The organism is Actinomycetota bacterium, from assembly GCA_040757835.1.
GTDB lineage: Bacteria > Actinomycetota > Geothermincolia > Geothermincolales > RBG-13-55-18 > SURF-21.
Map to the genome: position 1 here is coordinate 155,671 of JBFLWJ010000003.1, position 115,343 is coordinate 271,013.

The 115,343-nt window shown below is 65.0% G+C and carries 93 protein-coding genes, 6 tRNA genes, 1 other RNA gene and 1 pseudogene (1 of these 101 running past the window's edge); 27 read left to right on the forward strand and 74 right to left on the reverse strand.

Annotated elements, in window-relative coordinates; all coding sequences use genetic code 11:
- Positions 1-16: 16 nt before the first annotated feature.
- Positions 17-2,689: a valine--tRNA ligase gene (locus AB1384_04625; protein MEW6553557.1), complete on the reverse strand. Its 2,673-nt coding sequence runs from the start codon at positions 2,687-2,689 to the stop codon at positions 17-19.
- 256 nt (positions 2,690-2,945) lie between these two features.
- Here AB1384_04625 and AB1384_04630 point away from each other — a divergent pair, with 256 nt between their 5' ends.
- A complete protein-coding gene (locus tag AB1384_04630; protein ID MEW6553558.1) occupies positions 2,946-3,782 on the forward strand; it encodes a methyltransferase domain-containing protein in 837 nt (278 codons plus the stop codon).
- Between the two features lie 11 nt (positions 3,783-3,793).
- Complete coding sequence (locus tag AB1384_04635; GenBank protein ID MEW6553559.1) at positions 3,794-4,117, forward strand: hypothetical protein; 324 nt, start codon at positions 3,794-3,796, stop codon at positions 4,115-4,117.
- On the opposite strand, the gene clpX is transcribed toward AB1384_04635, so the two are convergent.
- From clpX to AB1384_04655, 4 genes are all read right to left on the reverse strand, one after another.
- A complete protein-coding gene (gene clpX, locus AB1384_04640; GenBank protein ID MEW6553560.1) occupies positions 4,114-5,376 on the reverse strand; it encodes an ATP-dependent Clp protease ATP-binding subunit ClpX in 1,263 nt (420 codons plus the stop codon). The two genes, AB1384_04635 and clpX, sit on opposite strands and share 4 nt — an antisense overlap.
- 128 nt (positions 5,377-5,504) lie before the next feature.
- Complete coding sequence (locus tag AB1384_04645) at positions 5,505-6,116, reverse strand: ATP-dependent Clp protease proteolytic subunit (GenBank protein ID MEW6553561.1); 612 nt, start codon at positions 6,114-6,116, stop codon at positions 5,505-5,507.
- An 80-nt stretch (positions 6,117-6,196) separates the two neighbouring features.
- Entirely contained in the window at positions 6,197-7,639 is a 1,443-nt protein-coding gene (gene tig, locus AB1384_04650; GenBank protein ID MEW6553562.1) for a trigger factor, read from the reverse strand.
- Positions 7,640-7,720: 81 nt separating this feature from the next.
- A tRNA-Leu gene (locus AB1384_04655) sits at positions 7,721-7,806 on the reverse strand.
- Positions 7,807-8,121: 315 nt separating this feature from the next.
- Between AB1384_04655 and AB1384_04660 the strand changes: the two genes are divergently transcribed.
- The 3 genes from AB1384_04660 to AB1384_04670 all read left to right on the forward strand — a co-directional run bounded on the left by AB1384_04660 (position 8,122) and on the right by AB1384_04670 (position 9,277).
- A tRNA-Arg gene (locus AB1384_04660) sits at positions 8,122-8,197 on the forward strand.
- An 11-nt stretch (positions 8,198-8,208) separates the two neighbouring features.
- Positions 8,209-8,284, forward strand: a tRNA-His gene (locus AB1384_04665).
- 258 nt (positions 8,285-8,542) lie between these two features.
- The gene (locus AB1384_04670; GenBank protein ID MEW6553563.1) at positions 8,543-9,277 is read left to right on the forward strand and encodes a lysophospholipid acyltransferase family protein; all 735 of its coding nucleotides are present in this window, start codon (positions 8,543-8,545) and stop codon (positions 9,275-9,277) included.
- A gap of 22 nt (positions 9,278-9,299) precedes the next feature.
- On the opposite strand, the gene AB1384_04675 is transcribed toward AB1384_04670, so the two are convergent.
- The 4 genes from AB1384_04675 to AB1384_04690 form a co-directional block, all read right to left on the reverse strand.
- Positions 9,300-10,145, reverse strand: coding sequence for an SDR family NAD(P)-dependent oxidoreductase (locus AB1384_04675; protein ID MEW6553564.1), 846 nt, complete (start codon positions 10,143-10,145; stop codon positions 9,300-9,302).
- Between the two features lie 67 nt (positions 10,146-10,212).
- Entirely contained in the window at positions 10,213-10,440 is a 228-nt protein-coding gene (locus tag AB1384_04680) for a hypothetical protein (GenBank protein ID MEW6553565.1), read from the reverse strand.
- A 102-nt stretch (positions 10,441-10,542) separates the two neighbouring features.
- On the reverse strand, positions 10,543-11,169 hold the full coding sequence (locus tag AB1384_04685; protein ID MEW6553566.1) for a hypothetical protein: 627 nt from the start codon (positions 11,167-11,169) through the stop codon (positions 10,543-10,545).
- A gap of 74 nt (positions 11,170-11,243) precedes the next feature.
- Positions 11,244-11,321: transfer RNA gene (locus AB1384_04690), tRNA-Pro, on the reverse strand.
- Between the two features lie 62 nt (positions 11,322-11,383).
- On the opposite strand from AB1384_04690, the gene AB1384_04695 reads away from it, so the two are divergent.
- A tRNA-Gly gene (locus AB1384_04695) sits at positions 11,384-11,459 on the forward strand.
- A gap of 6 nt (positions 11,460-11,465) precedes the next feature.
- Here AB1384_04695 and AB1384_04700 read toward each other — a convergent pair.
- The 6 genes from AB1384_04700 to murI form a co-directional block, all read right to left on the reverse strand.
- On the reverse strand, positions 11,466-11,879 hold the full coding sequence (locus tag AB1384_04700) for a hypothetical protein (protein MEW6553567.1): 414 nt from the start codon (positions 11,877-11,879) through the stop codon (positions 11,466-11,468).
- Positions 11,876-12,346 carry a hypothetical protein gene (locus AB1384_04705; protein MEW6553568.1) on the reverse strand — a complete coding sequence of 157 codons (471 nt, stop codon included), beginning with the start codon at positions 12,344-12,346 and terminating at the stop codon, positions 11,876-11,878. Before AB1384_04705 ends, AB1384_04700 begins: the two co-directional genes overlap by 4 nt.
- Positions 12,347-12,870: 524 nt before the next feature.
- The gene (locus tag AB1384_04710) at positions 12,871-13,326 is read right to left on the reverse strand and encodes an SRPBCC family protein (protein MEW6553569.1); all 456 of its coding nucleotides are present in this window, start codon (positions 13,324-13,326) and stop codon (positions 12,871-12,873) included.
- Between the two features lie 63 nt (positions 13,327-13,389).
- Positions 13,390-14,016 (reverse strand): XTP/dITP diphosphatase, encoded by a 627-nt coding sequence (locus tag AB1384_04715; protein MEW6553570.1) that lies wholly within the window; start codon positions 14,014-14,016, stop codon positions 13,390-13,392.
- Entirely contained in the window at positions 14,013-14,765 is a 753-nt protein-coding gene (gene rph, locus AB1384_04720) for a ribonuclease PH (GenBank protein MEW6553571.1), read from the reverse strand. The genes AB1384_04715 and rph overlap by 4 nt, the downstream gene beginning before the upstream one ends.
- Before the next feature lie 20 nt (positions 14,766-14,785).
- Positions 14,786-15,649, reverse strand: a complete 864-nt coding sequence (gene murI / locus AB1384_04725) for a glutamate racemase (GenBank protein ID MEW6553572.1) — start codon at positions 15,647-15,649, stop codon at positions 14,786-14,788.
- 174 nt (positions 15,650-15,823) lie between these two features.
- Here murI and AB1384_04730 point away from each other — a divergent pair, with 174 nt between their 5' ends.
- Both AB1384_04730 and AB1384_04735 read left to right on the forward strand, forming a co-directional pair.
- Positions 15,824-16,231 carry a hypothetical protein gene (locus AB1384_04730; GenBank protein MEW6553573.1) on the forward strand — a complete coding sequence of 136 codons (408 nt, stop codon included), beginning with the start codon at positions 15,824-15,826 and terminating at the stop codon, positions 16,229-16,231.
- Complete coding sequence (locus tag AB1384_04735) at positions 16,228-17,856, forward strand: GMC family oxidoreductase (GenBank protein ID MEW6553574.1); 1,629 nt, start codon at positions 16,228-16,230, stop codon at positions 17,854-17,856. The genes AB1384_04730 and AB1384_04735 overlap by 4 nt, the downstream gene beginning before the upstream one ends.
- A gap of 140 nt (positions 17,857-17,996) precedes the next feature.
- Here the strand turns inward: AB1384_04735 and AB1384_04740 are convergent, their stop codons facing one another.
- The gene (locus AB1384_04740; GenBank protein ID MEW6553575.1) at positions 17,997-18,722 is read right to left on the reverse strand and encodes an MBL fold metallo-hydrolase; all 726 of its coding nucleotides are present in this window, start codon (positions 18,720-18,722) and stop codon (positions 17,997-17,999) included.
- 109 nt (positions 18,723-18,831) lie between these two features.
- Positions 18,832-19,686: a hypothetical protein gene (locus AB1384_04745; protein MEW6553576.1), complete on the reverse strand. Its 855-nt coding sequence runs from the start codon at positions 19,684-19,686 to the stop codon at positions 18,832-18,834.
- Between the two features lie 291 nt (positions 19,687-19,977).
- Between AB1384_04745 and smpB the strand changes: the two genes are divergently transcribed.
- From smpB to AB1384_04760, 3 genes are all read left to right on the forward strand, one after another.
- Positions 19,978-20,451, forward strand: coding sequence for an SsrA-binding protein SmpB (gene smpB / locus AB1384_04750; GenBank protein MEW6553577.1), 474 nt, complete (start codon positions 19,978-19,980; stop codon positions 20,449-20,451).
- Positions 20,452-20,494: 43 nt separating this feature from the next.
- Positions 20,495-20,839: a transfer-messenger RNA gene (gene ssrA, locus AB1384_04755) on the forward strand.
- 141 nt (positions 20,840-20,980) lie between these two features.
- A complete protein-coding gene (locus AB1384_04760; GenBank protein MEW6553578.1) occupies positions 20,981-21,169 on the forward strand; it encodes a dodecin family protein in 189 nt (62 codons plus the stop codon).
- Positions 21,170-21,418: 249 nt separating this feature from the next.
- Here the strand turns inward: AB1384_04760 and AB1384_04765 are convergent, their stop codons facing one another.
- The 15 genes from AB1384_04765 to AB1384_04835 all read right to left on the reverse strand — a co-directional run bounded on the left by AB1384_04765 (position 21,419) and on the right by AB1384_04835 (position 40,561).
- Positions 21,419-22,723: a S41 family peptidase gene (locus tag AB1384_04765; protein ID MEW6553579.1), complete on the reverse strand. Its 1,305-nt coding sequence runs from the start codon at positions 22,721-22,723 to the stop codon at positions 21,419-21,421.
- A gap of 33 nt (positions 22,724-22,756) precedes the next feature.
- Positions 22,757-23,656 carry a permease-like cell division protein FtsX gene (gene ftsX, locus AB1384_04770; GenBank protein ID MEW6553580.1) on the reverse strand — a complete coding sequence of 300 codons (900 nt, stop codon included), beginning with the start codon at positions 23,654-23,656 and terminating at the stop codon, positions 22,757-22,759.
- A complete protein-coding gene (gene ftsE, locus AB1384_04775) occupies positions 23,649-24,323 on the reverse strand; it encodes a cell division ATP-binding protein FtsE (protein ID MEW6553581.1) in 675 nt (224 codons plus the stop codon). Before ftsE ends, ftsX begins: the two co-directional genes overlap by 8 nt.
- A 60-nt stretch (positions 24,324-24,383) precedes the next feature.
- A complete protein-coding gene (locus AB1384_04780; protein MEW6553582.1) occupies positions 24,384-25,325 on the reverse strand; it encodes a transketolase family protein in 942 nt (313 codons plus the stop codon).
- Positions 25,322-26,152 carry a transketolase gene (locus AB1384_04785; protein ID MEW6553583.1) on the reverse strand — a complete coding sequence of 277 codons (831 nt, stop codon included), beginning with the start codon at positions 26,150-26,152 and terminating at the stop codon, positions 25,322-25,324. Before AB1384_04785 ends, AB1384_04780 begins: the two co-directional genes overlap by 4 nt.
- A gap of 334 nt (positions 26,153-26,486) precedes the next feature.
- Positions 26,487-27,588 (reverse strand): peptide chain release factor 2 gene (gene prfB / locus AB1384_04790; protein MEW6553584.1). Its coding sequence is split into 2 segments (ribosomal slippage): positions 26,487-27,518 and positions 27,520-27,588, totalling 1,101 coding nucleotides; the frame shifts between segments, so codons are not numbered across the junction.
- Positions 27,589-27,796: 208 nt separating this feature from the next.
- Positions 27,797-30,412, reverse strand: a complete 2,616-nt coding sequence (gene secA / locus AB1384_04795; protein MEW6553585.1) for a preprotein translocase subunit SecA — start codon at positions 30,410-30,412, stop codon at positions 27,797-27,799.
- A gap of 201 nt (positions 30,413-30,613) precedes the next feature.
- Entirely contained in the window at positions 30,614-31,999 is a 1,386-nt protein-coding gene (locus tag AB1384_04800) for an HD domain-containing phosphohydrolase (protein ID MEW6553586.1), read from the reverse strand.
- Positions 31,996-33,585, reverse strand: a complete 1,590-nt coding sequence (locus tag AB1384_04805) for an HD domain-containing phosphohydrolase (protein ID MEW6553587.1) — start codon at positions 33,583-33,585, stop codon at positions 31,996-31,998. Before AB1384_04805 ends, AB1384_04800 begins: the two co-directional genes overlap by 4 nt.
- Positions 33,586-33,687: 102 nt before the next feature.
- The gene (raiA, locus tag AB1384_04810) at positions 33,688-34,230 is read right to left on the reverse strand and encodes a ribosome-associated translation inhibitor RaiA (GenBank protein ID MEW6553588.1); all 543 of its coding nucleotides are present in this window, start codon (positions 34,228-34,230) and stop codon (positions 33,688-33,690) included.
- Between the two features lie 487 nt (positions 34,231-34,717).
- Entirely contained in the window at positions 34,718-36,799 is a 2,082-nt protein-coding gene (locus tag AB1384_04815) for a hypothetical protein (GenBank protein ID MEW6553589.1), read from the reverse strand.
- Between the two features lie 460 nt (positions 36,800-37,259).
- Positions 37,260-37,796, reverse strand: a complete 537-nt coding sequence (gene cysC / locus AB1384_04820; protein ID MEW6553590.1) for an adenylyl-sulfate kinase — start codon at positions 37,794-37,796, stop codon at positions 37,260-37,262.
- An 18-nt stretch (positions 37,797-37,814) separates the two neighbouring features.
- Positions 37,815-39,170 (reverse strand): alkaline phosphatase family protein, encoded by a 1,356-nt coding sequence (locus AB1384_04825; GenBank protein MEW6553591.1) that lies wholly within the window; start codon positions 39,168-39,170, stop codon positions 37,815-37,817.
- Positions 39,171-39,174: 4 nt separating this feature from the next.
- Entirely contained in the window at positions 39,175-40,317 is a 1,143-nt protein-coding gene (gene sat / locus AB1384_04830) for a sulfate adenylyltransferase (protein ID MEW6553592.1), read from the reverse strand.
- Positions 40,318-40,327: 10 nt separating this feature from the next.
- On the reverse strand, positions 40,328-40,561 hold the full coding sequence (locus tag AB1384_04835) for a CopG family transcriptional regulator (GenBank protein ID MEW6553593.1): 234 nt from the start codon (positions 40,559-40,561) through the stop codon (positions 40,328-40,330).
- Positions 40,562-40,762: 201 nt separating this feature from the next.
- Between AB1384_04835 and AB1384_04840 the strand changes: the two genes are divergently transcribed.
- The 3 genes from AB1384_04840 to AB1384_04850 all read left to right on the forward strand — a co-directional run bounded on the left by AB1384_04840 (position 40,763) and on the right by AB1384_04850 (position 43,659).
- Entirely contained in the window at positions 40,763-41,719 is a 957-nt protein-coding gene (locus AB1384_04840; GenBank protein ID MEW6553594.1) for an inorganic phosphate transporter, read from the forward strand.
- Positions 41,720-41,806: 87 nt separating this feature from the next.
- A complete protein-coding gene (locus AB1384_04845; GenBank protein MEW6553595.1) occupies positions 41,807-42,649 on the forward strand; it encodes a polysaccharide deacetylase family protein in 843 nt (280 codons plus the stop codon).
- A 38-nt stretch (positions 42,650-42,687) separates the two neighbouring features.
- Entirely contained in the window at positions 42,688-43,659 is a 972-nt protein-coding gene (locus tag AB1384_04850; GenBank protein MEW6553596.1) for a GNAT family N-acetyltransferase, read from the forward strand.
- 8 nt (positions 43,660-43,667) lie between these two features.
- On the opposite strand, the gene AB1384_04855 is transcribed toward AB1384_04850, so the two are convergent.
- The 5 genes from AB1384_04855 to AB1384_04875 all read right to left on the reverse strand — a co-directional run bounded on the left by AB1384_04855 (position 43,668) and on the right by AB1384_04875 (position 49,572).
- Positions 43,668-45,791 carry a hypothetical protein gene (locus AB1384_04855; protein ID MEW6553597.1) on the reverse strand — a complete coding sequence of 708 codons (2,124 nt, stop codon included), beginning with the start codon at positions 45,789-45,791 and terminating at the stop codon, positions 43,668-43,670.
- Complete coding sequence (locus tag AB1384_04860) at positions 45,775-46,179, reverse strand: DUF2304 domain-containing protein (protein MEW6553598.1); 405 nt, start codon at positions 46,177-46,179, stop codon at positions 45,775-45,777. The genes AB1384_04855 and AB1384_04860 overlap by 17 nt, the downstream gene beginning before the upstream one ends.
- Positions 46,180-46,192: 13 nt before the next feature.
- Positions 46,193-46,903 carry a glycosyltransferase family 2 protein gene (locus tag AB1384_04865; GenBank protein MEW6553599.1) on the reverse strand — a complete coding sequence of 237 codons (711 nt, stop codon included), beginning with the start codon at positions 46,901-46,903 and terminating at the stop codon, positions 46,193-46,195.
- Positions 46,900-47,898: a glycosyltransferase family 2 protein gene (locus AB1384_04870; protein MEW6553600.1), complete on the reverse strand. Its 999-nt coding sequence runs from the start codon at positions 47,896-47,898 to the stop codon at positions 46,900-46,902. Before AB1384_04870 ends, AB1384_04865 begins: the two co-directional genes overlap by 4 nt.
- A gap of 162 nt (positions 47,899-48,060) precedes the next feature.
- The gene (locus AB1384_04875; protein MEW6553601.1) at positions 48,061-49,572 is read right to left on the reverse strand and encodes an alkaline phosphatase family protein; all 1,512 of its coding nucleotides are present in this window, start codon (positions 49,570-49,572) and stop codon (positions 48,061-48,063) included.
- Between the two features lie 211 nt (positions 49,573-49,783).
- On the opposite strand from AB1384_04875, the gene AB1384_04880 reads away from it, so the two are divergent.
- A complete protein-coding gene (locus AB1384_04880; protein MEW6553602.1) occupies positions 49,784-50,785 on the forward strand; it encodes a class I SAM-dependent methyltransferase in 1,002 nt (333 codons plus the stop codon).
- Entirely contained in the window at positions 50,767-51,876 is a 1,110-nt protein-coding gene (locus AB1384_04885; protein MEW6553603.1) for a glycosyltransferase family 4 protein, read from the forward strand. The genes AB1384_04880 and AB1384_04885 overlap by 19 nt, the downstream gene beginning before the upstream one ends.
- Here the strand turns inward: AB1384_04885 and AB1384_04890 are convergent.
- Together AB1384_04890 and AB1384_04895 are read right to left on the reverse strand one after the other, a co-directional pair.
- Positions 51,870-53,432 carry a flippase gene (locus AB1384_04890; protein ID MEW6553604.1) on the reverse strand — a complete coding sequence of 521 codons (1,563 nt, stop codon included), beginning with the start codon at positions 53,430-53,432 and terminating at the stop codon, positions 51,870-51,872. The genes AB1384_04885 and AB1384_04890 overlap by 7 nt on opposite strands.
- A gap of 52 nt (positions 53,433-53,484) precedes the next feature.
- A complete protein-coding gene (locus tag AB1384_04895) occupies positions 53,485-55,098 on the reverse strand; it encodes an alkaline phosphatase family protein (GenBank protein MEW6553605.1) in 1,614 nt (537 codons plus the stop codon).
- Positions 55,099-55,250: 152 nt separating this feature from the next.
- On the opposite strand from AB1384_04895, the gene AB1384_04900 reads away from it, so the two are divergent.
- The gene (locus AB1384_04900) at positions 55,251-55,814 is read left to right on the forward strand and encodes a class I SAM-dependent methyltransferase (protein MEW6553606.1); all 564 of its coding nucleotides are present in this window, start codon (positions 55,251-55,253) and stop codon (positions 55,812-55,814) included.
- A gap of 178 nt (positions 55,815-55,992) precedes the next feature.
- On the forward strand, positions 55,993-58,083 hold the full coding sequence (locus AB1384_04905; protein ID MEW6553607.1) for a hypothetical protein: 2,091 nt from the start codon (positions 55,993-55,995) through the stop codon (positions 58,081-58,083).
- 24 nt (positions 58,084-58,107) lie between these two features.
- On the opposite strand, the gene AB1384_04910 is transcribed toward AB1384_04905, so the two are convergent.
- From AB1384_04910 to mtnA, 5 genes and pseudogenes are all read right to left on the reverse strand, one after another.
- Positions 58,108-58,356, reverse strand: coding sequence for a flagellar biosynthesis anti-sigma factor FlgM (locus AB1384_04910; protein ID MEW6553608.1), 249 nt, complete (start codon positions 58,354-58,356; stop codon positions 58,108-58,110).
- A gap of 205 nt (positions 58,357-58,561) precedes the next feature.
- Positions 58,562-59,071, reverse strand: a complete 510-nt coding sequence (locus AB1384_04915; GenBank protein MEW6553609.1) for a ComF family protein — start codon at positions 59,069-59,071, stop codon at positions 58,562-58,564.
- A gap of 21 nt (positions 59,072-59,092) precedes the next feature.
- Positions 59,093-59,263 (reverse strand): annotated as a pseudogene (locus AB1384_04920) (double zinc ribbon domain-containing protein).
- A gap of 180 nt (positions 59,264-59,443) precedes the next feature.
- Positions 59,444-60,577: an NDP-sugar synthase gene (locus tag AB1384_04925; GenBank protein MEW6553610.1), complete on the reverse strand. Its 1,134-nt coding sequence runs from the start codon at positions 60,575-60,577 to the stop codon at positions 59,444-59,446.
- Positions 60,574-61,605 carry an S-methyl-5-thioribose-1-phosphate isomerase gene (gene mtnA, locus AB1384_04930; GenBank protein MEW6553611.1) on the reverse strand — a complete coding sequence of 344 codons (1,032 nt, stop codon included), beginning with the start codon at positions 61,603-61,605 and terminating at the stop codon, positions 60,574-60,576. Before mtnA ends, AB1384_04925 begins: the two co-directional genes overlap by 4 nt.
- Before the next feature lie 257 nt (positions 61,606-61,862).
- On the opposite strand from mtnA, the gene AB1384_04935 reads away from it, so the two are divergent.
- Positions 61,863-62,900 (forward strand): patatin-like phospholipase family protein, encoded by a 1,038-nt coding sequence (locus AB1384_04935; protein ID MEW6553612.1) that lies wholly within the window; start codon positions 61,863-61,865, stop codon positions 62,898-62,900.
- A 161-nt stretch (positions 62,901-63,061) separates the two neighbouring features.
- Here the strand turns inward: AB1384_04935 and AB1384_04940 are convergent.
- The 13 genes from AB1384_04940 to AB1384_05000 form a co-directional block, all read right to left on the reverse strand.
- Positions 63,062-63,135: transfer RNA gene (locus AB1384_04940), tRNA-Ala, on the reverse strand.
- Positions 63,136-63,328: 193 nt separating this feature from the next.
- Positions 63,329-63,751, reverse strand: a complete 423-nt coding sequence (locus AB1384_04945) for a hypothetical protein (protein ID MEW6553613.1) — start codon at positions 63,749-63,751, stop codon at positions 63,329-63,331.
- Between the two features lie 479 nt (positions 63,752-64,230).
- On the reverse strand, positions 64,231-65,487 hold the full coding sequence (locus AB1384_04950; protein MEW6553614.1) for an adenosylhomocysteinase: 1,257 nt from the start codon (positions 65,485-65,487) through the stop codon (positions 64,231-64,233).
- Between the two features lie 52 nt (positions 65,488-65,539).
- Positions 65,540-66,493 (reverse strand): GDP-mannose 4,6-dehydratase, encoded by a 954-nt coding sequence (locus AB1384_04955; protein MEW6553615.1) that lies wholly within the window; start codon positions 66,491-66,493, stop codon positions 65,540-65,542.
- A 100-nt stretch (positions 66,494-66,593) separates the two neighbouring features.
- Positions 66,594-67,706, reverse strand: a complete 1,113-nt coding sequence (locus tag AB1384_04960; protein ID MEW6553616.1) for an NDP-sugar synthase — start codon at positions 67,704-67,706, stop codon at positions 66,594-66,596.
- A gap of 35 nt (positions 67,707-67,741) precedes the next feature.
- On the reverse strand, positions 67,742-68,698 hold the full coding sequence (locus AB1384_04965; GenBank protein ID MEW6553617.1) for a GDP-mannose 4,6-dehydratase: 957 nt from the start codon (positions 68,696-68,698) through the stop codon (positions 67,742-67,744).
- A complete protein-coding gene (locus AB1384_04970) occupies positions 68,695-69,555 on the reverse strand; it encodes a glycosyltransferase family 2 protein (GenBank protein ID MEW6553618.1) in 861 nt (286 codons plus the stop codon). The genes AB1384_04965 and AB1384_04970 overlap by 4 nt, the downstream gene beginning before the upstream one ends.
- 135 nt (positions 69,556-69,690) lie before the next feature.
- Positions 69,691-70,764 (reverse strand): glycosyltransferase, encoded by a 1,074-nt coding sequence (locus AB1384_04975; protein ID MEW6553619.1) that lies wholly within the window; start codon positions 70,762-70,764, stop codon positions 69,691-69,693.
- A 6-nt stretch (positions 70,765-70,770) separates the two neighbouring features.
- Complete coding sequence (locus AB1384_04980; GenBank protein MEW6553620.1) at positions 70,771-71,634, reverse strand: glycosyltransferase family 2 protein; 864 nt, start codon at positions 71,632-71,634, stop codon at positions 70,771-70,773.
- Positions 71,631-72,605, reverse strand: a complete 975-nt coding sequence (locus tag AB1384_04985; GenBank protein MEW6553621.1) for a glycosyltransferase — start codon at positions 72,603-72,605, stop codon at positions 71,631-71,633. Before AB1384_04985 ends, AB1384_04980 begins: the two co-directional genes overlap by 4 nt.
- Before the next feature lie 2 nt (positions 72,606-72,607).
- Positions 72,608-73,768 carry a glycosyltransferase family 1 protein gene (locus AB1384_04990; GenBank protein ID MEW6553622.1) on the reverse strand — a complete coding sequence of 387 codons (1,161 nt, stop codon included), beginning with the start codon at positions 73,766-73,768 and terminating at the stop codon, positions 72,608-72,610.
- Positions 73,769-73,797: 29 nt separating this feature from the next.
- A complete protein-coding gene (locus AB1384_04995; GenBank protein MEW6553623.1) occupies positions 73,798-74,217 on the reverse strand; it encodes an EamA family transporter in 420 nt (139 codons plus the stop codon).
- 118 nt (positions 74,218-74,335) lie between these two features.
- Complete coding sequence (locus AB1384_05000) at positions 74,336-75,148, reverse strand: hypothetical protein (protein MEW6553624.1); 813 nt, start codon at positions 75,146-75,148, stop codon at positions 74,336-74,338.
- A gap of 240 nt (positions 75,149-75,388) precedes the next feature.
- Between AB1384_05000 and AB1384_05005 the strand changes: the two genes are divergently transcribed.
- Both AB1384_05005 and AB1384_05010 read left to right on the forward strand, forming a co-directional pair.
- A complete protein-coding gene (locus AB1384_05005) occupies positions 75,389-76,672 on the forward strand; it encodes a UDP-glucose/GDP-mannose dehydrogenase family protein (GenBank protein MEW6553625.1) in 1,284 nt (427 codons plus the stop codon).
- 58 nt (positions 76,673-76,730) lie between these two features.
- Positions 76,731-77,825, forward strand: a complete 1,095-nt coding sequence (locus tag AB1384_05010) for a hypothetical protein (GenBank protein ID MEW6553626.1) — start codon at positions 76,731-76,733, stop codon at positions 77,823-77,825.
- Here the strand turns inward: AB1384_05010 and AB1384_05015 are convergent, their stop codons facing one another.
- Both AB1384_05015 and AB1384_05020 read right to left on the reverse strand, forming a co-directional pair.
- Positions 77,826-78,938 (reverse strand): glycosyltransferase family 1 protein, encoded by a 1,113-nt coding sequence (locus tag AB1384_05015; protein ID MEW6553627.1) that lies wholly within the window; start codon positions 78,936-78,938, stop codon positions 77,826-77,828.
- A 31-nt stretch (positions 78,939-78,969) separates the two neighbouring features.
- On the reverse strand, positions 78,970-81,096 hold the full coding sequence (locus AB1384_05020) for a glycosyltransferase family 39 protein (protein ID MEW6553628.1): 2,127 nt from the start codon (positions 81,094-81,096) through the stop codon (positions 78,970-78,972).
- Positions 81,097-81,427: 331 nt separating this feature from the next.
- Between AB1384_05020 and glf the strand changes: the two genes are divergently transcribed.
- On the forward strand, positions 81,428-82,525 hold the full coding sequence (gene glf / locus AB1384_05025) for a UDP-galactopyranose mutase (protein ID MEW6553629.1): 1,098 nt from the start codon (positions 81,428-81,430) through the stop codon (positions 82,523-82,525).
- A gap of 43 nt (positions 82,526-82,568) precedes the next feature.
- On the opposite strand, the gene AB1384_05030 is transcribed toward glf, so the two are convergent.
- The 3 genes from AB1384_05030 to AB1384_05040 form a co-directional block, all read right to left on the reverse strand.
- Entirely contained in the window at positions 82,569-85,010 is a 2,442-nt protein-coding gene (locus tag AB1384_05030; GenBank protein MEW6553630.1) for a DUF5719 family protein, read from the reverse strand.
- Positions 85,011-85,159: 149 nt separating this feature from the next.
- Positions 85,160-86,872, reverse strand: a complete 1,713-nt coding sequence (locus AB1384_05035; GenBank protein MEW6553631.1) for a glycosyltransferase — start codon at positions 86,870-86,872, stop codon at positions 85,160-85,162.
- Positions 86,873-86,978: 106 nt separating this feature from the next.
- Entirely contained in the window at positions 86,979-88,451 is a 1,473-nt protein-coding gene (locus AB1384_05040; GenBank protein MEW6553632.1) for a glycosyltransferase family 2 protein, read from the reverse strand.
- Positions 88,452-88,649: 198 nt separating this feature from the next.
- On the opposite strand from AB1384_05040, the gene AB1384_05045 reads away from it, so the two are divergent.
- Complete coding sequence (locus AB1384_05045; GenBank protein MEW6553633.1) at positions 88,650-89,909, forward strand: class I SAM-dependent methyltransferase; 1,260 nt, start codon at positions 88,650-88,652, stop codon at positions 89,907-89,909.
- 177 nt (positions 89,910-90,086) lie between these two features.
- Entirely contained in the window at positions 90,087-92,870 is a 2,784-nt protein-coding gene (locus AB1384_05050; GenBank protein ID MEW6553634.1) for an FG-GAP-like repeat-containing protein, read from the forward strand.
- 36 nt (positions 92,871-92,906) lie between these two features.
- On the opposite strand, the gene AB1384_05055 is transcribed toward AB1384_05050, so the two are convergent.
- Positions 92,907-94,334, reverse strand: a complete 1,428-nt coding sequence (locus AB1384_05055; GenBank protein ID MEW6553635.1) for a CoA-binding protein — start codon at positions 94,332-94,334, stop codon at positions 92,907-92,909.
- A 279-nt stretch (positions 94,335-94,613) separates the two neighbouring features.
- Between AB1384_05055 and AB1384_05060 the strand changes: the two genes are divergently transcribed.
- The gene (locus AB1384_05060) at positions 94,614-97,256 is read left to right on the forward strand and encodes a glycosyltransferase family 39 protein (GenBank protein ID MEW6553636.1); all 2,643 of its coding nucleotides are present in this window, start codon (positions 94,614-94,616) and stop codon (positions 97,254-97,256) included.
- Positions 97,257-97,333: 77 nt separating this feature from the next.
- Here the strand turns inward: AB1384_05060 and AB1384_05065 are convergent, their stop codons facing one another.
- The 8 genes from AB1384_05065 to AB1384_05100 form a co-directional block, all read right to left on the reverse strand.
- Positions 97,334-98,416, reverse strand: a complete 1,083-nt coding sequence (locus AB1384_05065) for a glycosyltransferase family 4 protein (protein MEW6553637.1) — start codon at positions 98,414-98,416, stop codon at positions 97,334-97,336.
- Positions 98,413-99,546, reverse strand: coding sequence for a glycosyltransferase (locus tag AB1384_05070; GenBank protein MEW6553638.1), 1,134 nt, complete (start codon positions 99,544-99,546; stop codon positions 98,413-98,415). Before AB1384_05070 ends, AB1384_05065 begins: the two co-directional genes overlap by 4 nt.
- Complete coding sequence (locus AB1384_05075) at positions 99,543-100,487, reverse strand: hypothetical protein (GenBank protein MEW6553639.1); 945 nt, start codon at positions 100,485-100,487, stop codon at positions 99,543-99,545. Before AB1384_05075 ends, AB1384_05070 begins: the two co-directional genes overlap by 4 nt.
- A gap of 13 nt (positions 100,488-100,500) precedes the next feature.
- Positions 100,501-101,610, reverse strand: coding sequence for a glycosyltransferase (locus tag AB1384_05080; protein ID MEW6553640.1), 1,110 nt, complete (start codon positions 101,608-101,610; stop codon positions 100,501-100,503).
- Positions 101,607-102,797 (reverse strand): glycosyltransferase family 4 protein, encoded by a 1,191-nt coding sequence (locus AB1384_05085; GenBank protein ID MEW6553641.1) that lies wholly within the window; start codon positions 102,795-102,797, stop codon positions 101,607-101,609. The genes AB1384_05080 and AB1384_05085 overlap by 4 nt, the downstream gene beginning before the upstream one ends.
- 4 nt (positions 102,798-102,801) lie before the next feature.
- On the reverse strand, positions 102,802-103,923 hold the full coding sequence (locus AB1384_05090) for a hypothetical protein (GenBank protein ID MEW6553642.1): 1,122 nt from the start codon (positions 103,921-103,923) through the stop codon (positions 102,802-102,804).
- Positions 103,924-104,076: 153 nt separating this feature from the next.
- Positions 104,077-105,285 carry an ABC transporter ATP-binding protein gene (locus AB1384_05095; protein MEW6553643.1) on the reverse strand — a complete coding sequence of 403 codons (1,209 nt, stop codon included), beginning with the start codon at positions 105,283-105,285 and terminating at the stop codon, positions 104,077-104,079.
- Entirely contained in the window at positions 105,285-106,103 is an 819-nt protein-coding gene (locus tag AB1384_05100) for an ABC transporter permease (GenBank protein MEW6553644.1), read from the reverse strand. Before AB1384_05100 ends, AB1384_05095 begins: the two co-directional genes overlap by 1 nt.
- A gap of 343 nt (positions 106,104-106,446) precedes the next feature.
- Between AB1384_05100 and AB1384_05105 the strand changes: the two genes are divergently transcribed.
- Together AB1384_05105 and AB1384_05110 are read left to right on the forward strand one after the other, a co-directional pair.
- Complete coding sequence (locus tag AB1384_05105; GenBank protein MEW6553645.1) at positions 106,447-109,176, forward strand: hypothetical protein; 2,730 nt, start codon at positions 106,447-106,449, stop codon at positions 109,174-109,176.
- A gap of 101 nt (positions 109,177-109,277) precedes the next feature.
- Positions 109,278-110,279 carry a glycosyltransferase family A protein gene (locus AB1384_05110; GenBank protein ID MEW6553646.1) on the forward strand — a complete coding sequence of 334 codons (1,002 nt, stop codon included), beginning with the start codon at positions 109,278-109,280 and terminating at the stop codon, positions 110,277-110,279.
- 203 nt (positions 110,280-110,482) lie between these two features.
- Here the strand turns inward: AB1384_05110 and AB1384_05115 are convergent, their stop codons facing one another.
- The 3 genes from AB1384_05115 to mfd all read right to left on the reverse strand — a co-directional run.
- Positions 110,483-112,963 carry a SpoIID/LytB domain-containing protein gene (locus tag AB1384_05115; protein ID MEW6553647.1) on the reverse strand — a complete coding sequence of 827 codons (2,481 nt, stop codon included), beginning with the start codon at positions 112,961-112,963 and terminating at the stop codon, positions 110,483-110,485.
- A 102-nt stretch (positions 112,964-113,065) separates the two neighbouring features.
- A complete protein-coding gene (gene mazG / locus AB1384_05120) occupies positions 113,066-114,511 on the reverse strand; it encodes a nucleoside triphosphate pyrophosphohydrolase (protein ID MEW6553648.1) in 1,446 nt (481 codons plus the stop codon).
- A 106-nt stretch (positions 114,512-114,617) separates the two neighbouring features.
- On the reverse strand, positions 114,618-115,343 hold the final stretch of the coding sequence (gene mfd / locus AB1384_05125; protein MEW6553649.1) for a transcription-repair coupling factor. 2,511 nt of this gene lie beyond the right edge of the window; the window shows 726 of its 3,237 coding nt (coding positions 2,512-3,237); the start codon falls outside the window, past its right edge — the gene reads right to left on this strand; it ends in the stop codon at positions 114,618-114,620.

Genomic DNA, 115,343 nt, shown 5'->3' on the forward strand with positions numbered 1-115,343 from the left:
CCAAGACCTGACCCCTTTATCCTCCGAGCAAGGCCAGTTGCTCCCGCAACTTCTCTATCTTGAGGCGGTTGTCCGCCAGCCTGCGCCGCTCCTTCTGCACCACTTCCGGGGGCGCCTTGGAAAGGAACTGGTCGTTGGATAGCTTGGCCTGGAAGCGCTCGGATTCCTCCTCCAGCCTGGCTATCTCCCGCTTGATGCGCGCCGTCTCCTCGGAGAAATCCCCGCCCGCGAGGGGGATGAACACCTCCACGCCTGCCGCCAGTCCGCGCGCGAAAGAAGCGGGGTCCGCTACCTCAGCGGCTATCTCAAGGCCGGAGAGGCGGGCCTGCGAGGTGACGTATTCCATGTGTTCCGTGATGAGGCCGCCCCGCCCTTCTTCGAGCGGCACCACCACCGCGGCCAGGCGTGCCCCCGGCTGTACCCCCATCTCCGAGCGCAGGCGGCGCATGCAGGTGATGATCTCCCGCAGTATCCCCATCTCCTCCTCCGCCGCCGCGTCCCGCCATTCCGGGCGCGGCCGTGGCCAGGGGGCCACGGTTATGGATTCGCCGCTCGCCGGCAGGCGTTGCCAGATCTCCTCGGTGATGAAAGGCATGAAGGGGTGCAACAGGCGCACGGCATGCTCCAGCACCGTCCACAGCACGTACTGTGCCGTGAGCTTTCCAGCCTCGTCCCCGCCGTAGAGGCGAAGCTTGGACAACTCCACGTACCAGTCGCAGAAGTCACTCCAGAAAAACTCGTAGAGGGCGCGGCAAGCCTCGCTGAAGTTGTACGCCTCGCAGTACTCGTCCATGGTGGAGATGAGCCCGCTCAAGCTCGACAGTATCCAGCGGTCTGCCAGGGTGTATTGCAGCCCGCCGGTGCCCTCAGCGGCGGGATCGAACCCCTCCAGGTTCATGAGGGCGAAGCGGGATGCGTTCCATATCTTGTTGCAGAAGTTGCGGCTGCCCGCGATGCGCTCCTCGGAGAGGAAGACGTCCCGCCCCGGCACGGCGATATGCCCCAGGGTGAAGCGCAGGGCGTCCGCGCCGTACCTCTCGATGACGTCCAGGGGGTCGATGACGTTCCCCGAGGACTTGCTCATCTTCTTCCCCGACTCGTCGCGGATGAGGGCGGTCACGAAGACCTCCCGGAAGGGCACGTCCCCCATGAAGTGGATGCCCAGGAACATCATGCGCGCCACCCAGAAGAAGATGATGTCGAAGGCGGTCACCAGCACCGAGGTGGGGTAGAAATACTCCGGCTCCGGGACGTCATCCGGCCACCCCAGGGTGGAGAAAGGCCACAGTCCCGACGAGAACCAGGTGTCCAGCACGTCCGGGTCCTGCTCCAGCTCCCCCCCGCACGGGCAGGCCGCAGGGTCCTCGCGCGAGACGATGACCTCGCCGCACTCCTGGCAGTACCAGGCCGGTATGCGGTGCCCGAACCAGAGCTGGCGCGAGATGCACCAGTCGCGGATGTTGTACATCCATTCGAAGTAGGTCTTCTCCCAGCGCACGGGGACGAACTTCGTCTTCCCTTCCTCCACCGCCGCGATGGCCGGCTCCGCCAGTTTCGGCATGCTCACGAACCACTGCTTGGAGAGGTAGGGCTCTATGACGGTGTGGCAGCGGTAGCAGTGTCCCACGGCGTGCAGGTGGGGCTCCACCTTCTGCACGTAGTGCATCTTCTCCAGGTCGCGCACCACGGCATTGCGGGCCTCGTAACGGTCGAGTCCCGCGTAGGGGCCGCCGTTCTCGTTGACCACCGCCTCGGGGGTGAGGATGTTTATCTCCTCCAGGCCGTGGCGCCTTCCCATCTCGAAGTCGTTGGGGTCGTGGGCCGGCGTCACCTTGACCATGCCCGTCCCGAACTCGGGGTCCACGAAGTCGTCGGCGATGACCGGCATCTCCCGCCCCAGCAGCGGCAGGACGACCGTCTTGCCCACCAGGTGGCGGTAACGGGGGTCGCGGGGGTTGACAGCTACAGCGGTGTCCCCGAGCATTGTCTCCGGCCGCGTGGTGGCGACGTAGATGGGCTCGCCGGTGTCCTTGACGTCGTAGCGGATGTGCCACAGCTTGCCCTCGGTGTCCTCGTGCTCCACCTCGATGTCGGAGATGGCCGTGAGGCAGCGCGGGCACCAGTTGACGATATAGTAACCCTGGTAGATCAGCCCCTCCTCGTAGAAGCGCACGAAGACCTCGCGCACCGCGCGAGAGCACCCCTCGTCCATGGTGAAGCGCTCCCGCTCCCAGTCGCAGGAACAGCCCATCCTCTTGAGCTGGGTGATGATGGTGCCGCCATACTTGTCCACCCACTGCCACACCCGCTCCAGGAAAGCCTCGCGCCCTATCTCCCAGCGGTCGGTGCCCTCCTCGGCCAGGGCGCGCTCGACCACGGCGTGGGTGGCGATGGCCGCATGGTCGGTTCCCGGCAGCCACAGGGTCTCGTAGCCCTGCATGCGCTTGCGGCGGATGATGAAGTCCTGCAGGGAGTTGTTGAGGGCGTGGCCCAGGTGGAGCGACCCGGTGACGTTAGGTGGGGGTATGACGATGGTGAAAGGCTCCTTGTCCGGGTTGACCTCGGCATGGAAGTATCGGTTCTTCTCCCAGAAGGCATACCACCTGTCCTCGACCTCGGCCGGCTCGTACGCCTTGGTTATCTCATCGCTCGGGGCGCCGCCACCGCCCTCGGCTGCCTCTTTTTTCACCTGCATTTCTCCTCTTCCACCTGCCGATTGGCACGAAACGCGTGTTCCCATGCATGGTATGAAGCAGCCGCCCCTTTGTCAAACCTCACTGCAGTAATTATAGTCGGCTGCGAGAGATCGTGGGGGAGATGGGGTCAGACGGGGTCAGCCCCTGACCCCACTCCCTTTGTCACATGTCGGGGGCCGACCCCGTCGTGGTAGAATAACCTCCAACAGCGAGCGTTATGGAACGAGGCGAGAAGAAGGGTGTGCTGATATGCCGGCGAATGCCAGGGAGCATTACAACCACGTGACCGACTCATGGAAAGAGTTCATGGGGGACAACCTCCACTTCGGTTATTTCGAGACCGAGGACATGGAGCTGGCACGGGCGACGGACCTGCTCATTGAGAAGCTGCTGGAGTTGAGCGACATCAACGCGGACAGCCACGTCCTGGATGTGGGGTGTGGTATCGGCAACCCGGCCTTTTACATCTACGATAAGTTAGGCTGCAGCATCGACGGCATATCCACCAGCGAGCGCGGCGTCCAGCTTGCCAGCACCACAGCCCGCGAGAGGGGCTACGACGGCGTGAATTTCAGGGTAGCCGACGGGGTGGCCAACGGGTTCCCGGACGGCAGCTTCGACGTGGTATGGATCATGGAGGCCTCGCACCTCTTCAGGGATAAACGGGCGCTCTTCCGGGAATGCCATCGCGTGCTAAAAGCCGGCGGCACCTTCGCCCTCTGCGACGTCACCCAGGCAAAGCTCCTGCCCATGCATAAGGGGGTCTGGCACTTCCTCAAGCACCTCCCGGAGTATTACCAGCTGATGAAGGCCTTCGGGCCGGCGCAGGTGATTACCCTTGGGGACTATTGCAACCTGCTCATCGAGGCTGGTTTCAACGATGTCACCACCGTCGATATCTCGCGACAGGCCCTTCCCACCATGACCAGGTGGAAGGAGAACGCCATGCGTTACGCGCGCAGCGGCGGCGATGCTTTCGCGAAGAAGGACGTGGATATCTTCATCCGCGGCTGCGAGATCGACGAGGCCTTCATGCAGCAGGGCATCTACGGCTACGGCATGGTCCGAGCGGTGAAGAGGGGCTGAGGGGGCGGACCTTGGGAACGGTGGCGCTTATCGTCTTCCTCGGCTCCCTGGCCATGGGGTTCATCTGCCTGGTGGTGCTGGTCTATTCGGCCCTGCGCATCTACCGCACAGCCCGCTATGCCTACAAGGACACGCAGCCATGGGTGAAGCTCTTCCGGGAATACCTCGAGGAGTTGCAGGCCGCGGCCAGGATCATGGAGGGGCGGGTCCAGGGCATCAACGGGACCAGCCAGGAGATAAGGGAGAACGTGGAAGATATCCGGGATGCCCTTGAAGAATTGAACTCACACCCGCTGCTGCGCACGGCCCGCTTCGCCGGCCGCTTCCGCCGCTAGGCGCTCTCCTCGTCCTTGTACTCGGCCCCGGAGGTCACCAGGGTGGGCTCGATGCCCTTGTCCACGGTGTCCTTGGTCACCACGCAGCGGATGATATCGTTGCGGGAGGGCAGCTCGTACATCACGTTGAGCAGGCTCTCCTCCATGATGGCGCGCAGGCCGCGGGCGCCGGTGGTCCTCTGGGTGGCCTTGCGGGCGATGGCACGCAGCGCCCCGTCGGTGAAGCGCAGCTCCACCCCGTCGAACTCGAAGAACTTTTTATACTGTTTGACCAGCGCATTCTTGGGCTCGGTGAGGATGCACACCAGGTCCTCCTCCTTGAGGCCGTGGAAGGCGGCGATCACCGGCAGCCTGCCCACGAACTCGGGTATGAGCCCGTACTTCAGCAGGTCCTCGGGCATGACCTGCTCCAGGACCTCGCCGATCTCCTTGTCCTCGCGCTTGCGCACGTCGGCCCCGAAGCCCACGCCCTTCTTGCCGATGCGGTTCTCCACGATGCTCTCCAGCCCGGCGAATGCGCCGCCGCAGATGAAGAGGACGTTGGTGGTGTCGATCTGGATGAACTCCTGGTGGGGATGCTTGCGGCCCCCCTGGGGCGGCACGCTGGCCACCGTTCCCTCGAGGATCTTGAGCAGCGCCTGCTGCACGCCCTCGCCGGAGACGTCGCGGGTGATGGAGGGGTTCTCCGACTTGCGGGCGATCTTGTCCACCTCGTCGATATAGATGATCCCCGTCTCCGCCCGCTTAACGTCGTAGTCCGCGGCCTGGATGAGCTTGAGCAGGATGTTCTCCACGTCCTCGCCCACGTAACCGGCCTCGGTGAGGGTGGTGGCATCGGCGATGCAGAAGGGCACGTTGAGCACGCGCGCGAGGGTTTGGGCCAGCAGGGTCTTGCCGCAACCGGTGGGGCCGATGAGCACGATGTTGCTCTTCTGCAGCTCCACATCGTCATCTGAGTAAGAACCCACCTGGATGCGCTTGTAGTGGTTGTACACTGCCACCGAAAGTATCTTCTTGGCCTTCTCCTGGCCGATGACGTAGTCGTTCAAGAAATCGTAGATCTCACTGGGCTTGGGCAGCTCCTCCAGGCGCAGTTCCGGGGTCTCGGAGAGCTCCTCCTCGATGATCTCGTTGCAGAGGTCGATGCACTCGTCGCAGATGTACACGCCCGGGCCGGCTATGAGCTTCTTAACCTGCCGCTGGCTCTTGCCGCAGAAAGAGCACTTGAGCAGGTCGCCGCCTTCTCCGAACTTCGCCATTGAGGTCTACCTCCGTGTTTTGCCTGTCTCTAACAACGTCCCCGCCGGCACACTATTACTTATCGGCCGCCGCGTCCGCTTCATTACATCCTTTTCGCCACCGGTCCCGCCATACCCGTATGAGACGCCTACTTGAGCTTCGCCTCTTCCTCCACCTTCTTCTCGATCAGGGCATCGATGACCCCGTATTCCATGGCCTCTTGCGCGGTCATGATGAAGTCGCGGTCGGTGTCCGCCCTGATGCGGTCCAGGGGCTGTCCGGTGTGGTCGGAGAGTATCTTGTCCAGGAGGTCGCGCAAGCGCAGTATCTCGCGGGCATGGATATCGATGTCCACCGCCTGGCCGCTGGTTCCCCCCGCCGGTTGGTGCAGCAGCACCCGCGAGTGGGGGAGCGCGAAACGCTTGCCCGCCGCCCCGGCGCAGAGCAGCAACGCCGCGCCCGACGCCGCCTGCCCGATGCAGATGGTCGAGACGTCCGAGTTCACGTACTGCATGGTGTCGTAGATGGCAAGGGTGGAGGTGACCACCCCTCCCGGACTGTTGATATAGATATGTATGTCCTTGCCCGGGTCCTCGGAATCGAGGTGGAGGAGTTGGGCCATGACCACGTTGGCCACGTGGTCGTCAATCTCCGTACCCAGGAAGATGATGCGGTCCTTGAGCAGGCGAGAATAGATGTCGAAAGACCGCTCGCCGCGGTTCGTCTGTTCGATCACGATAGGTATGAGGCTGGTATCCATATCTCATCACCCTTTTCTTCCGCGAAAACGTCTATTTAAGAAAGATTATACCCGCGCACCGACAACAGCCGCCTCGATATCTATCCTTCCTGCTCCGGTGCCTGGTCATCCCGTGGCGGGACCGCTTCGGTGGGGTTCTCTTCGTCTGCTTCCGCCTTATTCCCAACGGTTTCTGACTTCGCCTCGGCGGTTTCGGTTCCGGAGGCCGCTTTGCCTCCTTCACCGGCAAAAACGGCATTGTCCCCTAAAAACTTGAGGGCTTTTCTGCGCCGCAGGTCCTCGCGCATCTCCTCCAGCGCGCCCCGCTCTTCCAGAACCTTGCGGAAGCTCTCTGCCGGCACCCCGAACATCTCCGCCCGCGCCGCTACCTCTTCCTCCAATTCCTCGTCACCGACCTCCAGGCTTTCCGCGCGGATCACCGCGTCCAGGATCAGCTCATTGCGGATGAGCTTCCTGGCCTCGGTCTCGAACTCCTCCTCCATGCGCTCCGGTGTGTAATCGACCGCCTCGAGGTAATTGTCCAGGGTCAAGCCGCTCGAAGAGAGGCGGGCCTCCAGCTCGTGCTGGCGGTGGTGGGCGTAGTCCTCCACCATCTTCTCGGGTATGTCCACCTCCAGGCCTTCCTCCAGCTTCTTGAGCACCTGCATGCGTACTGACTCCTCGGCCTGTGCCTTCTTGGCCTCGGCCAGCTTGCCGCGGATGTCCTCCTCCAACTCGGCTATGGTGTCGAATTTGCTGGCCTCCTTCGCGAAATCGTCGTTGGCTTCGGGTAGCTTCTTTACCTTGACCTCCTTCACTATCACCTTGAACGAGGCGACCTTCCCGGCCAGCTCCTCGTCGGGGAACTGCTCCGGCATCTTCACCTTGATGTCCAGGATATCCCCCTTGCGCTTTCCCCGCAGCTCCTCGTTGAACTCGGGCCAGATGTTCTCCGTGCCGATCTCCAGCATGAAGTCCTTGGCCGATCCGCCCTCGAAAGCCACGTCGTTAACCGTGCCGTCGAAGTCGATGAGGGCGAAGTCGCCGTCGGCGAGTACCTTGCCAGAGACCACGTCCAGCTGCGCGAACTTCTCGCGCATGCTGCCCAAGACCCTCTCCACCTCCTCAGCGGTGACCTCTTCGTCCGGGCGCTCCACCTCAACGCCCACGTAGCCAGCCAGTTCCACCCGGGGTTTTATCTCCACCGTGGCCTCGAAAGCCAGGGGCTTCCCCTCCGCGATCTCGATCTCGTCGACATCGATATCGGGCTCGTCGATGGGCTCGATGCCCAACTTGTCCAGGGCTTCCGCGTAGTAGTCCGGCAGGTTGGCTTGCTTGACCTCCTGGTAGATAGCGTCCATACCCAGTCTGGCCTGCAGCACGCGGCGCGGCACCTTTCCCTTGCGGAAACCGGGGATGGTCACCTCCCGGGCGATATCGCGAAACGCGCGGTCCACCGCCTTGCCGATGTCCTCCGCGGGGACCTCGACCCTTATACGCACCTTGTTCTTGTCTACTTCCTCCATCTCAGCTTTCACGGCCACCTCACGTGCTCCTTCCAGTCATATCTTCACTCGCTCGGACCGGCGTAAAAAATCCCACCCCCGTGCGGGTGCGGGAGCTCCTGGTGCGAGAGGGGGGACTCGAACCCCCACGGTCATAAAACCACTGGGTCCTAAGCCCAGCGCGTCTACCATTCCGCCACTCTCGCCCGATTATCCGGGGTTCAAGAACGATAAATATACTACTACTTGCATAAAGACGAGGCAAACAGCCGCATCAGCGCCGCATCGGGTCACGACGGCCAGCATCGCGTAAGTAAGGTTTTCGCCTAGCGAAAGCCTCATTGCGGGAAGTGGAGCGACGTGGCAACCTCGATTGGGTCTTGCGCTGAAAAAATGGGGGGCTGGAGCGCGACGGCGCCAGTCGCCTGGACGATTCCGATCGTCCAGGCCTGGCACATATGCTCCGGGATGCAACGACCCATGCAACTGTTTTCAAGTGCTATAATCTCCTTGCGGAACGTGCGCCTGTAGCTCAAAGGATAGAGCAGCGGACTTCTAATCCGCAGGTTGGAGGTTCGAGTCCTCCCAGGCGTGCCAGAAAGAACGTGGTGGGCGTAGCTCAGCCGGAAGAGCACTGGGTTGTGGCCCCAGAGGTCGCGGGTTCAAGTCCCGTCGCTCACCCCAGCATAAGGAGCAAGGGCTAAAGCCCTTGCTTTCGCTTTCAGCATACAGACCGGGCGCGTCCAGCCGGTTCCGCCGTCGCAGGCCCGCCGGAGATAATCCGCGTGTATGGCGCCACCGGCCTCGCGGGCCGTGCAGGCAGCTTCCCGTCCTCGCGTCCGCCCCCCCGGATCATGGCGGTAGCTCGACCGGCACTTGCATCCGCGGCGTTCCGGGGTGAGAATTGAGTATGCTCTATACGGCTTTATCCGAGAGGTTCTATTGAAGGCAAATCTGCCCAGGAAGATATGGCTCATGCTGGTGGTCCTCTACGCCACCTTGCGGATATCCATCCAGAACATCTACAAGGTCTACCTCGGGGGCGGGTATGACCGCGCTTTCGGCGACAGGATATTCCGCTGGTATGCCAACACCCTGTGCGACTCGGTAAGGATGCGCCGAACCGTCAACGATCCCTATGGCCTGGAGCTGGAGCCGGGCAGGCCATACATGGTGATGTGCAACCACCGCAGCCTTTACGACATCCCCCTGTCGGTGGCCAGCCTCCCCGGCAGCCTGCGTATGCTCACCAAGCAGGAACTCCGCCGCGTGCCCATCTGGGGAAAGGCGCTGGATTGTGGGGAGTTCGTCTTCATCGACCGCTCCGACCTGGAGAAGGCCAAGCTCTCGCTGGCCGAGGCCCGCAAGGTGATGCAGAGCGGCGTACTCTTGTGGGTGGCCGCCGAGGGCACCCGCTCCAGGGACGGTACGCTCGGGGCCTTCAAGAAGGGGGGGTTCATCACCGCCATCGAGGCGGGAGCCACCATCATCCCGGTGGGGATACAGGGCACGGAGAAGGTGATGCCCCCGCGGAAATGGGATTTCTACCTCGACCAGGAGGTCACCTTCAGCATCGGCGCGCCCATCGACGCTTCCGCCTACACCCTCGAGCAGAGGGACGAGCTCATCGCGGCGGTGAGGGCTTCCATCGCCGAGCTCATCGGCGAGAGCGCTTGATGGCCAGCAAGGCGAAGGGCACTCACAGATGGCGGTCTATCAGCCGCAGCGAGGTCCTGAGGCCCGCCACTGCCAGGCGGCGGTTGACGCGCCAGAACAGGTCGAGGAGTTTGGTCTCGATCCCCGCGTTTACGATGCCCCGGTCGCGCTCCACCGCGCGGACCACCTGCTCGGCGACCCTGGCGGGTGTGCCTATCGATCCACGCAGGAACCGGACCGTCCTTGAGCCCTCCATGGCTTTAGGATCCAGGGACATACGCCCGGCCGGCGAGATGAGCCGCATCGAATCGGCGATGTTGGTGTTCATCGCGCCCGGGCAGACCACGGAGACCCCGATGCCGTAGGCCGCGCCTTCACCGCGCAGGCTCTGAGAGAAAGCGAGGACCGCGGCCTTGAGCGTGCCGTACGCGGACATCAGCGGCAGGGGGGCGTGCGCCGCCGCGGAGGATATGTTTACTATATGCCCGCGGCCCCTCTCCTTCATGCGCGGGTAGAAGAAGTGGCAACCGTAGATGACGCCCCAGAAGTCAATGCCGGCTATCCACTCCCAGTCGTCTAGGGTCAGCGCCTCGAAGCGGCCGGCGCAGGTCACGCCGGCGTTGTTGACGAGCACGTCTACCGCCCCCGAGCGCTCGAGCACGTGCTCGCTCCACGCTCCCACCTGCTCCGCCCGGGACACGTCCACCACCTCCATAGAGACCTCTGCGCCCGCGCGCTCGAGCTCCCGGCAGATGCCGCACAGCCTGTCCGAATCCACGTCGCACAGCTCGAGGCGCGCTCCCCTCCGCGCGAACGCACGTGCGATCTCGGCGCCGAGGCCGCTCGCCGCCCCCGTGACCGCCACCACCTTGCCGCGAAAATCATCCATCCCTCTCCCCTTCTTGTCGCTTCCCACCGCTTTCGCGTCTTTATGCGCTCCCGTGCAGAAGGCTCTTTCAGGCGGGTGCGCCGCCCTTCTCTCTCTCCGCCATGCGTTCTCTGACCAGGTCCTTCAGGGGGATGCCCATCTCCTTGAACTTCCTGTATTCGTGTTTCTGGTGCCAGCCCCAGATGATAAGGAAGGAGATTATGGCGCCCCGCCGGAACCAGGCCTTTCTGTCCTTGCCCCAGGACTCCGCGATGGAACCACAGCAATGGCCGATGATCAATGCGATGAACAGCATCGGGCGACCTCCAATCTCCTCCTTTTGTACCGATATTGGTATCGGAAGCCGCGCAGGTCTCGATAATACCTCGAGCGGGGGCCGGCAGGCTCGGGCGGGGCCCTACTCCACGATGTAGTGGAGATAGCTGATGGCCGGTTTGGATACGGGCCGGTAGTCCCCCAGGTCGTGCTGGTAGCGGCAGTCGGTCAGGGGGCCGCAGTCGGACCCGCCCCAGGTGCAGCGCCCACCGCTGATGAGGAAGACCTTCTCCATGCGGAAATGGCTCTTGCGCCCCAGCTCGGTGTAGCCGGCCATCTTGGTGTTGGGGTCGGTGCCCATGATGGGCGCGGCCAGCCGGGGGACAAGCCTGCAGTAGAGGGGATTGCGCGCGACCACGTCGGGGACGAGGCGCAGCATGGGGTTCATCAGCTTGAGCAGGAGGGTCGCCTTGTAGTCCACCTCGATGCGGAGCCGGCCTCTCTCCCCCGTGTCCAGTTCGATGGTCCAGCGGCCGTCCTGACGGCGCGAGGTGATGTCGGTCACCACCTGCTCGTCGGAGCGGTGGATGGTCGAGAGGAGGTCCCTGCCCGCCTCGTTGGAGGCGTAGAGGGTGCGGAAGTCGTCGGGGGTGAAGTGCATGAGGGCGCTGTAGGGCCCCACCGGCGTCTCGTCCCAGTCCTCGAAGAAGAATACGTCGTCCGGGCCGAACTGCATGGTGATGATGAACCAACCCTTCTCAACGATCATCTCTTCCCTCCCGCTCCTCTCAGGCCGCCGGGCATTGATTTATTGAAGGCCGGGCCCATCCCGGCCTTTGTCCCTGGTCGGGGTGGGCGGATTTGAACCGCCGACCTCATGCTCCCAAAGCATGCGCGCTAACCAAGCTGCGCTACACCCCGTCGCCATGATTATAGCATCGCCTTTGCCGGTGGCGTTCTATGCTAATATATCCTCGTGGCGAGCGGGAGTAGCTCAGATGGAAGAGCGAGAGCCTTCCAAGCTCTAGGTCGCGGGTTCGAGGCCCGTCTCCCGCTCCATTTTTACTATTTTCTTGTGCTAAAGGAGACGTGGGCCTCAGGGCTTCCGTCTATTCTTATTTCCCAACGGTACCTCTTTCCAGGCTCCAGCTTGAGATTGGTGAAATTGAGGGCCTGTTTTACGCTGATTGGGGAGCCAGGTGGTACATTTGGGGGACGCCCAGCATTGAAATTTCCCTCTACTATTACTGGTGATGAAGGCTCCCCGACCATAACTTTTTCACCATCTTCAGTTTGCAGCTCGAGTTCAAATCGATGGTCTTGATTCGTCTCTGTCCATCCTACCTTTATATCAACGGCAAGCCCCATATGGTTGATGAGTGCATTACATATGTCCCATCCTCCACCAAGGATAAAGAATTTACCTTCCACAACTTCAGCGGCATCACAAAGCATCACCATTATCTCCAATTCAATCACCTCCCCTCCGTCATGTTGGAGTTGATGCTTATATCCCTAAGCTCTCCTTCGGTACTATCGAAGTTGACTATGGGATCATATTCTGCAGCATTTCCGGAAAAAGCTATGCTTCTGGTCACAAAGAATCTATACGGCTGGCCATATAGATTCTTGCTAACCAAGTTCTTAAGATCATAGATGCTGCTTTCCTGCTCTTCTATTCTCCTGCATAGAATCTCGGCTAGCTTGAACGTTGGTACCTTTTCACTTTTCTTCAATAGCCCCTCTCTTATCATTTCTCTTGCCAAGGTTGACGTTGGCATGTTCATTTCTCTCGCTTGGTCCACAAGCATCCTCAGCAATTCGGCATCTATTTTCATACTAAACACGGTGGATTTCTCCCTGGCTGGTGCAACCTCCAGCTCGATTCCTCCAACTTCATCCCAACCTTCTTCAAACATTGTCTCTTCGTCGTCTGCAAACTTCATTTCTTTACCTCCATTGCGGTGATACAAAACCAGGTACCCTCTTCCCTGCTATCTGGATTAATGAATATCTTTAGCCTTCTCCCTCCACGAGTCTTCCCAATCACTTTGAAGCGATATCCGTGCTTGTGGCTGAATTCTGGAATTATCGTTCTTTCTTCATCCTCAAAAATGACCTGCTCAATCTCTTCGTAATCAATATGGTGTTTCCTCTATAACTTGTCGATAGTGTCAAAAGTCCAGCTCAACCGTTCTATTCTATAGTGTAGAACCATCGATTCTCCTATAGTAATACCATAAGTATTACTATTATAGACATGTCTCGGCGCTTCTGCAACTGCTCCAAGAAAGGAGAAGGAAGTGGGTGAGGCGAGGAAGTCCAATGATGATAGTGAGGTGAACGGGGTGGCTTAGAGATGTGCTATAGACCAGAAGATGTGGTACTCTCCGGCAAGCTCATGATTATTTACACATCAAATATTAGTGCTACGAAGATGGCCTCCCGCTCCATTTTCTTCTCTCGCTGCTTAGTGCGATTCCAGGAGTTCCTTGAGCTGCCTTACAGCCTTGCGCGAATTCCGCGTGAGCGCCCTGTTGATGAACAGCTTGTCCAGATATTTGAACCAGCCCGGCAGGTAGAAGACCATCTCCCGTTCCCAGTGCGTACCGCCGGCCTCCGGCCGCAGGTCGTAGGTGATCTTCACCTTCTGCCCGTGGCGCTCGCTTTTCGCGCGGATGACCCAGCGGTGCGGCGCCTCGCGCTCCTCCACCTTCCAGGCGAACCTGTCCCGCGCCATGCCGAACCTCACGACCTCGACGATGGTCTCTCCCTCGAGGGCGGGATGATCCACGTCACCGGAGACCGAGACCGTCGCCGGGTGCCATTTCACCCAGTTCGCGGCCGTGGTGATGAAGTCGAAAACCTCCTCGATGGAGCGGCCGATGTGGGTGGATACGGTCGCCGTTGACTTGATCGTGCTCATGTCCTCTCCCATCTGCTCATCATGGCACGTGGATGGTCGCGGCGGTTTTCATGTCCCTGGCCTTTATCCGACAAGGTCGAAGAACCAGGCGGGTTCGCCCCGCTCCAGCAGGGAGCGCAGGCGCCGCAGGGCCTTGCCGCGGTGGCTGACGGCGTTCTTCTCCTCCATGGACAACTCCGCCATGGTCCTCTCGAGGCCTTCCGCGATGAAAACGGGGTCATACCCGAACCCCCGCTCTCCCCGGGGAACGGTGGTGATATGCCCCTCGCAGGTGTCCCTGACCTCCACGACCTCGCCCCCGGGCGAGGCCAGGACGAGGACGCAGACGAAGCGCGCACCCCGCGACCCGGTCTGTATTCCCTCCATCTCCCGCAGCACGCGGGCGATGTTGGCGGCGTCGTCCCCCTGCCTGCCGGCGTAGCGGGCGCTCAACACCCCCGGCCGGCCTCCCAGGGCCTCCACCTCCAGGCCGGAATCGTCCGCCAGGGCGGGGATGGCCGCCCAGCGCGCCAGGGTCAGGGCCTTGGAGGCGGCGTTCTCCTCGAAGGTATCCCCTTTCTCCTCCAGGTCGGGCCAGCCCGCGAGGTCGCCCGAGGTCACGACCCCGATGTCCAGCCCGGAGAGGACGGCCCGTATCTCCCCGATCTTGCCGCGGTTGCCCGTAGCCAGGACCAGGCGCCTCGCGCTCAAGCGTCCTCCCCGAGGGACGCGGTGCCGTCCGGGGCGAAAAGGGCCTTGTTCTGCAGCCAGGTCACCTGCTCGATGCCGGCGCGGGCCAGCTCGAGCATGGCGTCCAGCTCGTCGCGGCTGAAGGCCCTCCTCTCGCCCGTCCCCTGCACTTCGATGATTTCGCCGCTGCCGGTCATGACCACGTTCATGTCGACCTCCGCCCCCGAGTCCTCATCGAAGTCCAGGTCCAGGAGGGGAGCGCCGGCCACGATACCCACGCTCATGGCCGCCACGGACCCGGTGAGCGGCACCTCCGGCAGCCTCTTCTCCTCCACCATGCGGCGGAAGGCGTCGTATAGGGCCACGTATGCGCCGTTGATGGCGGCGGTGCGGGTGCCCCCGTCGGCCTCAATGACATCGCAGTCCATCCACAGGGTGTATTCCTTGAGCGCCTCCAGGTCGGTCACCGCCCGCAGAGACCTGCCTATGAGCCGCTGTATCTCCAGTGTCCTGCCCCCCTGCCTGCCGGATACCGACTCGCGGTTCATCCTCTCCCGGGTGGAGCGCGGCAGCATGCCGTATTCGGCGGTCACCCATCCCCTGCCCGACCCCCGCAGGAACTGCGGCACTTTGAACTCCAGGGTGGCGGTGCAGATCACCCTGGTCCTGCCCATCTCCACGCAGGCCGAACCCTCGGCATGCAAGATATAATTGCGGGTTATCTTCATGCGGCGCAGCTCGTCCGCTTTCCTGCCGTCACGCCTGGACATCCGTCACACCTCCCTGCTGTTTACCCCGCCGCTACCCGCAGGGGCAGCCGCACCCTCTCGACCTTCTCCACCTCGGGCCCCAGGAATATACGGCCCAGGCCGATGGCCTGCTCGATATCGCCGGAGCACATGAAGCGGTAAGAGGGTGGCACGGGGGAACCGCGCAGGTACCCCCTGCGCACCAGGTTCTCCTCCACTTCCCTGGCCACCTCCTCGTCCGAGCTGATCAGGCTCACGCCGCCCCCGGCCTCCTCGCCGATCACCCCGCTGATGAGCGGGTAGTGGGTACACCCCAGGATGAGGGTATCCACGCCGCGCCTCAAGAGGGGGGCGAGGTAGCGGCGCACCTCCTCCCGCACCCCCGGGCCCTCGACCTCGCCCCTCTCCACGAAGTCCACCAGCGAGGGGCAGGCACGCGAGTGCACCTTGGCCCCGGCGTCCAGGGCGTGGATTGCCTTGAGGTAGGCGCGGCTGGATATGGTGGCCTGGGTGCCGATGACCCCGATGCGGCGGTTGTGGGTGGCCTGCACCGCCCCCCGCGCCCCCGGCTCCAGCACCCCCAGCACCGGCACACGGCACCTGCGCTGCACCTCCAGCAGCCCGGCGGAGGTGGCGGAATTGCAGGCGATGACGATGAGCTTAACCCCCAGGTCCTCCAGGAAGACGGCTATCTCCAGGGCGAATTCGCGGATCTCCCTGAGGTCTCGGGGGCCGTAGGGCCCACGAGCGTTGTCCCCGAAATAGCAGATGGACTCGTACGGAAGCCTCCGCATCACGGCCTTCATCACCGTTAGGCCGCCCACGCCGGAGTCGAATATACCGATGGGAGCGTCGTTCAAGCCTTCCTTCCTCCTCTTCTCCGCCCGCTCCACGGGGGCGGACATATTGACTTACTCCTCACGACCGAAACATCATTAGATTCTAGCACACCCCCGCCGGTCTGCTGGCGCGCCCGGTCCGGGGAGAGTGCCGGCATTGACCTTCATACAATATGGGCATAAGATGTTCAATAGCGGTGGACCACAAGGGACCGGGGAGAGAAAACGAGGGAGGACGTGATGAGGGACTACCTTATGAACAGGCTGCGGCGCCTCGCGCCCATATTGATCGAGCCGGTGGACGGGCTTCCCCCCGCCGACCCGGACGACGTGATAGAGTTCAGCCGGGAGTTCCTGCAGGCGGGCACCCCCGCCTTCCGCGCCATCTTCTACACCTTGATGTTCGTACTGCAGGCCCTCTGTTTCGTAACGCGCCGCAAGTCGATCTACGCGCTACCTCCCGATGAGGCCGACGAGTTCATACAATCCCTCTACTCCCACCGTGTATCCGCGCTCAGCGCCATACCCACCGTCCTCGGCACCCCCGTTTACATGGCCCACTACAACCGTGACGATATGCAGGCGCCGCTGGGATTCGACGTCCTTGCCTTGCGCGAGGAAGCAGCGAAGCGGGGGGTGCAGCGATGATCATCACACCGGAGGAGCTGACGGGCAACATCAGGCGCGGGGCCGACGTGGTCATCATCGGCTCCGGTGCCGGCGGAGGCCCCATCGCCAAGGAGATGGCGGAGGCTGGATACAGCGTCGTGGTGCTGGAGGAAGGCGGCTACTTCACGCGTGAAGACTTCGATTTCAGGCCCGGGCAGGCGTTCACGCGCCTTTACCGGGACGCCAGCCAGACCGTCACCCTGGGCCTTCCCGTCATCGTCGTGCCCCAGGGCAAGACGGTGGGCGGCACCACCACCATCAACTCCGGGACCTGCCTGCGCGTGCCCCGCCACGTGCTCAAGCGCTGGCACCTCGAATGCGGGCTCAGGGACCTCACCGAGGATGAGATGAACCTCCTGTATAGCGCGGTCGAGGAGTACCTCTTCGTCAAGCGCGCCGATCCCGAGGTGGCAGGGAAGAACAACCTCACCTTCCTGCGCGCCGCCGAGAAGCTCGGCTACTCCGGCGGCTTTCTCCCGCGCAACGCCAAGGACTGCGAGGGCTACGGCGTGTGCGCGTACGGCTGCCCCTCCGGAGCGAAGCAGAGCGTCAACGTCTCCTACATCCCCGATGCGGTGAAGGCCGGCGCCGACGTGTACACGCGCTGCCGTGCCGAACACATCGTGGTCAGGAACGGTAAAGCCACCGGGGTACGCGGCCACTTCCTCGACCCGCGCAGCGGCCGCAAGACCTACCGCATGGAAGTGGAGGCACCGGTGGTTGTGCTCGCGGGCGGGGCCATCCAGACGCCCTCGCTGCTCATGCACAACCGCATCTGCCTTTCGTCTGGCAGGGTCGGCAGGAACCTCTCGATCCACCCCTGCGGCGCCGCCATGGCCCTCATGGACGAACCGATGGAGAACCCCAAGGGCATACCCCAGAGCACCTACGTGGACGAGTTCGCGGCGGACGGGATCATGCTCGAGGGGGTCAACCTCCCGCCCGCGGTGACGGCCATCACCCTGCCCTGGGGAGGAAGGCGCCATGCGGAGACCATGAGCAGGTATCCTTACCTGGGCTATTTCGGCTCCATGATCAGCGAGCACGATTCCGCGGGAAAGGTCGTCGCGGGGCCCTCGGCGCGCCAGCCCTTGATCTTCTACAACATGGGACGCGGGGACATGGAGAGGGTGAAGCGCTCGGTGCTGCTCATGGCGGAGATCTGGTTCGCGGCGGGGGCCAGGCGCGTCTACACCCCAATCGACGGTTTCAAGGAGCTGTCCGGCCCGCGCGACGTGAGCAGGCTCGCCCGCACCCACCTCAAGCGGGCCAGCGTCTACGGCCTCACCGCCTATCACCCCATGGGCACCTGCAGCATGGGCGCGGACCCCTATCACTCCGTGGTCAGGAGTTCCGGCGAGACCTGGGAGGTCGAGAACCTCTTCATATGCGACGCCAGTGTGCTGCCGACGTCCCTGGGGGTCAATCCGCAACTGACCATCATGTCCCTGGCCCTGCGCACCGCCGGCTTCATCGACGACCGCCTGAACGAGGCGTCCGCCCCGAGGGAAAGCGCCGGCCGTCTCGACCGTCTGCGCAGCCGCCTGCGCCGGGAAAAAGAGACCCGGGCGCGCCACGCCGACCAAGAGGTTGGGTTATTATAAGTCCTACGCCGGTGGCCGGCGATGCGTAGCGCTGGGGCCAGCATTTATACTGGCCCCAGTCGCCGTTACATGTGTATTGCGTTGGACCTATGGATCCCCAAACGGCATAGCAGATCCGAACTTCCAGGGCCGAGGTTGGATCAAGAAGCGAGGGACGAGTTGAGCGGCCAGATCTTCCCTTCTTCGAGGAGCTTGCGGTAGCGGTCCCCTGCGCCCGATGGGATGACCCTGCCGTGGCCCGGCAGCAGCACCTCGAAGTCCAGCGAAGACAACCTCCGCAGTGAGCGGCAGGCCGCGGGCTCGTCGGGGGTGTAATGGGGAGGCGGGCCCTCGAGCACGCCCCGCTCGTTGCGCACCAGGTCGCCGCTGAACAGCAGGCCCTGAGCGGCGCCGTAAAGGCATACGCTGCCGGGGGAATGGCCCGGCGTATGCAGGACCTCAAGACCCCCCAGAAGATCTATGGTCTCCCCTTCCTCCAGGTAGCGGTCGGTCTGGAAGTGGCGGTAGCGGAAGAGGGGCCAGAGCGCGGTATAGAAGAGCAGCGTGGCGAAGGGCACCTCGGTGGTCTCCTGGGGTATCCGGCCGCCGGCGTAACCTCCGTCTTCGGGGTGCATGGCGGCTTTCGTCCCGTACCTGCGGCGCATGCCCGCCACGGTGCCCGTGTGGTCGCCGTGATAGTGGGTGGCGATGACCAGGTCGATATCCTTCGGCGTTGCCTTCAGCGCCTTCAGGCCCAGGTGGATGACCGGCAGGTCCATGGGGAAACCGCCGTCCACAAGGACCATCCCGCCGTCGGTTATCACGTAAATATTGGAACCGAAGGACCCCCTGATGCGGTAGAGGTCCCGCTTTATCTTCGCCAGCATATGGATTCTCCCGTGTCGCGGATCCGCCTGTTCCTACGGCGTATAGCATAGCACTCCGGGCAAGAAAAAAGGGGGCGCGGCGATCCGCGCCCCCGTGAGAAGAGCGGTGTTAGTCGTCGCCCTGGGCTTCCTCCATCTTCTCCATTAATACCTTGCCGCTCTGCAGCAGCCTCTGGATGTCCGCGTAGTCGCTCTCCTCCACCACTTCCACCTGGCCTCGGAATGTCCCTTCCATGATGGAATGGGCGTCGGTGGAGAGCTTCTCGATGGGGGCGGTGATATAGCGGCGGGTGAGGAAATAGACCCCCAGGGTCGTAAGGAGCGCCGCGACCGCCACGGCCACTATCCCTATGATGATCTGGCGCGTTATAAGGTCGGACTTTTCGTCGGCGTAGAAGTCCCGCATGGCCTCGAACTGCTTTGTGCGGTCCACGGCGAGGCTGACGAACTCGTCCTCCGCGAGGGGGCTGAGATCGGTTGGCTGGAAGACCACGACGAAAGTCCCCTGCCTGCCGCCAAGTTCCTCGAGCACTTCGAATTCATCCGCGGGCATCTCGGTAGGGAATTCCGTGATCTCAACTCCTTCTTTCGTGCTGGAGGAGAGGACCATCCCACCAGATACATAAGCGAGATAGTCCGCGGCGAACTGGGCCCGCTGTACCTCGGTCAGGAACTGCAATAGCTTGAGTTGATCGCTTATATCCCTGCTGTAGAGAAGCTCCGGGTTGAGTATGCCCTCCATCAGCTCAGGATTGGAGCCCGTCGCCGCGGTTTCGCTGAGCGACTCTTTCATGTAGTCGACCAGCTGAAGTGTGACCCTTTCCTCCTCTTTCTCCATCTCCCTGTTTATGCGCGAGATGGAATCCAGGGAAGTGAATACGATCACTATGACGATGAGCAAGACCACCAGGGCCGAGATGGCTATGAGGAATTTCCGCATCTCGTGACCACGCTGCGCTGACATCGCCCCACCTCCAGGCGTTTATCCGATCTCTGTTACTGGCTTCTGCCTGACATCAGCGGGCGGACCCAACCGTCGGTGCAGGTTGCGTCAGCTCGCTAACTTTATTATCGGTGCATGTTTCAAAGTGCACCAGACAATCCGCGCGGTTTCTGTTTTTCCCGGTCCGCAGGCGCCATGGCATGGCACACAGCCTGCATGGACACGTTTGGGGAGACGTCTCCCGGGGCTACCGGGCGCGTTTTATGCGCTGTTGCGGCTTGAGGTATGATAATGCTGCCGGAGGAGGAGATCATGGGCAGAGTGAAGACCCTGGCTGAGAACCGCAAGGCCAGGCACGACTACCACATAGAAGAGAAGTTCGAGGCGGGCCTGGCCCTTCTGGGTTCCGAGGTCAAGTCCATCCGCGAGGGCAGGGCCAACCTTCGCGACAGCTTCGCCCGGCTGCGGGGAGGCGAGCTGTTCATCGAGAACATGCACATCGCCCCCTACAGCCACGGCGGCGCCTTCAACCACGAACCCCTGCGCGAGAAGAAGGTCCTCCTGCACAGACAGGAGATACAACGGCTTACCGGAAAGGTCGCCGAGAAGGGCTATACCCTGGTCCCGCTCAGCCTCTACCTGAACGAGAGGGGCAAGATAAAGGTCGAGCTGGGCCTGGCCCGCGGCAAGGCCCAGGCCGACCGGCGCCGCGACATCATGGAGAGGGAGGCCCGCCGCGACATGGAGAGGATGATGAAATCCAGCGGCAGAAGGCGCGAAGAGTGATAGAATCTAGTTGGGACTTCATTCCCACGCACTTTGAAAATCTGGGGGCGAAACGGCTTCGACAGGGATCGGCGGACAGCGCGGGAGCGAGCCGGGGGCCCGAGCCTCGTCAGCAATCGGGAAAACAAAATAAACGCTGACAGCGAGTTAGCACTGGCTGCGTAAGCGGCCCGTCCCTCTCCGGGGGGCCCGCGACCGGGGAAGGGGCGTCATGCAGCGGGATCACCGAGGCCCCACTCCCGTTAAGGCCGAGGGACAGCTTTCCGGGATAGCCGACGGCAGGCCTTTCGCCGGGCGCGCCGGCGGTGAAAAATAAGCGGCGAATACGCTCGTAGAGCCCACCTGGCCGGGTTTCTGGACGGGGGTTCGACTCCCCCCGCCTCCACCATTTTGATAAGACCGACAGATCCGTTCACCGTAGGTTGGGGTCAGGATTTTTCCTGACCCCACTTGCCATTACCAAAGGCCAGCGTAAGCACGCAGCTGTCGTTTCGTTATCCGTTCAGCATTGATGACGTCAGGAGGCCCTATGCTGAAGTTCATCGAGGTCGTCGGGAGTTCGCCACTGGGCTATTCGGAGGCGGTCAGGGAAGCCGTGGAAGCCCTCATCGCCAGGGGCGAGGTAGTGCATTTCTTTCAGGTCGTGGAGGAGAGGGGCTCGGTCAGAGACGGCGAGATCAAGGAGTTCCAGGTCGTCCTCAAAGTGGCCGTCGAGTAGCGAGCCGACCGCGCATCGCAATGCCGAAACCTCACAGCCGCCCGTCCGGGTGCCGTCTATATAAAACCATCCGACCCTGGAGCTCGCGCGTTCAGGCAACTCCTTCAGTAAAATCCCTGGCCCGAGATCCGGGGGTCGGTCTGAAGCGATTTTCGCGAGCAGTATATACGGACGAGGGCTCAGATCAGGATATGTGGACTGCGAGTGTTTCGCGAAGACCGTTACCCCCGGGCTTAGGCCGGTAAAGAACTAAAGGCCGGCCTGGGCGAGCTCCAGGGCCTTCTCCAACTGCAGGTCCTCATCGCCCATGACCGGGTTCTTCACCAGCTCGTCAGGGGTTATGCCCTCGTCGTCGATGCTGGCACCGCTGGGCGTGTAGTAGCGGGCGATGGTCAGCCTGAGGCCGCTGCCGTCGGGCTGCCGGAATATCTTCTGGATGGACCCCTTGCCGAAGGTGGTCTCCCCCACCAGGATGCAGCGCCCGTTCTCACGCAACGCCGCGGCGAATATCTCCGACGAGCTGGCGCTGCCGCGGTCCACCAGGATGATCACCGGCAGGTCCCACTCCACCTCGCCGTCGGCCGTGTACTCTTTGGTGGCGCCGGCGATGCGCCCCCGGGACGATACGATTATCCCGTCGCGCAGGAACATGTCGGCGGCCTTGATGGCGGGCTCCATGTACCCTCCGGGATTGGACCTTAGGTCGATGATGAGGGAATCGGCGCCCTGGCTTTTCAGCTGCGCCAGGGCCTCGGATATCCGGACGTCCACGTCCTCCGTCCAGTCGGTCAGCTGAAGGTATCCCACTCCCCCCTCCTTCATCTCCATCTCGACCACGGGTATCTCTATCTCCCGCCGCACGATGTCGTAGTAGATGAGGTCCGAGGAGGGCGGCCTGACCAGTCCCAGCCTCACCGTGGTGCCCTCCGGGCCCCTGATCATCGAGACCACCTCATCGAGCTGCATGCCGGTTATGTCCTGGCCGTCCACCTCTTTGACGATGTCCCCCTCCTGCAGCCCTACCTCCTGGGCCGGCGTGCCCTCCAGCACCCTCACCACCCGGACCTCGTTCTTCACCATATCCATCGCCACCCCGATGCCGGAAAGGCGGCCGGAGAGCTGGGTATCGAGTATGGTCAGCTCCTCCTCGCTCATGAAGGAGGAGTGGGGATCGTCCAGGAAGTCGATCATCGCAGTTATGCCCCGGTCCACCAGGACATCATCGTCCTCCCCCTCGTCAGCCATGCGCTCGATGCCGCGTGCACCGGCGTACAGCAGGTCGTTTCCGTCCACCTCGTCGACGTAGTTCGTCTCCACGATGTCCTGCGCATCGCTGAAGGAGGAGTTGTTCTCGAGGAACTCCTCGAGTTCCCGCGTTTCTCCGTCCGGCTGCGCGGAAGGCGCTGACCCGTTATCGTCCGAGGAGGAGGAATCGTTCGTAAGGAGGTAGGGGACGGCGAAACAGGCGCCTACCAGGAGCAGGGAGAGCACGACCGCAACGATGATGATGGTGCGGTCCCGCCGGGCCCTGGGGTCTTGCGTTGGGTATGCCATTTCCTGACCGCCCCGGCGCGCGCGCCCCGCGGGCTACACCTCCAGGAAGCGCCCGAGGGCATAGGCGCTGCCCAGGGCGCCGATGATCACGCCCATGACGATCATGACTGGGATGAGCACCCACAGCAGTCCGGGGGAAAGCGAGAGACGCAGGAACTCCAGGTTCTCGATGAGCTTGTCCAGTATCCAGACCTTGACGGACAGCACCACCAGGATGGCGACCAGCGCGCCCACCAGGCCCTCGAACACGCCCTCCATGATGAAAGGCCAGCGGATGAACCAGTTGGTGGCCCCCACCAGCTTCATGATTCCTATCTCCCTGCGCCGCGCGAAGATGGCGACCTGGATGGTCACCGAGACCAACAACACGGCGATGATGGCCATGGCGATGACCCCGATGATGCCGATCTGGCGGAACTTGTCGAAGATGTTCTCCAGCTTCTCAATGGCCGAGCTGGCCGACTTGATGTCCTCGATACGTTCGGGGTAAGGGGCGTTGTTCTGTATCTCCCCCACCACCTTGCCCACGTCCTTGGGGTCCTTGGTCATGACCTCAAACGAGTTTGGCAGCGGGTTCTCGGTGATGTATTCCCACAGCTCCGGCTGGTCCTTGAACCTCTCCTTGAACTCCTGCAGGGCCGTCTCCTTGTCCTTGAAGACCACCCTGTTCGGGTCCACCTCCGGGATGCTCACCAGGAACGCATATATGGCGTCGATCTCCTCCTGCAAGGCGAGGTCGGAGAGGTAGACGTCGACCTCCCCCACCTTGCGCTCGGCGTTCTTGATCATGTTGCTGAACATGTCCCAGCCCATGACCACCAGCCCCAGGATGCCCAGGGATACCGCCACCACGGCTATAGCCGCCACGGCCAGGATGAGGTTCTTGCGCAGGGACCCCCAGGTCTCGGAGGCGAAGTAGGTTATCTTATTCATACCCGTACACGCCTCTGTCCTGGTCGCGGATGATGCGCCCGTTCTCCATGGCGATGACCCGCTTACGGAAGGTGTCCACTATCCCTTTGTCGTGGGTGGCCATTATCACCGTGGTCCCGCTGTCGTTGATCTTTTCGAGCAGGCGCACGATGCCATCAGCCAGCGAGGGGTCCACGTTTCCCGTCGGCTCGTCGGCGAGGAGGATGGGGGGGCGGTTGATGAAGGCCCGCGCGATGGCTACGCGCTGCTGCTCGCCGCCGGAGAGCTCGTCGGGGAAGGAGTCGAGCTTGTGGCCCAGGCCTACCAGCTTGAGCACTTCCGGCACCTGCTGCTCCGCCAAGCGGTGGGACTTGCCGGTAACCTCCATGGCGTAGGCGACGTTCTGGTATACGGTCTTATGGGGCAGGAGCTTGAAGTCCTGGAACACGCACCCGATCTTGCGGCGCAGGTAGGGCACCTTCCACTTGCGCAGCTGGTTGATGTTGGTGTCGGCGATGTAGATCTGCCCCCCGGTGGGCTCCTCTTCCTTGATCAACAGCTTGATGAAGGTGCTCTTCCCGGAGCCCGACGGCCCCACCAGGAAGGCGAACTCACCGCGCTCGATATCCACGGTGACGTCCTCGAGGGCGTAGACGTTGCCCTTATATACCTTGGTGACCCTCCTCATCCGGATCAAACCGTATCATCTCCTCCGCCGCGCTTCCCGGACGCCAACCGCATCATTTTACTACCCGCAGAGGGCGCGTACCACTTCGGCGATGTGACGGGACCCTAGCTTGAAATGTTCCACAAGCTCGTCCGCCGTGCCCGAAGTACCGAAGGTGTCCCTGATGCCCACCCTGCGCATGGGCAGGGGCATCTCCTCTCCCAAGAGTTCGGCGACCGCGCCTCCCATCCCTCCCATGACCGAATGTTCCTCGCAGGTCACCACGCGCCCCGTGCGCGCGGCCGAAGCCAGGATACCCTCCGCGTCCAGGGGTTTTATGGTGTGCACGTCGATGACCTCGGCCTCTGTGCCCTCCGCCGCCAGCTCTTCCGCCGCCTCCAGCGCCTTGTGCACCATGAAACCACAGGCGAGTACGGTGACGTCCCGTCCCGGGCGCAGCACCAGGGCCTTGCCGAACTCGAAGCGGTAATCCTCGCCGAAGATCACCGGCACTTTGGGGCGGCCGATGCGCACGTAGACCGGTCCCTCGATGGCGGCCGCCGCCTTCACGGCCTCGCGGGTCTCGTAAAAGTCGGCGGGGACGATGACTTTCATGCGCGGCACCGCCCGCATCAACGCGATGTCCTCGAGCGCCTGGTGGGACGAGCCGTCCTCGCCTACGGTGATGCCGCCGTGGCTGGCGCAGATCTTCACGTTCAGGTCGGAGTAGGCGATGGTATTGCGCACCTGGTCGTAGGCGCGCCCGGTGGCGAAGATGGCGAAGGTGGAGGCGAAGGCGATCTTGCCCACGGCGGCCAGGCCGGCCGCGGTGGCCATGAGGTTCTGCTCCGCAACGCCGCAGTCCACGAAACGGTCCGGGAAGCTCTTCTTGAACTTCTCCGTCTGGGTGGACTTGGCCAGGTCGGCGTCGAGCACCACGACGCGCTGGTCCCTCTCCCCCAGTTCCAGCAGGGCGGCGGCATAGCCGTCCCGCGTGTTCTTCATCTCCGTCGACGCCTTCATGAGCCCTCGATCTCCCTCAGCGCCTCCTCCATCTCCTCGGGCGTGGGCGCCTTGCCGTGGAAGTCCACCTTGTTCTCCATGAAAGAGACCCCCTTGCCCTTGATGGTGTGGGCCACGATCATCGCCGGACGGTCCACGGCCGTGGCGCGGTCCAGTGCCCCGCAGACCTCCATGATGTCGTGGCCGTCCACCTCCTCCACCTCCCAGCCGAAGGAACGCCACCTGGCCGCGATATCCCCGAGGTCGATTATCTCGCAGCAGTCGCCATCTATCTGCAGGCCGTTGTTGTCCAGCACGGCGACGAGGTTGTCGAGGCACTGGTGATTCGCCAGCATGGCGGCCTCCCAGATGCTCCCCTCCTGGCTCTCACCGTCGCCCACCAGCGCGTAGACCCGCGCAGGGTTGCCGTCCATGCGCAGGCCCAGGGCCATGCCGCACGCCGCCGCCAGCCCCTGTCCCAGTGAACCGGTGGAGATCTCCACCCCCGGGGTCTTGAGGCGGTCGGGGTGTCCCTGCAGGATGGAGCCCAGGCGGCGGAGGTGCCACAGCTCCTCGCGGTCGAAGTAGCCGCACCTCGCCAGCACCGCGTAGAGGGCGGGGGCGGCATGTCCCTTGGAGAGCACGAAGCGGTCGCGGTCGGCCCAGTCCGGGTTCAGCGGGTCGTGGTTCATGGCATGGAAATACAGGCAGACCAGTATGTCCGCGCAGGAGAGAGAACCCCCCGGGTGGCCGCTCTGGGCCAGCCCGATCATGCGCACGATGTCCCAGCGTACGTCCCTGGCAATACCTTCCAGACGTTCCCGGAGCTTGTCGTCCGCCTTCTGCAAAACGACCCCTTTCGATCCTTGCGCGGGGCGTCCACGCTCCCGTCCCGGCCTCTCCGGCGGCCTGTCCCTCAACCGTTGCCCAGACCTTTGTCCCGTGACGCGAGTAAACCCTCCAGGCTCTCGAGGGAGTAGTTTATCACGCTCAGAGGAGCCACGTCAGTTCCCGTGATATTTCGACCGCGCGAAAAGATTCTCCTGCAAAATCCAAGGGGTCAGGTCTTGTCTCTTGGATACTCCGGTATGTATTCCATTAAATACCATATTTCACCTCGTTAACCAGCGCTTTTGTAAGCAGCATTCCGATGTGCGCATCATAAAAACAAGACCTTACCCCTTAACGCGCGGCTTTCCAGCGCAGGTAGGCGTCTATGAGTTCGTCGAGGTCGCCGTCGAGCACCGCGTCCACGTTGCCTATCTCCAGGTCGGTGCGGTGGTCCTTGGCCATGCGGTAGGGGTGCAGCACGTAGGAGCGTATCTGGCTCCCGAAACCGATGCCCATCTTCTCCCCCCGCAGCTTCTCGATCTCCTTCTCGCGCTCGCGGCGGGCGAGGTCGGCGAGGCGGGCCTCGAGGATACGCATGGCCGTGGCGCGGTTGGATATCTGCGAGCGCTCGTTCTGGCACGACACCACCACTCCCGTGGGCAGGTGGGTGATGCGCACGGCGGAGTCGGTGACGTTGACGTGCTGCCCTCCAGCACCGCTCGAACGGTAGGTCTCGACCCGCAAGTCCTTGGGGTCGATCTCGATGCTCTCCTCCTTGTCCAGCATGGGGATCACGTCCAGGGACGCGAAGGAGGTGTGACGGCGGCTCGAGGCGTCGTAGGGGGATATGCGCACCAGGCGGTGCACGCCTTTCTCGGAGAGGAAGAGCCCGTAAGCGAAGCGGCCGTGTACGGTGAAGGTGGCGCTCTTGATGCCGCCGCCCTCGCCCGGCTGCAGGTCGTTGAGATCGGCCTTGAAGCCGCGCGCGTCGGCCCAGCGCAAGTACATTCGCAGCAGCATCTCCGCCCAGTCCTGCGACTCCAGACCCCCGGCCCCGGGGTGGATGCTGACGATGGCGTCGTGGGAGTCGAACTCGCCCGAGAGCAGGCTCTCCTCCTCGAGGCGGTCCACCTCCCGCTGCAGCCTGGCTACACCCTTCCCGATATCGGTGGTCAGGCTGGCATCGTTCTCGTCTTGCGCCAGTTGAGCGAGCTCCTCGAGTTCCCTCCGCTCCGACGCCAGCCTCTCCCAGGTCTCCACGGTGTCCTTTAAAGCCGAGAGCCGCCCCAGGACGCGGCGTGCGTTGTCCTGGTCGTCCCAGAGGTCCGGGCGGGCGGACTCTTTCTCCAACTCCTCCGCCTCCGCCCGCTTTCCCTCTATGTCAAAGATACTCCTTTATCTTGACCAGCCTTCCCGCGATCTCCTCCAGCTCGCTGCGGTAATCACTCAGCACATCTCTCTCCTTATCCCTATGTCTTTGCGCCTACTTGTCGCTTGTATCGCGTAAGCCAGCCCTTTCGCGAAGCGGAAGGCATATTGCGAGGAGGCGAAGCCGTCGTGGCAAGCTCGATAGACCGGCACGCCTCAACATGATGCCTCCTCGCGGCGGTGTCCAGCGCCAGTCCCGGCGCTTCCAGGCCTGACCTGGCACGTGTACGTCCTCAGGATCCGCAACAATTCTTGTACTTCTTCCCGCTCCCGCAGGGGCAGGGGGCGTTTCGGCCCACCTTCTGGGAACGGGCGGCGGCCTTCTTCCCGCCGCCTTCCCTGCCCCCCTCCTCGACCACGCGCAGGGCTGGCCTCTCGTCGGCCCTCACCACCTTGACGTGGAACATGTAGCGCAGAAACTCCTCCTGGATGCCGGCGATGAGCTCCTGGAAGGTCGCGAAGGCCTCGTTCTGGTATTCCACCAGGGGATCGCGGCCCGCGAAGGAACGCAATCCCACGCTGTCGCGCAGGTGGTCCATGTCGTAAAGGTGGTCGCGCCATCGATTGTCGATGACCCGCAGCATGACCAGGCGTTCCAGCTCTCGCATATCGCGCCCCGACTCCGCGAACTCCGCCTCCCTCGCACCGTAGGCCTCGAGGGCATCCTCCACCAGGGCGGCCTCCAGTGCCCCGTAGGACACCGCCTCGAGGTCGATACTCCCGGGGTCGAAGCTCACCGGGTACAGAGCCTGCAGGCTGTGGAAGAGGCTCTCCATGTCCCAATCCGTAGGGTGATCACTGGGGTCGATGTGCCTCTCCAGGATGGCCGCGACGGCCTCGGGGATCATCTCCTCGGCGCGCGCATGCAGGTCCTCTCCCTGGAGCAGGCGCTCGCGCTCGGCATAGATAACCTCCCTCTGGGTGTTCATCACGTCGTCGTACTTGAGGAGGTTCTTGCGCACCTCGAAGTTGTTGGCCTCCACGTTCTTCTGGGCCGTCTCGATGGCCTTGGTGACCATCTTGTTGTCGATGGGCATGTCGTCCGGCAAACGCAGCCTGTCCATGAGCGAGGCTACCGTCGAGGAAGCGAAGATGCGCATGAGGTCGTCCTCCAGGGAGAGGTAGAAACGGGACAGTCCGGGGTCGCCCTGGCGCCCGGAGCGCCCGCGCAACTGGTTGTCAATGCGCCGCGCCTCGTGGCGTTCCGTCCCCAGCACATAGAGGCCTCCCGCCTCGACGACCTTCTTCTTCTCCTCCTCACACTCACGCCGCGTCTCCTCGAGGACCTCCGCGTATTCCTCCTCACTCACTTCCTCCCTCCCCGCCAGCTTCTGCCGGGCGAGCATTTCCGGGTTCCCACCCAGCATGATGTCGGTGCCGCGGCCGGCCATGTTGGTAGCTATGGTCACCGCCCCCAGGCGCCCCGCCTGGGCCACGATCTCCGCCTCGCGCGCGTGGTGCTTGGCGTTGAGGACCTGGTGGGGTATGCCCCTCTTCTTGAGCATTCCCGAGAGGCGCTCGGACTTCTCGATGGAGATGGTGCCCACCAGGACCGGCTGTCCTTTCTCATAGCAAGCGGCTATGTCCTCGACCACGGCTCTGAACTTGGCCTCCTCCCCCTTGTAGATGAGGTCGTTCACGTCGTCGCGGACCATGGGCAGGTTGGTGGGTATCTCCACCACCTCCAGCCCGTATATCTCCTCGAACTCGCCGGCCTCGGTGGCCGCGGTCCCGGTCATGCCCGCCAGCTTGTCGTACATGCGGAAAAAGTTCTGAAGGGTGATGGTGGCCAGGGTCTGGTTCTCCTGCCGCACCTTGAGACCTTCCTTGGCCTCCACAGCCTGGTGCAGGCCGTCGCTCCAGCGGCGCCCGGGCATGAGGCGGCCGGTGAACTCGTCCACGATGACCACCTGCCCCTCCGTGACCACGTAGTCCACGTCGCGGCGGTAATGTTCCTTTGCCTTGAGGGCGTTCTGCATGTGGTGGACCAGGGGGGTGTTGAGGTGGTCGTAGAGGTTCTCCAGCCCCAGTATCGTCTCCACCTTGTGGATGCCCTCCTCGGTGATGGAGACGGTGCGCGTCTTCTCCTCGATCTCGTAGTCCTCCCCCAGCTTCAGCCGCGGCGCCACCTGCGCGAACTGGCGGTAGAGGCGCGCCGACTCCTCGGCCGCCCCGGAGATGATCAGGGGGGTGCGCGCCTCGTCGATGAGGATGGAGTCGACCTCGTCCACTATGGCGTAATTGTGGCCCCGCTGCACCATGCGGTCCGGCCTTATCTCCAGGTTGTCCCGCAGGTAATCGAAGCCGAACTCGTTGTTGGTGCCATAGGTGAGGTCCGCGCCGTAGGCCACCATGCGCTCTTCCTTGGGCATCTGGGCCTGGATGAGCCCCACGTCGAGGCCCAGGAACGAGTAGATGGCGCCCATCCACTCGCTGTCGCGGCGGGCCAGGTAGTCGTTGACCGTAACCACGTGGACCCCCTTGCCCTCCAGGGCGTTGAGGTAGACGGCCAGGGTGGCCACCAGGGTCTTGCCCTCGCCCGTCTTCATCTCGGCGATCTTGCCCTGGTGGAGGACGATGCCCCCCATGATCTGCACGTCGAAATGGCGCTGTCCAAGGGTGCGCACCGCCGCCTCCCTCACCGCGGCAAAGGCCTCCGGGAGCAGCTCGTCCAGGGTGGCCCCGTCCCGGATCCTCTCGCGGAACCGCTCCGTGCCGGCGCGCAGTTCGGCGTCGCTCATCCGCTGCACCTCGGGCTCCAGCGCGTTCACCGCCTGCACGACCTCGGCGAGCTGTTCCAGGCGCTTGCGCTCTCCCATGCGCAGTACTTTTCCGAAGGCCTTGAGCAAGAGACGTCACTCCTCTTCAGCTATGAATGTAATTGTATTCATGTCTCCAAATATAGCGGACTCCCAGGGGTCAGGTCCTGTCTTTTACCTATTACGCCGTGAAGGCGTACACATAAGTGCTGGTCACAAGCGGGCATATGCCCAAAGCCCCTTGAGATACCCGAGTATCCAAGAAACAAGACCTGACCCCTTAGACGGGGGTTAGTCCTCGTCCCTGAATATCTCCTCGAAACTCTCCTTCAGCTCTTCCTCCTCCAGCACCCTGGCCCTCTGCGTGATCTCCCTCTCCGGCCGCCGGCGTGCCTTCGTCTGGGACTCCACCACCTGCGAGAGGGTACGCAGCACGATGGAATCGTAGAGCTTGCCCCGCTCCATGCTCATCTCCTCCAGGGCCTCCTGGGGAGCGAGCGCCTTCTTCGGCTGGCTGGTCAGCACGTCGTAATCGCTGACCACACCGATTATCTTCGACCCCGTGGGGATGTGTGCGGTTCCCGCCTCCAGGTCGGAGGCCGGGTGGCAATGCCGGACGATGTGAGCGATGGGCCGCAGGCGCGCCACCTGCTCCAGCACCTCGGCCCCCTTCTCGGCATGGCCGGGGGCTTCCACGTCACCCTCGTACTCTATGCGCCCGATATCGTGCAGGGCGGCCGCATACCGGATGTTGCGCGTCTCCTCCGCCGACACGCCCATCTCCCGCGCCACCTCCGCCGCAAGGTTGCTCACGCGGCCGGAATGCCCCGGCAGGCCACGGGAGATGTCGAAGGCATCGCCGACCACGCGCATGGTCTGGAAATACCTCTCGTCGAGCTCCTTGTCCCGGTTCGATTCCAGGCGCACCAGCAGCAGGGGGATGAAGAAGATGAGGAAGTTCAACCAGGGCACGCGCGGAAAGTACAGGGCCATGAGGGCCCCCGCGCCGGTGATGGCCAGGTAGATGGGAAGGGTCTGCCGCATGTGCTGGGGCAGCACGATACGCCAGTTGCCGCCCAGCTGCATAGAGGTCTCGATGGACGAGGTGAGCATCTCACCCAGGTAGAAGACGAGGGCCATGACCAGAAAGGCGATGGGGAACACCAGGGCCCTCTGCAGTACAACCGGATTGTAATAGGTGTGGAACTCCAGGACCCCGTTGGTCACCGTGGCGGGACCGGGGCCGTAGAGGGTGGCGGGGTAAGGATTCCATATCGCCTCCCATCCGAGGTTGGCGATGAACTGATAGATGACCCCGGCCAGAGCCACTATGTAGGTGCGCTGCACGATGTGGAAAAAATCGCCTTCGCCCGAGCGTTGGATACGCGCGAAAGCCCGGCCCAGCAGGCTTCCCACCAGGAAGATGAAGACCACTTCCGGCACCGGCCGGATGGCGATGATGCACAGGACGGCGGCCATGCCCAGGCGCAGGGGCCTCCCCCAGGGGAACTGCACCCTCCATGCCTCGCAGAAGGCGAGTACCGCCACCAAGCCGAAGGTGCGCGCGGGGTCCATGTCCCCCAGCTTTGAGAAGAAGAAGGGGGCACACACCCCCAGGGTCACCAGGAAGATGGCGACGGAGACGTACTGCAGCGCCTTCATGCGCTTGTCGTTCATGGCGCCTCACCTCCTCCGCCCTCGTTCCCGGCCACGGGACCGGACTCTTCCGCCGGTCCGGCTGCCGGCGTTCCTCCGGGGAAGGGAAGCTCGGAACCTCCCGCTCCCTCCATCTCTCTCAGGGCCTCTCTCTCCAGCCGTTCCCGCGCCTCGCGCCGCTCTCGCAACAGCTCCTCTCGCCTGCCCTTCCTGCGGCCGGCTCTCCGCGCTTTCTCCCCACGCGGCTCCGGCGCAGCGGCCTCGGCCGTCTCCGCCACCGTGGCGGAGGCCGCCTCCGTCTGCCTGCCCGCCTCCAGAGCGGCGATGAAGCTCTCCACCACCTCGGGGTCGAACTGCCTGCCGCTGTTCTCCCGTAGTTCGGCCAGGGCGCGTTCGTGCCCCTTCGCATCCCTCCAGGGCCTGCGGTGGCACATGGAATCATAGGCGTCGGCCACGGCGATGATGCGGGCGGTCAGGGGGATGGTATCGCCGGAGAGATGGTCTATGTATCCCCCGCCGTCGTAGTATTCATGATGGTGGCGCACGGCCTCGGCCATGTCCGCGAGGTACTCGACCTCCTCCAGGCGCGAGGCGCCCTCCAGCGGGTGCAGTTTTATCTTCTCGAACTCTTCCTCGCTCAGGGCCGCTGGCTGCAGCAGCACATCACGGGGGATGGCGGGACTGCCCAGGTCGTGCAGGAGGGCGGCATGGCGCAGGCGGTTGGTCTCGTAGAGCGGGAACCGCATCTGCCTGGCGATGAGGGCGGCGTTCTGCGCCACCCGCACCGCGTGCCCGTCGAGGTAGGGCTCGCGCTTCTCCAGGAAGGTAACCAGGACCTCCAGGCTGCGGTCGTATGCCTCCAGCAGTTCGATGTTCTTGCCGCTGAAGTACCAGGCCACGCCGAGCACCGCGGTGAGCGAGAGCACGGCGAATATCCCGCGCAACGACTCCGCCACCGAGCCCACGACGATGGGGTTGCCGAGGGCGTCCACGGCCCCGTGGAACGCGTTCTGGGCATAGATCACGCCCATGAACAGGCCCACGAACGAGTAGATCACCTGGTTCGGAAGGAGCCTCAGGGCGTCGCCCTTGAAGAAGGCGGCGGGATCGACACCCCGGGCCCAGCGCAGGGCCGCCGCCACCAGGCCGGCGTTCAAAGCCCAAAACACGGCCGCCGCCGCCAGCGTGGGCGCCAGCGAACCCGCGAAGTCCGAGGCGGTGAAGGCCCGCGTGGCTCCGCCCAGGACGTGATAGACGGCTGCCGCCGCCCAGGTGCACATGGCGTAGATGGCAGCGCTCACGGCCAGCTCCCAGGGGTTGTCACGGCGCCTTGCCAGCCTCAGGTGGAAGGCGGCGGCCAGGGCCACGATCATGGCCGAAGGGGTGTTGAGGGCGGTAATGGCCGCGAAGAGGATGATGATGCCGTAGGTGGACCTGCCTCCGGATGCCATCTTCTCGCCCAGGGTCTCGCAGATGACCGCCATGGCCCCCAGCAGCAGCACCGAGAACCAGAAGACCGGCTGATCGCCGGCCAGGGTCAGAAAGAGTATGACCCCCAACGATCCAACCAGTCCCGCACAGGCCAGGGCCTTGACCTTTATATCCATGACCATCCTTCCTCGCGGGCGCCCCATCAGAGGCGCATGGAAGCCCCCCGCCTCACGACGTAATCCAGGACCTGGCGTATCATATCCATGAACTTGCGCATCTCATCCTCCCGGTTCTATCAAACCGAAGTTCCCATCTCTTCTTCTATATACCACGTTGGTCTCCTCCGTCTCGGCGTTTATAAACACGTAGAAATCGTGGCCGAGGAGTTCCATCTGCAGGCAGGCCTCCTCGGGGATCATGGGCTTCAGCGGGAAACTCTTGGTCTTGACGATGGCCGCCTCGGTTTCCTCCTCTGACGCCGCGGCCGCCGATTCCTTGAAGGGGTTTTTAGCGTGGTGCGAACGGTCGATCATCTTCTGTTTTACCTTGCGCGCCTGGCGCTCCAGCTTGTTCGACACCAGGTCGATGGCCTGGTACATATCCACCGCCGACTCCCTGGCCCGGATGATGGGGCCGCTGGAGAAGACGGTCACCTCGACCACCTGGTTGTCCTGTATCTTGGGGTTCCTTTCGACGCTCATCTCGATCTCCGTCTTCAGGATGCGGTCGAGGTACTTCTCGACCCTGCTCACTTTCTCCAGGGCATATCCTCGCAACGCCTCGGTCACCTCTATGTTCTTGCCCTTGACGATGATCTGCATCCCCCGCACTCCCTTCTCCTCCGATAAAAAACCCATACCAGGTTCAAGGGCGGTATGGGCCTTCTTCAGGACCTATTCGAAAAGCAAATCCCGGCCCCGGGCCTTAACCCGGCGCTTACGTATTCGACTCGCATAAGCCTAGCATACGTCCAACCCTCTGCCAACAAATGGCCCGAAAAGTGAAGGCCTCGAAACCCGGCTGACCTGGTCTTTGACCCCACACTCGCCTGCCGAGCGTCTCGCAGCGGAAGGGATCCCGCGCGGGCTTTGCCCGACCGCCACTAATGCGCTTCTCCGGTTTGTTCCGGGCAGGTCTTACCCCTAAGCCGCACCATGCTCACCAACCAAGAGTTGGCTTACGTGGGTCGTTTCGCCTGCGGCTGGCATCGACTTTCAACCACAGACCCGGGCCGAAGCCTTCCCATACATTATAAGGTGAGCGCCTGTGATATGCACATGAACCGGCCTGTGCGTCCGAGTCACGGAGCTATGGCATGGAGGCCGGCAGCGGCGGGTACGAGGGGTTCTCGGCCTGCCACCGCTTGTATGCGGACCAGGAGGCGTGGGGAGTGCCGTCGTAGCTGAAGAGGCCGAAATAACTCTTGTCCCAAGACCTGCCCGGTTTCTCGTCCATGTCCTTGTAGACCCAGATCTTGCGGCATCCCGCCCGCCTCAGGAGGCCGATGCCCCAGTCCCCGATGGCGTCGGCCTGCCCCTGCCCGCTGAACATATCCGGCTGGTCGTCCTTGTGGTGGAGCCAGCCTATCTCCGTGGCGGCGACCTCCTTCTCCACCCCGATGGAGCGCATCGCCTGGACCAGGTTGGCATAGAAGGGCCCCCAGTTGCCGGGGCTGCGGTAGGGGTGGACCCCTACCATATCGCAGTGCTCGTTGAAGCCCAGCATGTCCCCGGCCGCCACCTCGACCCCGGCGAGTGCTTGCAGGAGCACTTCCTTGTGCAGCGCCTCTCCCCTGCCCATGGCGAAATCGAGGCCGGCCCGCACCGGCCGCTCTCCCCCGTTCCACAGGCTGATGACGTCGCGCATGGAGAACTGGTTGTAGCCAGCCGGGAAATCCCACCGGGTGCGGGGCTCGCCCGCGCCCCGCGAAGTATACTCACCGCTGCATGAATCGCCGCAGTAGAAACGGGGCGATAACTCCGCCACCAGGGGTGCGCTGCCGCGGACTTCGATGGACGCTCCGCCCGCGCAGGATGCCCCGGTGACTCCCGGAGCCACGGACACCCTCCCGCACGACTGCGCCGCCACCTCCACGTGCCTGTTCTCGCTTGAGCCGTCCGGGAAGCGGTATACGATCTCCGCCTCGACCGCCTGCGACCCGGTGTTCAGAAGGCTCAGGAACTCCTTTACGGTGTAGTCCCCGGAGCCGTCCTCGCAGGCCCACTCCCGGCGCGGCGAATAGGCGTCTGGCTCGCCGTTCCGCTCCTTCACGGTGCCCCCCTGGCGGTAGTAGAGCGAGCGCTCCGCTATGATGGGCCGGTCCGACGAGACCGCGATGGACACCTCGCCCAGCTTGGAGTCGTGCCTACCCACACCCAGCCCCTCGTCGAAGACGGGAAAGACCAGGCTCGACCTCGCCGGCACCCTGATATTCCGGCTCTCACTGGTGCCGTTACCGCGGAAGTATGTGATGGCCACCGCGGCTTCCTGCCGCTCCCGGTTATCAAGGGAGAGCCACATGTCGCAGCCGGACCTGGTGCAGCCCTCCGCGAAGAACCACCGGGTCCTCCCCGGGTCGATGCCCATGAGGCCGTCCGCAAGCAGTCCGTCCCGGGAACAGACGAGGCGGAGCGTGCGTGCGGCCACGATGTCGCCGTCCGCCCTCACCGTGAGCGCGGCCTCCTGGCGGGGGCGCGAGGCATCGTCGAAGAGGCGGGTGTAGAGGCCGGTGCCCGTGTCCGGGTCGTCCGCCAGCGTGTCGAGCAGGGAGCCGCAGATGACGATTCCCGAGGGGTCCTTTTCCTTGATGGCGGTATACGCCAGTTGCAGGAGGGGCAGGTAGTCCGTCTCCACCTGGCCCCCGAAATGATAGGTCCCGAGCAGACGGTAGGCTTCTCCATCGCTGTCCCAGCCCGGCTCGTTCCATACCTCGTAGAAGTCCACTACCGGACCGTAGCGTTCGGCGGCCGCCGCGCAGAAGTCGCGCCAGCGCCCCAGGTCCGCGGGCGGGGCCTTGTCTGCGAACTCTCCATAAGCCGCGTCCCTGGCCCATGCGGGGATGGGCCCGCCCAGGACCAGCATTATGGACTGGCTTCCGTCCGCGAGGACCGCGCCTATCAGCTCGTCGTAGCGGCTCCAGTCAAAGGGCCCCGCCTGGGGCTGCACGTTCCTCCACCTCACCTCGATCTTGTGGTGGCGGATCCAGCGCCTCTCCTCGAGGGGTACCTTGGCAAGGGTCCTGCTGTTGTACCCCGGCACGTCCAGGCCGAGGATGGTCCAGTCGGCTACGTCTTTCCTGCCGCCCGCACCATCGCCACCGTAGATGGGTGTTCCAGGAACGAGCAGGGCGGCGAAAAAGATGAGCACGAGCACGATGAACCGGACTCTCATCGCAAACGCCCCACGCCCTTTTCTCCTCCCGGTTTTTGTCCTGCCGTGATTATAAGGTATATCGTCTGCCTCCGCTGATTGCATCGCGTAAGCGACAGCGACGCCCTGAGGGCGGCGCGGCGGTGTCCCAGCGCCTGGACATTTCCGAATGTCCAGGCCTGGCACGTGTACGTACGGTGATAGTGGCCCGGGAAACTACCAGGTCGGCCGAAACTGTGCATAGAGATGGTTCATGGATAGCGATCCCGCCCGGGTGTCGCCCATACAAACCCCCCGGCAAGCACGGCTGCTTGCGGGAAAGGTCGGCAAGCCCGGTTCGTCAAGGCGTTCGGGCGACCTCGTCTGTGCTGCCCCTTGCCCGGCGAGCAAGGTGCTCGGAGGAGCCTGCGACGACGACCAGCCTTGTCGCCGGGCCGCTAAAACGGTATTGGAGTGAGCCCGAACGCCTCTCCGTCCCGGATTACCCCGTCCCGTCGAGGTAGCCGTGCGCACCCAACCAATCCATGAGCTTGCCCACGCTCTCGGAGGTCTCCTCGGCGCACGTGTCCAGGACCAGTTCCGGGTCTTCGGGGTCCTCGTAGGGGTCATCGACTCCCGTGAAGTCCTTGATCTCGCCGGCCAGTGCCTTGGCCCAGAGTCCCTTGGGGTCGCGCTTCGCGCACTCTTCGGCCGGGCAGCGCACGAAGACCTCGATGAAGTCCTCGATGTCCTCCCTGATCGCCTGGCGGAAGGAGCGGTAGGGAGATATCAGTGCCACGATCACCGCCACGCCGTTGCGCGAGAGCAACTTGCTCACGTAGGCGACGCGCATGGCGTGGATCTCGCGGTCCTCCTTGCTGAAACCGAGGTCACGGCTGAGGCCTTTCCTGACCTCGTCGCCGTCCATCACCTCGACCCGCTTCCCCATGTCGCGGAGCTTTCGCTCCAGGTCGACGGCCACGGTGGTCTTGCCCGAGCCAGGAAGACCGGTCAGCCATACCACAAATCCCTTGTCCATACTTTTGAACCTCCCGTATCAATCGCCTATCCCCAGCAGCTCCACGAAGATACCGTAGAGGTCCTGTATGGGGATGAAATCCCTGTCTATTCTCTTTCCCATATCCACCTCGGGGTGGTAGATGATGCCCACTCCCCTCCAGTCGTGCACCGCGTCGTCCGGGCCGGTGTCGTTCTCCTCCAGGTACATGGAGGGATGCCCCATGGTCCCCGCGGCCCGCCAGGAGAGGTCGTCGAAGAAGACCATGAGGTCGGGCACGTCGCCCTCGGTATGCGAGTAGACCTCGCGGGGGGTCACCGCGCGCGTGTCCCAGACCTCGCCCTGAGGCCCCCTGATCTTCCTGATCTCCTCGGCCAGCGCCTCCACCTCCGCCTCGAAGCGCTCGGGGCGGATCACCCCCTCGGGCTCCCTGCCCTCGACGTTGAGGAAGACGCGCGCGTAATAGCCGCCCCAGCCCCAGGCCTTCGTGCGCGGCCAGTCCACCGGGGCGTCCTCGAGGCGGGTGCCCGGCTTCACCTCGCCCTGCAGGGCGAGGTAGCCCTTCTCCGCCAGCCACTGGTTGACGCAGAAGGCCCCCTTCATCCCCTTGGCCCCGTGGTCGGAGACCACCGCAACGGCGGTATCGGGCCCGGCGGCCTCAAGCAGCTCCCCGATGCCCTGGTCGAGCAGGCGGTAGTAGTCCCTGAGGGCGTCGTCGAAGGGCGTACCGGACTCGTAGAGGTGATGGGCCGGGTCCTGGTACCTCCAGAAGGCGTGCTGCACCCGGTCCAGCCCGATCTCCACCATGACGAAGAGGTCCCAGGGGTGCTCCTCAGCCAGGTAGCACGCGATCTCGAAATGCCCGGCGGTCATCTCCCGCAGGCTGGCCAGGATCTCCGCCTTGTTCTCCTTGCGGAAGGCGACGTCGGGCACGTAGGCCAGCTCCTGCTCCTCCAGCTCCACCGCCAGACCGCGGGGGTAAGTGTAGGGGCGGTCGGTGCCGGGGGTGAGGAAACAGGAGATCATGTCGCCGTTGACCTCGTAGGGCGGGTAGGATGGCGGCACGCCGATGAGACAGCTGCGCAGGCCGGCGCCGGCTGCCCGCGCCCACAGCGGGGGCACTTGCAGGGAAGTCGAGTCGGCCACCCTGGTGTCGTTGTAGGTGCCCGGTATGCGGTTGCGGAAACCGTACATGCCCAGCTCGCCCGGTTCCTTCCCGGTGAACATGACCATCCATGCGGGGACGGTTATGGGGGGCACGCACGATTCGACCTCCCCCCACCAGCCCCCGGCGCGCAACCTCTCCAGGTTGGGGAGGAGCCCTGAATACTCGTGGAAGAGCAGGCGCGGCGAAGCGCAGTCCAGCCCGATGACCAGCAGCCGGTTCCTGGCCATGCCCTCACTCCACGAAGGGGTCGCCGATTTCCAGGAGCACCTCGGCCACCTCGGGGCGGAGCATCTCCGGCGGGGGCACTTTGCCCTCCACGATGAGTTCGCGCATGCGGGTACCCGAGAAGCCCACCTGGTCCTCCTTGCCGTGGGGGCAGGTCTTCTCGTTCACCACCCCGCCGCAGCGCAGGCAGTAGGAGAAGGTGTTGAAGAACACCGGCACGATGCCCAGGTCCGGGAAGTCCTGGAAGATCTCCTGGGCGGCGAAGGGGTCGTAGAAATCGCCGACCCCGGCATGGTCCCTGCCCACGATGAAATGGGTGCAGCCGAAGTTCTTGCGCATGATCGCATGGTGGATCGCCTCGCGCGGCCCCGCGTAACGCATCTCGTACTGCAGGATGGCCATGACCGAGCGCTCCTTGAGATAGTAGTTGTCGATTAGGGTCTGGTAGGTGGCCAGGATGGCCTCGTCGGTGAAGTCTCCTTTCTTCTTCTTGCCGATGACCGGGTTGATGAAGAGCCCGTCGGCAAAGGTGAGGGCCGTCTTCTGCACGTACTCGTGGCCGAGATGGGGAACGTTGCGCGTCTGGAACCCCACCACCTGCCTCCAGCCGAGTTCGCTGAAGAGTACCCGGGTCTCGCGCGGGCTGAGGCGGTAGCGCTCGAAAGGGCTGGACGAGAGACGGAGCAGGGTCACCGGCCCCCCAGCCAGGAGATCGCCCATGCCGCCCGTCTTGGCCACACCGGGGTGGGAAGCGTCCCGCGTGCCGTAGATGAGCTGGTCGTGGCGGTCGCGGTCCAGGGGATAGATCTCCTCCACCTCCATCACCGCGAGCGGCCCTTCGTCCGTCTCCCACAGGGCTACCCGGTCTCCTTCCTCTATCCCGCTGTCGGGGGGAAGGTCCAGGACTATGGGCAGCGCCCATGGGGTGTCCCCGGGCAGGCGGGCATGCTCCAGCACGCTCGCGTATTCCTCCGCGCGCAGGAAACCCTCGATGGGGCTGTATATCCCCTGGGCTATGTTCTCAACCTCGCGGGCCTGCTCCGTGTCCAGCCGCAGGCTCTTGAGGCCTCGCGCCTCCGCGCCGGCTTCACCGGCGGCATCGTCGGGAATCGTGCGGTCGATCAAGCGACCGCCGTGGGGCAACGGCATGGTCTCCTCCTCAATCCAGGTAGCCCAGGGAACGCAGGCGTTCCTTCACCCTCTCCTCGTCCTCGCGGGAAAAGGCCTCTTTCTCGTCTACCGCGTCCTCCGCCAGCACTTCCCTCAGCACGTACACGACGTAGCTGGATACGGAGGTGAACCCTGTCCCCTCTATGCGCTTCTTGATCTTCTCGAAGAGCGGGGTGGGGATGGAGACCGAGGTGAACTTGCTCTCCTGTTCCTTTTTCTTCATCTTTCTCTTACACCCGACCTTTCCTTTCGCGATGTTTAACTATATATTATTATATCTAATTATTTTCAATAGCCTGTTCAGCCTGCAGCTCCTTACAAGATACGGGGGCTGCCTTTCGATTTCAACAATTATAAGGCAAGGCCGGAGAGGAAGCTTACAGCCTCCTCGCGGCGCCGGCGAGCTGGGAGGAGTTGGGGACGGGTGCAGACGGCTCTCTTGATAATCCTGGTCTCCTTCTTCGCCATGAACATGGGGGCCAGCGGGTTTGCCCCCTCCATGGCCGCGGCCTATGGCGCCGGCTTCCTGGACCGCCTGTGGACGGTGCTCTTCTTCTCCCTCTTCGTGCTGCTGGGAGCGGTGGTCGCCGGGGGCAGGGTGGCGGAGACCATCTCCCACGACATCGTCCCCTCGGGTTACATGGACACCACGGTAGCCCTCATCGTCATCACCGCGGCGACCATCTCCCTCTTCCTGGCCAACCTGCTCAAGGTGCCCCAGTCCACCAGCCAGGTGACGGTGGGGTCCCTGGTGGGCGTGGGCATCCACCTCGGGCACCTCAACGGCGCGCCCTTCAAACTCATGATCCCCCTCTGGTTCATCCTGCCCTTCGCCGCATACTCCATAACCCTTATCCTCGGCAAGTGGGCCTATCCGCGCCTGCGCAAATACGTGCTGGCTCAGAACCTCATGCGCCGCTACCGGCTGCTTCAGGCCTTCGTCATCGCCTCCTCATGTTACGCGGCCTTTTCCATCGGCTCCAACAACGTGGCCAACGCCGCCGGTCCCCTGGTTGGCGCCAATATCATAAGCGCCATGGCGGCCACGCTCTTCGTGGCCCCGTTCTTCGGCATGGGGGGTGCCGCCCTCGGGTTCGGCAACCTGGAGACGGCGGGGAAAGAGCTGACCCCCCTGGGCGTCCTCAGCGCGACCCTGGTGAGTTTCGTGGGAGCCTCCCTGCTGCTGGTGGCCAGCGGGCTGGGCATGCCCGCCTCGGAAGTCCAGATAAAACTGGGGGCCATCTTCGCCATTGGCGTGGTCAAGAACGGGCACGTCTTCATGTTCCGCAATCCGGCCGCACGCAGATCGGCCGTGGTCTGGGTGGTCGCGCCGGTCCTGTCGGTCGCCATCGCCTGGGGCCTGGCGCGCGTGTTCATCTGACCAGGACGGCGGGCGGCCGGTTTAACCGGCCTGGAAGAGGTGATAAGATTCTCGCATCTGGCCGGGTATGCGACGCGTGAGGTGGGCTTGAACGGAACGGGAGATGATCTGCACGGCATCGCCTTGAGCATGGACGTCGAGCCGTGGTGGGCCGGTGACCTCGTGCGCGAGGGCCGCGGCGGCGGTCAGGACATCGTGGCGCCGGCCGTCGACGCCCTCCTCGGCCTCCTGGAGGGAAAGGGGGTGCGCGCCACCTTCTTCGTCCTCGGTACGGTGGCGGAGGAAGACCCCGGCCTGGTGGAGAGGATCGCCGCCGGGGGACACGAGATAGGCTCCCACGCTTACGAACACATCAACCTCACGGAGACCACGCGCTCCGCGTTCCTGGCGAGCGAGAAGAGGACCGTGGATATCCTGACCTCGATCTGCGGGGAGAGGCCCCTCGGGTTCCGGGCCCCCAGTTGTTCGGTGGGTCCCGGCACGCCCTGGTTCCACGAGACCCTGGAGAAAGACCTCGGCTACCGCTACAGCTCCAGCGTCTTCCCCATGCGCACTCCGCTCTACGGATATCCCGGCACCCCCCTCGGCCCATATATCCCCGCCGGAGAGCCCGGCGGTGGACACCTGCTGGAGTTCCCCCCCACCGTCTACCGCGGGCCTCTGCTGCGCATGCCCGTATGTGGGGGCGTGTACCTAAGGTTCCAGCCACTGTGGCTGGTCGTCCGCCTGCTGAGAAAAGTACTGCAGGAGAGACCGGCGGTGCTCTACATCCATCCCCGCGATATCTACCCGCTGCGGGAGAAACCGCCCGGTATCGGCCTGCTCTCGCGCCTCGCGCTCTTCCACGGGGCCGGCAAGACCCTGGAAAAGATCGCGGGGCTCCTGGACACCTTCGATTTCAAGCCCGTGAGGGAAGTGCTGTCCCTGTAGCGGGGAGCACTGCCGATTTGCGCAAGGATGGTCGCCGGATGAGGACGGAAGTGGCAGGACCCGCGGACATACCCGCCATCGTCGACCTCTTTAACCTGGTCTTCGGCCAGGGACGCGACGTCGACGACTGGAGGAGACTTTACTCCGGCACCCCGGCCGGCCCTCCCGTCTCCTGCGTGATCCGGGAAAGCGGGGACATCGTGGGCCACCTGGGGGCGATACCCGCATGGTATGGCAGGGGTGCTGACCGTCTGAGGGGGGCGCTCCTCGTGGACATCATGGTCCACCCGGACCGGACCCGCCGCGGCCTGGCGACACGTCTCTCCCTGGCCATGCACGAGGTCCTGGGCGAGAGCTTCGACCTGTCCTTCGGTTTCGCCAACCGGCAGGCTGTCCCCACCCATTTGAAGACGGGCATGAGCAACCTGGGAAGGGCGCCGGTATACGTCAGGTATCCGAGGCTCTCGGCGCGGCGGGAGCCGCGCGGCGGCGGGGACCTGCGCCTCAGGCCGGTCTCGCTGCACGGCCCGGAACTGGAGCTGCGGCTGGGGGAAGAGGCCTTGCCCCTGTGGCACCGCTCCCGTGACCTCGCCACCCTGAGGTGGAGATATTCCGACAGGCCGCAGGGGCGGTACGACTTTTACCTCTATGATGGTGCCGTTGCCGGCTCCGGATACATGGTCCTCGCCCGCAGAAAGATCAGGGGCCTCGATGCCGGCCTCATCATGGATATCTGGGCCGGGGAGAACGACTGGGAGGCCTGCCGCTTCATGCTCTCGCGGGCCGTGGACCTGTTGAGCGGGCAGGGCGTGCGGGTCATCGCCGCTCTTGACGTTGGCAACCGGGCGGTGCTGTCCGCCCTGCGCAGGCTGGGCTTCTTGCGCCTGCCCCAGAGCGTCTTTCCCTCCCAGTTGAACTTCGTCTTCAAGGCCTATGGCGGCGCCGGTGTGGACATGCCCCTGCGGCGCAAGGACTGGTACCTGACCTGGGGCGATACCGACCTGGTGTAGCTACGGCCTCACGGCTTCTCGGATATGTCCAGCCTGCCCACCTCCACCTGCCCGGCGGACCTGTAACAGGGCAGTACGCCTATCTTCACGTACCTCGTATGCTCGCTGAGGACGATGTCGGTCTTCTCCTCGCCCCCGTGCCAGACGATGAAGTTCCTGCGTGTCCACTCGCCCGTATCCCGGTGTATCTTCATCTCCACCCTGGAGATGAGCGCCTGCGGAGAGGGCGCCGCGTACTGGTAGAAGACCAGGTATACCTGGGGCTCGCCTTCGGCGACGCGGGTGTTCATGGCTATGCGGTACCGCCGGGCAGGGTCGACCTCGATGTAGCCGCGGTTGATGAAGACCAGCGCCCCCGCGTCGTCCCGCGCCGTCACCCTCAACCTGGTGCTCGTGATATCGTCCCCATCATCCACGTGCACCGACTCGACCTCCATGGGTTCACGGCCCTCCCACTGGAACCAGGCCCAGCCGCCGAACCGGGTGAAGCCGTTCACCACCTCGCTGTCCTCGAGCTTGGGGTCGGGGGTGGATGCGAGTACCGCGGTGTCCAGTCCTTCCGGGTCCACCGCGTAAAGGTCGAAGGCCGCGTTCCTCTCCTCCAGCACCCCGTTCAGCAACAGCGCGGCGTCGAGCGAGGACTTGTCGCGGGCCACCAGGGTGTCGGTTATGCGGAACTCCCCGAGTAGTTCCCCCCACCCGTCGGGCGCGGGGGAGGCGTAGGCCTGCTCCAGCCGTTCGTTTCTGGCGGTGATGATCTCGGGAGACGCATGCCCCTGCGTGATCGAGTAGATGTTGTAGCCGGAGATGCCCATGAGCATGTATCCCTGCACGGGATGGGCGAGCAGGTTGCGGCCCTCGCCTCCCGTCTCCATGAAGGCCTCGACCGGCGCGTAGCCGTCCTTGCCCATGATGTCCTGATAGCGCCGTGCCGTGACCACCAGCGAGGCGACGAAGAACACCCCGACCACGGCCAGGATCACCGGAATGGCCACCGCCCTCCACCTCTGCAGCCTCCATATGTCCACCCCCAGCCCCAGGGCCAGTCCGATGACCAGGGGGATACGCATCACGTACGCGAACCTCCAGTAGAACGCGATGCTCACCGGGAGCAGGAAGGAGAGGGCGATGACCGTGAAGGCCAGGGCCCACGCCAGCAGGAAGACCCTCTCGCGTTCCTTCCGGAGCAGGAAGGGCAGGCCGATGAAGAAGAACACGGTTGCCTGGAAGAAATACCCGAATGATGAGTACCTCTCCACGGGCTCCCCGAGGGCCGAGTTCGCTCCCTGGATCGAGCCCCCGAATATGTCCCACCAGTGATAGAGCGGCCACAGGGAGAGCAGGGCCAGGGCGGCGGGGATGAGCGAGAGCAGCAGCAGGTGCCGGCGCGTGAGCCGCTTCTCCCATGCGGCGTACACCACCACCAGGAGGACCAGGACGAGCAGGTATCCTATGCCCGTGAGCAGGTGGATGTTGAGCACCAGTACCGCCAGCAGCAACTGCAGCAGGTAGCTCTTCCAGTCCCCCTCCTTCAGGTACCTGATGTTGCGGGCCAGAGCCAGCATCATCAGGCCCATGGCCACGACCGACGCGTAGTGGGCGCAGGCGAGCAGCTCTACGAAGGAGAAGGAGTTTCCCCTGACCACCACCTCGGCGCTGCAGAGGACCAGCGAGAACATCGCCGCCAGGAAAGCGGCGCGGGAAGACCCGGAGAGGGCGCGGGTGAGGAAATAGATGCCCGACAGAAAAAGGGATATCCCGAGGAGCCCGAATACGTAGAGGGCGGTGAAGTCGGAAGCACCGGGAACGGAGGCGATGAGCGCCATGGCCACGTAGTTGATGCCGCTGCGTTCGTTGCCGCTGTACAGCCCCGGGAACAGGTCGGCGTCGAGGTCGTCGCCCAGACCTATACGGTCCTCGACGGTGCGCAGCATGCCCAGGTGGCCGTAGGTATCGGCCCCCGATTCACGGAAGGGCAGCCTCTCCTGGTAGAAGTAGAAGGTGTACAGGGCGGCCATGGCCAGGATGAGCGCCAGCAGCGCCAGGATATAGGGGTCGCGGCCCGCGCCGCGTCCGGCCACCACGCTCTCGTCCGCCGGCGGACCTTCCCCGTTCTCAGCCGTCCCGCGCATCCGCGTCGTCCCCCTCCCCGCCGTCTTCCCCCTCCGCTTCCTCCCCCACGAGGCGAAGCAGCTTCTCCTCCAGCACCGCAAGCCTCTGGACCATCCTGTTGTACCCCTTGCTCTGCCTGCTGAGCACCGCCGAGAAATGGATCATGATCCCGAAGATGAAGAGGAAGGCGAGGCCGAAGATGATGGAGGGCGGATAGTAGATCCTCAACACATCGGCCAGCTTCTGCAGGAGCGCCGGCCAGGCGCTGAGGACGATGATGGATATGCCGAGGAGGATCCAGAGTATCGCATAGCGCTCGCCCAGTGACCCCCTCCGCACCAGCTCGACGATGAGGGCGATCATCAGCAGACCGGCGACGATGCCCGTGACCGCGATATTCCAGTTCAAGATGGTATATCCTTCACCCGATCTTCCCCCTGCCTCTTCTCCCCCGCAACGCGCAGATCGCGACGGCGAGGGTCACCTTGCTCATATAATACACGGCGACGCCCGTGTTTATCACCGATTTGCCGCTCTCCCTCCGCAGGGAGTCTATGGGGACCTCCTCCACCGTGAACCCCTCGAGGTTCGACATCATCAGCGCCTCTACCTCGGGGAAGTCGTCCGGATAGTCGCGGGCGAAGGCCTCCAAGGCCCGGCGGCCGTATCCCCGGAAGCCGCAGGTGGCGTCCGTGATGTGGTAGGAGGTAAGCCGGTTGACCAGCCAGGACAGGAACCTGTTGCCGACGAGCCTCGCGCTCCAACCCCCGCCATTGCGGCCGTTAAAGTAACGGCTCCCGATGACCAGGTCCGCCTGCTTCTCCCGCAGGGACTCGAGGAGCAGGGGGATGTCGGCGGGATCGTGCTGGCCGTCTCCATCCATCCTGATGACGAAGTCGTATCCCTCCTCGGCGGCCACCTGGAGACCGGCCTGCTCCGCCACCCCTATGCCCGCGTTGAAGGCTAGGGACAGGCACCTCGCCCCGGCCCGCACCGCCCTTTCCCGCGTGCCGTCCTCGCTGCCGTCATCCACGACCAGCACTTCGGCGTCCAGCTCGCGCCGGACCTCGGAGACGACCCTCTCGATGCTGTCCTCCTCGTTATGGGCGAGGATCACGACCAGCGTGTTCAACCCTTCCGCCTCTCCTTCATACCCTGACCCGGTGCGCCCCGCCTTGCGAGCAGGCTTATGAAGGATGCCCGGGCTACCCTCGCGGCGTAGGCGCACCTGGCGCCGGTGGCGTCGTCCCCGCGCCTCGAGATGAACAGGGCCCCCAGCACCGCGGCAGCCGCCGCCGAGCCGGCGCAGATGAGGGCGCGGATGATATACGAATGCACCGGGCTGAAGTACTTCCTCTGAAAGTAGTCGATCCCGTCCACGTAAATCCTGGCCCGGGTATAGCCTTTCTGCTCGCCGAAGACCTGGATGCCGGACCGGTTCCCGTAGTGCGTTATCTCCACCCCGGGCAGATACACCGTCTTCCAGCCCGCCCTCTTGACGCGGTAGCACAGGTCCATATCCTCCCCGTACAGGAAGAGGCCTTCGTCAAGGAGGCCCACCTCCTCCAGCGCTCTGGCGCGCACCAGGGCGCAGGCGGTATAGACCCAGTCCACCTCGATGGGACAACGGCCGTCGCCGGCCGGGTCGGTGGACATCCCGAACATGCTGGATCCCAGGCCGCCCAGGAGGACCAGCAGGTAGAGCAGGGCGTGCCTTGCGTCCAGCAGGGTGAAATGGAAGCAGCTCTGCTGATAATCCCCGTCCTCGCCCACCATCCTGGGACCGACGATGGCGGCATCTGCATGTGACTCCATGTACTCGTACATGCCGCGCAGGGCCCCGGCCCCGACCACCGTATCCGGGTTGAGCAGCAATATGTAAGGGGCGGAGGACATCCTGATCCCGCGGTTGGTGCCGCGGGAATACCCCACGTTCTCCTCGTTTACGGCCAGCGCCACCTGCGGGAACTTCTCCCTGACCATCTCCGCCGATCCGTCCCCGGAGGCGTTGTCCACCACGATGACCTCCAGGTCAAGGCCGTCCGCATGGGCGAGCAGGGAGCGCAGGCAGTCATGCAGCAGATCCCTGGTCTTGTAGTTGAGCGCCACTACGCTGATGTCGGGCATCGTCCCCCTGCTCTCTCCGCCATAGGGTCCGTCCGGCTGCTGCGGATGGTTATACGCGGTTCGACGGTCCTCTGAGCACATACCAATTCTACGCACGCGCGGTGCATCGGGCAATCGCGCCGCCGCCGGCCGCGGCTCGCGCCCGCACGGTCAACCGGGCCATCAGAGAAGGGACTTCCCGTCCATCGCCGGTGGTCCCTCAACCCCCATGAAATCGAGGACGGTGGGAGCGATGTCCTCGATGCTGCCGTCCCCCGCGCCCGCATCGATGCCGGGGCCCCGCAATACGATCATCCCCTCCCGGCGGTGGTCTGCACGGGTGAGCGGGAGCACGAGCCGTCCCTCGTCACCTATCACCCCCTGGGTGGTCCACCCCTCCACCATCTCCACCATGAGGTCGGGGGCCCAGTCCACTTTGGGTCCCGAGTAGATCTCCTCCCTGCTCCGGACCGCGCTCACCGGCCTCTCTCCCGACGCAACGTCCACATAGCCCTCGAGACCCCGTCGCAGTTCCTTGATGAGGGATTCCCTCTCCCCGCCCACGCCCACGCTCCCCCGGGGGCGGTCGGAGGTGTTCAGGTAGATGCCATGGTTGGGCAGGGCGATGGCCCGGGTCGCGGCCCAATCGACCCGGTCCGCCTGGATGTAATCGACCACCGAGGCGTGTGAGCCCGAGCCCCTGCCCTCCGGCACCATCCTCCTCAGGGAGCGGGGGGCGTAACGGGAGGCGGCCGCGAGCAGCCCGACCCGATCCAGGGCGGCGGCTATCCTCTTCTGGTTGATACCCATGCCGGAGAGCCCGCCCAGGGATCTTACCTTGAGGTAACCCTCCCCGATGAGCCAGTTATTGAGGAGGAAGCCCGACTTGCACGGCGCGAAACCGTGGTCCGAGAGGACCATGAGCAGGTCGCTCGCTCCCACGTACCGCTCCACCAGCGCACCGATATGGCCGTCCAGCTTCTCGAAGAAGGCGGCGGTCAAGGCGTGCAGGCCGCCCCTCTCCGGTTCCAGGGGCAGGCCGGTGTGGTTGAGGAGGTTGTGGCTCACGCGGTCCGCGAGGTGGAAGACGCCGAGGAAGAAATCACAGGGGTGCCCGGAGAGCAGGGCCTCGAAGACGCGGTGGCGCTTGTCCATCGCCGCCTCGCATTCCCTGATGGTCTTCTCGGGCCCCATGACCGAAAACCCCTTCGGCTCGATGACGTAGCCCCCGGCGGCGGCGTCTATGGCGGCGCGCATGGATGCGGGCCAGGTGTGGAGGTCGCGCTCGTCGGCGAGGAAACCCGGGATCATGTAGCCGTTGATCCGCCTGGGCTCGCGCACCACGGGGATGTTGAAAGCCCCGCAGGAGAGCCCGCGCTCGCCGAGGATGTCCCATATCTCCGGCAAGGCGGGGTCGCGGTGATAGTCGTAGTAGCTCAGGGCGTACGAGGCCGGCGCGAGGTTGAGGAAGCCGAAGGCCCCGATCCAGCCCGGGTTCCTCCCACTGGCCAGGGTGTTCCAGGCGGGACAGGTGATATAAGGGATAGTGCTCGCCAGGACGCCGTGGCGCCCCTCGGAGGCCAATGCCCTCAAGGCCGGCATACGCCCGGCCTCCATGAGCGGGGACATCACTTTCCAGGTCCCGCCGTCGATCCCGATGATGAATACCCTTCCCTTGGCCATGTGTTTTCTCATCTCCCGCGCTCCCGCGCCGCCGGCGGAGGTTGTTAGTGATTATACGCCACTCCCCGGCCGTGGACCTCCAGGCCGGATGATACCATGGATACGCGGGACCCGTTATAACGCCGTGTCTTTTGGGTTATAGTATCGACACGGGTCCATGACCGCGCGGCCGGCCACCCGTAGCCGGCCGGCAGGAAAGAGACGCTCGATAGGACGGTACCTGTTGGAGAACCGCTGCCCCCTTTGCGCATCGACGCGGACCGCACCGTTCTCGCCCCTCGGGGAAGGGGACGGCCGCTCCGGCGAGGGCTACCGTGTATACGGGTGCGGCGACTGCGGCGTCGCCTTCACCTGGCCCAGGCTCGACACGGCCGAGACCTCGGACCTCTACGGGGACGACTATTACTCCTTCCGCTCCACCAGCCTGGAGAGCCTGCCGTTGTGGGGATCCGCGGCCACGGCGCTGGACCGGGCCCTGCGCCTCCTGCGCGGGAGGAGATCGCGTCTCGCGGACCTCCTGGAGAGGCTGCTGTTCTGGCCGGCGAGGAACGTCCCCCAGGCGGTCCCGCTCTTCTATCCCGGGAGGGATGTGCTGGACCTGGGCTGCGGCGCCGGGGACCAGATGGCCTTGTGGCGGCGGGTCGGGCGCAACGTGCGGGGGGTCGATATATCGCCCCGCGCCGCGGCGGAGGGGGGCAAGCGGGGCCTGGATATATTCACGGGGGAGATATGGGAGGCGGGCTTCGCGGCCGGTTCCTTCGATATCGTCTACGCGAACCAGGTCATAGAGCACACCGGCGACACCCACGCCACCCTGCGGGAGATATGGCGGGTGTTGCGGCCGGGGGGGGTGCTCATCGTGGGGGTCCCCAATACCGCCAACCGCTTCCTGGCCGTCTTCAAGTCCGGCTGGGCCTTTCTCCAGATACCCTTTCACTTCCTTCACTTCGATCCCGCCAGTCTCTGCGCGGCCCTCGCCCGGGACGGTTTCTTTATCCGTAAGGTCTACACCATCACCCCCGCGGCCGGGCTCCTCGAGAGCCTGGCCAGGATGTTCCCGGGCTTCGGGCGCGTCTATGCCGACTGCCACCTGAAGGCCCCGTGTATCGCCGCGTATGTCCTGCTGTCACTGCTCCTGTTGCCCTGCAACCTGGGGCTCCGGGGCGACCTGCTGTACGTCATCGCCGTGAAGGGAGGCCAGTCGCCATGTCCGGGCCCGCGGTAGCTTTCATCGACTGCCTGCACGGCAGCGGCAAGGAGGGCGGCGCGGACATCGCCGCCCGGGACCTGGCGGAACGCCTGCGCGGGGCCGGCGCCAGGACCCGCATCCTGTCCTTCCGTGATGGCATACCCCTGGCGCTTCCGGACCTCCTGAAGACCAAGCCGCTGCTACGGGAACTCACGGCCTTTCCCCTGGGCGGCCGCAAGGGGATGCGGGAGGCTGAGGGTGGGTACGACGTCATCCACCTCAACTCCCTGGCCCTGGCCCCCCTCTACAGGCCCCGCCTCCCCGTCGTCATCACCCTGCACAACATCCAGTGCCAGAAGTTCACCAGGTACATGGGGGCCGGACGCCTTCCCCTGCTCTTCAACCGCCTCACCCGCTTCCCTTTCCGGCTGTCCGAGAGGCGGGCGGCCGGGAACATCGACCGCTTCATCTGCGTGCACCGGGGCATCGCCGACTTCCTGCGGGACGGGATGGGGATAGCGGAGGACCGTATCGCGGTGATCCCCAACGGCGTGGACACCGAGCTGTTCAGGCCCGGAGGAGACAAGGTCAGGCGCGTCGTCTTCGTGGGGAGGGCCACCACCACCAAGGGGTTCGACGTGCTGGCGGAGGCGGCGCCCATGATCGACGCCCCGATCATGGCCGTGACCAACAAGATGCGGCCGGCCATGGCGGCGAGGGCCGCGGCGGCGGGCATGGAGGTCAGGTGGGACCTGAGCCACCGGGAACTGGCCCCTCTGATATCATCGTCGAGCCTCCTGGTCCTGCCCTCCTGGGACGAGGAGCAGCCGCTGGTGGTCATCGAGGCCATGTCCTGCGGCCTGCCCGTGGTGACCACCCCCGCGGGGGCGTCCGACCTCATCCGCGACGGCCAGGGCGGCCTGGTGGTCCCGCCCCACGACCCGCGGGCCCTGGCACGGGCCGTCAACCACATCCTGGGCGACGAGCGCATGATAGAGTCCATGGGCGCGGCCAACCGGCATATCGCCGAGGCCAGCCATGCCTGGCCCGTGGTGGTCGCGCGGGTGATGGATGTCTACGGCGATGTCCTCGACAGCGCCCGCCGGGGCGGGGGGCCGCCCTATTGAGCTCCGGCCACGAAACGGTTGAGGAAGTCCCTCACGCGGTCGGGCCTGATCTTCATGCGCATGAGCACGAAGCAGATGATGGTAACGTCCTCCGCCTCCAGGCACCTCGAGAGCAGGAGCATCAGCATGCCCATGGCCAGGTAGGCGAAGTAGAGGGGCACCAGGCACCAGTCGCGCCCGGCGAGCGCCCAGGAGAAGAGGGGGTAGGTGACCACGGCCCCCAGCACCGACAGCAGCAGTGGCTTGAGGTACTGGGGGGTAAAGGGGTGGATCCGCTCCAGGTAGTATATCTGCGCCGACTTGAGCACGTTGATGACCACGTATGATGATAGGGTGGCGATAGCCGCTCCGGTCATCCCGTAACGAGGTATGAGGATCCAGCAGAGGGCGACGTTGGTGATCACGCCCGCCGTGCCGTCCGCGAGGACCAGGCGGGGCTTCCCCAGGGCCACCAGGGTCATCCCATTGGGCCCCGCGAATACGTTGAAGGACATCCCGAGGGACAGGATGACGAGGGCCGTGGACGCTTCGGCGTACCGGGCGCCCGCGAAGAAAGTGATCACCTGTTCGGAGAAGAGGACGTAGATGAAGAGCAGGGGCATGGTCAGGGTCATGGCCCACTTGGTGGAGCTGCGGTAGATGCCGTTGATCTGCTCCTTCTTGCCTTCGGAGAGCAGCTTCGTCGTCACTGGGAGGAAGATATAGATGAGGGAGAGCATGAACATGAACAGCAGGTTCACGAAGGGGACCGCGGTGTTGTAGGCCCCGACCGTCTCCGTGGTCTTGAAGATGCCCAGCATGAAGGTGTCCGCCCAGGTCATCACCATGTTGAGCACCCCCTCCACGGCGAGGGGTATGGAGAAAAGGATAAGCGCCTTGCCCATCTTCACCGGCTTCACCGGCGCGAGCAGGCGCGGCAGATTGCGCACGGCATACACCACCGTCAGGGAACAGGTGATCACGGCGGCGGAGGCGAGGGCCGCGGCCGCCCAGGTGAGCCCGGAGTCCGTCACCAGCGCCACGAACATCAGGGCCGCGATGAGCCCCCACATCATGGTGTCCTCGAACACCGCCTTCACGCCCACGCGGTCGAACCCCCTGAAGATGCTGCTGAGGAGGATGATGAAGACCATGAAGGGCAGGCCGATGGCGAAGATGCGGGTGATGGAGGTCAGCTGCGGTGCGTCGAATATCCCGGCCAGCGGGCCGGAGGCCGCGAAGAAAGCGACGGCAAAGGCACAGGAGGATATCAATCCTATCTTCAGGGTCGCGTAGACCGCTCCCTTGATCCTCTCCTCGTCTTTTTTGCCACGGTAATAGGAGATGAAGCGGGGCGAGCCGGAGCGCATGCCGAGTTCCGCCATGATCACCGTGAACTCCAGGATGGCGGCGCCCAGCATGATCACGCCGTAATCGCTCTTGGAGAGGCCGCGGAAGAGGACCATCCGCTCCAGGAAGTGGAAGACGGAGGAGGCGACGAACCCCAGGAAGACGACGAACATCCCTCCCGCTATCTTGCCCAGCGATTCCTGGAACTCCTGCTGAAGATCGGACATGCTTCCTCGATCCGTGAGATAGAGAACCGTGGCTATGGTGCCGTCAGGGGTCTCAGACGGTGTCGCTTTGCCGCAGCGCCGCGATCCTGCGCCTTATCCTCTCCTTCTCCGCCCCCGTGGCATCCGGCCCGGCGGGAACGCCTCCCTCCCGCGGGGGGGTATCGGGACCGAAGATGTCCGGCCTTACACGGCCGTCCATCTCCACCGGGACCGGCAGGCCGTAGAGGCGGAGGATGAGCGGCGCCAGGTCCTCGATGCCCAGGGGATCGGCGATCTCTCCGGCCTTCGCCCATGGGTGGTGCAGCAGGAAGATGCCCTCCATGGAATGGCCCGCGCGCTCGTTGCGGGTGAAGACCTCTCCGCTTCTGGTCAGGCTGGACCTCAGTTGCCAGCCCCCGCTCTCCCTCATCATCTGGTCGGGCGGATCGACGGGCACCTCGGTCCCGTATGCCGTGCCGGTATCGAGCAGCTCGATCCCTCCGCGCTCCCCTCCGGGGTCGGTCAGCGCCCTAAGGCCCTCCTCTATCTGCCGCTTGACCTCCTCCGCATCGCGGCCGGAGAGGATGCCCCGCGGGCGGTCCTGCGTGTTCAGGTAACAGCTGTACCCCATGGCCAGGGCCCGGGTGCCGCTCCAGTCCACCCTTCCCCGCTCCAGCAGGTTGTGGATGAAATACTCGCCCTGGTTGGTCTCGCCGGCGGGCACCATCTCCCTCAGTCTGCCGGGAGCCATGCGGTAGGCCAGGTCCATAAGGCCCACCTTCTTCAGGAGCCTGCCGATGCCGCGCTGGGTCAGCCCTATCTTCTCCAGGCCGCCGACCACCTTGACCTTGAGCAGGCCCTCGTCCACCAGCCACTGGTTGACATGGACGTTCCAGGGCCTGGCCTCGAAGCCGTGGTCGGACATGACGATAATGCAATCGTCCCCGGAAGCCATCTCCACGATCCTGCCTACCCCCTCGTCCACCAGGCTGAAGACCCGCTCCAGGGCCTCCCAGCCCCTCTCACTCTCCTCGCCGCTGCGCAGGAAAGCCTGGTTCATGAAGCAGTGGCAGATGCGGTCGGTGGCGGTGAAGACCCCCAGGAAAAAGTCGCTGGGGTGTTCGCGCAGCAGGTAGGTAATGGCCTTGATGCGTTTGTCCAGGACCCTCATACAGTCCCTGAGCAGGGTCTCGTCGTCGACGATGGTCATGGCCTGCTGGTCCACCTCGTATCCCCCGGCCACGCGGTCGAGCTCGGCCATGAGCCCCGCCGGGAAGCTGCCGAACTCCTCCTGGGGGGTGATGAATCCCGGGACGATGTATCCACGGTGCGGCTTGCGGGGATAGACCAGGGGGTCGTTGATGATGCCGCAGGTGTACCCCTCCTCCATGAGCAGGTCCCAGAACTCGGGCTGCCTTATCTCCTTGTAGGTATGCATGCGGATGCGGTCCGATCCCCGGCTTATGCCCCGGAAATCGTAGATCCCCAGCCGCGAAGGCCGCTGGCCGGTGGAGAAGGTGAACCAGGCCGGACAGGTCACCGGGGGAAGGGTGCTCATGAGTCTGCCCCACGCCCCCTCCTCCCGCAGCCTTCCCAGGTTGGGCATCTTGCCCCTCGCGATGAGGGGGTCGATGACGTTCCAGGACCCACCGTCCAGGCCGATCACGAAAACGCGGCTCTTAGCCATATGCCGGTGCCTCCGTCCATAGCGCGGTTCAATTCGGGATGAATGATATCACAAGGGGTTCTCAGCCTGGAAGTGCGGGGAGATGACACGGCGGGGCGTATATGGGAACATAGTCTGTGATCCGACCAGGCCCGGGGTCCGAGGGGGATACGTTGAACAGACTGGCCCGAGAAGCCACCTATCTCTACGCCTGGCTGAGGAACCGCAAGGCCCGGCGCTATTTCGGCCATACCATCCTGGATGTCGGGTGCGGAAGGGGCATAACCATCCGGTTCCTCCCCGCGTCCACGTCCTATACGGGGGTCGATGTGAGCCTGCCCGCCATAGAGAGGCTGCGTGAGCTGTACCCCGCCCATGCGTTCATCCACCACGACGTGGACGGAGGGCTCCCCTCCGGATTGGGGGACTTCGACACCATCATCATGCTCGCGGTCATCGAGCACCTGGCCGCGCCGGGGCGCGTCCTGGAGCAGTGCCGCGAGCACCTGCGCCCCGGCGGGCATGTGGTCATCACCACCCCCACGCCGTCCGGGGAGAGGCTGCACGGGTTCCTGCAGAGGCTGTCCCTGGCCAATCCGGGCACGGACCAGTGCCATCAGCACATCTTCACTCCCGCTGAGCTCGCGGATCTGGTCGAAGGCTGCGGACTGGCCATCGCGGCCCATCGGCGCTTCGAGCTCCGCTCGAACCAGCTCCTGGTGGCCCGCGCGCTCTAGGGCTCCGGACCGCCGCCCTGGTAAACGGCAAACCTGCTGGTATAATACACCTGTTCTGGGTGGCGCCCGGGCTGGGGACACGCGCGGCCGCCGGCGGCGGCCGGCTGGAACCGCCGGGCGCCCGCGTGTGTCAACATTAGTTGGAGATACCGGGCAAAGCGACCGAACGGACAGCCATATGGAAGAGACAGGCCAGACCGCATCGCGGGGACCTCTCGCGGCAAGGGTACCGGGCCGCGGGGACCCCTGGCTGATAGCCCTGGCCGTGCTGGTGCTGCTGGCGGCCTCCTTCTACACCTTCGCCTACTTCCACGAGAAGATGCCGTACAAGAGCACCGGTTACGACACCTATTCCCACCTCGGCATCCTGCGCAGCGTGGAGGACCAGATCGGGGTGGGAGAGGACCTGGTGCCCGGCCTCTTCCCGGACCTCTACCGCAGCAACAACCGCAGCGGCATCAACTACGTGGCCATGGCCCTGGCCGCCTCCGTACCGGGCAACTCGAACTTCTTCACCCTCTACCTCTTCGGGCTGCTGGGCATCGCCGTCTTCCTGGCGGGGGCCTTCTACCTTACCAGGACCCTCTTCGGATCGTCCCGGGCAGCCTTTCTGGCGGCGCTCTTCTCCCTGGTCCTGTGCGGCTACGATGCCGCGGTGCACGGCAATTCCTACACCTGGCTGGAACTGATGATAGACGCCCACTATGCCTCCACCCTGGCTGTAGGGCTGATGATGTTCTGCCTTGCCCTTAACGCGAAGTACCTGCGAAAAGGGGGGTGGAAGCCATACCTCGTGCAGGTCCTCCTCGCCGCCGTGGTCTTCAACATCCACATGCTGACGGGAATACAGTACTTCCTGGTCCTGGTGATCCTGGTGATCGTGTACGCGGCGCGGGAGCGCAGTTTCTCCCGGCAGCACCTGCTGCTCCTGGGCATCATCCCCGCCGCGCTGCTGCTGGCGACGCTGTGGCCCCTGTATCACTGGTGGGACATCTTCAGCCGCGGAGCGGTGGGCCTCGACGGGAGGGAGGGTAAGCTCACCGGTCTGCTGCCCTTCCTCGAGGGCAGCGTCCTCTTCCTCATCGGCCTGCCCTTCCTGATCCGAAAGGAGAAGGAACGTCTCTTCCTGCTCTTCTGGGCCCTGGCCTTCGCCGCCGTCACCCTCTCCTTCGTGACCCCGGTGAGCATCGCCTATTACTGGCGGTTCCAGTACGTCATGCGCATCCCCCTGGTCATCGGGCTGGCCCTGGGACTGGGGCTGGACGTGTGGCGGCTGCGCCGGTGGAAGGCCGTGGCCATCCCGGTGATCCTGGCCATCTGCCTTGCCTTCATCGGCGTCTCCCTGTGGAGGACCGGCCTCCGCTACCAGGGCCTGACGGAAAAGAACAACTATGACGTCATGGAGCCCTTCGCCGCCTTCGCGCAGGAGGGCGACGTCCTTATCGCCAACCCGGCGACGAGCTACAACCTCATGGGCATCTCCTCGTACAACGTCGTCTCGGTGCTGGCGGGGCACGCCCCGAGGCAGCTGACCGCCGACAAGAACCAGCTGCTGGAGGAGGCCTTTCTCCTACCCTACCCCAGCACCTGGCAAAAGCTGCTGGAGGAATACGGGGCCTCGGAGGTCCTGGTTCCCAACGTCTACTCCTGCAGGGATACGGCCTTTCTCCTCAACGGCACCCGCCTGCAGGGCAACATGTTCTACAGCCTGTATGAGGTGGACGCGGAAAACCTCGATACCGGGGAGTTGACCGCGACGCCCGATCCCGAGCTGCGGGGATATGCGGCCGCCAGCGGGTTCACCCGTTTCGACCACTGGACCGATTTCCAGTACTCGGGGAGAAGAGACATCGTGATGGAGGGGGTCGAGGATGGGGCCGGTCCCGGCGATTCCTTCCTCAGGGTCACCTCCGACGACCCCGAGGGGGCGTTCCTGTTCGTCAACCGCGGCTTCATCTCCGTCGACCCGTCCCGCAGCTATACCATCAGCACCACCCTGAGGGAGACGCAAGGGGAGCCCCTGACCCTGCTCGCGGTGTATCAGTACGGGTCGACCTCGCCCTACCCTCCCCTTGCCATCTACAACATCCCTTACGGGGAGCCTTCCACGTCATGGAAGCGGAGGGACCTGGTCATGGGCCCCGCGGGGGCGGCGGGTGTGAATCTGACCTTCAGGCCGGATACCCGCTACGTGAAGATAGGGCTCCTCACCTGTTATTTCTCCACCGGCCAGGTGGAGGTGGACAGCATAGAGCTGGTGCCGCGATAAGGGTGGCCCGTGGGTGGGAGGCGGTCAGTTGACGGCGGCCAGGCAGCAGATCATCCTTTCCGCCACCAGTTCCTCCGGCACGTAGTATCTGTTCTCCTCGATGGCACGGCGGAGGTATACGACGAGTTCGCTGCGGACATCGGGCATCCCCTTCAGCTGTTCCAGGATCATGCGGTTTATCTTGGGGTCAACCGAGGGTATGGAGCCGCTTCCCCCGCTCCAAGCGACCGAGAAACGCGGCCGTTCCCACATCTCGCTTCCGTGCATTCGCATCTCGTCATCCTCCTTCAACCACTAACATTATCGACACCCCGGACGGTTCGGTTTACCGGCAAATCCGGCAAAACTGCGGCCAGGGGATGATTCAACTTTTTGGGGTCAGAGCTCATTTCTTGAATTACTCTCCCAGACTTTCAACTTTTGAGCTCTGACCCCAAAAAGTTGAATGGGTGCACCTGGCAGCGGGGCCAGCCCGGATTCATGCGCCGCACAGAAGGTCTCTGGCCAGGACGCAGGCGGTCACCCTGCCAGCGCCGTTGACCTTCAGCGCCGCGGCGCATTCCGAGAGGGTGTAGCCGGTGGTCAGAATGTCGTCGACGAGCACGACCTCCTCTCCGTGCAGCCGCCCATCGGTAGCCCGGAAAGCCCCCCTCACGTTTCGCCGCCTCTCCTCGTGGCTCAAAGAGCTCTGGGCTGTGGTCGGGCGCGACCTCTCCAGCAGACGGATCACCTCCAACCCGAGGGCACTACCCACCCCCTGTGCCAGTTTCTCGGCGTGGTCGTAACCCCGCATGCGCCGTTTGCGCCGGTGCATGGGGACGAAGGTCACCACGGGATGCGGGGACCGCAATATGGGGGCCAGGCGCGCCGCCGCCATGGCGCCGAGGAGCGGCGCCAACCTCCATCCGTTGTCGTATTTCAGTTTGTGGATGGCAGAGCGCAGCGGCTCCTGGTATACCGCCAGGGCGACGGTGGTATCGACATGCATGAGACGCCCCCGGCATTCCTGGCAAATCTCCATGGCGCGCGGAGCCGGCCTGCCGCAACCGAGGCAGGCCGGACCTTTTATCAGGTGCATGGAGGCATTGCAGCGTGGGCAGATCGGCCTGCCTGCATACCCCCCACAGCCGGCACAGCGCGTGGGGAAGACCAGCTCCAACAATATATTTATATTGGTCATGTTATATATAATATATATTATAATGATTTCGTCAATACCGTGGAAGGAAGCCCTTTGGGTTTATTCGCATGGGTAAGGCGGGATCGTCGTGTGGGTCCGGGTGATATCGCCATCGGCACCATGCCCGGAATAACGTTTCACATCTTTTCGCTTTGGGGGGTATCGCCCGCCTTTTGCGTCCTATTCCTCTTCGTCGGGCTCGCCCTTGAAGTGGAGGTTCTTCTCGATCACCGAGCCGGGCATGATGCTCACGCTGGGGTGGATGATGCTGCCCTCGCCGATGACCGTGCGGTGCCCGACCACCGTGTCCGCGAGCAGGGCGGCGCCGTCGCCTATCTCGGCCTCCCAGCCCACGATGGAGTCGAGGAGGTGAGCGTCCTTGCCGATATAGCCATCCCCCCACTTGATCCCCCGGTAGAGGATGGCCCCCTCGTCGATGACGGTGCGGTCCCCCACCACCAGGGGTCCGAAGAGCCTGGCGCCCTTCCTCACCTCGCAGTCGGAGCCGATGCAGATGGGCCCGACCATGACCACCTCTTCTCCCACCACCGTCCCGTCGCCGATCCAGACGTTCTCGCCTATGCGCGCCCCGGGTATCCTCACCTTGACCTTGCCGGTGAGGGCGTCGAAATTGCCGGCCTTGTATTCCTCCATGCTCCCCACGTCGTTCCAGTAGTCGGAGTGGCGGTAACCGTAGAACGCGGTGCCCTCCTCCAGGAAGCGGGGGAAGAGCTGGGAGCCGAAATCGTAGAAGCCCTCCGGGATCATCTCCAGGACCTCGGGCTCGAAGACGTAGATGCCGCTGTTGGCCACGAAGCTCTGCGCCTCCTCGCGGCTGGGCTTCTCCTGAAAACCGATGATGCGCCCGTCCTCCTCGGTTATGACCACTCCGTACTTGGAGGGGTCGTTCACCGGGGTGATGACCAGGGTGGCGATGCAGCCGTGTGCCCGGTGGAATGCCATGAGGGCAGAAAGGTCGAGGTCGGTGAGGGCGTCCCCGCTGATGACCAGGAAGGTATCCCCTCTCAGTTCGCCTGCGAGCCTCTTCACCCCCCCCGCGGTGCCCAGCAGTTCCTCCTCGTAGGAGTATTTGATGGTCAGCCCCCAGCGCTCGCCGCCTGAGAAATGGCTGGTGATGACGTCGGGATGGTAGTGGAGGTTGACGTAAAGCCTGCGAAACCCGTGGCGGGAGAGGAGGTCGACGATATGCTCCATCACCGGCCGGTTGACGATGGGGACCATGGGCTTGGAGATCTCCTCGGTGAGGGGGCGCAGGCGCGTGCCCAGGCCGGCGGCCAGAATCATCGCCCTCATATCTCCCCACCCTCCTTCAGCTCTCGCAGCGCCGGACCATAGGGGGGGCGCGCCACACCCCTCTCCGTAATGATAGCCGATATCAGCTCCGCCGGTGTAACGTCAAAGGCGAAATTGCGCGCCACCGCTCCCGCGGGAGCTACCGCGGTCCCGCCGCAGGCGGTCACCTCGCCTGGGTCCCTCTCCTCGATGGGGATGGCGGAACCGTCCGCGGCGTCCAGGTCCACGGTCGAAAGCGGTGCGGCGATATACAGGGGAATGCGGTGATAGGATGCCAGCACCGCCAGGGAGTAGGTGCCGATCTTGTTGGCGCTGTCCCCGTTGGCGGCGACGCGGTCGGCGCCGGTGACCACCACGTCCACCTCGCCCCGGGACATGAGGTGCCCCGCCATGCTGTCGCAGATCACCGCCATGGGCACCCCCTCGCGCTGCAACTCCCAGGCGGTGAGGCGCGCTCCCTGCAGCAGCGGCCGCGTCTCGTCCACCCACACGTGGGCGACCTTTCCACGTGCATGGGCGGCTTTGATCACCCCCAGGGCGGTGCCGTATGAGTAGGTGGCGAGTCCCCCGGCGTTACAATGGGTGAGGACACGGCAGGCTTCCGGCAGAAGGTCGGCCCCCAGTTCCCCGATGGCGCGGTCGGCGGCGTCCTGCTCCGCCGCGATGCGATCCGCCTCCGCGAGCAGCACGCCGGTGAGTTCCGCGGCAGACGTTCTTCCCGTCAGGTCGCGCATGCGCTCCACGGCCCAGGAAAGGTTGACGGCGGTGGGACGCGTGCGCGCCAGCTCGTCGCAGGCAAGAGTGAATCCCGCCCCCGGACCGCCCGCCTGCGCCGCCAGCACCACGCCGTAGGCGGCGGTTATGCCGATGGCCGGGGCCCCGCGCACCCGCATGGTGGCGATGGCCTCGGCTACCTCCCGCCAGTCCGTCAGTTCGAGATAGACCTCTTCGGCCGGCAACCGCGTCTGGTCCAGCAGGATGACCTTGCCGTCCCTCCAATCCACCGCCTTGAAAGAGCTGCCCTTCATCGATCTCCTCAGGTTATTCCATCAAACTCGTGTGCTTATACAACTCTACATGAGCGCGCTCATATTGTAACGCCGACAAAAGGGACACGCCCGGGTGCACGTGGGACACGAACCCTGTGCGCCTGGGAACATGCTTTGCCTGTAATGCATGCGGTGGCGGGCAATCTCTTACATCAAATCCCTTATTCTTATCTTCTTCGGGGTAGAATATCGATATCGAAGCCTGGCAATAGTTCAACGATCTAGGCAGGTGAGTGGTGGCAAAACCGAAAGTGATCGATCTGGCCCTGCAGGGTGGCGGGGCCCACGGGGCGTTCACCTGGGGGGTGCTGGACCGCCTGCTGGAGGACGGCCGCATCGAGATCGAGGCCATCTGTGGCACCAGCGCCGGGGCCATGAACGCGGTGGTGGTGGCCGACGGCATCGACACCGGCGGCCGGGAGGGAGCCCGCCAGGCGCTGCAGAGGTTCTGGTCCGGGGTGAGCAAGGCGGGTACCTACTCTCCCTTCAAGCGCACCTGGGCCGACATGCTCCTCGGCCGCTGGAGCCTGGACTTCTCGCCCGGCTACGTCTTCTTCGATGCCCTTTCGCGCATGTTCTCCCCCTACCAGTTGAACCCCCTCAACCTCAATCCCCTGCGCGACCTGGTCTCCTCCCTGGTGGACTTCGAGCACGTGCGCCACGCCGTGGGCATCAAGGTCTTCGTGGTGGCCACCAACGTACGCACCGGCAAGCAGAAGGTCTTCCGCCGCCAAGAGATGACCGTGGACATGGTCATGGCCTCCGCCTGCCTGCCCCTGGTCTTCCAGGCGGTGGAGATAGACGGCGAGGCCTATTGGGACGGCGGCTACATGGGCAACCCCGCCCTCTTCCCCCTGGTGGACGACTGCCGCTCCCGGGATATCGTCATCGTGCAGATCAACCCCCTCTACCGGGAAGAGATACCCCGCACGGCGCCGGACATCCTCAACCGCATCAACGAGATCACCTTCAACGCCAGCCTGATCAAGGAGATAAAGGCGATAGCGGCCCTGAAGGAGCTTATATCCGAAGAAGGCCTGGAGGGCCGGAAGTTCAAGGACGTCCTCTTCCACCGCATCCACGCCGAGGACGAACTCGCGGACATGGGCGTCTCGAGCAAGCTCAACTCGGAGTGGGCGTTCCTCGAGCACCTGCACGACATCGGGTACCGCGCGGCCTCGGGCTGGCTCGACGAGAGCTACGACGACCTGGGGAAGCGTTCCACCCTGGATGTCGAGTCCATCTATCTCCGCTGGAAAGAAGAAAACTTTTAAGCGGATGGATGTTTATCCGCGTTCCTGGTCAAGGTCGACCAGTGCTCAATGCCCATGGATAGGTTGGGAGTGGGGATATCCACCGGCCCTTTTCACCTCGAGACCTCCAGGCCCGGCCAGGCCTTTCATCGGCCGTTTCGGCCTCCAAGGGTTGGATTGGGTGCCCCCGGCGGGATTCGAACCCGCGAAACTCCCCTTCGCCGGAGGGGTGCTCTGTCCCCTGAGCTACGAAGGCTCCCCATTCCCAGCTTCGGGCTTCCACGAAACATGTATATCTTATAATATATGTATGACATATCTTATTGGGTTATGGTAGAATAGAGATACTTCGTCGGAGGGGGCTCTGAAAAGAGCTACGGGAGAGACGGGAAACCGTCTCTTTTCCTTTTATACGTACCTGCGCTGCCACCTACGACCGGGAAGGTGCATCAAGATGCAAAGTATCTGGTTATGGAAAAGTAGAGACATATTGCTCCGGAGGTCATTTCGAAGATCGCGATGAAGCCTTTTCTGAACTGCCAATCTTTTTCTGGCTTTCCCATGAACGGTCTGCGTGATCCGTAGGTCAGGAATTCTGGTTCACGATAGCCACCGGTCCATCTAAACGTAAAGGAGCGATATCGCATATCATCGCGGTCAGTGAAATTGGGACGGACTACTCGCCATGTATATATGCCCAGCACGACAAAGAAGATCGAGAGCACGGCAAGGAATAATCGAACGGCTTGATCGCCGATCCATCCGAAAAGAGATAAGAGTACATAGAATATTATACAAACAAGCAAGAACTCGACTGTAAACGACGCATTAGGATAGCGGCGCCTGACAGCATGAATCGTGATCTTCCCCATATCACCCTTCCAGACCTCGAGTTAGACCTCAAAGGACCTACCCTGCGCTTCTTGTGTTGCCTCCATTATCACACTTCGCACGTGGTTAGCAATATGCAACAGCCCTAGCGATATGCTTTCGGGCGAGGCCCGTCTGTACAACCACTTGCCCGAGAACCAGGTTTTCCGCGTTACGGGAAACCATGTCGCGAGGAGCGAAGCGACGTGGCGATCTCGATTGATGATCCCCTTCCGGTTGGCCGTCTGGGAGCAACCGAACTCCGTGAGTAACAAGAAGCAACCGCGCATAGAGGTGGCTAAAGGGCAGCATCCACGCCCGGGTGTCGCCTATATAAGCTCCCCGGTGGGGACTTCGCGGCGTCCGGGCAAAGCCTCCGTCTGCGCAACCACTTGCCCGAGAACTACCAGGTCGGTCTCCGTGAGGCCTTGCGAGCGGGACCGTTACCTGGAGGCTCGGGCCGAAAGAAGGCCCGGACGCCTCAAGTCCCCATATCCCACGAGCAAAGGTACCGCTCCTGCTCGCGGGTGAGGCAGTCTATCTCCACTCCCATGCTCATGAGCTTGAGGCGCGCTATCTCCTCGTCCAGCTCGATGGGCACGTCGTAGACCACCCGCTCCAGGGTGGCGTGGCATTCCTTTACGTACTCCACCACCAGGGCCTGGTTGGCGAAGGACATGTCCATGACCGAGGCGGGATGGCCCTCGGCGGCGGCCAGGTTCACCAGCCTGCCGTCGGCCAGCAGGTAGATGCGCCGCCCGTCTTTCATCAGGAACTCCTCCACGTTCTCCCGCACCCGGCGCCTGGACTTGGAAAGCTTTTCCAGGGCGGGGATGTCTATCTCCACGTTGAAGTGGCCGGAATTGGCCAGGATGGCGCCGTCCTTCATCTTCCTGAAATGCTCGGCCCGGAGCACGTGGATGTCGCCGGTGACGGTTATGAAGAGGTCCCCCTTCTCCGCCGCGGACACGCACCCCGACACCTCGAAGCCCTCCATCACCGCTTCCAGGGCCCGCAGGGGGTCCACCTCCACCACGATGACGTGGGCGCCGAGGCCCCGCGCCCGCGAGGCCACGCCGCGCCCGCACATGCCGTAGCCGTAGACGACCACGCGCCTCCCGGCCAGGAGCACGTTGGTGGCGCGCAGGATGCCGTCCAGGGTGGACTGCCCGGTTCCGAAACGGTTGTCGAAGAGGTGCTTGGTCTTGGCGTTGTTCACCGCGACGACCGGGTACAGGAGCACCTTGTCGTCGGCCATGGCCCGCAGGCGGATTACCCCGGTGGTGGTCTCCTCCGCCCCCGCCCACACCTTCTTCGCCTGCTCCTTGCGCTTGGAGTGGAGGGTGGAGATGAGGTCGGCCCCGTCGTCCATGGTCACGTGGGGGTTGATATCGAGCACGGCATCGATGTGGGAATAGTAGGTCCTGTTGTTCTCCCCCCGGATGGCGAAGACGGGTATCTTGTGGTGTTTGACCAGGGAGGCAGCCACGTCGTCCTGGGTGGAGAGGGGGTTGGAGGCGCAAAGGGCCACCTTCGCCCCCCCCGCCTTGAGGGTGATCATGAGGTTGGCGGTCTCGGTGGTCACGTGCAGGCAGGCCCCTACCCGCATCCCGGCCAGGGGCTTCTCCGCCGCGAAGCGCTCCCTGATCTGGCGCAGCACGGGCATGTCCCGTTCCGCCCACTCTATCCTCAGCCGCCCCTCGCCCGCGAGGGATAAGTCTTTCACGTCGTAGTCCATGTCACGCTCCTTGCCGGTTCTCTTTCCAACGTCCTTGTGGGCCGTCCGTCTGTCACACGCGCTCGCGCCAGTAGTCCAGGAGGTCCCTGATGGTCTGCTCGAAGGGGACTTCCGGCTTCCAACCCGTGGCGCGGTTGAACTTGCCGTAATCGCACAGCAGCAGCTCTACGTCGGAGGGGCGCATGCGCTCAGGCATCTGCCGCACCTCTATCTCGACATCGCTCATGGAGAGGATGAGGTCGAGCAGGGCCTGGATGGTGATGGCCCTGCCGGAACCCAGGTTGTAGACCTCCCCCGGCTCGCCCTTCTCCAGGCTCAGCCAGTAGCCGCGCACGATGTCCCTCACGTCGCTGAAGTCGCGCCTGGCCTCGAGGTTGCCCACCTCGATGACCGGCTCCTTCCTGCCCTTCTCGATGAGCGCCACCTGGCGCGAGAAATCGCTGGTGACGAAGACCTGCCCCCGCCGGGGTCCGGTGTGGTTGAAGGCGCGCGTGCGCACGGTGAAGATGCCGTAGCTCTGGTTATACTGGTAGGCCAGGTAGTCCTGGGCCACCTTGCTCACCGCGTAGGGAGAGAGGGGGCGCAGGGGGTTGTCCTCCTTGATGGGGGCCTCGTGCTCGAAGACCAGCCCGTACTCCTCGCTGGAGCCCGCCACCTGTATGCGGGTGTCCAGCTCGAGGTCGCGGATGGACTCGAGCAGGTTGAGTTCCGAGAGGATGTTGGTGGTCAGGGTCTCGGCGGGGGCCTTCCAGGAGGTGGGGACGAAGCTCTGCGCCGCCAGGTGGAATATATAGTCCGGTCTCACCTCGGCCAGGGCGTTCCTCACCGCCACGTTGTCCCGCAGGTCGCAGTCGAGGAGGTGCAGCCGGTCCTCGATGTGCTCTATGTTGTCCATGCGCGAACGCCAGCGCACCGCGCCGTATACCTCCACGCCCTCTTTTCCCAGGGCATATTCGGCCAGGTGGCTGCCCACGAAGCCGGTGATGCCGGTTATCAGGATACGCAAGACTCTCCTCCTTGTCTCTTCATCTCGTGCCCCCGCCGCCCGCGGCGGCCCTTCTTCATCCGTCCATTATGCCTGCGAAGGTCCTTCTTTTCCATAGCTCTCAGAAGCGCACGGTGGAGTGGGGTATCTTCGACCGCGGCCACACCTTGATGCCGCACTTGAGGTCGTTGTCGTCCCCGACCTCCACCCCGCCGCCAAGGACCGCCTGGTCGGACACATGCACCTTCTCTCCCACCGTGACCCCTGCGGCCAGTACGCAGCGCCGCAGCACGCTGTCGGCGCCGACGCGGCAGCCGTCGTGCAGCACCGCCCCCTCCAGGTGGGCGCCCTCCCCTATCTCGCACCCCGCCCCGAGGACACAGTTGCTGGAGACGGTGGCATGGGGAGCGATGCGGCAACCCGGCCCGATGACCGCCGGGCCGAAGACCGCGGCCTCGGGAGAGATATCCACGCCCTCCTCCGCCCACACCGACGGCTTCACCATTTCTCCGCGGAAATCGAAGGGCATCATGCGGCTGAGGATGTCGTAATGCGCCTGCAGGTACTTGGCGGGCGTCCCGATGTCCATCCAGTAGGCGTCGTTGGGAAAACCGTACATGCCGATGCCGTCCTCGAGCAGCCCGGGGAAGAGCTGGCGCTCGAAGGAGTACCTTTCCCCCGCCGGCACGCGCTGCAGGAGCTCGGGCTCCAGGACATAGGTGCCGGCGTTGATGAGGTCGGTCACCACCTCGTCCCACGACGGCTTCTCCAGGAACTCGGTGATGCGGCCCTGGCGGTCCAGGGGGACCAGTCCGTAGGCGGTGGGGTCCTCTACGCGGGTGAGGTAGAGGGTGGCCTTGCCGCCCTTGGAGCGGTGGAAGGCGATGAGGCTGGTGAGGTCCAGGTCGGTGAGGACGTCGCCGTTGAAGACCAGGAAGGTGCCGGAGATGTGGCGCTCCACGTTTTTCACCGCGCCGCAGGTGTCCAGGGGCTCGTCCTCGGTCACGCAGGTGAGCTTGACCCCGAGGCGGCTGCCGTCACCGAAATAGTCCGCGAAGACCTCGGGCTTGTATGCGGTGGAGAGTACGATGTCCCTGATACCGTGCCTGAGGCACAGGTTGATCTGGAACTCCAGGAAGGGACGGTTCATAAGGGGCAGCATGGGTTTGGGCACGGTCAGGGTCAGCGGGCGTAACCGCGTGCCCTGGCCGCCTACCAGGATAACCGCCTGCATGGCTCAACCTCCGCTCTCATCTTTGCCGGCAGCCCTCAACCGGCCAGCTCTTTCCTCCACCAGTCCAGCACATCGCGCAGTGTCTCCTCCATGGAGTACCGCGGCGTCCACTCCACCAGCTCCCGCATCTTGCGGTTATCCCCCCGCAGCACCGGGATGTCGGTCTTGCGCAGGCGGGCCGGGTCCACCTCCACGCGGATGGGCACCTCCCCCAGCGCGAGTAGTGTCTCCAGCACCTCGGAGACGGCATGGTCCCGGCCGCTGCATACGTTGTAGGACTGCCCCGGCGCCCCCTCCCGCACCAGCAGCCAGTAGGCGTCGACCAGGTCTCGCACGTCGGCGAAGTCGCGCCTGGCCTCCAGGTTCCCCACCCTTATCACCGGCTCCCCCCGCCCGGCCTCGGCCGCGGCGATCTGGCGCGCGAAATCGGAGACCACGAACTCCGGTGACTGCCCAGGCCCGATCATGTTGAAGGCCCGGGTGACCACGGTCCTGGTCCCGTAGGCCTGGTAGGAGAAGACGGCATGGTAGTCCTGCATCACCTTGCTGAGCGCATAGGGGCTGGCCGGACGCAGTGGGTGGTCCTCGGCTATTGGCAGCTCCTCCTCCCTCACCCTGCCGTACTCCTCGGCGGAGCAGGCGACGTGCACCCGGGCGTCCACCTCCGCTTCGCGCAGGGCGTCGAAGAGGTTGGCCTGCCCGTAGAGGGCGATGTCGTAGGTGAAGCGCGGGTCGTCCCAGGAGCGCCGCACCGAGCTCTGGGCGGCGAGGTGGAAGACGTAGTCGGGCCTGAACCTCTCGACGCTCGAGAAGACCAGCTCCCGGTCGAGGAGGTCGCAGACCTCGAAGGCGCAGCGGTCCCAGGGGGCCCCGCCACGGGGCGGCCGCATGTCGATACCCAGCACCTCGGTCCCATCCTCCCCGGAGAGAAAAGATGCCAGGTAACGGCCCACGAAGCCGTCCGCCCCGGTGATGAGGACCCTCGCGGTCACAGGCCGCTCCTCTTGGCTATCATGTCCGCGATGAGCCCCAGGACCAGTACCTGCAGTCCGCCCAGGAGCAGGATCACGGTGCTGGCGGCGATATGCCAGTTGTAGCGCGACATGTCCAGGATGGCCTTTACGAAACCGCCCATCAGCAGCACCGTGGCTATGGGCAGGAATATCTTCAGCGGGCTGAACCAGGTAATGGTACGGAAGATGGTCATGATGTAGTAACCGGTGTCCCTCAAGGGATGAAAGGTCGACTTCCCTTTGCGCTCGTAGTAGTCGATGGGCACGTACTTGACGGGGCGGGAGTTGTTGAGCATGGCCAGGGTGATGGTGCTCACCCAGGAATGGCCGGAGGGCAGCATACCCAGGTAAGGCAGGACCGCCTCCCTGCGCATGGCGCGCAGGCCGGAATTGAGGTCGGGTATCTTGTTGCCGCTGATGAACTCCGCCAGTTTGCGGATGACGAACTTGGTGGGGACGCGGATGAGCTTCATGGTCCCCGCTTCCCTGGTGCGCGCACCCACCACCATGTCGCAGTCGTACATCTCGTCCAGCAGGCGCGGGATGTCGTCGATGGGATAGGTGCCGTCCCCGTCGGTGACCACCACTATCTCCCCGCTGGCCTGCCTGATTCCGGTGCTGCGGGCGGTGCCTCCCCCCATGTTGTAGGGGTGGCGGACCATGCTTACCTCGGGGAAAGCGGCTACCTTCTGCGGTGTGCTGTCCGTGGAGCAGTCGTCCACCACGATTATCTCCCACTCATACGCGGTGGCCTTGAAGGTCTCCAGGGCGCTGCGCAGCACCTCCTCGATGGCCTCCTCCTCGTTGTAGACGGGTATCACCAGGCTGACGTCCATGTTTTTCCTCTCTGTTTCCCACAGCCGTACGCGTAAAAGGGAACGAAAACTCGCAAATCATTCTATGTCCACCGCGAATAAAGGTCAAAACATCGCGGGCAGGAGGGGCCACGGAAGCGGGGTCTCGGTCGGAGGTCACCCGGCCAGTCCCGCAAGGAGAGACGCCAGCTGGCCGGCTAGGGCCTCCGGCGTGCAGTTGTCCAGATAGGTCCGGTAGCCGCGCTCGGCCAGGTCGCTGCGCATACCGGGATCCCCGGCCAGCCTGCTGATTGCCGCTGCCAGGGCCTCGGGGTCGCCCATGGCCACGAAGAACGCGTCCTCCCCGTCCCGGAGCAGTTCCCGGTTGGCGGGGTTGTCCCCGACGATCACCGCCTTGCGCATGGCCAGGAACTGGTAGGTCTTGCCGGAGATCACCCTGGCCGCCTTGGGCATGGACGAGAAGTGGCCGCCCAGGCAGATGTCGGCCCGGGCGATGCGTTCGGGCAGTCTCTCTTCCGGCACCCACTGCTCCCAAACGCAGTTTCCACCATCCAGCCTGGATTGCAGCTGTCCGCGCAGCCTCCTCAGCTCCGGCCCCTTTCCCACCAGGTGGAAGCGGATGTCCTTGCGGCCCTCAAGCAGCTCCGCTGCCCCGAGGACCACGTCCACGCCATGCAGGGGCTGGAAGGTCGCGTAGTAGAAGACCTCGACGGCATCGCCGTGCGCGTCCTTCTCCGGCATTCGCGGGAAATAGAGGCGGTCGTCGGCTCCCACCCAGATGCGGTGGAATTTCTCCCGCGGCTGCGAGAAGTCGGAGGCGAAGTACTCGATGTGGGTGTCGGTATCTAAAAAGACCAGGTCGGCCGCCTGGCACGCCCACTGGTCCAGCTTGAAGCACAGCTTTCCCGCCAGCGAATCCGGCTCGAAGCGCCTGCGGTCGTTGCAGAGGGTGTCGAAGACGGAGATGAAGGGGTCGAAGGCGATGGGTTTGCCGCCCAGTGCCCTCAGGACGGGCACGATGGGGTGGCCCAAAAAACCCACGAAATAGAGGTCCGGCCGGGACCCGCGCTGCCGCAGCAGGCGCCAGAACACGGCCGTGTAGCGCAGCGCGTAGTTGGACGCCTGCGAGGTGGCCTCGCTCAACTCTATGCCGGCGGCGCGCAGGGCGCGCATGAGTACGCGGTTACGCTGGTACCCCGGTTCCCTGCCGGCGACGAAACATACCCTCAAGAAGACCTACCCGCCCTTCCCTTCTCTCCTTATCGCCCGCAGCAGCAGCGCCAGCGTGAACCTGGCGGCCAGCCCGGCCAGCACAAGGGGCAGCAGCGCCATCCCCCTGCCCCCCCGGTACCGCTTGCGGCAGTAGATGAACATGCTGCGGTGGTGCTGGTAGAGCATTCGCACCGACTGCTGGGAGCTGGTCCTGCCGATATGGTGCAACAGGCGCATGGCGGGGTCGTACACCACGCGGTACCCGGCCTCGCGCAGGCGCCAGCAGATGTCCACGTCCTCCACGTACATGAAATAGGTCTCGTCGAAGCCGCCGACGCGCTCGGCCGCCTCCCGGCGCAGCAGCATGGCCGCCCCGGATATCCAGTCCACTTCGCAGGGCCCGTCGCGGCACATGTTCTTCATCTGGTATTTCATGGTAAGCGGGTTGCCGGGCCAGATATCGCCCAGGAACCCGTGCACCATGCTGGCGAACATGGAGGGGAAGCGGCGGCAGGACATCTGCACGCTGCCGTCGCTGTTGAGGACCATGGGCCCGAGGGCCCCGATGGCGGGGTCCGACTCCATGCGGTCCAGTACCTCGTCCAGGCCGCCCGACAGGAACTCCACGTCGCTGTTGAGGATGAAGACGTAGGGCTGCGAGGTGGCCGCGATGCCGCGGTTGCAGGCGGAAGCATAGCCGGGGTTCCCGGGGTTTTCCACCAGCCGCACGTGGGGGAAACCGTCCCGGACCATCTCCCTGCTGCCGTCGGTGGAGCCGTTGTCCACCACAAGGACCTCCACGCCTGCGAGGCGCTCCGCCGCGGACTGCAGGCACCTGCGCAGGTCCGGCGCGGTGTTGTAGTTGACGATCACCAGCGCCGCCCTCACCGTCGTTTCCCCCCCGCGAGGCCCGCCAGGTAACCGGCCATCTTGGCGGCGTCTATGGCCAGCATGAGCAGGGCGACGCCTGGCACCGCCGCCGCCTGCTCCCGCGCCGGACGCCCCTGCATGTAGGAGGGGATACGCATCCAGCGCCTGCCCGCGTAGGCACACGCCGCCGCCGCGGTCGGCCCCGCCAGCCGCCGCCCGCGCGGCGATACGGCGCAGAACGCCAGCCATGCATAGGTGGCGAAGCGCACCAGGTGCCGCTGGGGGTACATGCCGGCCTGTCCGTCACCGCGGGCATAGAGAAAATACTGCCGCAGCAGGGAGCGCAGGTCCCGCCTCATCCTCCAGTAGACGAGGGCGTCCCTGGCCATGACGTGTTTTATACCCAGTTTCTTCCAGGCATGGTTGAAGTACATGTCCTCACCGATCTCCAGCCACTCCGGGTAGCCGCCCACCACCTCCCACACCTCGCGCCGCAGGGCCAGGGAGCGCGATGAGGGCATGAAGCGGCCCTCGCGCACTTCCCGGGGCAGCGGCAGGGTGGCGCAGGCGGACAACTCCTCGAACCATCCGCCGGTGAGGGGCTGGTAGAAGCCCGCCACCAGTTGGACCCGCGCGTCCTCCTCCAGGGGCGCGATGAGCCTCTCCAGCCAGTAAGGCCCGAGCACACACCCCGCGTCGGTCACGGCGATGGTCTCCTGCGAGGCCAGCCTGAAGGCCTCGTTCCTGCCGCGGGCTATGTTGCAGCCTTCGCACACCTCGATGCGCGCCTCGAAAGGCGCCGCGGCTGCCAGTGAGCGCAGCAGCTCCAGGGTGCCGTCGCGGGATCCGCCGTCGACCACCACCACCTCGTCGGGCAGGCGCGACTGGCCCACGATGCTCGCCCACCATTCCCCCAGGTTACCGGCCTCGTTCAGCACCGTGGCGATAAGGGTCACCCGTTCCCGTGCGGCCTCGTTTCCCGCGGACAATCCTAGACCTCCTCCATGATGTGGTCGTAGACTTCCAGCACTTCGGCGGCGGCCTTCTCCCAGGTGAAGACCCGGGCCCTTTCCCGCCCCTTCTCCACCAGGCTGGAGCGGAGCGCCGGGTCGGAGATGAGGGTCTCGACCCTGGCGGCGATCTCCCCGGGCTCCAGGGGGTCATCGAGGAGCAGGGCCGCGTCGCCCACCACCTCGGGCAGAGAGGCGCGGCTCGACGTTATCACCGGCACCCCGCAGGCCATGGCCTCCAGGGGAGGCAGTCCGAAGCCCTCGTAGATGGACGGGAACACCAGCATGTCCGCCCGCACCAGCAGGGATTTCAGGCGCTCGTCGGGGACGTATCCCGTGAAGACCACCTCTTCCTCGAGGCCAAGGTCCTCCACCCTGAACATGAGCTTGCGGTATTCGATGTTGTTCAACCTGCCCAGTCCGCCCCCGCCGATGACCGCCAGCCGGTGCTCCAGGCCCGCCTCACGCAGCAAGGCGAACGCCTCCAGCAGGGTCGCCAGGTTCTTGCGGGGGTGCAGGTTACCGATGTAAGCCAGGTACGGGGGCTCCAGGCAGTATGCCCGCAGGGCCATATCCGCCTCCTCCTCGGAGGGCTCCTCCAAGAAGACCGGGTCCAGGCCCGGATAGACCACCCTCACCTTCTCGGGAGGAAGCTCGTAGACCTCCGCCAGCTCGCGGGCGGTGAATCGCGAGTCGGCCAGCACCACGCGCGATGCTTCGAGCAGTCCGGGGAGGGAGGAGATGAAGCGCCTGATTCCCTTGGACTGCATCTCCGGGAAACGCACGAAGTTGATATCGTGCACCGTCGAGACCAGGCGCGCCCTCCGCAGGGCGGGCGCCTGGTAATTGGTGGCGTGAAATATATCGAAATCGCCCAGGAGAGACTCCGCCGGAAAGAGGTCCGTCCTCTTCCACCAGGTGTAGTAGAGGAAGTTGGCGGGGAGGTTAAACCCCCGGGCCCTCACCCCCTCGAGGGGCGGCGAGACCTTCTTCAGGCGGTGCCCGGCCCGCAGGGACAAGGCGAAGAGCTCGAGTTCCAACTGCGGTCTCAGGCGCAGGATATGGGCGGCAAGGTTTTCGGTGTAATGCCCTATCCCCGTCTTCTCGAGGAGAAAGGGGGTGCCGTCGCAAACGACCTTCATATCCTACCCGCCGTAAAGACTTTGCGCTCTCAGGGGCTCGCCGTGTTCCACTGCCCCCAGTTGATGAGGATTATCCCCGCGACGATGGCCACCAGCCCTATCCAGTTCAAGGTCAGGATCTCGCGGTTCTCGAAGAACTTGTCGTAGAACATGACCACGATGTAGGTCAGACTGACGAAGGGATAGGCCACGCCCAACGGCACGTCCGTGAGCACGATCAGCCAGCACAGCGCCGAGGCCACGAAGAGAACCAGTCCCAGTACGACGACCCAGTTGGTGGCGATCTCCTTGATGAAGGTGGCCGGCTTCTTCATGAGGTCGCCGGCACCCATGCCCGTCCTGTCCTTGATCTCGCTCATGCCCCGCCGCAGGCAGATCTGACCACCGATGGCCAGTCCCACGCTGACTATGATCATGACGTACATCACCGGCTTGACTGCTGCTTCCATCTCTCCTCCTTGTAGACTGGCGCCCCGCTCACCGGGAGGATATCCCCGCGGGTTAGGGCATTTCAGGCGTATTATATCAGCCTCGCGTGACGGCTTCAGTCGAGAGCGGGCCAGGCCCTCAGAAGGCCTCGTTGGCGAAGGCGGGCGCCTCGATGGGGACGGGGGGCTCCCCGCCATACCCGGAGAAGACGAAGACCAGCCGGGTCGTGCTGCTCTTGCCGCCCTCGAGGCTGAACGACTGGTCCATGGCCACCTGGCGCGGCAGCTTGTCCGCCGCCCCTATCCATATCTCCACCAGCAGTTCCCCCATGACTTCCCCCAGGTCAAGGCCCTCGAACTGTGCCGCGAAGGAGGGGTCCTGGGCGACGCGCGTGTTGATCAGCTCCTGGCTGCTGGCAAGGTAGCGCAGGTGTGCACAGCGCTCTCCGCCCGAGTCCTCGTAGCCCACGAATTCCGGCTTCTCGCCCATGTCGGCCAGGCTGGTCATGAGCGCGGTGTAGTCGAAGTAACGGTTCTGGTCGGAGAGGGGCCGGTAATGTATCCAACCGACCACGCCCAGTTGCTGCGACAGCCGCTCCCCCTGCACGTAGGCCGTCGTGCCCCCGTCCAGCGTAAGGTAGGTGAAGGCGTTCTCCTGTGTCTGTCCCGGCTGCCGGGAGCTGCTTACCGTCTCCGCGTATTCGTAGGTCTCGCGGTCGGGCAGGACGATGTCCCCGGCGACCCGCAGGTTCTGCTCGAACTCCCCCTCCTCCGTCAACAGGAGGTATGCCAGGTCCTGCTCGAAGTGGAGGTAGCCGCCCTGGTTGTCGTACTCCGCGACCGCCTGCCCGCAGTCCTCGAGCCAGGCGGTAGCGTCGCCGCCCCCGCAGCCCGCCACGGGCGTCAGGGCCGCCGCCAGCAGCACCACGGTCATGACCATAGTTCTTCTCAAGTCCGTCTCGCTCTCCCTAAGAGTCTCCCGTCCACGCCGGCTTCTCCGTTCCTTTCCCCGCGCCCTCCATTTTAATTCCTATGACGCCGGGACTTCCAACCGGGGTCCTGCCCCACCGCGGTGGCCGGCCGCGCGCGGCGGAAGAGACCGTCCCGCCCCGGCCTCGCCGGTTTGAAATCGTGTGCCCGATGGCTGTATCCTTGCAGGGAGACAAGTACGAGAGAGGAGCGGGTGAAGCGCATGAAGATAGCTGTTATCGGCACCGGATACGTGGGACTGGTGACCGGGGCCTGTTTCGCGGACCTGGGACACACCGTGGTGGGAGTGGACAAGGACAAGGGGAAGATCCAGCGTCTCAACCAGGGGGAAGTGACCATCTACGAGGTCGGGCTCCCGGAGCTGATCTCCCGCAACCTGGACCGAAGCCTCACCTTTACCACCGACACCGATGAGGCCGTGCGCGCATCGGATATAGTGTTCATCACCGTCGGCACCCCCCAGGGCGAGGAGGGGGAGGCCGACATGTCCTTCGTCATCGCGGCCGCTTCGGAGATCGCCTCCTCCATAAGGGGATACAAGGTGATCGTCAACAAGAGCACCATGCCCGTGGGCTCGACGCGCCTGGTGGAGAAGGTCATCAAGGAGAGGGCGGACGGCGAGGAGTTCGACGTCATCTCCAACCCCGAGTTCCTGCGCGAGGGCACGGCGGTGCGCGATTTCACCAGCCCGGACCGCATCGTCATCGGCACCGAGAGCCAGAAGGCCGCCGGGATCATGGCCGAGCTGTACCGGCCCCTCAACGCGCCACTCTTCATCACCGACCCGGCCAGCGCCGAGATGATCAAGTACGCCTCCAACGCCTTTCTGGCCACCAAGGTTTCCTTCATCAACGCCATCGCCAACATATGCGAGGCAGTGGACGCCGACGTGAAGGAGGTGGCCATGGGCATGGGGTACGACCGCCGGATCGGTTTCGAGTTCCTGCGCTCGGGCCCCGGTTTCGGGGGCTCCTGCTTCCCCAAGGACTGCAAGGCCCTCATCGAGATCGCGCGGGGTTCCGGCTACCATTTCCACCTCCTGGAGGGCGTGATGCAGGTCAACCAGGAGCAGATCCGGCTGACGGTCAGGAAAGCGGAGCGCCGCCTGGGTGGGCTGGCGGACCAGAACATCGCCGTCTGGGGCCTCGCCTTCAAGCCCAACACGGACGACGTGAGGGATTCCCCCGCCATGGAGATCGCGCGCATGCTCTTGGAGAAAGGGGCGAGGGTACGCGCCTACGACCCCCAGGCCATGGATAATGCCCGCGAGGTCCTCCCCGATCTGGAATACGCACAGGACGCACTGGCCGCGGCCGAGGGCGCCGACCTCCTTCTGCTCCTCACCGACTGGGACGAGCTGAAGATGCAGGACTTCCGCAGGGTGGGAGAAGTGATGAAGAGCCTGGAGATCCTGGACGCCCGCAACTGCCTGGAGCCCCTTGCCCTCCGCCGCCTCGGCTTCAACTACGAAGGCATCGGCCGTTAAGGACTCGCCGCTTCCTACCGACATCTCTATATAGCGAGACAAAAACGAGGAAGCGCAAATGCTGGAAGTGAGCACCTGCCCGGAATGCGGCATACCTGCGTCCTTCAGCGCGGGGCAAGCCTGGCTGAACAACGGGGACATCATCCAGAGGACCAGCGAGACCGCCCGCATGATCTTCATGGAATGCCAGAACCTGGACCCCCTCTTCGCCAACATCGGCATCATCATCGGCTTCCCCGTCGAGGAGCTGGTCCAGAACATCAGCGCGCGGGGGGCCGCCGTCTATATGGAGCGTCTCATACCGGACGAGCTGAAGGGACTGATCCGCTCCCGCCAGATAGACCTGGGCTTCCTGGTCAACTCCGTGATCCTCTACTGCCACGTGCTGGGCTTCGGCAGATACGAGTTCGTTGATCTCCGCTACGAGGGCGATGCGGATGACTACTACAAGCAGCGCGTGTTCAGGCCCTTCTCCGTGCCCGAGGCGGCCGGGAACCTGGCGGGAGTGCTGTCCACAGCCGTGGGCGGAGAGCATGCCGTGACCTACGAGGAGGTGGCCCCGCACCTGTACGAGTTCACCACCAGCTGGACCGAGTACCCCGACACCCTCAAGAAGAAGCTGGCCTTGGAGGGATACGAGCACCACGACGGCGATCTCGAGCTCGAGCGGTGTGCCGGCTGCGGCAGCCCCAAGGCGCTGGCGGGGTTCCGCTGGTACCTCGAGGAGGGCATCATAGAAAACGTCCAGACCGGCAAGCGCATGGCCATGCTGGGAGGGGAGTTCCTGGACCGCGTCTTCGAGGCGCTCCGCACCGAGCTGGGCGACACCATCCCCTCCGTGGTCATCGAGGCGCAGCGCCGTTTCACCAAGACGGGCTTCTACTCCATCGACCAGGTGCAGAACGAGGACGAGTTCCGCACCCAGCTCGCCCTGCGGGGCCTGGGCAACCTGCGCATGATCAGGATGGGTACGCGGGGCCTGCGCCTGCGCATCGAGAATGCCGCAGCCCACCTGCTGACCGTGGGCATGGCCCAGGGGCTCTACGAGATGGCGCTGGACGTGGATTCGCTCGTGGACTGGGAGTTCTCGAAGCAGGGGGAGCTGCTGGTGGAGGTCAAGCCGGCTCAGAAGCCGGGGTTCTCCATGCGCTGATCACCGGCCCGCCGCGTCCTCGTAAGCATGTGCGGTCGACTCGATGGTGCTCTCCCAGCGATATGCGGCGGCCCTGTCCATCCCCCTCTCGGCCAGCTCACCACGCATGTCCTCGTCGTCGAGGAGGCGCCGCATGGCTTTCCTCAGGTCCATGGGGTCTCCCGGGTCGACCAGCAGCGCCGCCCCTTCGCCCACCTCGCGCAGGGACGAGCTGTCGGAGGTGACCACCGGGATGCCCCGCGCCATGGCCTCCAGCACCGGCAGCCCGAACCCCTCGTAGACGGAGGGATAGACGAAGATGGTCGCCCCGCGGTAGACGGCCTCCAGTTCCCGCTGGGGAAGAAAACCGAGCCAGCGCACCCCCGCCTGGGAGAGGATGCGCGACAGCTCGCGCCGGCCCATCCATCCCGGCGCCCCGACCAGGACCAGCTCTCCGCTCTTCCTCTTCTCCTCGGCGCTGAAGGCCTCGTAAGCCCGCACCAGGCGGTGCAGGTTCTTGCGCGGTTCCACCGTGCCGACGAAGAGTATGTAGCCCGGTTTCAGGCCGTGCCTGGCCAGGACCTCCTCGATCTCCTCCCGGCCTGGGCTGTCGGGCACGTCCACGCCCAGGGGCACGACCCTGACGCGGGGATCGCCCTTGCCGATGAGGGAGCGCAGGTCGTCACCGGTGCTGTGGGAGTCCGCGAGGATCACGCGGGCATGCCGCAGGATAAGGCGCAGGCCGCGCTGGTGAAAGAGATTCCAGCGCAACGGGAAAGCCCCCGGGTACTTGAGGATACAGAGGTCGTGTACGGTGGCCACCAGGGGGGCGCGTGACGGCGGGAACACCAGGGAAGGCGCGTGCACGAGGTCGAGCCCGCCCAGGTAGCGCTCCAGGTACGGCCGGCCCACGCCGTGCCAGGCCAGCCCCATGGCGTCGCGACGAGCCGGCAGGCACGCCTCTTCCACCGCGTCCAGGCCGGGGAAGAGCTGGCCGCTCCCGGACCCGTGATGGGCCAGCACCAGCTGTCCGTCCAGCCGCCCCGCCAGGCCGGGCACCAGGTGGCGCAGGTAGGTGCCGATACCCCCGGGCTGGTCGTAGAAGAGCTGGTCCGCGAAGATGGCCGCGCGCAATTTACGTCCTCCCCGCTCGCATCGCCGCCGCCTATTCCACCAGGCGGTACAGGACGATCTCCTCCAGATGATGCGTCCGCCTGCGCGGACGGTATTCGAAGGCCTTCTCCAGGTCGTTCTCCCTCAAAAAGTACTCCTCAACGCGGCTCGTGGACAACCCCCCCACCAATCGCGGCTGCGCGCCGCTCATGGCCGGCCGCCACAGCAGGTAGGCCGGGCGCTGCGGGAAACCCAGGTCGCCGAGGATTTCCTCGAAATCGTCCTGGGCAAGATATCCGTTGTCCAGCATCCACACCGATTCCACCCCGTAGAAGCAGCGCAGGGGCGCGCCGAAGAGGTCCCCCAGGTTGTCGTCCAGGACCACCACCCCTCCTTCCCCGACCTGCCCCGCGATCTCGCCGCACAGCTCCAGCTGGTTGCCCCCCTCCTGCAGCCCCATCAGGGGCATGGACACGTAGACCATGAAGAAGATGAGGTAGAGTAGGAGCGCGGCGGCGGCGGCCTTCCTCGCCCATACCACCCAGGGCCGCCACTCCACCCCGCCGCGTACCTGGTCCGCCAGGCCCTTGAGGAGGCAGGTGATGGCCATGGCCGCGGTGGGCAGGACCACCGGGACCAGCCTGCGCATGGCGTACATATGCAAGGGGGTAATGTGCAGGTTCATGCTGAAGACGATGGTCATCATCAGCCCCATCAGGGCCACTGGCACGGCCCAGTAGCGCCGGGCGCGGGAGAGCCAGGTGGCGAAACCCGCGTAGATGAGCATGACGCCGGTGAAGGAGAAGTACCACGCCCAGCGCACCAGGGACTCCTTGTTGAAGGAAGGCCCCTGGAAGGCGTTGATGTCGCCGTAGGTCATGAGCGTGCTCTCCCCCGCGGAGCGGATGAAATAGACATAGACGAAGAAAGCGGCCAGCCCCGCCCAAAGCAGCGAAACCCACAGCCACCTCAGCCTCGCCAGCCGCCTTACCCTGTCCCGGATGTCCGCGGCGAAGAGGAAGGCCACACCGTAGAGGAAGGGCAGCAGCACGCCCGGGAAATCGAGCAGCCAGCGCCAGCGCTGCCAGGTGCTGCTCCATATGGAATGGAAATAGGGGGGCGAGGAGAGGGCTCCCACCACCAGCGACAGGACGGCCCCGGCCGCCAGCAGACCGCAGAACCACCAGTCCGCCTCCGCTAGGCCGCTCCACACGCGTTTGCACAGGTAGAAAAGGGCGAGGGGGAGGGCGATGACGATGAAGTCCGCGTGGCATAAGAAACCCAGGGTGAAGAGTAACGCCGCGGCGGCGGCCGTGCCCCGCCGCTCTTGCCCCTCCTGCCGCAGGTAGGCGGTGAGGCAGAGGGAGCCCCCCACGAAGAAGGCCATGTTCATCATCTCGCTGGTGCCGTAACGGGCGAAATAGACCATGAGTGGAGAGAGGGCGGCGATCACCGCGGCCGTCACCCCCCATTTCCATCCCAGCGTCCTCGCGGCGAGGAGGTAGAGGCCCCACAGGGCCAGCACCCCCACGGCGGTGACGGCCCAGAACATCGACTGCGGCCCGAGAAAGGACGCGAAGACGGCCATGAGGGACGGCCACAGGTAGAAGAACTGGGGCACCACCCTGCCCTGTTCGAAATCGGTGATATAGAAGGCCTTGTTCTCCCAGGCCTCGAAGGGAAGCTCTGGTTCCGGGTTGGGCTGGTAGACCATGTCGCGGCGTTCCTCATCCACCTCCCGCACCGTGGGCACCTCCAGGTATACGTCCCCCTCCCTCTCGATGTGCGCCGCGATGTTGGGGTAGATACCCACGTCGATATAGCCGAAGACTATGCGCCCCGGCGGAGAGAAGAGCGCGAAGGCGGCCGCCAGCAGCAGGATAACCGCCGCCATGCGCTTGAGGTCCAGGTCCTCGCGCCGGAATGGCAGCCGTCGCGAGAGCAGGGCCATGGGCGCGCAGAGCGCCCCCACCGTCAGCAGGAGGTGGGCCAGGGAATAGGCGGAGGCCATCGCGAGGACCTGGGCGCACAGGGCCACCAGGCCCGTGCCCAGCAGGAACGAGAGGAAGGCCCTCTCCCCGGTCTTCAGGCCATCGCGCGAGCGCCTCACCAGGGACACGGCAAGGGCCCCGGGCACGAACAGCACGGCGGTGAGCGCGAGCACCTTCAGGACGGTCAACGCCCCTCACCTGTCCCGCGGCCGTTATTCCCGGTAACGCCCGTATCCTCTTCCCTGCCGTGATACATGCCCCGCCGCCTCCGCATAACGATAGCTCTCGACTTCGCCGGCCTCGCACGCGCGTCGTTTGCCGGTGATCGAGCGTATTATACCAGCCTGCCGAGGCCTTTAACCTGCCGGCCTCGCCACCGCCCCCCGCTTCCGTCATGGCATCGAGAGACGTGCGTAGCGCCACCCGTTCCGGACGCGCGGTTTAAAAGGCACCGCACCGGGGGCGGCGAATATGAGATTATTAGACAGAGCTTTCGCGGTTCTTACCCGAGGAGCGGGCATGACATACGACATCGTGATCGTCGGGGCCGGCATCACCGGCTGCACCCTGGCGGAGAGGTTCGCCCGGGTCATGGGCCGGCGCGTGCTGGTACTGGAGAAGCGGCCCCACATCGGCGGCAACTGCTATGACTACCTCGATGCGGCCGGCATCATGGTCCCCGCCTACGGGCCCCACTTCTTCCACACCGACGACGAGGAGGTGTGGGAATACCTCTCCGGTTTCACCTCCTGGCACCCTTACGAGCACCGCGTGCTCAGCTGGGTAGACTCAAGGTTCGTGCCCGTCCCCGTGAACATCGATACCGTGAACATCCTGACGGGCGCGAACATACGGGACGAGGGCGAGATGAGGGCCTGGCTAACGAGGAACGTCGTCCCCATAGACCGCCCGGCAAACAGCGAGGAATCGGCGCTGGCCAGGGTGGGACCGCTGCTGTACGAGAAGCTGTTCAAGAACTACACCATCAAGCAGTGGTCGCTGCACCCCCGTGAACTGGACGCCGCGGTGATGGACCGCATCCCGGTGCGCACCGACCGCGACGACCGCTACTTCAGCGACGCTTTCCAGGCCATGCCCGAAGGCGGTTACACCGCCATGTTCGGGCGCATGCTGGAACACGAGAACATCCACGTGGCCACGGGGAGCGACTACTTCGCGGTGCGGGACGCCCTGGGACGCCACGAGCTGCTCGTCTTCACCGGCCCCATCGACAGGTTCTTCGAATACCGCTTCGGGCGCCTGCAATACCGCTCGCTCTATTTCGAACACCGCACCCTGGACATCGAATATTTCCAGCCCCGGGCCCAGATCAACTACCCCAACGACGAGGAGTACACCAGGATCACCGAGCCCAAGCACGCCACCGGCCAGGTGGGCGGCCGCACCACCATCATCGAGGAGTACAGCACCTGGGAGGGGGAACCGTACTACCCGGTGCCCTCACCCGCGAACGCCGCCGTCTACGAGCGTTACCGCGAAGCGGCGCAAGGCCTGGAGGGTGTCGCCTTCGCGGGCAGGCTGGGCGAGTACCGCTACCTCAACATGGACCAGGCCTTCGCGAACGCGCTGCGACTATTCGAGCGCCTGCGGGGCTAGGTGGCGGCGCTTCTCCGCCCGCCGGCCCGGGCCCCCCGCCCGATCACGGCCAGGTCCAGGAGGTGGGGAGCAGCGGGTAGTCCGGGATCTGCTGCTGCCAGTAGGCGTAGCTGTACCAGGCGGCATGCGGCACGCCGGTGGATGAGAACAGGCCGTAGTAGTTGCCGTCCCAAGCCGTACCCGGCGGCTCGTCAACGTCGCGGTAGACCCAGATCTTCTTGCAGCCGTTGTCGAACAGGCCCTGTATGCCGTCCCTCAGCGCCGTCGCCTGTCCCGCCTCGCTGAATTCCGCGGGTTGCCCGTCGCTGTAATGGGGCCACCCTATCTCCGTCGCGGCCACCTCCTGCCAGGCCCCCCGGGAACGCACGGCGTTGACCACGGTGGTGTAGAAGGGGCCCCAGTAGAAATAGCTCTTGTAGGGATGGAGGGCGATCAAATCGCAGGAGCCGTTGAAGCCGATGAGGCGGTTGATGTCCAGGGTGGTGCGGGAGAGCGGCGCCAAGGTCACCCGACGGGTGAAGGTCTCCCCCCTGGACATCATGAAGGTGAGGTCGGCCACGGCCGCGTGGTCGTTAGGGTTCTGCAGGCAGATGTACTCCTCTATCGAGAAGCCCGTGCAGCCCTCGGCGAAGAGCCACTCCGCCTGGGCGGAGGTGGTGCCCATGGCGTCGTGGCCGCCCGCCCAGGTCCCGTTGAAGTTGAAGTACATGGGGCGCTCGGCCACGATGGGCTGGCTCGAGGTGACCTTGATGGAGACGTCGCCGCGGGCCGAGTCGTAGGTGCCCAGGCCGGGGTCGGGTCCGTGCACCGGCACCGTATAGCGCGAGCGGGCCCTGACGGTGACCGTCCGGCGCAGGTTGAAGCCGTCGCCGCAGTAATAGTCGATGTTGACGGTGGCATTGGCCGTGCCCGGGTTCTGCAGGCAGAGATAGGTGTTGAAGCCGGTCCGCGTGCAGCCCTCCGCGAAGAGCCACTCCGCCTGGGCGGCGGTGGCGCCCATGGCGTCATGGCCGCCCGCCCAGGCCCCGGCGTAGTTGAAGTACATGGGACGCTCGGCCACGATGGGCTGGCTCGAGGTGACCTTGATGGAGACGTCGCCGCGGGCGGAGTCCCAGGCGCCGATGCCCAGGACGGCGTCGTGCACCGGCACCGTGGAGCGGCGGCGCGCGGGTACGGTTAGCGTCCTCCGCTCGTTGGTGCCGTCACCGCAGTAATAGTCGATGGTCACGGCGGCGTCCGCCGCGCCGGGGTTCTGCAGGCAGAGCCAGGTGTTGAAGCCGGGCCGCGTGCAGCCCTCCGCGAAGAGCCACTCCGCCTGGGCGGCGGTGGCGCCCATGGCGTCATGGCCGCCCGCCCAGGCCCCGGCGTAGTTGAAGTACATGGGCCGCTCGGCCACGATGGGCTGGCTCGAGACCACCTTGATGGAGACGTCGCCGCGGGCGGAGTCCCAGACGCCTATGCCCAGGCCGGCGTCGTGCACGGGGATGGTGAAACGGGACTGCGCCGGCACGGTGAGCGTCCTCTGCTCGTTGGTGCCGTCACCGCAGTAATAGTAAACGGTCACGGCGGCTGCGGCGGCGCCGGGGTTCTGCAGGCAGAGGTAGGTGTTGAAGCCGGGCCGCGTGCAGCCCTCCGCGAAGAGCCATTCCGCCTGGGCGGTCGTGGCTCCCATGGAATCGTGGCCCCCCGCCCAGGCCCCGTTGTAGTTGAAGTACATGGGGCGCTCGGCCACGATGGGCCTGTCCGCGGCGACCCTGACGGAGACGTCCTGCCCGGGGCGGTTGAGGTCGTCGAAGAGCAGGGCGTAGTTCTCGGCGCCCACGTCCGGGTCGTCCTCGAGCGAGTACATGAGGGCTCCGCACATCACCACTCCGGTGGGGTCCTTCTCCTTGATGCCCGCGTAAGCCAGCTGCAGCAGGGGCAGGTAGTCCGTCTCCACCTGCCCCCCGAAATGGAATACTCGGAAGTACTGGTAAGCCTGGCCGTCGCGGTCCCAGCCGGGCTCGTTCCAGATCTCGTAAAAATCCACCAGGCTGCCGTAGCGCTCGGCGACGGCGGAGCAGAAGAGGTACCAGTCGTTGAGGTCGCGCGGCGGGGCGCTCCTGGCGAATTCGCCGTACGAGGGGTCCTGGGCCCAGTCGGGTGTCGGCCCTCCCACCAGGAACATGATGGACTCGCTCCCCGCGGAGAGGACGAGGTTGACCAGCTCATCGAGCCTCGTCCATTTGTAGACACCCCGGGAGGTCTCGACATCGCTCCAGCTGACCTCCACCCGGTGGTTGCGTATCCAGCCCCGCTCCGACACCGGCATTGTTTCCAGCACCTTGCCCACGTGCAGGCCCAGGAGCTCGCGGTCCATGACCGGGTTCCCCGAGGCTTCGCTGACCGCCCCCCGCTGCACGGCCAGGGCCGCGACCATGGCCAGGACCAGGGCCGCCACGATACTGATCGCGAGGATGGGGTGCTTACGCGCCTTTGCCTTCATCGTTTGAACCACTCCTTGGTCTCGGTGGACGTTATCGTCTTATTCGACCCGCACGGGGGGTCGTCCTGTTCCCGGACTTCATTACTTTCTAACCCAGAGGATGCGCTTGCGCAAGCTGATCGAGCCGGGACGAGGCGCCGCGCCGCGCTTCACGCTCCGGCGATCTCCCGCAGTTTCGCCTCGAACTCCGCCGCCACGCGGTCCCATCCCCGCATGGTCACGACCTTCTCTTTGCCACGCTCGCCCATCTCCCGGGACAGCGCGGGGTCGCGCAGCAGCTTCAGCGCCATATCACCGTATTCAACGGGGCCATGGCAGAGATATCCGTCCTGCCCGTGGGTTATCTGGTCCCGCGCCGCCGCGCACCAGGCGTTCCCCAGCACCGGCTTGCCGCGCAGCCATGCTTCCCCGAAGACCAGGCAGAAGCTCTCATACAACGAGGGAAAGAGAAAGATGTCGCAGGCGTCATAGGCGTCCAGCACCTTGTCGCGGGGGAGGGGGCCGAGGTAGTGCACCCCTTCGCCGCTCACCGGCAGGTAGTCTTCCTCCGGGCCTATCATGACCAGCTCGGCGGGGAAACCCTCGCCGCGCACGTGGGCCAGGGCGGCGGCGGCCTCGCGATATCCCTTGCCGCTGTTCTTGCGGGCCACCCAGAGCAACAGGGGTACGTCTTCCAGCCCGAACTCGCGCCTGAAGCGTCCGCCGTCGATACGCGGCGACAGCAGTTCCTCGAGATCGAAGCCCGGACCCACGGCGAAGGCGTTGAAACCCCAGGCCCGCATGATGTCGGCGATCCCCTGCAGGTTGGCTTCCACCCCCTGTGCACCGGCCATGGCCTCGTAGAGGTGGTCGTAGTAATGGTTGGTGTCGCGGGGGTGGAAGAGGGGGATGGCGATGAAGGGCCGGCCGGCCCCCGCTGCCGCCTCGGCCGCCAGCGCCAGGGACGACATGGGGGCCATGCATCCCAGGATGATGTCGAAACCGCCGGCCATGCTCTTCACCTCCCGCTCCATGCGCGGGGAACGCGGTCCCATGACGTATCTGTGCTTGCGCGAACACTTCGCGGGCAGGTTCTGTGCCCTCCACCACAGGGCCTTCCCCAGGACCTCCTCCGGGCCGGTGCTCACGAACTCGTCCCACCCCCGGGATATGTCCAGCTCCCTGCTGGCTCCGCCGTCCCGGACCTCGGCCCGGTGCACCAGCACCCCGAGGTCCCTCCCGTCCTGGGGCGGGCGGAAGACCTTGGGCACGCCTATGCCCACGGTGACGCTGCCGCGCGGCGAGAAGGTGGCCTGGACGCTCTGCCTGCGCCCCTTCTCGAGGGTGAAACGGAGGGGCTTCCCGTCATCTACCTGCAGGCTCAGGTCCTCATCCAGGGGCGCGCTCACCTCCAGCCGGACCTCGCTGATGCCGTCACCGGCCGCCAGCAGGTGCGCCTGCTGGGCGGACCAGCGCACGTGGCCGTCGTCCCTCTCCTCGCTGGCATGCCAGCCGGTGAGGAAGCAGTGCTCCCCGCTTCCCGCGAGAGCTTCCTGCATGCAGGCTATGAACTCGGGCTTGCGGCGCACCTTTTCGTTTTCGAGGATCAGCTGTTCCCAGTATCTCTTGGCGCGTCGTGGCGCGGGGTTGTTCACCGGGTAGCGGCGCGTGAGCACCCCTTCTTCCTCCTGGCTGCCCTGGGGGAGAGCGTTGTCCCACAGGCAGTAGCCGAAGGGCGACCTGACCATCTGGAGCGAACAGGTGGTGAAGACCTCCACCTCGTGGCCTCCCCGGGCTAGGCGGGACATCAGTTCCCACATATATCTTTCGGCTCCGCCCGGGATGCCTTTCCCGAAGCGGAAGCTCACCAGCATTATGCGCATAACGTTTCCCCGTGGTTGTTGCACCGCGCGCGGATAGATATAGGATTAAGCTATTAGATGAGGGTGGTTATGTCCAGCCCCGCGTAAAGCGGCAGCGCGGCCCGGATCAGCCCGCCTCGACCTTGACCACCGCCATGCCCAGGCGCCGGTGGTCCTCGATGCCCCACACTTCCCACGGCGAGAAGGGGTTCTCCACCGCCATCACCACTTCCCACTCGCCGGGTTCAAGGTCCGGCGGGAGGTCGATACGCTGGGAGAACGGCTGGTTTGGAACCTCCACGCCGGGGAGCTGGTGCCCGTTCACCGACACCGAGACCCTGGTGACGTCCTTGGGGTGGGCCATGAGGGTATGCAGCACCAGGTGGCGCTTGTTCTTCTTGCCCTCGAGATAGAGCACCGCCCTTCCGTCCGTCCAGCGGAAGAAGACGCCGCTGGCGTCCAGCTCGCGTTCGTACCAGCCGCTGCCCAGGGCCTTGCTGACCGGGTTGGACATGACCACCTTGCCGCTGAGGTGCCGGTGCCGGTCGGCGTGCTGCCCCGGCGCCTTGTTCATGCGCAGGTCGGTGGTGATGAAGGGCTCCCCGAGGACCGCGCACAACACCCCCTTGCCCATGAGCTGCCGGTCCGTGAGCACCCTCGTCTTCTCCACCTCCCTGCGCAGCTTCAGGGTGTTCCTGAGGTGGAAGACGTTCCATGCCAACGCCTGCCCCATGCGCAGGACGAAGGATATCCTCATCAGCAGGGGCAGCTCGCCGGTCTTCCACTCCCTCCTTGCGCGGTGCAGGAAATGATAGAAAAGCTCCCGCCGCACCCACCTTAACGTATCCCCCTCCATGTTCTTGAGCAGGTTGCGCAGGCGGTTCCTCTCGTAGATATACAGCCTTTTCACCAGCTTCCACCCCTGCACTATGCCCTGGTGGTGATGGGCGACTGCCCTGGGCTCGTAGACGACCCCGTAGTCGAGCATGTTCACCCTCCACCCCAGGTCCACGTCGTCGTAGAGGTACTCGTAGACGCCGTCGAACCCGCCGATCTCCCGGAAGAGGGAGGCCTTTACGATCATGGCCGCCGCGCATGCCCACATCACCCGCGTGTTGAAGGCGTAGGAATCGGTATCCTGCGCGAAGATACCCCTGTCCCAGGCATAGCCAAGGAGGTTGACGAAGCCCCCGGTGCTGTTGAGAACGGAGGGATACCCGTTGATGAGGATATGCGAGGCGCACACCCCCAGGTGGTCCCCCTCACGCTCAAAACGGTCCACCATCGCCTGCAGCCAGTCCGGCTCGAGCTCGATGTCGTTATCGAGGAAGGCTATGAAGCGGCCCCGCGCCTCAGCGGCCCCTATGTTCTTCGAGGCCGCGCATCCCCGGTTCCTGTCGTTCACCACCAGCCGCACTTGCTGGTAGTCCCTGGAGACCAGCGCGGCGCTGCCGTCGCTTGAGCAGTCGTCGACGACGATGACCTCGTAGCTGACCCCGGTGCGCTGGGAGAATACCGAATCGAGACAGGCGGGAAGCAGCTTCTCGCCCTGATAGTTCGGTATGACGTAGCTAACCAGGGGTCCGGGCTCTTTGGTCAATTGCCTATCCTTTTTCCCTCTCTCGAACCGTCTCGGGTGTAAACACCCACCATGCCAGATTATTGCACCAATACCGCGGCAGTGCAAAACCGGCAGGGGGCCCCGCGGGGTGGTAAAATACTGCACCAGGGAGCGCGAGCGTGACGCCGCGCTCCCGCCACGGCCGCCGGGGCGTTAGGAAAGGAGAGGCCGGAGAGGATGCGCGTCAAGGAGCTGGCCAAGAGGTACTTGGGAGACACCTTTATCTGGAGATACCTGACCATCGCCAGGTTCCACGCGCGCAGGCTGAAGGGAGCCGTCGTCCCCCGCCTCCCCAAGTGGTTCCTCTACCGCCTGCTGCAGAAATCGGACTTCTACGGCGAAGAGTATTTCGACAAGCCCAAGAACCCCCTGGAGGTCAGCGGTTACGGGGAGGCCTACGAGGGTTTCGAGGAGTTCCAGCAGGTGGCCGAGCTCTCCCGCGAGCTCTTCTCTCCCACGAAAGTCCTGGACGTGGGCTGCGCCAAGGGTTTCCTGGTGGGCGCCCTACGTTCACACGGCATGGAGGCGTGGGGCATCGATATCAGCGACTACGCGGTAAGGACCGCGCCCGCGGACGTCAAGGACTGGCTGAAGGTGGGCAACTGCACCTCCATGGACTTTCCGGACGGCTCATTCGACCTCCTGGTCGTGCTGGAGACCCTGGAGCACATCCCGCCCACGGACATAGAGAAGACCATCAGGGAGCTGCGCCGCGTGGGCTCGCGGTGGCTGTGGGCCAGTACCCCCTCCATGGGCGAGAACCTCTATGGTCCCGACGGTATAGCCGAGGGGAAGATCCAGGACGGTTACCTGGAGACCTACCGGCGGAACGTCATCGACCTGGCCCCCTTCAAGCACCTCATCCTCGACGTGAGCGGGATGCCCATCCACGGCCACCTCACCATCGCCTCCTACGCGTGGTGGACCGCCGCCTTCAACCGCTGGGGGTTCGTGCGCCGGGGCGACCTGGAGAAGACGGTAAACCGGGACCTGGAGAACGCCAGGCAGGGCATCTGGAACTGTACCGTCTTCGAGAAGGCGGTCTCGCCGCCAGGGGTCCGGCCGGTGAAGGATGTGCTGGACCTGTCCTTCACGGAGTCCGCGCCCGGGGTATGGGAAGCACGGGCCGTACGTCTTCCGGCTGGCGTCCACCGTCTCGATCTCGCGCTCGAGGTGGAGGGGGTCGAGGAGGGGGGAGAGCCCGCCCGGCGCGCGCTCCACTGCGAGGGCCTCTCCGCGGGCGGCGACAACGTGAACGCGTCCCTGCTCCTGAACATGCAGGAGGCACGCCATGCGGGGCGCAAGGGGCGCATGGAGGCCCGGCTCGTCTGTGCCGCGTGCGGGGAAACCGACATGCTCCTGCGCGTCTCCGCCGCTCCCGCCCTGGCGGTGAGGCCCCTGCCGGGCGCCTCGCTCCACCTGCACCGGGGGGTATGACCGCGGCCTCTTCCCTTGACGGATGTCAACCACGCGTGGCCCGTCCGCCTTACTTATATCTCTATTTTGTCTTAAGCGACTTGATCGCTCCGTCGAAAACATTAGTGCGAGGACGAGAAAAAAGCGGTAATCATGTGCTTGCGTGAAATCGCCTTGGGAACACAAAGGGGAACATACATGGACAAGGTCAAGGCACACGGGACGGGGATGGCGTTCTTCATCGCCGCGGTGCTGGCGCTCATGGCCTGCGCGGCCATCGCCCCGCTGCAGGCGGACGTCGCCACCGCGGAGATAGTGCTGCAGAAGCACTGGGAGCTGAACATGGGGAGCATGTTCAAGCACGCGTCCCCCACCATCGCGGACATAGACCAGGACGGCATGCAGGAGATCCTGGTGGGCAACACCAACGGCAACTTCTACTGCGTCAACCCCAACGGGGCCATCCGCTGGGTCTACTACACCGGTGCGTCCATCCAGTCTACTCCCCTGGCCGTGGACTGCGACGGCGACGGCAAGCTGGAGATCTTTTTCGGGTGCGACAACGGCTTCGTCTACGGGCTAAACTACGGCGGCCAGCCACTCTCGCAGTGGGGATGGCCCAAGGGCGCCGGCTCAGCCTTCGGCTACAAGGAGGTCTTCCCCTCCCCCGCCGCCGGGGACCTTGACGGCGACGGCAACCTGGAGATCGTGGTGGGCTCCTGGGGCCACTACATCACCGCCTGGCACTTCGAGGGCCCCATGGCCTGGCAGTACTACAACGCCGACACCGTGTGGTGCTCGCCCGCGGTGGCCGACATCGACCTGGACGGCCAGGACGAGGTGATGATCGGGGCCGACTGCTGGGGCGGACCCAACTGGCCCTGGCCCCGCGGCGGGCTCCTCTACGCCTTCGAGGGCAACGGCGCCATCAAGCAGAACTTCCCCAAGTGCCTGCCCCAGGTGATCTGGTCCTCCCCCGCCATCGCCGACCTCGATGCGGACGGTTTCCCCGACATCGTCGTGGGCACGGGCCTCTTCTGGCAGAACACCAACCCCGGGGCCAGCAACTACCTCTCCTACGCCGACGGCAGGTACGTCTACGCCTTCAACTACCAGGGCAACAACGTGCCCGGGTGGCCGGTGCGTACGGGTGACAACAACTTCTCTTCCCCCGCCGTGGCGGACATCGACAGCGACGGCTACTTCGAGGTGGCCATCGGCTCCATGGACCACAAGACCTACCTCATCAACCACGACGGCTCGCTGAAATGGGCCACCAACTATTACCCCGTGCCCAAGCTTGGCTCGCCGGCCATCGCCGACATCACCGGCGACGGCGCCATGGAGGTGATCATCTCCGAGGGCGCCAACATCACCGCCCGCGACGTCAACGGCACCATGATCGTCAACGACAACGTCGGCGGTAACATCTTCAACTGCCCGGCCGTGGGGGACATCAACGGCGACGGCATGACCGAGGTGGTGCTCGCCACGGGGATGGACGGCGAGACCGGCAAGCTGGTCTGCCTCGGGGGCGGCAAGTTCAACCCCGCCCTGGCCCCATGGCCCATGTTCCGCAAGAACGCCCGCCACACCGCCGCCTACAACTACGAGGAGGTCCCGGACCTGTGGCCGCCGGATGAGGTCAAGAGCCGCGGCTTCCTGGCGGAGGGATACACCGGCGCGGGGTTCAACCAGTTCATCCTGCTCATGAACATCCTGGACCGCGATATCCTGGTCCAGCTCCGCTACACCCTTCCCAGCGGCAAGTCGGTGGTGCGCCTCATCACCATCCCGCCCAATTCCCGGGCCACCGTGCCCGTCAACGCCACCATCAACGGGCAGGAGGTGAGCACCTCCGTCATCTCCAACCAGGAAGGACTGGTGACCGAGCGGGCCGTGTACTTCAACTACACCGGCGGGGGCGGCTCCTGGACGGGCGGGCACAACGTCATGGGGACGGACTCCCCCCTCAAACAGTGGTACTTCGCCGAGGGCTGCACGCGGCCCGGCTTCCACACCTGGCTGACCCTGCAGAACCCCGGGGAACAGAACGCCAACGTCCGCCTGGACTACTTCTGCGGCGACGGCCAGAACGTCACCAAGTCCCTGGTGGTCGGGGCGAAGTCGCGCTACACCGTGGCCGTGCACGGCGACGCCCAGGGCATCGGCGTGCACGCGAGCGAGCACGGCGACGTGTCCATCAAGGTGACCTCGGACCAGCCCATCGTGGCCGAACGGCCCATGTACTTCGACTACGCCGGGAGCTGGGACGGCGGGCACAACGTCATGGGGGCGGCCGCGCCCTCCCCGGAATGGTTTTTCGCCGAGGGGTGCACGCGGCCCGGCTTCCACACCTGGCTCTGCCTGCAGAACCCCGGCGACGCGCCGGCCGAGGTGCGCCTGGACTACTTCTGCGCCGACGGCGAGAACGAGTCCCGCAAACTGACCATCGAACCGCGCTCCCGTTTCACCGTGGCCGTGCACGGCAAAGGCCTGGGCATCGGCGAGCAGAACAGCAACCACGGCGACGTGTCCATCAAGGTCACTTCGGACCAGCCCATCGTGGCCGAGCGCCCCATGTACTTCAACTACTTCGGTTTCATCGAGGGCGGGCACAACGTGACCGGCTCGCCGCAGCCGTATGAGCAATGGCTCTTCGCCGAGGGGTGCACGCGTTCCGGCTTCCACACCTATCTATGCCTGCAGAACCCCGGTGAGGAGGAGGCGAGGGTGCGCATCGACTACCTGTGCGCCGACGGCAACAACGAACACCGCGACCTCGTCATCGACCCGCGCTCCCGTTTCACGGTGGTCGTACACGACGCCAAGTACGGCATCGGGGTGTGGGACAGCAACCACGGGGACGTGTCCATCAAGATCACCTCGGACGTGCCCATCGTGGCCGAACGGCCGGTCTACTTCTCCATGGCCGGGAACATCAACGGAGGACACAACACCCAGGGACAAGCCGTGAAATGACCGGTACTGACCATAAGCGGGCCTGGGCGCGGGCGCTCAGGCCCCTTTTCTGTCCCGGGCCTGGCGGGCGAAGTGAAGGTAGGAGTCCAGGGCGAGCAGGCACGCGCGCAGGTCCGCGTAGACCGGGATGCCGTGCTCCCGCATCTTCTCCTCCAGGGTGTTGAAGAAGCGCAGGTCCCCGAAGACCCACGACACCACCGCCTTGCCGCTGCGCCTCACCTCCTCGCCTATCTCCTCGAAGGGGAAGTGCTCGATGAACTTCGAGGCGAAGGGGAGCAATATCACCCCGTCGATGTTGTCATCGGCGAGCACCGCCCGCATGGAGCCGCTGAAGGCGTCGAAGCCGCGCTGCTCGATGGCCGGCCAGATGTCCACCGGGTTGGAGGGTGCCATCCAGGGAGGGAAGACGTCCGCGAGAGCGCGCAGGGTCCTCTCCTCCAGGGCGGGGACCCGCAACTCCGCGTCGCGCAGCAGGTCGGTGAGGACCACCCCTCCTCCCCCGGTGACCGTCACCACCGCCACTCCGCGCCCGTCGCGCGAGGTGACGCGGAAAGGCTCGGGGTGGAGCGAGAAGGCCTTGCCGACGTTCATCAGCTCGTTGAAGTCCTGCACCTGGATGACGCCCGCCTGGCGCAGGGCCCCGTCCGCCACCTCGCTGGACCCGGCCAGGCTCGCGGTATGGGAGAGGGCGGCCCGGGCCGACTCCTCGTAGCGCCCCCCCTTGAGGATGGCCAGTGGTTTCGCGCCGGCCATCTCCCCGGCCACCTCCAGGAAGGCCCTGCCGTCCACGAAGGACTCCAGGTAAGCCACCACGGCCCTGGTCCTGGGGTCGCCGGCCAGGTAGCGCAGCACCTCCACCTCGTTCACGTCCATTTTGTTGCCGATGGCGCAGGCCTTGGAGACGGTGAAGAACCCCGAGATGACGAACTGCAGCATGAAGCCGGCGGCCAGCATGCCGCTCTGGGCGATGATGCCCAGGGTCCCGGGCTTGAGCCGCTCGTGGGCGTTGGGGGCGCGCATGAAGGGGGTGAAGATAAAGGGGTCGGTGTTGACCAGGCCGGTGCAGTTGGGCCCCCACAGGCGCAGCCCGGTGCGGGAGGCGACCTCCCGGCAGCGCGCGTCGATGCGCCTTCCCTCCTCCCCGGCCTCGGCAAAACCGCCGGACTCCAGCACCGCCGCCCTCACCCCCGCCGCCGCGCATTCCTCCAGCACCTCCGGGACGCCTGCGGCGGGGATGAACACGATTGCCAGGTCCACCTTGCCCGCCAGGTCCTTCACGGAAGGGTAGCACTTCACCCCGAGTATCTCGTCCCTCCCCGGGTTGACCGGATAGACCGGGCCCGCGAAGGACTCGAGCATGTTGGCCACGATGCTGTGCCCGCCCTTGGCCGGGTTGGGGGTGGCCCCGATGATGGCCACGCTGCGGGGCGAGAAGAAGACGTCCAGGCCAGCGCGTTCGGTCATGCTGTGTTCCCTCCCATCTCCATGCTGCATCATCTGCCGCGGAACACCGCCCGCGTCAACCATTCTACAACATCTTCCCCACGCTACGGACGGGGTAGGAGATGGGGTCAGCCCTGGTATGTGACATCGTGTTGCGTAACGGCAACCAGAGCTTCGAGTTTGCAGGGCATGTCACATGTCAGGGGCTGACCCCATGCTCAAACCTTTGCCCGCATAAGGTAGAATAATACGCGGACCGGGGCATGGCCGTGGCCACATTCGAGCGGAGAGAGGAGGCATATGTCGGGGATCAAGGAACACCTGCTGGTAGTATGCCTCTTCCTCGTCCTCGTCCTGCTTTTCACGCTGCCCCTGGTCGCCGGCCTGGGCGACACCGTTATCAGCAGCCGCGTCGACAACGTCCTCAACGTGTGGATCTACTCCTGGGACGGCCACGCCATGACCACTGGACCGCTCCACCTCTTCCAGGCCAACATGAACTACCCCTCCCCGGACAGCCTGGCCTTCTCCGAGCACCTCTTCACCTTCGCCCTCGTGGCCGCCCCCGTCTCTTGGATAACCGGCAACCCGGTGCTGGCCTACAACCTCGTCTCCCTCCTGGGTTTCGCCCTGTGCGGATACACCATGTACCTGCTGGTCAAATACCTGACCGGGAAGAGGATGGCCGCCTTCGCGGCGGGGGTTTTCTTCACCTTCGTTCCCTACCATTTCTCGACCATCGTCCACGTGCACGTCAGCCTGTGGTGCCTGCAACCCCTCATCCTCTACTTCCTCTTCCGCTACTTCGACGAGGGGCGTACGCGCGAGCTGGTGGGCTTCGGGCTCGCCTTCCTCGCCCAGGCGCTGCTGGGATGGTATCAACTGGCTTTTTCGTCCATCCCCATCGCCCTCTTCTTCCTGTGGCGCCTCCTCGCCCGCGACCGCCGCCAGCAGGCAAGGAAGTTCCTTTACGTCATCGCGGTCCTGGCCCTGTGCATGGTGGTCATCGTCCCTTTTGCCATGCCCTATTTCCGGCTGCGCGCCAACATCCCCGAGGACGAGCGCGAGCCCGCCTTGAACGTCATCGCCCGCGCCCACCTGGTGGACTACGTGCGCGTGCTGCCCCAGAACTGGCTCTATCATGACGTGTTGGGCTTCTCCCGCACTGGCCCGCCAGGGGGCGGGGACGCCCTATTCCCGGGGTTCCTGGTCCTGCCCCTTTCCCTGCTGGGGCTGCTCTTCCTCTTCGCGGGGAAGAGGATGCGCCGCTCCCCGGCGCGCGGGGCGCCGCGGTCCGGGAGGGAGGACGTCCCAGGGGATGAGCGGGAGCCGGGCGCGGAAGATACCCGCGTGCAGGACAGCCCGCCCCGGGCCGGGCCGCCGCTCCCCGGGCCCCCGCAGAGGATCGCCTCCCCGCGCGCTTTCTTCCTCTTCTTCGTGGTCCTGGGCCTGGTATGCTTCGCGCTCTCCCTTGGCCCCGAGCCCGGAGGACTGAACAATATTTTCTACAAGGTCATGCACAAGCTCCCGTTCTACGGCTTCGTACGCTTCCCGGTGCGTTACAACATCATGGTGCTGCTGGCGCTGTCCGCGACCGCCGGTTACGGTTGTGCCGCCTTCCAGACCCTCATGCAGTCGTGGCGCGGCCGCAGGTGGGCCATGGCGGTGGCGGGTGCGGTGATCGTGCTGCTGCTCTGCGAGTTCGCGGTGGTGGACCTCCCCACCGCCTCCGTGCCGGTGGCGGGCGAGGTGCCCCGGGTCTACCGGGACCTGGCCGATATCGAGGACGCGGTGGTGGTGGAGGCACCCATGCCCTACGTGGCCGACAGCGTCACTTTCGAGGACCCCCTGAGCCTCAACTTCGGCACCCTGGACAACCTCTTCCTCTCCGCGGACCGCGAGCAGACCGCCACCTATTTTTCCGTCTATCACTGGAAGAAGCTTGTGAACGGTATGAGCGGCTACTACCCCATCTTCTACCGCCGGGCCGTGGTGGAGATGCAGGCCTTCCCGGGGACGCGGGCCCTGGACTTTTTGCGTGCGGCCGGGGTCGACCACGTGGTGGCCCACTGGGACTGGCTGCCCGACGGCACCGCGGCATCCACGAGGAAGGCCCTGGAGAGCCAGCCGGGAGTGGAGCTGGTCGAGGACTACGCAGATGACGCTATCTCCCTCTACCGCCTCGACCCCGTCGACACCGTTTCCGTGGACCGGCTGGACCTGCCCCTCTACCTCCCCGAGAGGACCGCTGCGGGGGCGCCTCTAGCAGCCTCCGTGGGATTCCTCAACCCTGCCGGCCTTCCCTTCGTGAACCTCTCCGAGGACCGGCAGCACCTGCGGGCGGAGTGGCGCGACGGTGACGGAAAGGTCGTGCGCAGCGAGGAGTCCTATCTCTATGCGCCGTTCTTCGTCGCGGCGGGCGAAGCGGCCTCGGCCAGTTTCAGCCTGGAGTCACCTTCGCAGGCCGGTCCCTACTCCCTGTCCGTCGCCGCCACCGACGGCATCCTGGAGGGGACGGTGTGGGAGAGCGAGGTGGAGGTCGGCGGCGTCGCCCTGCCCGGCGAGGGAGCGGGCGCGGCCGGCGAGCTGTCCTGGGCGCGGGAAGATGGAGAGCCAGCCGCGGCCTGTCATACCGGCGAAGTGCTCTCCCTGGACGTCGCCGTCCGCAACGGCGGCGTGGCGCAGTGGCCAAGGGGCATGGTGGGGACGGCGGGGAGCGTGCACGTTACCGCGGTGTGGAAGCGTGCCGGCGCCCCGGCCTACGAGCTGACCCAGACCGGCCTTCTGCCCTGCGACGTCTCGGCCGGGCAGGAGATATCTTTCCCGGTGGCGCTGCAGGCGCCTCGCGAGCCCGGCGAATATACCCTATGGCTGTGGCTGGACGACGCCGGCAATGGTTACTTCACGGAGCCGCTGCAGCTCCCCGTCGGGATCAGCCTGTAATGGGGTCAGCCCCTGACATGTGACATTGTGTTGCGTAGCAGCAACCAGAGCATCGGGTGTGCCAGGCATGTCACATGTCAGGGGCTGACCCCCTCTATATAGGCGCGGAGGGAGGCGGCGGTCTTCTCGGGGGCGAAATCCTCGAGGCGCCGCGTGCCCTTCTCGGCCATGGCCCGGCGCAGCTCCGCGTTGGTCGCCACCTCGCCCACGGCCTCCGCCAGCAGGGGGAGGTCCATGCTGCGGAAGGTCATCCCGGCGCCGCCCAGGGTATAGGGGATGGCGGCGCTGGCGCGGGCCAGGATGGGCACCCTGAAGTGCATGCTCTCCAGCAGGGGTACGCAAAAGCCCTCGTGCATGCTGCAGGTGATGAAGACGCTCGCCGTGCGGTAATACGCCCGCAGGTCCTCGTCTGACACCCCCCAGGACCAGCCCGGGATGGACACCGCTCCCTGCAGCCCGTAGCGGCGGATGCGCTCGTCCAGCTCGATGTTGTACCGCAGTGACCAGGTGGTCCCGACCAGCAGCAGGCGGGAATAGGCGTTGACGCGGTGGCGGTAGACCGCGAAGAGGTCGATGAGGTCCTCCACCCGCTTGTTGGGGACCATGCGCCCCACGAAGAGCAGGTTGGTCCTGCCGTCCGAGAGCCCGGCATGCAGGGCGTGGTTGTATTCGCCGTCCAGGGCGGCGGTGTCCACTATGATGGGCAAAGCCCCGGTCTTCTCCTCCGCGAACCCCGCACTGACCAGCTCCCGGCGGTTGTACTCGGAATCACCCAGGGCTAGGTCGCATTCCCTGAGACGGGGCAGGAGTTCTCTCCCCTTGCGGCAGACCTCGGCCAGGCGGCTGTCGTAAGCGTCGAAGAACTCGGGCGGGGTGATGTTGTGGTAGATGAGCACCTTGCGGTTGCGGCTGCCCAGGAACATGCGGTGGTTTTCGTCGAAAACGGAGAGGTGGTAGACGAGAACGCTGTCCCGGTCGCGCATACTCTTGCCGCGATAGGCCTTCAGTCCCTCGTTGTAGGCGGCCATGGGCTCGTCGTTGGCGGTGGCGTGGATGTGGCTCTCCCACCCCCACGACTTGAAGAGCTCGTGCATGCGCAGCACCTGTCCGGTGACTGCGTCGCCGAACTGCAGCCGCGCACACAACTGGTGTACCCTCAACGCAGCACCTCCCCGCCACCGTTCCCTCGCGCCTCCCCGCCCCCGTCAACCCCCGCCGCGGCCGCCGCCAGCCCGTCCAGCACCTCGCGCAGGCCGGCGGCGAGCACCCCGGTCCCGAAGGAACGCAGCCGCTCCCTCTGCGCCGCCAGTATGCTCTCCCGCAGTCCGGCGTCCCTTCCCAGGCGGTCCAGGAACTCCGCCAGCACGGGGTAGTTCTTGTCGGTGAAGATGACCCCCGCTCCCCCCATGGTCTCCGGCACGGCCCCGGCGGCATAGGCCAGCACCGGCAGGTCGAAGTGGAAGGCCTCCAGGGGAGGGACGCAGAAGCCCTCGTGCTCGCTCATGGATATGTAGTAGTGGGAGTTGAGGTAGCAGGCCTTGAGGCGGGCGTCGCTGACCTTGCCCAGAAAGAGGACGCGGTCCTGGATGCCCATGCGCCAGGCCATGGAGAGCAGGGCGGTGTGGTAGGTGGAGAGCAGGGACCCCGCAACCACCAGGCGGGAGTGCGCGTTGATGCCGCGGTGGTAGCAGTAGAAGAGCTTGATGAGGTCCTCCACCCGCTTGTTGGGGGCCACCCTGCCCACGAAGAGCAGGTTGGTCTTGCCGTCCGAGAGGCGCCTGCCGAACTCCGCGTCCTCCGCGATGCCGTCCAGCTTGTCCAGGGGAGGGTTGATGGGCAGCACCCCCGTCCTCGCCTCGTCGAACCCCGCCGCCACCAGCTCGCGGCGGTTGTAGTCGGAGTCCCCCAGGGCCAGGTCGCAGTCCTTAAGCCGGGGAAGGAGGTCGCGCCCCAGGCGGCAGATGCGCGCGGCCGTGGGATAGAAGTCGACGTAGAACTCGGGGGGCGTGATGTTGTGGTAGATGAGCACTTTGCGGTTGCGGCTGCCCAGGAACATGCGGTGGTTCTCGCAGTAGATGGCGTGGTGGTAGATGACCACGTCTTCCTCGCTGGCGGCGAACTCCGGGTAGGTGACGTCGGGAGCGGCATAGCGGCAGGTATATTCGTCCATGTCGTAGGCGAAGATGTGCGACTCCACCCCCCACGCCGTAAGGATGTCGTGGATGGACAGCACCTGGTTGGAGACGGCGTCCCCGCTGGCCAGGCAGGGAACGATCTGATGTACCCTCAAGCGTTCTTCTCTCCCTTGAGCATGGTGTGCCCTCCGCACCTCCACTCGCGCACCTTGAAACCGTGGCGCGCCATGAGGCGCTCCAGCAGGCGGCGCGGCCACCAGCGCACGAAGCCCTCCTCGCCAGCCAGCCTTTCCGCCCAGCCGCGGTTCAGCGCCACCAGCACGGCGCCCCCCGGCAGCAGGTGCTCTCCCGCCCACTGCAGTATGCGGTCCAGCTCGCGGCCGGTCAGGCACTCAGGAAAGGCGAGCACCAACAGCCCCAGGTCCTCCACGACCAGGCGGCCGAAGACGTCCGCCATGCGCGTGCAGTACCTGGCCGGTATGAAATCCGCCTGCGCTTCCGCCACCGCCGTATCGCAGGTGTCCATGGCCAGGACCGGCCTGCCCTTTTCCTTGAAAAACCCCAGGCATGCCGTCCCCGGGATGCCCACGAAGACGGCGCGGTCCCGGCCCTCTCCGGCCACGGCGGCCGCCGTCTCCGCGTCCCATTGCGGGCGGCGCGTCATCCAGATATCCCGCTCCGATGCCACCTTGCTCTCGTTGGTCCCGCCCTCGGGGTTGTAGATCTGGCTGCAGGAGATGTCGATCACCTGGGTGAACAGGGTGTTGAAAGAGATCTGCTGCTGCACATACCCCTCGTTGACGGCGCGGATGAACCTGGTCTGGAAGCGTCGCATGAAAGTCGCCGCCCGGCCCACCTTCTCTCCCCCGCGAGAGAGATCGTCCGGCGGCTCCAGGCCGCTCCCCTCGTCTCCCAGGGCGTGGTGCAGGTCGTAGATCACCCGGATCATGTCGAAGTCGGGGTTGTCCAGCTCCGCCTCTATGCTCCGCTCCAGCAGCTCCTGCATGCGGGGGTCGTAGAGCCCTGCCCGCCGCCGCGCCTCGGTCTTCGCGACCAGGCCGTGCTCGTCGATCTGTCTGCCGTTTACGTTTATCATCGCCTCAGTCCCTCTATCCCGCCGCCGCCATCTCGACGGCCGCCCCGTCCAGTCCCAGCATCCCGCCCAGGGCTTCCCGCAGCGTCAGCTCGAACCTGCCCGGGCCGAAATGCCCCAGCCGCTCCCTCTGCGCCGCCAGTATGCTCTCCCGCAGTCCGGCGTCCCTTCCCAGGCGGTCCAGGAACTCCGCCAGCACGGGGTAGTTCTTGTCGGTGAAGATGACCCCCGCTCCCCCCATGGTCTCCGGCACGGCCCCGGCGGCATAGGCCAGCACCGGCAGGTCGAAGTGGAAGGCCTCCAGGGGAGGGACGCAGAAGCCCTCGTGCTCGCTCATGGATATGTAGTAGTGGGAGTTGAGGTAGCAGGCCTTGAGGCGGGCGTCGCTGACCTTGCCCAGAAAGAGGACGCGGTCCTGGATGCCCATGCGCCAGGCCATGGAGAGCAGGGCGGTGTGGTAGGTGGAGAGCAGGGACCCCGCAACCACCAGGCGGGAGTGCGCGTTGATGCCGCGGTGGTAGCAGTAGAAGAGCTTGATGAGGTCCTCCACCCGCTTGTTGGGGGCCACCCTGCCCACGAAGAGCAGGTTGGTCTTGCCGTCCGAGAGGCGCCTGCCGAACTCCGCGTCCTCCGCGATGCCGTCCAGCTTGTCCAGGGGAGGGTTGATGGGCAGCACCCCCGTCCTGGCCTCGTCGAACCCCGCCGCCACCAGCTCGCGGCGGTTGTAGTCGGAGTCCCCCAGGGCCAGGTCGCAGTCCTTAAGCCGGGGAAGGAGGTCGCGCCCCTCGCGGCACAGGTAGGCCGCGTAGGGGTAGTAGCGGTCGAAGTACTCCGCCGGCGTGATGTTGTGGTAGATGAGCACTTTGCGGCAGCGGCTGCCTGTGAAGTGGCGGTGGTTGTCGTTGAAAATAGAGAGGTGATATATAAAGAGGTCTTCGGCTGTCTCCTCCACGACATCCTCGTATTCCCGGTCGGAGGTGGCATGGCGGCGGCCGAAATCGTCCATGTCGCAGGCGAAGATGTCCGACTCCACCCCCCACGCCGTCAGGATGTCGCGGATGGAGATGACCTGGTTGGAGACGGCGTCGCCGCTGTTCATGGCCGGGACCATCTGGTGGACTTTCAACCGCGGCCCCTTTCCCCTTCCTCGATCACGGCGGAGAAGTTGCCCACCACCTCGTCCCAGGAGTAGTTGCGCAGCACGTATTCCCTGCCTTTTTCCGCCATGCCGGCGCGCCGGGCCGGGTCCTCGAGCAGGTACGAGAGGGACTCGTGAAAGGTGGGGTAGTCCTTGAACCACAGCCCGCCGCCGCTCTGTTCCACGTGGTAGCGGGTGACGGCGCAGTCGCCGTGCACCAGGCAGGGCAGCCCCGCCAGCCACGCTTCCAGGATCATGATGGAGAGGCTCTCCCGGGTGGAGGGGTGGCAGATGAGCGTGGCCGCGTCGTAGGCGTCGCGCAGGTCCCTTTCTCCCACGTAACCCACGTCTATGACCCGGTTGTAGAAGGCGAAGGGCAGGTCCAGCCGCCCCGTCCCCGTGAGCACCAGGCTCACGTCGCGGCCGGTGTTCTGCAGGTAGTTGCAGAAGTACTGCAGCAACGCCGGCGTGTTCTTGGCGCTCTCACGGCGTCCGGCATAGAGGACGAAGTCCCCCTCTATGGAGTACTTGTAACGGAAGCGGTCTCCCTCGGCGTCGTGGGGCGCGAACCCCATCCCCACCACCCGCCCCGGCAGGTCCTTGCCGTAGATGCGGCGGGCCAGCTCCATCTCGGGCACGCTGTTGAACATCAGGCCCCGCGCGGAGCGCATGAGCTGTTTGTAGATCTTCCTGTAGGCGTAGGCCTCGTCGTGCAGGCAAGGGATGATATAGGCCTTCTCGGGCACTTCGTGCACGCCCTGCCAGGTGGTGCCGAAAAGGTAGGGAGCGAAGACGAAGGCCCTGTAGTCGTCCCGGTGCTCGCCTATATAGGCACGCAGGGCGTCACTGGCGACCACGCTGCGTATCCACATCTCCTGGTGCCTGACCGACACCCTCTTGCCTAGGATCATGCGCGTCTCCGCCCGGGCCGTCTTCCGGTCCCGCCTGCGGCTCTGGGTGGGAAACCTTCGCACGGTGATGCCGCTCAATATCTCGGTGCCGGCAGGGAAATAGTTGTTCCAGCTGTGGGGGTCGATGGCGCAGGTGGTGAGCACCTCCACCGGCCATCCCCGGGCCGCCAGCTCCTCCACCAGGACGCGGGTGAGGGTCTCGGCGCCTCCCACGACCTGGGGGCCGTAGCGTACCGGCACGAAGGCCACCGTCTCCGCTCTCAAGGCATTATCTCCTCGCCTCCAGGAGATAGCGCCGCGGGGAGAAGAGCAGGTCCGCGAGGTCGCCGCTCTCCAGGTGCGCCCCTTCCAGCCTGCTCTTCCATTCCTCTATCTCCTGCGGGCCGAAGTCTCCCAGCGTCGAGACCTCGACCGCGCTGAAGCCGCTGCGCAGGAATAGCTCGCGCATGGTCTCCGGGTGCACCATGCGCAGCAGGGTGGGGTCGCAGAAGGCCTCCTCCGTCCCCAGGACGGAACGGGGGTGGTGGTTGAGCACCAGCACCTGCCCGCCGCCCTCCACGCGGTCGGCCAGGGCGGAGATGGTCCACAGCAGGTCGCGGGTGTCCACCCGCTCCCCCAGGTCCCTGAGGAAGACCGCCTGCAGCGAGGCCAAGGGCTGGGCCTCCAGGTAGTCCAGGGCCCTGGCCTGGACTACCCTGAGGTCCTTTTCCTGCACCATCTGGACCAAGCGCGTGTCCTCCTCGATGCCGTGGGCCTCCCGTCCTTCCTTCGCGGCCGCGGCGAGGAAATCCCCGGTGCCGCACTCGATGCATGTGATGTGCCTCCCCGCATCGAACCGCCTCGCCGCCTCCCGCAGCAGTTCTTCCTCGTCCTGCGCGAAGCCCAGCTCCACCCATGACTCGTAGCGGTCCAGGCCGCCGTGGTAGGAATGCTCCCGCTCCCTTATGATCATCTGCGACAGGGCCTCCATGGAACGCAGGCACTGGGCGTTGAACTCCCTCTGCTTGGCGAAGACCGCGTCCATGTAGGGGGTCATGATGCGGCGGATTACCTTCTTTACGGCCAGGATGACGGCACCCAGGAGCGAAGGGCGCGCTCCTATGGGATAATCGCTGGTGACTTCGGCGACCTGCCGCGCCATCTGGATACGGAAGATGAGCTCGTGCAGGGGGTCGACCCCGATCTCGGCGTCGCCCCCGCCCGTCCATTCCTGCTCCAGGTCCATGATGGGCAGGTCACGGTAAACACCCTGCTCGCGGCGCTGCTCCACCCTCTCCTGTATATGCCGCATTATGGACGGGACGTCCACTCCCTCCAGCTCCAGGGAGAGGTTGCCCGCGCCTTCCTCCGGAGCCGCCGCGGGCTCCTGCGCGAGGTCTCGCTTTTTCATCTCTCCTCTTCACCCCTTCCCTCCGGTGCGCCCGCGCCTTCCCGGTGTATACCGGGGAACATCCCACGCCGGCACGGCAGCACCGCTGCGTGCTACGTCGTCTGCAATATGGTCTTCGTTCGCGTCATGCCGTTTCCCTGCCCCGCCCTCGGGCTACTCCGGGATCATGGAGATATCGCATTCCATGGCGAAATAGCCTTCTTCCCGGTGGGGAGAGTGCACCTCGAAATGGTAACGTTTATCCAGCCAGTGATAGTTGACCGTGCCGTCCCGGGAGTGGGCGGCCACGGAGACGTAATACCTCCCGTCCAGCAGGGCCAGGGAGGGGACGCGGAACTCCATGCAGTGCCTGCCCTCCACTCGGTCGATGTCGATGCCCCGCAGGCGGGTGTTGGTGCCGTAGACCATGAAGCCCATGGGGTCGTAGAACCCGAAGCCGAAGACGGGGTCGTCGACGGGCTTCACCGCCTCGTAATGCATGCGCAGGGTGAGGGGGTCGCCCGTCTCGAACTCCTCCGCCTCCCGGCCCCCCGCGTCCAGCAGCTCCACGCGGTCGATGACGATGTCCCGCGTGCCGAACTCGCTCCCCTCGGGGTGCTGGCGCATGGCTTCGTGGTAGGCGTCGGTGACCTCGCTCGGGTCGCCCAGCATCTTCTCCACGCCCTTCTCCAGCCACAACACGCGGTCGCTGATGCTCTCGGCGATGCCGGCGTTGTGGGTGACCAGCACGATGGTCTTCCCCTCCTGCTGCATGCCGGCGATGCGGTTGAGGCACTTCACCTGGAAGGACTCGTCGCCCACCGCCAGCACCTCGTCGATGAGCAGGATGTCCGGATTGAGGTTGATGGCGATGGAAAACCCCAGGCGCACGTACATGCCGGAGGAGTAGTTCTTCACCTGGTTGTCGATGAAGGGGCCCAGCTCCGAGAAGGCGATTATCTCCTCGACGATGCCCTTGAGCATCTGCCGCTTGAAGCCCAGGATGGAGGCGTTCAAGTAGATGTTCTCCCTGCCGGTGAGGTCGGGATGGAAACCGGCCCCCAGCTCGAGCAGGGCGGCGATGGTGCCATGGGTGTTTATCCTGCCCTGGTTGGGGCTCATGATGCCGGTCATCATGCGCAGCAGGGTGGACTTGCCGGAGCCGTTGGGCCCGATGATGCTGATGGTCTCGCCCTTGTAGATGGTGAGGTCGATGTCCCGCAGGGCCCAGAATAGCTCGTAACCGCGTTTGCGGAAGTTGATGACCTTCTCCTTCAGGGAATAGTTGATGTCGTGGTAGAGGCGGAAGCTCTTGCTGACCCCCCGCAGCTCGATGACCGGGACCTCGGATTTGGTCCGTATGCCTATTTCCCTGGGCGCCATCAGATGAACTCCACGAATCTTCCCTCCAGGCGGCTGAAGGTATAATACCCGGCCAGCAGCAGGACGACGGAGAAGACCACCGTCCCCAGCAGGCCCCACGGGGACCAGTAGGAGGCCGTCGGGCCGTTTACCGGTGAGTTATATACGATGCGCTGCCACAGCAGGATAATATGGGCCATGGGGTTGAGCATGTACAGTTTCTCCGCCCAGCCGGGCAGGTTGTCGTAGATGAGGGATATGGGGTAGATGATGGGGGTCATCCAGAACCAGGCCATCAGCACGATCTCCAGGAAGTGCATGACGTCGCGGTAGAAGACGTTGAAGGTCGCCAGCAGCAGCGAGAGGCCGCCCACGAAGGTGAGCTGCAGCAGCAGGACCAGGGGGAAGGCCAGTATCCACCAGGTCATGGGCACCCGGAAGATGAGCATGAAGATGATCAGCACCAGCTCCTGCAGGAGGAAATGGAAGGACGAGGAGCCAAGGTAGGAGAGGGTCAGGGTCTCGCGCGGGAAATAGACCTTTTTCATGAGGTCGGCGTTGTTGACCAGCGATGCCACCCCCATCATCAGGGAGATGGACATGAAGTTCCACGGCAGGATGCCGGCCATGAGGTAGAAGGCGTAGTAGGACATGCCCTCTCCGCGCATCTTGAAGATGATCCCGAAGGCCACGTAGTAGACCACCAGCATCATCAGCGGCGTCACCAGCGACCACAGGAACCCGAGGAAGGAGTTCTTGTATTTGACCTTCACCTCCTTGCGGGTGAGGTTGAAGAGCAGCTCACGGTATTCGAACAGCCGCCGCAATTTCTCTTTCATATTCAAACAACATAAAGTACGCCACCTTTAAAGGCAAGTTGAGGCCGACCGCCCCGGGCGGGGTGGCGCGGGCAGGCTGCCGGCGGCGGCGTGGCGGTGCTGGCGGGGCAGCCGCGCCGGTTATGATCACGCGGAGCAGGGAGATGGAGGACGGGGCGCGAAGAAGTCTTAGTAAAACGAGCCACCGGGGCGGCAGTGCGGGGGACGGGCGCGGCGCGGCAGGTCAGCGGTGGGCCTCCCGGACCGGAACCCGCCCCGTGCGGGTGGGCTCTAAAGGGCTGGGGGGCGCAAGGCGGGAAGCTGCGGCCGGCCCGGCCGGGAACACGGGAGGATGCGGGTAGACGTGAGATTCTTGAGGGACCACCTGCTGATCATCATGCTCTTCCTGGCCCTCGCCTTCCTCTTCGCCCTCCCCGTCACCACCAACATGACCGACACCGTGGTGAGGCCCCATATCGACACCCCGCTTCAGGTCTGGATCATGTCCTGGGACGGCCACGCCCTGGGCACCGATCCCACCGCGCTCTTCCAGGCGAACATCAACTACCCCTCCCGGGACTCCCTGGCCTTCTCCGAGCACATCATGACCTTCAGCGTCGTCGCCATACCCATCAACTGGGTGACCGGCAACCCGGTGCTCACCTACAACGTGCTCCTGTTCATCGGTTTCGCCCTCTGCGGCTATACCATGTTCCTGCTCGCAAGGTACCTGACTGACAACTGGCTGGCAGCGCTGGCCGCCGGGGTCTTCTTCGCCCTGGCGCCGTACCATTTCTCCGCAATCATCCACGTGCACGTCAGCATCTACTGCTTCCAGCCGCTGCTCCTCTTCTTCCTCTTCAAGTACTGCGACCGCGGCGGCACCGGAAACCTGGTAGGCCTCGGGCTGACCTTCCTGGCCCAGGCCCTGCTCAGCTGGTATCAGCTCGCCTTCTCCGCCATACCCCTGGCGTTCTTCTTCGCCTGGCGCCTGCTGACGCGTGACGGCAGGGCGCAGTGGAGGCGCCTGCTCGCCGTCTTCGGCGTCCTCGCCCTCTGCGCCGCGCTCATCGTGCCCTTTGCCCTGCCCTACCTGCGCCTGCACCGCAACATATCGGACCGGGAGATCAACCCGGCCCTGGCGGAGATAAAGAGCGCTTCCGCGGAGGACTACTGGCGCGTCTACCCGGAGAACTGGCTCTACTCCACCTATGGCGACTTCTTCTACGACAAGCTGGGGCTCAAGACCGAGACCGGGGCGGGGGCGGGCAACGCCCTCTTCCCCGGTTTCACCTTCTTTCCCCTGGCCCTGGCCGCAGTGGTCTTCTTCCTGCTGTCCCTGGTGAAGAGGAACGGCCGCGGAACGGACGCCGTCTCCACCCCCGCGGAGCCGGGTGGGACGGTACCCGCGCAGGGGGGAGCGGCGGGCGGGGAGGAAGGGCTGCCGCCCGAGGGGCGCTCCCCCCCTCCCGGCGGAGGAGGGGGCGCGTCCCGGGGCAACGATGGCGCGGAGGGCAGAGCCCTCAGCGGCGGCTACTTCGTCTTCTTCCTGCTCCTGGGCGGCTTTTCCGCCGTCCTCTCCCTGGGCGCCGATCCGCATGGGATCAGGAACATCGTCTTCGAGGTAGTGCACAAGCTGCCGATATTCCAGTTCGTGCGCTTCCCCATCCGCTACCACATCCTGGTGATCATGTGCATGGGCGTGGTGGTCGCCTACGCCTGCGCCTACATCTGCCGCGCCCTGGCGCGACGCCGCCTCAACCTCCTGGGCGCCGCCATAGTGGTAGTGGTCATCCTGCTCCTGCTGCTGGAGTTCCTGGTGGTCGACATGCCCACGGTAAAGATGGTCACCGGCGATGCCGTGCCGGAGGTCTACCGCGACCTCGCGCGCATCGAGGACGCGGTGGTCGTGGAGACGCCCATGCCCCTTATCTACAACTGCACCGTCTTCACGGATCCCATGGACCTCAACTGGGGCAACCCGGACAACTACATGGAGTCCGTGCTGCGGGAGCAGGAGAGCATGTACTACTCCATCTTCAACTGGAAGCCCCTGCTGAACGGCCTCAGCGGCTACTATCCCATCTTCTACCGCCGGGCGCTGGTGGAGATGCAGGGCTTCCCCGGGACGCGCTCCCTGGAGTTCCTGGCGGCGGCGGGCGTCAACCACGTGGTGTGGCGCTGGGGCGACCTGCCCGAGGACTACCGTGAGGACATGCGCGAGAAGCTGGACGCGACGCCGGAGCTGGAGCTTCTGGAGGAGTACCCGGACGACGGCATAAGCCTCTACCGCCTGGACGCCGTAGCGACGGCCGGTGTCGCGGGGTTGGAGGTACGTGCCCTCATGCCGCGGACCTTCGAGCCCGGCGCGACCTTCAACGCCTCGCTGGGTTTCTTGAACCGTTCCCAGGCGCGCTTCTCGAACCTGGACGAGACCAGGCAGCACCTCAAGCTACGCTGGGTGGACGAGGACGGTAACGTCGAGATGACGGGACAGACCTACTTCTTCGCCCCCTTCTTCCTGCAACCCGGGGACAGCGCCGCCAGCTCCTTCGTCGCGGTGGCGCCGGGGGAGACCGGGTCCTACCACCTGGAGATCATCGCCTCCGGCGGCATCCTGGACGGCCAAACCTGGGAGACGGACGTCACCGTGGCCGCCATGCCGTCCACCAACTCCAACCACGCCACCGACGGGACGCTCGCATGGGACCAGGCGCGGGAAGCGCCCGGTCCTCCCGGCGAGGAGGCGGTGCTCTCCTTCAACCGCGCTACCGTCTTCTCCTTGGAGATGACCGCGGCGAACCTGGGCGATACGCGGTGGAGGCGGGGCGGGATGCTGGCGGGGAGCATCGTCGACAAAGGCGCCATCGCCATCTCCGCGTTGTGGAACAAGGTGGACGACCCGGGTTTCGTTGTGGGCCAGGTCGGAATGATCCCGTGCGACGTCTCCCCCGGGCAGGAGCTCTCCTTCCCCATCACCCTGCAGACCCCGTACGAGGACGGGGAATACACCCTCACCCTGCGCCTGAAGGTCATGGGTTCCCAGTATATGGGCGAGGCCACCGTCATCCGCGTCCACGTGGGCGGCCCCTGACGGGGTATGCCCGTCCGTCACCCATCTTGAAACATCTCGAAGTGTTTTCCTGTAACATGTCTGGTATCAAAGACCGGCTCCACCGCGGCAAAGGAGAAACCGTGGATGGCTTGGACCGCACTCGCGAGAGCCTGGTCAGCGTGGTCATCACGACCCACAACCGGGCCAGGCTCCTTGCCTTGGCCATGCGCAGCGTCCTGGAGCAGACCTACCGCCATCTCGAGCTGCTCGTGGTCGACGACGCTTCCACGGACGACACCGGGGAGACGGTGGGACGCCTCGCGGACGGCCGCGTCAGGTACCTGAGACACGCGGAGTGCAGGGGCGGTTCGGCGGCGCGCAACACCGGGATCCTCAACGCCTCGGGAGACTTCATCGCCTTCCTGGACGACGACGATGAGTGGTTTCCCCGCAAGCTGGAACTCCAGATGGAGAGGTTCCGGGCAAACCCCCGTGCGGGGGCGGTCTACACGGGGCTCCTTCACGTGGAACTGGAGACAGGGCGTACCGTGAACGCCCGGGTAGCGAGGAAGCGGGGTTACCTCTTCGATGACCTCATGGTCGCTAACGTGGTCGGCACGCCTTCGACCGTCGTGGTCAGAAGGGAGATCTTCGACCGCGGCGGGCTCTTCGACGAGACCATCCAGGCGTTGGAGGACCTGGACATGTGGAGGAGGATGGGCGGGACCTGTTACTTCGACTTCGTCAGGGAACCGTTGTTGAGATACGGGCTGCACGGCCATGAGCGTGTCACCGTGGACTACGGCAAGATGGCCCATGGTTTCGAGGCACAGCTCGAGAAGTTCGCGGACGAGTTCGCGCGCCGCGACAAGGCGCGGAGCGTGTGCCACTACTGGATCGGCCTCTATTACATCAGGGACGACCCGAAGCGGGCCAGGCAGGCCCTGTTGAGAGCGGTGGCCGCCTACCCGTTGCGGCCCAACCCTTACCCCTGGCTCGCCCTGACCTGCTGCGGGAAAACGGGCCTCCGCGCCCTGGACCTCTTCGAGAGATACCCCTGGAGGCGCTATACTTACCTCCGCGGCTGGCTCAAGTCACGATTCTATGGAGTCAACCACAGAAGAGCCCAGGCACATGCATAGCGACGGCAGGGATCAGGGCAGACCGTCCGGGTGTCGTCTATATGAAGACGCCTGCCCGGGCTCGACCGGGTCGGTCGGAGCATCCGTCTGCGCTGCCACTCGCCCGGCGAGCAAGGTGCTCGGAGGAGCCTGCGACGACGACCAGCCTTGTCGCCGGGCCATAAAAGCACCGGAACGAGGACCGTTACCTGGCGGCCCGGGCACTATGAGCCGGTGTAGCCCTCGGCGAAGAGCCAGGTGGTGGAGGTCTGCGGCATGCCCAGCGCGGCGTGGCCCCCGAGGCGCCCCAGGTGATAGAAGTACATGGCCCGCTCCACCACGACGGGCCTGCCGCTGGTCTCCTCCACGATCGCGGATATCTCGGCCTCAGGGAAATGCGCGTCGACGTTGAGGGTGAAGCGCGATAGCGGCGCCAGGTCGCAGAAGATCTCCTTGGCGAGACCCCCGTTGGTGAGGAAAGAGACCTTCACCCTCGCCGGCTCTCCCGAGGCGTTTCCCACCAGGACGTAGGTGTCGAACCCGCCGGCCGTGTAGCCCTCGGCAAGGTACCACTTGCCCGCTCCGGCGGCCGCCCCCAACGCGCAGGACCCTCCCCGCCTCCCCATGTAATCGAAGTACATGGCCCGCTCCGCCACCACCGGCAGGTCGCTCTCCACCCGGGCGGCCACCTCCGCGCCGGGCAGGTACTGGTCGGCGCTGAGGGTGTAGCGGGAATGGGGCGGCACCTCCACCTCCACCTTCCGGCCGCCCTCCCCTCCGGGGACGTAGAGGTCGAACCTGACCCGGGCCGCCGCGTCGTGCGGATTGCCCACCAGGAGCCAGGTATCGAAGGCGCCCCCGGTGTAGCCCTCCGCGAAGAGCCAGGTGCTGGAGAGCGAGGTGGCGCCCAGGGCCACGTGGCCGCCCCCCCTCCCGTAGCTGTCGAAATACATGGCCCGCTCCACCACCACCGGCTTGTCCGAGCCCACCTTCGCCGCCAGGGCGCACGCTTCGAACCCAGGCACCCCGTCGACGTAGAGGGTGGCCCGCGACCTCGCCGCCACGTCCATCTCCACACGCCCGGTGTGGCCGTCGTCGCGCAGGAGGTCCATGACGACATGGGCCGCCTCCCCCCCGGGGTTGTAAACCAGGACCCAGGTGTCGAAACCCTGGGCGGTGTACCCCTCCGCCAGGTTCCATTCCATCGCCGCCGCCGTGGCGCCGTGCTCGCATGAGCCACCGTCGTACTCCCCGAGGTAGTCGAAGTACATGGCCCGCTCCGCCACTATGCCCCTGTCGCTGGTGACCTCCGCGGATATCTCCTCCGCGCGGAAGTGATCGTCGGCGTGCACGGTGCGCCGCGACATCGGGGGCAGCTCCACCGCCACCTCCGTCTCCTCCCCCCGGGCCGAGTGCAGCCTGACCTTTGCCGCCGCCGTCTCGGGGCCGGGATTGGCCAGGAGGATGTATTCGTCGAAACCGTCGCTGCCCAGGTTGACCATGGAGGAGCGCAGGTTGAGATAGCCGCGCAGCTGTTCGCCGCTGACGCGCACCGTGCCCGCGCTGCCCGTGAAGTAGGCGTAGCGCACCCTGCCGCTGGGGGTGCGGTCGGAGAGGTCCATGCCGTAGAGCGTGCCCACGTAGGTGCCGCTGCGGTAGTTGAGGCGGGCCTCCATCTCCGCCCGGGAATAGGTGACGGTCCAGGAGGCGAAGGGGTTGTTTCCGGGGTCCTCGCACCAGGGGCAGGGGACGCCGCGCAGGTAGGCCACGGGGGAGCCGAACCACACGTCCTCGTTGTTGTCGGTGTGCCCCCCGCAGGAGGCCGAGTAGAAGCACTGCGCCACCCCGCCCCCGTAGACGAGGACCTGCCCCGCCGTGGCGTCCACCGCCTGCACCCAGCCGGTGTCCTTCTCCTGGTCGGACCCCTTGTAGTACTGGCAGTGCACGTCATCGCAGAGGTCATAACCGGACGCGGCATGCTTACCCATGCCGCGCACGGCATAGGAGCGCGCCGCCACCGCCTGCGCCTTCACCGCCTCCAGCGGCCAGCCCCCCGGTACCTCCGCGATCCCCCGCAGGTAGGTCTCGAACCAACTGATGAGGACGGCCCGCAGGGCATAGGAGCCGGACGAGGCGTAGAGGTCCAGCTCTAGCGGGGTGATGGCGGAGAGGTGGCTGACGCCGTGGTTGCCGTTCTGGGGCAGGCGCAGCACGTCCCCGTCGCCCGCGCCGCGCACGTACAGGGGTTTGCTGGCGCTGCCGTAGCTGGCGTCGTTCACGCGGCTGCCGTCGGGCCGCAGGATATAGAAAGCGCCCGCCGCGTCCGCGGCCACCGTCCAGGTGCCGCCGGGGGTCATGACGGCACCGGGGACGTCCCCGTCCGAGGTGAAGAAGGCGAACGAGCCGGACTCCGCCGCCAGGTTGATGGCGGACTGCCCATCCAGGAGCCCCACCCGTATGGATGGCGGGCAGGACCAGCCGCCGACCTGCGTCCCCTGGTAGTAGTAGGTGAGTATCTGCACGTAGTCGAAGCCGGCCGCGGCCATGCCCCTGGCGCCGTACTGGCACATGCCCACGCCGTGGCCCCAGCCCGAGCCGGTGAATGCGTATGTCTCCTGCAGGGCCTGGGCGTCCCCCGCCCCCAGGGGCAGCATCAGCGCCAGGAGCAGCGCCGCCATGACCGCCGCCGCCAGTGTCTTCCGCAAGGTCCCCTCCTCGGCTCCGATCGTTCTCACGGCCGCCGCCGCGGTGGCGTATCCGCTCCGGGCCGCCGGTGGCACGGGCCGGGGTCGACCCCGGGCGCGCCGTTATTCCTTGGACTCCTCCCACAGGCGGTCGAGTTCCTCCAGGGTCATCGCGCCCATGTCGCGTCCCTGCGCGCCGCACCTCTCCTCCATGTCGCGGAAGCGCCGGCCGAACTTCCGCGCCGAGGCGCGCAGGGCGACCTCGGGGTCCACCTTGTAGTGGCGGCAGATATTGACCAGGGTGAAGAGCATGTCCCCCAGTTCCATCTCCAGGTCCCCGCCGCCGCGCAGCGCCTCCTCGATCTCGCGCAGCTCCTCCGCGAGCTTGGGCAGGACGTCCTCGGCCGCCTCCCAGTCGAAGCCCACGCGCGCCGCGCGGGTCTGCATCTTGAAGGCGTAGAGGAGGGCGGGCAGCCCCTCGGCCAGCCCGTCCAGCACCGAGGGCTTTCCCCTCTCCTCCGCCTTGATGTGCTCCCAGCGGGCGATGACCTCCTCCGGGGTCTCCAGCTCCGCCTCGCCGAAGACGTGGGGGTGGCGGCGCACCAGCTTGGTGTTGATGGACCGCAGGGAATCGCGCACGTCGAAGGTGCCCTCCTCGGAGCCGAGCTGCGCGTGCAGCGCCACCTGCAGCAGCAGGTCTCCCAGTTCCTCTGAGAGGTGTTGCCAGTCCTGGCGCTGGATGGCTTCCACCGCCTCGTGGGCCTCCTCCACCATGTGGCGGGCCAGGGAGGCGTGGGTCTGCTTGCGGTCCCAGGGGCAGCCCCCCGGCCCGCGCAGGCGCGCGATGATCTCCAGCAGCCGCTGGAAGTCGTGTATCTCGTCGGCGGGAAGGGCGGGGACATGAAGGGTGGTGAGGTGGTCGAAGCGCTCCCCGTGGTCCAGCTCCTCCAGGAGGACCTCCTCCACCCGTTCCACCGGTGTGCCCGCCGCGCCCACCACTCGCAGGACGTGGGAGGGGGGATACACCTCCAGCAGCGCCAGCTTCACCCCGGAGGCCTTGAGGCGCGAGTCCACCTGGGACAGCAGGGTCTCCACCCGCGGGTCGAGGATGCCGTAGCCCCGCTCCAACAGGCGGTCCGAGTCCAGCACCAGCAGCCCCTCCACCGCGTCCAGGCCCAGGACCGCGAGGACGGCGTCGAGGAAGCTCACCGCCCCGTGCACCCGCACCTCCACGTCCGCCTCCGCCAGCAGCAATTGCACCGCGCGCTCCGCCAGCATGGGGAAACCGGGGACGGCATAGAACGCCTCGCCCGTGCGGCGCGCCTCCTCCACCACCTCCGCCGCTATGGCCGCGTAGACCTCATCCATGGAAGCGCCCCGTTCGTAGTGGCGGTCCAGGGGACGGAACCTGACGCCGCGGGCCTCCAGCCCGGGTACGCAGGGGTGGCGCGCGGTGCGCAGCAGCACCTCACCCGCCCCGCGCAGGATGTCCAGGGTCTCCAGGGTCACCAGGCCCAGGGGTCCCGGACCCAGCCCCAGCACGTGCACCACCGGCTTCTGTCCGCTCATAAGAGGCCTTTCGCGATCATCATCCTATTCTAGCAGGAGGCGTTCCCCGCCCACCGCCATCGCCCTGCGCCCGGCTGTCCTGGGTGGGGGCTCTCCAGGGCCCGGGTCACGCGGTGGCGACGGAATAGAGCATGCTGGTAATTCCTTCCATATAATCGCGGCCGCGTTCGGGCCAGGAGCCTGGCTCGAAATAGAGGACCAGCTCCTGCAGGGTCCCGCGGTAGCGCGAGCCGCGCCAGGGACGCCCTTCGGCGGCGGCCGCTCCCGCCAGCGCCTCCGCCCTCGCCGCGCCCTCCGCGTTCAGGCGCAGCGCCAGGTCGTCGCCGTCACGGCCCACCTCGCGCACCCCCGCGGCCCGGCAGGCCGGGCGCAGCCGCGCCACCCCGAAGAGGTTCTCCGCCTCCGGTGGAGGCGGGCCGTAACGGTCGCGCGCCTCTTCCTCGAGGGCGTCTATCTCCTGCGCGCTCGCCGCCTCCGACAGGCGCCGGTAGAGCTCGATACGGCGCGAGGTGCGCGCCACGTACTCCGGCGTGATGAACGCGCGCAGGGGGAGGTCGATGGTCACCTCCGAGGTGCGCGGGCGGCTCACCCCGCGCAGCTCGTCCACGGCCTCCGCCAGCATGCGGCAGTACAGCTCGAAGCCCACCGCCTCCACGTGGCCGTGCTGCTCGGCCCCCAGGAGGTTGCCCGCCCCCCTGATCTCCAGATCCTTCATGGCCACGCGCAGTCCCGACCCCAGCTCCGAGAAGTCGCGGATTACCTTGAGGCGCTGCAACGCCCCGCCGCTCAGGTAGCCCCCCTCGCGGAAGAGGAAGAAGGCGTAGGCCTGGCG

Coding starts and splice junctions, on each gene's coding strand:
- AB1384_04630 (MEW6553558.1), top strand. CDS start 2,946: ATGCCGGCGAATGCCAGGGAGCATTACAACCACGTGACCGACTCATGG.
- clpX (MEW6553560.1), bottom strand. CDS start 5,376: ATGGCGAAGTTCGGAGAAGGCGGCGACCTGCTCAAGTGCTCTTTCTGC.
- AB1384_04645 (MEW6553561.1), bottom strand. CDS start 6,116: ATGGATACCAGCCTCATACCTATCGTGATCGAACAGACGAACCGCGGC.
- AB1384_04675 (MEW6553564.1), bottom strand. CDS start 10,145: ATGGATGATTTTCGCGGCAAGGTGGTGGCGGTCACGGGGGCGGCGAGC.
- AB1384_04680 (MEW6553565.1), bottom strand. CDS start 10,440: ATGCTGTTCATCGCATTGATCATCGGCCATTGCTGTGGTTCCATCGCG.
- AB1384_04685 (MEW6553566.1), bottom strand. CDS start 11,169: ATGATCGTTGAGAAGGGTTGGTTCATCATCACCATGCAGTTCGGCCCG.
- AB1384_04705 (MEW6553568.1), bottom strand. CDS start 12,346: ATGAAGTTTGCAGACGACGAAGAGACAATGTTTGAAGAAGGTTGGGAT.
- AB1384_04710 (MEW6553569.1), bottom strand. CDS start 13,326: ATGAGCACGATCAAGTCAACGGCGACCGTATCCACCCACATCGGCCGC.
- rph (MEW6553571.1), bottom strand. CDS start 14,765: ATGTCCAGGCGTGACGGCAGGAAAGCGGACGAGCTGCGCCGCATGAAG.
- murI (MEW6553572.1), bottom strand. CDS start 15,649: ATGTCCGCCCCCGTGGAGCGGGCGGAGAAGAGGAGGAAGGAAGGCTTG.
- AB1384_04730 (MEW6553573.1), top strand. CDS start 15,824: ATGAGGGACTACCTTATGAACAGGCTGCGGCGCCTCGCGCCCATATTG.
- AB1384_04735 (MEW6553574.1), top strand. CDS start 16,228: ATGATCATCACACCGGAGGAGCTGACGGGCAACATCAGGCGCGGGGCC.
- AB1384_04740 (MEW6553575.1), bottom strand. CDS start 18,722: ATGCTGGCGAAGATAAAGCGGGACCTCTACCGCATCAGGGGGTCCTTC.
- AB1384_04745 (MEW6553576.1), bottom strand. CDS start 19,686: ATGTCAGCGCAGCGTGGTCACGAGATGCGGAAATTCCTCATAGCCATC.
- smpB (MEW6553577.1), top strand. CDS start 19,978: ATGGGCAGAGTGAAGACCCTGGCTGAGAACCGCAAGGCCAGGCACGAC.
- AB1384_04760 (MEW6553578.1), top strand. CDS start 20,981: ATGCTGAAGTTCATCGAGGTCGTCGGGAGTTCGCCACTGGGCTATTCG.
- AB1384_04765 (MEW6553579.1), bottom strand. CDS start 22,723: ATGGCATACCCAACGCAAGACCCCAGGGCCCGGCGGGACCGCACCATC.
- ftsX (MEW6553580.1), bottom strand. CDS start 23,656: ATGAATAAGATAACCTACTTCGCCTCCGAGACCTGGGGGTCCCTGCGC.
- ftsE (MEW6553581.1), bottom strand. CDS start 24,323: ATGAGGAGGGTCACCAAGGTATATAAGGGCAACGTCTACGCCCTCGAG.
- AB1384_04780 (MEW6553582.1), bottom strand. CDS start 25,325: ATGAAGGCGTCGACGGAGATGAAGAACACGCGGGACGGCTATGCCGCC.
- AB1384_04800 (MEW6553586.1), bottom strand. CDS start 31,999: ATGAACGACAAGCGCATGAAGGCGCTGCAGTACGTCTCCGTCGCCATC.
- AB1384_04805 (MEW6553587.1), bottom strand. CDS start 33,585: ATGGATATAAAGGTCAAGGCCCTGGCCTGTGCGGGACTGGTTGGATCG.
- raiA (MEW6553588.1), bottom strand. CDS start 34,230: ATGCAGATCATCGTCAAGGGCAAGAACATAGAGGTGACCGAGGCGTTG.
- AB1384_04815 (MEW6553589.1), bottom strand. CDS start 36,799: ATGAGAGTCCGGTTCATCGTGCTCGTGCTCATCTTTTTCGCCGCCCTG.
- cysC (MEW6553590.1), bottom strand. CDS start 37,796: ATGGACAAGGGATTTGTGGTATGGCTGACCGGTCTTCCTGGCTCGGGC.
- AB1384_04825 (MEW6553591.1), bottom strand. CDS start 39,170: ATGGCCAGGAACCGGCTGCTGGTCATCGGGCTGGACTGCGCTTCGCCG.
- sat (MEW6553592.1), bottom strand. CDS start 40,317: ATGCCGTTGCCCCACGGCGGTCGCTTGATCGACCGCACGATTCCCGAC.
- AB1384_04835 (MEW6553593.1), bottom strand. CDS start 40,561: ATGAAGAAAAAGGAACAGGAGAGCAAGTTCACCTCGGTCTCCATCCCC.
- AB1384_04850 (MEW6553596.1), top strand. CDS start 42,688: ATGAGGACGGAAGTGGCAGGACCCGCGGACATACCCGCCATCGTCGAC.
- AB1384_04855 (MEW6553597.1), bottom strand. CDS start 45,791: ATGCGCGGGACGGCTGAGAACGGGGAAGGTCCGCCGGCGGACGAGAGC.
- AB1384_04870 (MEW6553600.1), bottom strand. CDS start 47,898: ATGCCCGACATCAGCGTAGTGGCGCTCAACTACAAGACCAGGGATCTG.
- AB1384_04875 (MEW6553601.1), bottom strand. CDS start 49,572: ATGAGAAAACACATGGCCAAGGGAAGGGTATTCATCATCGGGATCGAC.
- AB1384_04885 (MEW6553603.1), top strand. CDS start 50,767: ATGTCCGGGCCCGCGGTAGCTTTCATCGACTGCCTGCACGGCAGCGGC.
- AB1384_04890 (MEW6553604.1), bottom strand. CDS start 53,432: ATGTCCGATCTTCAGCAGGAGTTCCAGGAATCGCTGGGCAAGATAGCG.
- AB1384_04895 (MEW6553605.1), bottom strand. CDS start 55,098: ATGGCTAAGAGCCGCGTTTTCGTGATCGGCCTGGACGGTGGGTCCTGG.
- AB1384_04905 (MEW6553607.1), top strand. CDS start 55,993: ATGGAAGAGACAGGCCAGACCGCATCGCGGGGACCTCTCGCGGCAAGG.
- AB1384_04910 (MEW6553608.1), bottom strand. CDS start 58,356: ATGCGAATGCACGGAAGCGAGATGTGGGAACGGCCGCGTTTCTCGGTC.
- AB1384_04915 (MEW6553609.1), bottom strand. CDS start 59,071: ATGCATGTCGATACCACCGTCGCCCTGGCGGTATACCAGGAGCCGCTG.
- AB1384_04925 (MEW6553610.1), bottom strand. CDS start 60,577: ATGAGGGCGATGATTCTGGCCGCCGGCCTGGGCACGCGCCTGCGCCCC.
- mtnA (MEW6553611.1), bottom strand. CDS start 61,605: ATGAAGGGCAGCTCTTTCAAGGCGGTGGATTGGAGGGACGGCAAGGTC.
- AB1384_04945 (MEW6553613.1), bottom strand. CDS start 63,751: ATGGGGAAGATCACGATTCATGCTGTCAGGCGCCGCTATCCTAATGCG.
- AB1384_04950 (MEW6553614.1), bottom strand. CDS start 65,487: ATGGACTACGACGTGAAAGACTTATCCCTCGCGGGCGAGGGGCGGCTG.
- AB1384_04960 (MEW6553616.1), bottom strand. CDS start 67,706: ATGCAGGCGGTTATCCTGGTAGGCGGCCAGGGCACGCGGTTACGCCCG.
- AB1384_04970 (MEW6553618.1), bottom strand. CDS start 69,555: ATGGACGTCAGCCTGGTGATACCCGTCTACAACGAGGAGGAGGCCATC.
- AB1384_04990 (MEW6553622.1), bottom strand. CDS start 73,768: ATGAAGGTCGTTTGCGACGGCACCCCCTTTCTCCTCGAGAAGACGGGG.
- AB1384_04995 (MEW6553623.1), bottom strand. CDS start 74,217: ATGGAAGCAGCAGTCAAGCCGGTGATGTACGTCATGATCATAGTCAGC.
- AB1384_05005 (MEW6553625.1), top strand. CDS start 75,389: ATGAAGATAGCTGTTATCGGCACCGGATACGTGGGACTGGTGACCGGG.
- AB1384_05010 (MEW6553626.1), top strand. CDS start 76,731: ATGCTGGAAGTGAGCACCTGCCCGGAATGCGGCATACCTGCGTCCTTC.
- glf (MEW6553629.1), top strand. CDS start 81,428: ATGACATACGACATCGTGATCGTCGGGGCCGGCATCACCGGCTGCACC.
- AB1384_05030 (MEW6553630.1), bottom strand. CDS start 85,010: ATGAAGGCAAAGGCGCGTAAGCACCCCATCCTCGCGATCAGTATCGTG.
- AB1384_05035 (MEW6553631.1), bottom strand. CDS start 86,872: ATGCGCATAATGCTGGTGAGCTTCCGCTTCGGGAAAGGCATCCCGGGC.
- AB1384_05045 (MEW6553633.1), top strand. CDS start 88,650: ATGCGCGTCAAGGAGCTGGCCAAGAGGTACTTGGGAGACACCTTTATC.
- AB1384_05050 (MEW6553634.1), top strand. CDS start 90,087: ATGGACAAGGTCAAGGCACACGGGACGGGGATGGCGTTCTTCATCGCC.
- AB1384_05055 (MEW6553635.1), bottom strand. CDS start 94,334: ATGACCGAACGCGCTGGCCTGGACGTCTTCTTCTCGCCCCGCAGCGTG.
- AB1384_05060 (MEW6553636.1), top strand. CDS start 94,614: ATGTCGGGGATCAAGGAACACCTGCTGGTAGTATGCCTCTTCCTCGTC.
- AB1384_05075 (MEW6553639.1), bottom strand. CDS start 100,487: ATGATAAACGTAAACGGCAGACAGATCGACGAGCACGGCCTGGTCGCG.
- AB1384_05090 (MEW6553642.1), bottom strand. CDS start 103,923: ATGAAAAAGCGAGACCTCGCGCAGGAGCCCGCGGCGGCTCCGGAGGAA.
- AB1384_05095 (MEW6553643.1), bottom strand. CDS start 105,285: ATGGCGCCCAGGGAAATAGGCATACGGACCAAATCCGAGGTCCCGGTC.
- AB1384_05100 (MEW6553644.1), bottom strand. CDS start 106,103: ATGAAAGAGAAATTGCGGCGGCTGTTCGAATACCGTGAGCTGCTCTTC.
- mazG (MEW6553648.1), bottom strand. CDS start 114,511: ATGAGCGGACAGAAGCCGGTGGTGCACGTGCTGGGGCTGGGTCCGGGA.